Origin of the sequence: Actinomycetospora sp. CA-084318 (assembly GCF_050955885.1) — a bacterium.
GTDB lineage: Bacteria > Actinomycetota > Actinomycetes > Mycobacteriales > Pseudonocardiaceae > Actinomycetospora.
This window is the reverse complement of record NZ_CP192098.1, coordinates 2,478,392-2,591,962: the sequence shown is the minus strand read 5'-3', so window position 1 is coordinate 2,591,962 and position 113,571 is coordinate 2,478,392. Positions and strand designations below refer to the sequence as shown.

The 113,571-nt window shown below is 74.8% G+C and carries 107 protein-coding genes (2 of these 107 only partly in view); 50 read left to right on the top strand and 57 right to left on the bottom strand.

Features of this window, described 5'->3' with window-relative positions; all coding sequences use genetic code 11:
• On the bottom strand, positions 1-245 hold the 5' end (the start) of the coding sequence (locus tag ACQPYX_RS12625; protein ID WP_433803260.1) for an acyl-CoA dehydrogenase family protein. 937 nt of this gene lie to the left of the window's left edge; only the first 245 of its 1,182 coding nucleotides appear in the window; the start codon lies at positions 243-245; its stop codon lies off the left edge, out of view.
• A complete protein-coding gene (locus ACQPYX_RS12620; protein WP_433803259.1) occupies positions 223-693 on the bottom strand; it encodes an NUDIX domain-containing protein in 471 nt (156 codons plus the stop codon). The genes ACQPYX_RS12625 and ACQPYX_RS12620 overlap by 23 nt, the downstream gene beginning before the upstream one ends.
• A gap of 48 nt (positions 694-741) precedes the next feature.
• Here ACQPYX_RS12620 and ACQPYX_RS12615 point away from each other — a divergent pair, with 48 nt between their 5' ends.
• Complete coding sequence (locus ACQPYX_RS12615) at positions 742-1,827, top strand: carboxylate-amine ligase (protein WP_433803258.1); 1,086 nt, start codon at positions 742-744, stop codon at positions 1,825-1,827.
• Here the strand turns inward: ACQPYX_RS12615 and ACQPYX_RS12610 are convergent.
• Complete coding sequence (locus ACQPYX_RS12610) at positions 1,824-3,323, bottom strand: DUF2867 domain-containing protein (protein ID WP_433803257.1); 1,500 nt, start codon at positions 3,321-3,323, stop codon at positions 1,824-1,826. The two genes, ACQPYX_RS12615 and ACQPYX_RS12610, sit on opposite strands and share 4 nt — an antisense overlap.
• A 32-nt stretch (positions 3,324-3,355) precedes the next feature.
• Positions 3,356-3,571, bottom strand: a complete 216-nt coding sequence (locus ACQPYX_RS12605; protein ID WP_433803256.1) for a hypothetical protein — start codon at positions 3,569-3,571, stop codon at positions 3,356-3,358.
• A 495-nt stretch (positions 3,572-4,066) separates the two neighbouring features.
• On the opposite strand from ACQPYX_RS12605, the gene ACQPYX_RS12600 reads away from it, so the two are divergent.
• A complete protein-coding gene (locus tag ACQPYX_RS12600; protein WP_230749251.1) occupies positions 4,067-4,321 on the top strand; it encodes a WhiB family transcriptional regulator in 255 nt (84 codons plus the stop codon).
• A gap of 280 nt (positions 4,322-4,601) precedes the next feature.
• On the opposite strand, the gene ACQPYX_RS12595 is transcribed toward ACQPYX_RS12600, so the two are convergent.
• The 5 genes from ACQPYX_RS12595 to ACQPYX_RS12575 all read right to left on the bottom strand — a co-directional run bounded on the left by ACQPYX_RS12595 (position 4,602) and on the right by ACQPYX_RS12575 (position 12,622).
• On the bottom strand, positions 4,602-5,522 hold the full coding sequence (locus ACQPYX_RS12595; protein WP_433803255.1) for a DUF2188 domain-containing protein: 921 nt from the start codon (positions 5,520-5,522) through the stop codon (positions 4,602-4,604).
• Positions 5,523-5,617: 95 nt separating this feature from the next.
• The gene (locus ACQPYX_RS12590) at positions 5,618-10,297 is read right to left on the bottom strand and encodes an HAD-IC family P-type ATPase (protein WP_433803254.1); all 4,680 of its coding nucleotides are present in this window, start codon (positions 10,295-10,297) and stop codon (positions 5,618-5,620) included.
• 187 nt (positions 10,298-10,484) lie between these two features.
• On the bottom strand, positions 10,485-11,783 hold the full coding sequence (locus tag ACQPYX_RS12585; protein ID WP_433803253.1) for an FAD-dependent oxidoreductase: 1,299 nt from the start codon (positions 11,781-11,783) through the stop codon (positions 10,485-10,487).
• 141 nt (positions 11,784-11,924) lie between these two features.
• The gene (locus ACQPYX_RS12580; RefSeq protein WP_433803252.1) at positions 11,925-12,125 is read right to left on the bottom strand and encodes a hypothetical protein; all 201 of its coding nucleotides are present in this window, start codon (positions 12,123-12,125) and stop codon (positions 11,925-11,927) included.
• Entirely contained in the window at positions 12,122-12,622 is a 501-nt protein-coding gene (locus tag ACQPYX_RS12575; protein WP_433803251.1) for a MerR family transcriptional regulator, read from the bottom strand. Before ACQPYX_RS12575 ends, ACQPYX_RS12580 begins: the two co-directional genes overlap by 4 nt.
• A gap of 254 nt (positions 12,623-12,876) precedes the next feature.
• Here ACQPYX_RS12575 and ACQPYX_RS12570 point away from each other — a divergent pair, with 254 nt between their 5' ends.
• A complete protein-coding gene (locus ACQPYX_RS12570; protein WP_433803250.1) occupies positions 12,877-14,352 on the top strand; it encodes a protein kinase domain-containing protein in 1,476 nt (491 codons plus the stop codon).
• Here ACQPYX_RS12570 and ACQPYX_RS12565 read toward each other — a convergent pair whose 3' ends face one another.
• Positions 14,353-14,631, bottom strand: a complete 279-nt coding sequence (locus tag ACQPYX_RS12565; protein ID WP_433803249.1) for an MSMEG_0570 family nitrogen starvation response protein — start codon at positions 14,629-14,631, stop codon at positions 14,353-14,355.
• A 46-nt stretch (positions 14,632-14,677) separates the two neighbouring features.
• On the bottom strand, positions 14,678-15,337 hold the full coding sequence (locus ACQPYX_RS12560) for a thermonuclease family protein (protein ID WP_433803248.1): 660 nt from the start codon (positions 15,335-15,337) through the stop codon (positions 14,678-14,680).
• A 122-nt stretch (positions 15,338-15,459) separates the two neighbouring features.
• Here ACQPYX_RS12560 and ACQPYX_RS12555 point away from each other — a divergent pair, with 122 nt between their 5' ends.
• Positions 15,460-17,106, top strand: a complete 1,647-nt coding sequence (locus ACQPYX_RS12555) for a dihydroxyacetone kinase family protein (RefSeq protein ID WP_433803247.1) — start codon at positions 15,460-15,462, stop codon at positions 17,104-17,106.
• Positions 17,107-17,138: 32 nt separating this feature from the next.
• On the opposite strand, the gene ACQPYX_RS12550 is transcribed toward ACQPYX_RS12555, so the two are convergent.
• Positions 17,139-18,776 (bottom strand): Na+/H+ antiporter, encoded by a 1,638-nt coding sequence (locus tag ACQPYX_RS12550; protein ID WP_433803246.1) that lies wholly within the window; start codon positions 18,774-18,776, stop codon positions 17,139-17,141.
• 44 nt (positions 18,777-18,820) lie between these two features.
• Here ACQPYX_RS12550 and ACQPYX_RS12545 point away from each other — a divergent pair, with 44 nt between their 5' ends.
• Positions 18,821-19,345, top strand: coding sequence for a type II toxin-antitoxin system PemK/MazF family toxin (locus ACQPYX_RS12545; RefSeq protein ID WP_433803245.1), 525 nt, complete (start codon positions 18,821-18,823; stop codon positions 19,343-19,345).
• Between the two features lie 13 nt (positions 19,346-19,358).
• On the opposite strand, the gene ACQPYX_RS12540 is transcribed toward ACQPYX_RS12545, so the two are convergent.
• Positions 19,359-20,351 carry an undecaprenyl-diphosphate phosphatase gene (locus ACQPYX_RS12540; RefSeq protein ID WP_433803244.1) on the bottom strand — a complete coding sequence of 331 codons (993 nt, stop codon included), beginning with the start codon at positions 20,349-20,351 and terminating at the stop codon, positions 19,359-19,361.
• Between the two features lie 206 nt (positions 20,352-20,557).
• Between ACQPYX_RS12540 and ACQPYX_RS12535 the strand changes: the two genes are divergently transcribed.
• From ACQPYX_RS12535 to ACQPYX_RS12500, 8 genes are all read left to right on the top strand, one after another.
• A complete protein-coding gene (locus ACQPYX_RS12535; RefSeq protein ID WP_433803243.1) occupies positions 20,558-21,184 on the top strand; it encodes a hypothetical protein in 627 nt (208 codons plus the stop codon).
• An 89-nt stretch (positions 21,185-21,273) separates the two neighbouring features.
• Entirely contained in the window at positions 21,274-22,620 is a 1,347-nt protein-coding gene (locus ACQPYX_RS12530) for a hypothetical protein (RefSeq protein ID WP_433803242.1), read from the top strand.
• The gene (locus ACQPYX_RS12525; protein WP_433803241.1) at positions 22,617-23,591 is read left to right on the top strand and encodes a glutamate ABC transporter substrate-binding protein; all 975 of its coding nucleotides are present in this window, start codon (positions 22,617-22,619) and stop codon (positions 23,589-23,591) included. The genes ACQPYX_RS12530 and ACQPYX_RS12525 overlap by 4 nt, the downstream gene beginning before the upstream one ends.
• Positions 23,592-23,596: 5 nt before the next feature.
• On the top strand, positions 23,597-24,826 hold the full coding sequence (locus tag ACQPYX_RS12520; RefSeq protein ID WP_433803240.1) for a hypothetical protein: 1,230 nt from the start codon (positions 23,597-23,599) through the stop codon (positions 24,824-24,826).
• Positions 24,823-27,081: a tetratricopeptide repeat protein gene (locus tag ACQPYX_RS12515; protein WP_433803239.1), complete on the top strand. Its 2,259-nt coding sequence runs from the start codon at positions 24,823-24,825 to the stop codon at positions 27,079-27,081. The genes ACQPYX_RS12520 and ACQPYX_RS12515 overlap by 4 nt, the downstream gene beginning before the upstream one ends.
• On the top strand, positions 27,078-28,274 hold the full coding sequence (locus tag ACQPYX_RS12510; protein ID WP_433803238.1) for a PP2C family protein-serine/threonine phosphatase: 1,197 nt from the start codon (positions 27,078-27,080) through the stop codon (positions 28,272-28,274). Before ACQPYX_RS12515 ends, ACQPYX_RS12510 begins: the two co-directional genes overlap by 4 nt.
• Positions 28,271-29,578 (top strand): VWA domain-containing protein, encoded by a 1,308-nt coding sequence (locus ACQPYX_RS12505; RefSeq protein ID WP_433803237.1) that lies wholly within the window; start codon positions 28,271-28,273, stop codon positions 29,576-29,578. Before ACQPYX_RS12510 ends, ACQPYX_RS12505 begins: the two co-directional genes overlap by 4 nt.
• Positions 29,575-30,261 carry an FHA domain-containing protein gene (locus tag ACQPYX_RS12500; protein ID WP_433803236.1) on the top strand — a complete coding sequence of 229 codons (687 nt, stop codon included), beginning with the start codon at positions 29,575-29,577 and terminating at the stop codon, positions 30,259-30,261. The genes ACQPYX_RS12505 and ACQPYX_RS12500 overlap by 4 nt, the downstream gene beginning before the upstream one ends.
• Positions 30,262-30,265: 4 nt before the next feature.
• Here ACQPYX_RS12500 and ACQPYX_RS12495 read toward each other — a convergent pair whose 3' ends face one another.
• Together ACQPYX_RS12495 and ACQPYX_RS12490 are read right to left on the bottom strand one after the other, a co-directional pair.
• The gene (locus ACQPYX_RS12495; RefSeq protein ID WP_433803235.1) at positions 30,266-31,459 is read right to left on the bottom strand and encodes a L,D-transpeptidase; all 1,194 of its coding nucleotides are present in this window, start codon (positions 31,457-31,459) and stop codon (positions 30,266-30,268) included.
• A 152-nt stretch (positions 31,460-31,611) separates the two neighbouring features.
• The gene (locus ACQPYX_RS12490) at positions 31,612-31,824 is read right to left on the bottom strand and encodes a DUF2795 domain-containing protein (protein ID WP_433803234.1); all 213 of its coding nucleotides are present in this window, start codon (positions 31,822-31,824) and stop codon (positions 31,612-31,614) included.
• Positions 31,825-31,923: 99 nt separating this feature from the next.
• Here ACQPYX_RS12490 and ACQPYX_RS12485 point away from each other — a divergent pair, with 99 nt between their 5' ends.
• The 3 genes from ACQPYX_RS12485 (at position 31,924) to ACQPYX_RS12475 (ending at position 34,687) form a co-directional block, all read left to right on the top strand.
• Positions 31,924-32,421, top strand: a complete 498-nt coding sequence (locus ACQPYX_RS12485) for a MerR family transcriptional regulator (protein ID WP_433803233.1) — start codon at positions 31,924-31,926, stop codon at positions 32,419-32,421.
• 100 nt (positions 32,422-32,521) lie between these two features.
• Positions 32,522-33,331, top strand: a complete 810-nt coding sequence (locus tag ACQPYX_RS12480) for an SAM-dependent methyltransferase (protein ID WP_433803232.1) — start codon at positions 32,522-32,524, stop codon at positions 33,329-33,331.
• 117 nt (positions 33,332-33,448) lie between these two features.
• Positions 33,449-34,687: a right-handed parallel beta-helix repeat-containing protein gene (locus ACQPYX_RS12475; protein WP_433803231.1), complete on the top strand. Its 1,239-nt coding sequence runs from the start codon at positions 33,449-33,451 to the stop codon at positions 34,685-34,687.
• Between the two features lie 52 nt (positions 34,688-34,739).
• On the opposite strand, the gene cobN is transcribed toward ACQPYX_RS12475, so the two are convergent.
• Complete coding sequence (gene cobN / locus ACQPYX_RS12470; protein WP_433803230.1) at positions 34,740-38,384, bottom strand: cobaltochelatase subunit CobN; 3,645 nt, start codon at positions 38,382-38,384, stop codon at positions 34,740-34,742.
• A gap of 56 nt (positions 38,385-38,440) precedes the next feature.
• On the opposite strand from cobN, the gene ACQPYX_RS12465 reads away from it, so the two are divergent.
• The 8 genes from ACQPYX_RS12465 to ACQPYX_RS12430 all read left to right on the top strand — a co-directional run bounded on the left by ACQPYX_RS12465 (position 38,441) and on the right by ACQPYX_RS12430 (position 48,832).
• Positions 38,441-39,700 carry a hypothetical protein gene (locus ACQPYX_RS12465; protein ID WP_433803229.1) on the top strand — a complete coding sequence of 420 codons (1,260 nt, stop codon included), beginning with the start codon at positions 38,441-38,443 and terminating at the stop codon, positions 39,698-39,700.
• Positions 39,697-40,416 carry a precorrin-8X methylmutase gene (locus ACQPYX_RS12460; RefSeq protein ID WP_433803228.1) on the top strand — a complete coding sequence of 240 codons (720 nt, stop codon included), beginning with the start codon at positions 39,697-39,699 and terminating at the stop codon, positions 40,414-40,416. Before ACQPYX_RS12465 ends, ACQPYX_RS12460 begins: the two co-directional genes overlap by 4 nt.
• Entirely contained in the window at positions 40,413-41,945 is a 1,533-nt protein-coding gene (locus tag ACQPYX_RS12455; protein ID WP_433803227.1) for a precorrin-2 C(20)-methyltransferase, read from the top strand. Before ACQPYX_RS12460 ends, ACQPYX_RS12455 begins: the two co-directional genes overlap by 4 nt.
• A 76-nt stretch (positions 41,946-42,021) precedes the next feature.
• Positions 42,022-43,596: an AMP-binding protein gene (locus ACQPYX_RS12450; RefSeq protein ID WP_433803226.1), complete on the top strand. Its 1,575-nt coding sequence runs from the start codon at positions 42,022-42,024 to the stop codon at positions 43,594-43,596.
• Position 43,597: 1 nt separating this feature from the next.
• On the top strand, positions 43,598-46,735 hold the full coding sequence (locus ACQPYX_RS12445; RefSeq protein ID WP_433803225.1) for a carboxyl transferase domain-containing protein: 3,138 nt from the start codon (positions 43,598-43,600) through the stop codon (positions 46,733-46,735).
• Positions 46,732-47,301: a TetR/AcrR family transcriptional regulator gene (locus ACQPYX_RS12440; RefSeq protein WP_433803224.1), complete on the top strand. Its 570-nt coding sequence runs from the start codon at positions 46,732-46,734 to the stop codon at positions 47,299-47,301. The genes ACQPYX_RS12445 and ACQPYX_RS12440 overlap by 4 nt, the downstream gene beginning before the upstream one ends.
• Before the next feature lie 86 nt (positions 47,302-47,387).
• Entirely contained in the window at positions 47,388-48,053 is a 666-nt protein-coding gene (locus ACQPYX_RS12435; protein WP_433803223.1) for a DUF3159 domain-containing protein, read from the top strand.
• Positions 48,053-48,832 (top strand): MerR family transcriptional regulator, encoded by a 780-nt coding sequence (locus ACQPYX_RS12430; protein WP_433803222.1) that lies wholly within the window; start codon positions 48,053-48,055, stop codon positions 48,830-48,832. The genes ACQPYX_RS12435 and ACQPYX_RS12430 overlap by 1 nt, the downstream gene beginning before the upstream one ends.
• On the opposite strand, the gene ACQPYX_RS12425 is transcribed toward ACQPYX_RS12430, so the two are convergent.
• On the bottom strand, positions 48,771-50,675 hold the full coding sequence (locus ACQPYX_RS12425; RefSeq protein ID WP_433803221.1) for a prolyl oligopeptidase family serine peptidase: 1,905 nt from the start codon (positions 50,673-50,675) through the stop codon (positions 48,771-48,773). The two genes, ACQPYX_RS12430 and ACQPYX_RS12425, sit on opposite strands and share 62 nt — an antisense overlap.
• A gap of 103 nt (positions 50,676-50,778) precedes the next feature.
• Between ACQPYX_RS12425 and ACQPYX_RS12420 the strand changes: the two genes are divergently transcribed.
• Both ACQPYX_RS12420 and ACQPYX_RS12415 read left to right on the top strand, forming a co-directional pair.
• On the top strand, positions 50,779-51,414 hold the full coding sequence (locus ACQPYX_RS12420; protein ID WP_433803220.1) for a hypothetical protein: 636 nt from the start codon (positions 50,779-50,781) through the stop codon (positions 51,412-51,414).
• The gene (locus tag ACQPYX_RS12415) at positions 51,411-52,625 is read left to right on the top strand and encodes an MFS transporter (protein ID WP_433803219.1); all 1,215 of its coding nucleotides are present in this window, start codon (positions 51,411-51,413) and stop codon (positions 52,623-52,625) included. Before ACQPYX_RS12420 ends, ACQPYX_RS12415 begins: the two co-directional genes overlap by 4 nt.
• 101 nt (positions 52,626-52,726) lie before the next feature.
• Here the strand turns inward: ACQPYX_RS12415 and ACQPYX_RS12410 are convergent, their stop codons facing one another.
• The 8 genes from ACQPYX_RS12410 to ACQPYX_RS12375 form a co-directional block, all read right to left on the bottom strand.
• A complete protein-coding gene (locus ACQPYX_RS12410) occupies positions 52,727-53,821 on the bottom strand; it encodes an LLM class flavin-dependent oxidoreductase (RefSeq protein WP_433803218.1) in 1,095 nt (364 codons plus the stop codon).
• A 71-nt stretch (positions 53,822-53,892) separates the two neighbouring features.
• Complete coding sequence (locus tag ACQPYX_RS12405) at positions 53,893-55,701, bottom strand: helix-turn-helix domain-containing protein (RefSeq protein ID WP_433803217.1); 1,809 nt, start codon at positions 55,699-55,701, stop codon at positions 53,893-53,895.
• Positions 55,702-55,739: 38 nt separating this feature from the next.
• The gene (locus ACQPYX_RS12400; RefSeq protein WP_433803216.1) at positions 55,740-57,107 is read right to left on the bottom strand and encodes an MFS transporter; all 1,368 of its coding nucleotides are present in this window, start codon (positions 57,105-57,107) and stop codon (positions 55,740-55,742) included.
• A 61-nt stretch (positions 57,108-57,168) separates the two neighbouring features.
• A complete protein-coding gene (locus ACQPYX_RS12395; protein WP_433803215.1) occupies positions 57,169-57,882 on the bottom strand; it encodes a cobalt-precorrin-6A reductase in 714 nt (237 codons plus the stop codon).
• Between the two features lie 80 nt (positions 57,883-57,962).
• The gene (gene cobM, locus ACQPYX_RS12390) at positions 57,963-58,706 is read right to left on the bottom strand and encodes a precorrin-4 C(11)-methyltransferase (protein ID WP_433803214.1); all 744 of its coding nucleotides are present in this window, start codon (positions 58,704-58,706) and stop codon (positions 57,963-57,965) included.
• Complete coding sequence (gene cbiE, locus ACQPYX_RS12385; protein ID WP_433803213.1) at positions 58,703-59,974, bottom strand: precorrin-6y C5,15-methyltransferase (decarboxylating) subunit CbiE; 1,272 nt, start codon at positions 59,972-59,974, stop codon at positions 58,703-58,705. The genes cobM and cbiE overlap by 4 nt, the downstream gene beginning before the upstream one ends.
• 160 nt (positions 59,975-60,134) lie before the next feature.
• Positions 60,135-61,325 (bottom strand): LLM class flavin-dependent oxidoreductase, encoded by a 1,191-nt coding sequence (locus ACQPYX_RS12380; protein ID WP_433803212.1) that lies wholly within the window; start codon positions 61,323-61,325, stop codon positions 60,135-60,137.
• A gap of 98 nt (positions 61,326-61,423) precedes the next feature.
• Positions 61,424-62,308 (bottom strand): PaaX family transcriptional regulator C-terminal domain-containing protein, encoded by an 885-nt coding sequence (locus ACQPYX_RS12375; protein ID WP_433803211.1) that lies wholly within the window; start codon positions 62,306-62,308, stop codon positions 61,424-61,426.
• A gap of 38 nt (positions 62,309-62,346) precedes the next feature.
• Between ACQPYX_RS12375 and ACQPYX_RS12370 the strand changes: the two genes are divergently transcribed.
• Positions 62,347-63,009: a VC0807 family protein gene (locus ACQPYX_RS12370; protein WP_433803210.1), complete on the top strand. Its 663-nt coding sequence runs from the start codon at positions 62,347-62,349 to the stop codon at positions 63,007-63,009.
• On the opposite strand, the gene ACQPYX_RS12365 is transcribed toward ACQPYX_RS12370, so the two are convergent.
• The 4 genes from ACQPYX_RS12365 to ACQPYX_RS12350 form a co-directional block, all read right to left on the bottom strand.
• The gene (locus ACQPYX_RS12365; RefSeq protein ID WP_433803209.1) at positions 62,999-63,832 is read right to left on the bottom strand and encodes a PaaI family thioesterase; all 834 of its coding nucleotides are present in this window, start codon (positions 63,830-63,832) and stop codon (positions 62,999-63,001) included. The two genes, ACQPYX_RS12370 and ACQPYX_RS12365, sit on opposite strands and share 11 nt — an antisense overlap.
• 88 nt (positions 63,833-63,920) lie before the next feature.
• Positions 63,921-64,817, bottom strand: coding sequence for an oxidoreductase (locus ACQPYX_RS12360; RefSeq protein WP_433803208.1), 897 nt, complete (start codon positions 64,815-64,817; stop codon positions 63,921-63,923).
• Between the two features lie 20 nt (positions 64,818-64,837).
• The gene (locus ACQPYX_RS12355) at positions 64,838-65,569 is read right to left on the bottom strand and encodes an esterase/lipase family protein (protein ID WP_433803207.1); all 732 of its coding nucleotides are present in this window, start codon (positions 65,567-65,569) and stop codon (positions 64,838-64,840) included.
• 56 nt (positions 65,570-65,625) lie between these two features.
• Positions 65,626-66,702: an IS110 family transposase gene (locus ACQPYX_RS12350; RefSeq protein ID WP_433799434.1), complete on the bottom strand. Its 1,077-nt coding sequence runs from the start codon at positions 66,700-66,702 to the stop codon at positions 65,626-65,628.
• A gap of 310 nt (positions 66,703-67,012) precedes the next feature.
• Between ACQPYX_RS12350 and ACQPYX_RS12345 the strand changes: the two genes are divergently transcribed.
• The gene (locus tag ACQPYX_RS12345) at positions 67,013-67,435 is read left to right on the top strand and encodes an ArsR/SmtB family transcription factor (protein ID WP_433803206.1); all 423 of its coding nucleotides are present in this window, start codon (positions 67,013-67,015) and stop codon (positions 67,433-67,435) included.
• On the opposite strand, the gene metX is transcribed toward ACQPYX_RS12345, so the two are convergent.
• The 6 genes from metX to ACQPYX_RS12315 all read right to left on the bottom strand — a co-directional run bounded on the left by metX (position 67,386) and on the right by ACQPYX_RS12315 (position 73,720).
• Positions 67,386-68,552: a homoserine O-acetyltransferase MetX gene (gene metX / locus ACQPYX_RS12340; RefSeq protein ID WP_433803205.1), complete on the bottom strand. Its 1,167-nt coding sequence runs from the start codon at positions 68,550-68,552 to the stop codon at positions 67,386-67,388. The genes ACQPYX_RS12345 and metX overlap by 50 nt on opposite strands.
• A 26-nt stretch (positions 68,553-68,578) precedes the next feature.
• On the bottom strand, positions 68,579-69,889 hold the full coding sequence (locus ACQPYX_RS12335; protein ID WP_433803204.1) for a bifunctional o-acetylhomoserine/o-acetylserine sulfhydrylase: 1,311 nt from the start codon (positions 69,887-69,889) through the stop codon (positions 68,579-68,581).
• A 165-nt stretch (positions 69,890-70,054) separates the two neighbouring features.
• Positions 70,055-70,492 carry a response regulator gene (locus ACQPYX_RS12330; protein WP_433803203.1) on the bottom strand — a complete coding sequence of 146 codons (438 nt, stop codon included), beginning with the start codon at positions 70,490-70,492 and terminating at the stop codon, positions 70,055-70,057.
• Positions 70,489-71,682 (bottom strand): sensor histidine kinase, encoded by a 1,194-nt coding sequence (locus ACQPYX_RS12325; RefSeq protein WP_433803202.1) that lies wholly within the window; start codon positions 71,680-71,682, stop codon positions 70,489-70,491. The genes ACQPYX_RS12330 and ACQPYX_RS12325 overlap by 4 nt, the downstream gene beginning before the upstream one ends.
• Positions 71,679-72,896: a PP2C family protein-serine/threonine phosphatase gene (locus ACQPYX_RS12320; RefSeq protein WP_433803201.1), complete on the bottom strand. Its 1,218-nt coding sequence runs from the start codon at positions 72,894-72,896 to the stop codon at positions 71,679-71,681. Before ACQPYX_RS12320 ends, ACQPYX_RS12325 begins: the two co-directional genes overlap by 4 nt.
• Positions 72,897-73,000: 104 nt before the next feature.
• Positions 73,001-73,720 (bottom strand): YoaK family protein, encoded by a 720-nt coding sequence (locus tag ACQPYX_RS12315; RefSeq protein ID WP_433803200.1) that lies wholly within the window; start codon positions 73,718-73,720, stop codon positions 73,001-73,003.
• Positions 73,721-73,798: 78 nt separating this feature from the next.
• On the opposite strand from ACQPYX_RS12315, the gene ACQPYX_RS12310 reads away from it, so the two are divergent.
• Positions 73,799-74,638 (top strand): alpha/beta hydrolase, encoded by an 840-nt coding sequence (locus ACQPYX_RS12310; RefSeq protein WP_433803199.1) that lies wholly within the window; start codon positions 73,799-73,801, stop codon positions 74,636-74,638.
• A gap of 37 nt (positions 74,639-74,675) precedes the next feature.
• On the opposite strand, the gene ACQPYX_RS12305 is transcribed toward ACQPYX_RS12310, so the two are convergent.
• Positions 74,676-75,197, bottom strand: a complete 522-nt coding sequence (locus ACQPYX_RS12305; protein ID WP_433803198.1) for a MarR family winged helix-turn-helix transcriptional regulator — start codon at positions 75,195-75,197, stop codon at positions 74,676-74,678.
• A gap of 69 nt (positions 75,198-75,266) precedes the next feature.
• On the opposite strand from ACQPYX_RS12305, the gene ACQPYX_RS12300 reads away from it, so the two are divergent.
• The 3 genes from ACQPYX_RS12300 to ACQPYX_RS12290 all read left to right on the top strand — a co-directional run bounded on the left by ACQPYX_RS12300 (position 75,267) and on the right by ACQPYX_RS12290 (position 78,342).
• Entirely contained in the window at positions 75,267-75,650 is a 384-nt protein-coding gene (locus ACQPYX_RS12300) for a DUF6069 family protein (RefSeq protein ID WP_433803197.1), read from the top strand.
• A 136-nt stretch (positions 75,651-75,786) separates the two neighbouring features.
• Positions 75,787-76,083 (top strand): hypothetical protein, encoded by a 297-nt coding sequence (locus ACQPYX_RS12295; protein ID WP_433803196.1) that lies wholly within the window; start codon positions 75,787-75,789, stop codon positions 76,081-76,083.
• A 102-nt stretch (positions 76,084-76,185) separates the two neighbouring features.
• Positions 76,186-78,342, top strand: coding sequence for a molybdopterin-containing oxidoreductase family protein (locus ACQPYX_RS12290; protein ID WP_433803195.1), 2,157 nt, complete (start codon positions 76,186-76,188; stop codon positions 78,340-78,342).
• Here ACQPYX_RS12290 and ACQPYX_RS12285 read toward each other — a convergent pair.
• Positions 78,332-78,757, bottom strand: coding sequence for an MOSC domain-containing protein (locus ACQPYX_RS12285; protein WP_433803194.1), 426 nt, complete (start codon positions 78,755-78,757; stop codon positions 78,332-78,334). The genes ACQPYX_RS12290 and ACQPYX_RS12285 overlap by 11 nt on opposite strands.
• 44 nt (positions 78,758-78,801) lie before the next feature.
• Here ACQPYX_RS12285 and ACQPYX_RS12280 point away from each other — a divergent pair, with 44 nt between their 5' ends.
• From ACQPYX_RS12280 to ACQPYX_RS12270, 3 genes are all read left to right on the top strand, one after another.
• Positions 78,802-79,365, top strand: coding sequence for a hypothetical protein (locus ACQPYX_RS12280; protein WP_433803193.1), 564 nt, complete (start codon positions 78,802-78,804; stop codon positions 79,363-79,365).
• Positions 79,366-79,523: 158 nt separating this feature from the next.
• Entirely contained in the window at positions 79,524-80,129 is a 606-nt protein-coding gene (locus ACQPYX_RS12275; protein WP_433803192.1) for a ClpP family protease, read from the top strand.
• Positions 80,126-80,713 carry a ClpP family protease gene (locus ACQPYX_RS12270; protein WP_433803191.1) on the top strand — a complete coding sequence of 196 codons (588 nt, stop codon included), beginning with the start codon at positions 80,126-80,128 and terminating at the stop codon, positions 80,711-80,713. The genes ACQPYX_RS12275 and ACQPYX_RS12270 overlap by 4 nt, the downstream gene beginning before the upstream one ends.
• 86 nt (positions 80,714-80,799) lie before the next feature.
• On the opposite strand, the gene ACQPYX_RS12265 is transcribed toward ACQPYX_RS12270, so the two are convergent.
• Positions 80,800-81,096, bottom strand: coding sequence for a helix-turn-helix domain-containing protein (locus ACQPYX_RS12265; RefSeq protein ID WP_433803190.1), 297 nt, complete (start codon positions 81,094-81,096; stop codon positions 80,800-80,802).
• A gap of 184 nt (positions 81,097-81,280) precedes the next feature.
• Between ACQPYX_RS12265 and ACQPYX_RS12260 the strand changes: the two genes are divergently transcribed.
• The 3 genes from ACQPYX_RS12260 to ACQPYX_RS12250 are packed head-to-tail and all read left to right on the top strand — an operon-like array spanning position 81,281 to position 84,827.
• Positions 81,281-83,005 carry a GMC family oxidoreductase N-terminal domain-containing protein gene (locus ACQPYX_RS12260; RefSeq protein WP_433803189.1) on the top strand — a complete coding sequence of 575 codons (1,725 nt, stop codon included), beginning with the start codon at positions 81,281-81,283 and terminating at the stop codon, positions 83,003-83,005.
• 14 nt (positions 83,006-83,019) lie between these two features.
• Positions 83,020-83,595, top strand: coding sequence for a TetR/AcrR family transcriptional regulator (locus tag ACQPYX_RS12255; protein WP_433803188.1), 576 nt, complete (start codon positions 83,020-83,022; stop codon positions 83,593-83,595).
• On the top strand, positions 83,595-84,827 hold the full coding sequence (locus ACQPYX_RS12250; protein WP_433803187.1) for a cytochrome P450: 1,233 nt from the start codon (positions 83,595-83,597) through the stop codon (positions 84,825-84,827). The genes ACQPYX_RS12255 and ACQPYX_RS12250 overlap by 1 nt, the downstream gene beginning before the upstream one ends.
• On the opposite strand, the gene ACQPYX_RS12245 is transcribed toward ACQPYX_RS12250, so the two are convergent.
• The 4 genes from ACQPYX_RS12245 to ACQPYX_RS12230 all read right to left on the bottom strand — a co-directional run bounded on the left by ACQPYX_RS12245 (position 84,796) and on the right by ACQPYX_RS12230 (position 87,760).
• On the bottom strand, positions 84,796-85,125 hold the full coding sequence (locus tag ACQPYX_RS12245) for a hypothetical protein (RefSeq protein ID WP_433803186.1): 330 nt from the start codon (positions 85,123-85,125) through the stop codon (positions 84,796-84,798). The genes ACQPYX_RS12250 and ACQPYX_RS12245 overlap by 32 nt on opposite strands.
• 37 nt (positions 85,126-85,162) lie before the next feature.
• Complete coding sequence (locus tag ACQPYX_RS12240) at positions 85,163-86,053, bottom strand: aldo/keto reductase (protein WP_433803185.1); 891 nt, start codon at positions 86,051-86,053, stop codon at positions 85,163-85,165.
• Positions 86,050-86,604: a DUF664 domain-containing protein gene (locus ACQPYX_RS12235; protein WP_433803184.1), complete on the bottom strand. Its 555-nt coding sequence runs from the start codon at positions 86,602-86,604 to the stop codon at positions 86,050-86,052. The genes ACQPYX_RS12240 and ACQPYX_RS12235 overlap by 4 nt, the downstream gene beginning before the upstream one ends.
• 187 nt (positions 86,605-86,791) lie before the next feature.
• Complete coding sequence (locus tag ACQPYX_RS12230) at positions 86,792-87,760, bottom strand: hypothetical protein (protein ID WP_433803183.1); 969 nt, start codon at positions 87,758-87,760, stop codon at positions 86,792-86,794.
• Between the two features lie 291 nt (positions 87,761-88,051).
• Between ACQPYX_RS12230 and ACQPYX_RS12225 the strand changes: the two genes are divergently transcribed.
• Both ACQPYX_RS12225 and ACQPYX_RS12220 read left to right on the top strand, forming a co-directional pair.
• On the top strand, positions 88,052-88,663 hold the full coding sequence (locus ACQPYX_RS12225) for a TetR family transcriptional regulator (RefSeq protein ID WP_433803182.1): 612 nt from the start codon (positions 88,052-88,054) through the stop codon (positions 88,661-88,663).
• A 378-nt stretch (positions 88,664-89,041) separates the two neighbouring features.
• Complete coding sequence (locus ACQPYX_RS12220; protein WP_433803181.1) at positions 89,042-90,208, top strand: alkane 1-monooxygenase; 1,167 nt, start codon at positions 89,042-89,044, stop codon at positions 90,206-90,208.
• Here ACQPYX_RS12220 and ACQPYX_RS12215 read toward each other — a convergent pair.
• The gene (locus ACQPYX_RS12215; protein ID WP_433803180.1) at positions 90,190-90,780 is read right to left on the bottom strand and encodes a TetR-like C-terminal domain-containing protein; all 591 of its coding nucleotides are present in this window, start codon (positions 90,778-90,780) and stop codon (positions 90,190-90,192) included. The two genes, ACQPYX_RS12220 and ACQPYX_RS12215, sit on opposite strands and share 19 nt — an antisense overlap.
• Positions 90,781-90,850: 70 nt before the next feature.
• Here ACQPYX_RS12215 and ACQPYX_RS12210 point away from each other — a divergent pair, with 70 nt between their 5' ends.
• The 4 genes from ACQPYX_RS12210 (at position 90,851) to ACQPYX_RS12195 (ending at position 95,690) form a co-directional block, all read left to right on the top strand.
• Complete coding sequence (locus ACQPYX_RS12210; RefSeq protein ID WP_433803179.1) at positions 90,851-92,062, top strand: MFS transporter; 1,212 nt, start codon at positions 90,851-90,853, stop codon at positions 92,060-92,062.
• A 204-nt stretch (positions 92,063-92,266) separates the two neighbouring features.
• Positions 92,267-92,407: a hypothetical protein gene (locus ACQPYX_RS12205; protein WP_230749377.1), complete on the top strand. Its 141-nt coding sequence runs from the start codon at positions 92,267-92,269 to the stop codon at positions 92,405-92,407.
• Positions 92,408-92,511: 104 nt separating this feature from the next.
• Positions 92,512-95,055: an ABC transporter transmembrane domain-containing protein gene (locus tag ACQPYX_RS12200; RefSeq protein WP_433803178.1), complete on the top strand. Its 2,544-nt coding sequence runs from the start codon at positions 92,512-92,514 to the stop codon at positions 95,053-95,055.
• 110 nt (positions 95,056-95,165) lie between these two features.
• Entirely contained in the window at positions 95,166-95,690 is a 525-nt protein-coding gene (locus ACQPYX_RS12195) for a sigma factor-like helix-turn-helix DNA-binding protein (RefSeq protein WP_433803177.1), read from the top strand.
• Between the two features lie 17 nt (positions 95,691-95,707).
• Here the strand turns inward: ACQPYX_RS12195 and ACQPYX_RS12190 are convergent, their stop codons facing one another.
• The 5 genes from ACQPYX_RS12190 to ACQPYX_RS12170 form a co-directional block, all read right to left on the bottom strand.
• Positions 95,708-96,757 carry a glycine betaine ABC transporter substrate-binding protein gene (locus ACQPYX_RS12190; protein WP_433803176.1) on the bottom strand — a complete coding sequence of 350 codons (1,050 nt, stop codon included), beginning with the start codon at positions 96,755-96,757 and terminating at the stop codon, positions 95,708-95,710.
• Positions 96,758-96,823: 66 nt separating this feature from the next.
• Entirely contained in the window at positions 96,824-97,504 is a 681-nt protein-coding gene (locus ACQPYX_RS12185) for an ABC transporter permease (protein ID WP_433803175.1), read from the bottom strand.
• Between the two features lie 10 nt (positions 97,505-97,514).
• Positions 97,515-98,219, bottom strand: coding sequence for an ABC transporter permease (locus ACQPYX_RS12180; RefSeq protein WP_433803174.1), 705 nt, complete (start codon positions 98,217-98,219; stop codon positions 97,515-97,517).
• Positions 98,216-99,214 carry an ABC transporter ATP-binding protein gene (locus ACQPYX_RS12175; protein WP_433803173.1) on the bottom strand — a complete coding sequence of 333 codons (999 nt, stop codon included), beginning with the start codon at positions 99,212-99,214 and terminating at the stop codon, positions 98,216-98,218. The genes ACQPYX_RS12180 and ACQPYX_RS12175 overlap by 4 nt, the downstream gene beginning before the upstream one ends.
• A 214-nt stretch (positions 99,215-99,428) precedes the next feature.
• Positions 99,429-100,319: an alpha/beta hydrolase family esterase gene (locus ACQPYX_RS12170; protein ID WP_433803172.1), complete on the bottom strand. Its 891-nt coding sequence runs from the start codon at positions 100,317-100,319 to the stop codon at positions 99,429-99,431.
• Between the two features lie 150 nt (positions 100,320-100,469).
• Here ACQPYX_RS12170 and ACQPYX_RS12165 point away from each other — a divergent pair, with 150 nt between their 5' ends.
• Genes ACQPYX_RS12165 through ACQPYX_RS12145 form a run of 5 tightly spaced genes read left to right on the top strand, consistent with a single transcriptional unit; the run spans position 100,470 to position 104,644 of the window.
• Positions 100,470-101,921, top strand: coding sequence for a class I adenylate-forming enzyme family protein (locus ACQPYX_RS12165; RefSeq protein ID WP_433803171.1), 1,452 nt, complete (start codon positions 100,470-100,472; stop codon positions 101,919-101,921).
• The gene (locus tag ACQPYX_RS12160; RefSeq protein WP_433803170.1) at positions 101,918-103,075 is read left to right on the top strand and encodes an acyltransferase; all 1,158 of its coding nucleotides are present in this window, start codon (positions 101,918-101,920) and stop codon (positions 103,073-103,075) included. The genes ACQPYX_RS12165 and ACQPYX_RS12160 overlap by 4 nt, the downstream gene beginning before the upstream one ends.
• Entirely contained in the window at positions 102,994-103,767 is a 774-nt protein-coding gene (locus ACQPYX_RS12155) for a phosphosulfolactate synthase (RefSeq protein ID WP_433803169.1), read from the top strand. Before ACQPYX_RS12160 ends, ACQPYX_RS12155 begins: the two co-directional genes overlap by 82 nt.
• Positions 103,767-104,165, top strand: coding sequence for a VOC family protein (locus ACQPYX_RS12150; RefSeq protein WP_433803168.1), 399 nt, complete (start codon positions 103,767-103,769; stop codon positions 104,163-104,165). Before ACQPYX_RS12155 ends, ACQPYX_RS12150 begins: the two co-directional genes overlap by 1 nt.
• A gap of 23 nt (positions 104,166-104,188) precedes the next feature.
• Positions 104,189-104,644, top strand: a complete 456-nt coding sequence (locus tag ACQPYX_RS12145; RefSeq protein ID WP_433803167.1) for a protein-tyrosine phosphatase family protein — start codon at positions 104,189-104,191, stop codon at positions 104,642-104,644.
• Here ACQPYX_RS12145 and ACQPYX_RS12140 read toward each other — a convergent pair.
• From ACQPYX_RS12140 to ACQPYX_RS12105, 8 genes are all read right to left on the bottom strand, one after another.
• Positions 104,632-106,128, bottom strand: coding sequence for a CoA transferase (locus tag ACQPYX_RS12140; protein WP_433803166.1), 1,497 nt, complete (start codon positions 106,126-106,128; stop codon positions 104,632-104,634). The genes ACQPYX_RS12145 and ACQPYX_RS12140 overlap by 13 nt on opposite strands.
• Positions 106,129-106,184: 56 nt before the next feature.
• Positions 106,185-107,915: an acyclic terpene utilization AtuA family protein gene (locus ACQPYX_RS12135; RefSeq protein ID WP_433803165.1), complete on the bottom strand. Its 1,731-nt coding sequence runs from the start codon at positions 107,913-107,915 to the stop codon at positions 106,185-106,187.
• Positions 107,916-107,926: 11 nt separating this feature from the next.
• Positions 107,927-108,517, bottom strand: a complete 591-nt coding sequence (locus ACQPYX_RS12130) for a TetR/AcrR family transcriptional regulator (RefSeq protein WP_433803164.1) — start codon at positions 108,515-108,517, stop codon at positions 107,927-107,929.
• Positions 108,518-108,572: 55 nt separating this feature from the next.
• Positions 108,573-108,953: a hypothetical protein gene (locus ACQPYX_RS12125; RefSeq protein WP_433803163.1), complete on the bottom strand. Its 381-nt coding sequence runs from the start codon at positions 108,951-108,953 to the stop codon at positions 108,573-108,575.
• A gap of 124 nt (positions 108,954-109,077) precedes the next feature.
• The gene (locus ACQPYX_RS12120) at positions 109,078-109,596 is read right to left on the bottom strand and encodes a hypothetical protein (RefSeq protein ID WP_433803162.1); all 519 of its coding nucleotides are present in this window, start codon (positions 109,594-109,596) and stop codon (positions 109,078-109,080) included.
• Between the two features lie 51 nt (positions 109,597-109,647).
• Positions 109,648-110,733 (bottom strand): LLM class flavin-dependent oxidoreductase, encoded by a 1,086-nt coding sequence (locus tag ACQPYX_RS12115; protein ID WP_433803161.1) that lies wholly within the window; start codon positions 110,731-110,733, stop codon positions 109,648-109,650.
• Entirely contained in the window at positions 110,733-111,353 is a 621-nt protein-coding gene (locus ACQPYX_RS12110) for an isochorismatase family protein (protein ID WP_433803160.1), read from the bottom strand. The genes ACQPYX_RS12115 and ACQPYX_RS12110 overlap by 1 nt, the downstream gene beginning before the upstream one ends.
• A complete protein-coding gene (locus ACQPYX_RS12105; protein ID WP_433803159.1) occupies positions 111,350-112,003 on the bottom strand; it encodes a GntR family transcriptional regulator in 654 nt (217 codons plus the stop codon). Before ACQPYX_RS12105 ends, ACQPYX_RS12110 begins: the two co-directional genes overlap by 4 nt.
• A gap of 97 nt (positions 112,004-112,100) precedes the next feature.
• Between ACQPYX_RS12105 and ACQPYX_RS12100 the strand changes: the two genes are divergently transcribed.
• Positions 112,101-112,997: an isocitrate lyase/PEP mutase family protein gene (locus ACQPYX_RS12100; RefSeq protein WP_433803158.1), complete on the top strand. Its 897-nt coding sequence runs from the start codon at positions 112,101-112,103 to the stop codon at positions 112,995-112,997.
• A gap of 43 nt (positions 112,998-113,040) precedes the next feature.
• Here ACQPYX_RS12100 and ACQPYX_RS12095 read toward each other — a convergent pair whose 3' ends face one another.
• Positions 113,041-113,571: the final stretch of an arabinosyltransferase domain-containing protein gene (locus ACQPYX_RS12095; RefSeq protein ID WP_433803157.1), read on the bottom strand. It continues 2,790 nt past the right edge of the window; only the last 531 of its 3,321 coding nucleotides appear in the window; its start codon lies off the right edge, out of view; the stop codon is at positions 113,041-113,043.

Sequence of the window (113,571 nt, the reverse complement as noted above, 5' to 3'; positions counted from 1 at the left end):
GCCAGGCCGTAGCTGGTCGCGTTGGTGCCCGCGCAGCCGTAGCCCTCGAGGTGCATGCCCAGCAGCCCGAGCGCACCCAGCCCCTTGGCGATGTCGCGCGGCAGGGTGTTCGACTCGTACCACTCGGCGATCCGCGGGGCGAGCTCGGCGGTCGCGTAGTCGCGCACCGCGTCGCGGATGTCGCGCTCCTCGGCGCTCAGCTCGGCGTCGACGGCGAGGAAGTCACTGGGGTCCGGAGCAGCCATGCTCCCACGCTAGGTGCTCGGCCCAGAACGCGGCGAATCCCGGGTGGAGGTCCAGGTCACCCACCTCGGACAGGGGCACCCAGCGTAGCTCGGAGGCCTCCCCGTCCTGCGGCGTCAGCGGCACCGGGGCGTCCAGGGTGGCGTGCACGGTCGTGTAGGCCCAGCCGCCGTGGTCGTCCACGGACTCCGTCCCGACGACGGCGTCGGCCGGGTCGAGTCCCGTCTCCTCGGCCGCCTCGCGCAGCGCCGCCTCGACGGCGGTCTCCCGCTCGTCGCGGGCGCCGCCGGGAATCCCCCACGTGTTGCCGTGATGGCTCCAGAAGATCCGGTGCGCGAGCAGCACCTGCTCCTGCGCGACGAGGAGGAGTCCCGCCGCCCCGTAGCGCCCCCAGTGCCGGTGGCCCTGCCCGCAGACCACCCAGCCGTCCCCGTTCGCGCCCCGCGCCACCCGAGTCTCCCGTTCGTCCGCCGGTCCCTGCTGGGAACATCCCCCGTCGTGGACGCATCGACACGGCGCATGGGCGTCGAGGAGGAGCTGCTGCTCGTCGATCCCGACGACGGGAGCCCGCTCGGCCTGGCACCGGCGGTGCTGCCCGCCGCCGACGACCTCGACGGGGAGATGCGCGCCGAGCAGGTGGAGACTGGCTCGGTCCCGCACACCGACGCCGAGGCCCTGGTGGCCGACCTGCGCCGGCGCCGGGCCGACGCCGCGCGGGCCGCCAGGACCTCCGGCGCGGCGGTCGCGGCGCTGGCCACCTCGCCGGTCGCCCCCGGACCGGCGACCTCGGTGGACGGCCGGTACGGGCGCATCCTGGACCGGTTCGGGGCGATCGCCACCGCCCAGCTCACCAACGGCCAGCACGTCCACGTGGAGATCGCCTCCCGCGAGGAGGGCGTGGGGATCCTCGACCGGCTCGGGGCGTGGCTGCCCGTGCTGCGCGCGCTCTCGGCCAACTCGCCGTTCTGGCGGGGCGAGGACACCGGGTACGCGAGCTACCGGTCGCTGGTGTGGGCGCGGATGCCCTCGGCCGGGCCGTCCTCGGTGTTCGGGTCGGTCGAGGCCTACGACGCGGCCGTGGCGGCGATGGTCGCGACGGACACGATCGTCGACGACGGGATGGTCTACTTCGACGCCCGGCTGGCGGCCCGCTTCCCGACGGTGGAGGTCCGGGTCACCGACGTCTCCCGCACCGTCGACGACGCGGTGACGATCGCCCTGCTGGCCCGGGCGCTGGTGACGACCGCCGCGACGGCGTGGGCGGCGGGCGAGCCGCCGACCGCGACGCCCATGGAGGTGCTGCGGCTCGCGCACTGGCGGGCCGCCCGCGCGGGCTGTGTCGGGTCGGGCGAGACCGGGGTGCTCGTGCACCCCGTCTCGGGCCGCCCGGTCCCGGCGGCGGACGCGGTGTCGGCGCTGCTCGAGCACGTCGACGCGGCACTCGGGCCCGATCGCGACACGGTCCACGCCGGCGTGCGTCGTGTGCTGGAGGGGACGACGGGCGCCGCGGCCCAGCGGGCGGCCCACGCGTCGGGGGGTCTGCGGGAGGTGGTGCGGTCCGCGCAGGTGGGCGTCGACGTCTAGCGCTCGCCGGCGCGGAGCGCGCCCCGGGCCATCGGCCCGAACACGAGGGGCGCGCCGACCCGCAGGCCCGCGCCGTAGGCGACACCGGCGAGCCCGGACGGCGCGAAGGCGACCTCCAGGGTCAGGGCCGCCCCTCCCCTGTCGTCGTCGGGACGCACGGTGAAGGTGAGCCAGAGCCGCCCGGGCACCTTGAGGTCCGCGCGCAGCCGCACCGAGCGCAGGGCGTCGTCGTGGGTGAGGGCCTCGACCCGCCAGCCGTCGATGACGTCCCCGACCACGAGGTCGCGGCCGTGCGGGCGCCCCCGGTAGCCGCCCACGCCGCCCAGCAGCTGGTCGGCGCGGCCGAGCGCGCCGAACACGCCCGGCGGGGCGTACCAGCCGGTGTCGCCGCCGATGCGCTGCACCGCCGCCCACACCCGGTCCGCGGGGACGCCGCCGCTCACCGTGGTCGACCACCGCCACGTGGCGCCGCCGGAGCCGACGGGGTCGGAGGGCAGGGCGAGCGCGGCGGGCCGACCTGCCTGGCCGAGGACGGGCGTGGGGTCACGGTCCGCCGGGTCGACCCCGCTCCGGCGCCGGCCGAGCGCCGCGCGCACCGCGGCCCCGTACGTCGTCGGGCCTCCGGGCGGGTCCCCGAGCAGGCGCCGGGCGTCCGCGAGGGACCCCGGGTCGCAGACGAGCTCGTGGCGCAGCGACTCGATGAGCGGTTCGACGAGGCGGCGCGGCAGCGGCGAGAGCAGCTCCATCGCCATCGCCGCGACGGTCGGCCCCCCGGGCGGCACGGGGAGCGGCACCGGCACGGCCACACGCTGCGGGAGCCCGGCGAGGCGGGCGTAGCGCTGCACCAGGTCGAGGTAGGTCAGGACGTCGGGTCCGCCCACGTCGAGCCGGCGGTCGACCTCGGGCGGCAGGTCGGTGGCGGCGACGAGGGCGTGGAGCACGTCGTCGACCGCGATCGGCTGGGTCCGGTGCGCGAGCCACGGGATGCCGGGCAGCACGGGGACACGCTCGGCGAGGTACCGGATCATCTCGAAGCTCGCCGAGCCGGATCCGACCACGATGCCGGCCTCCAGGGCCGCCGTCGGGACGGAGGAGGCGAGGAAGATGTCGGCCACCTCCGCGCGGGAGGCGAGGTGACGCGACGGCGAGGACCCCGGAGCGGGGCGCAGGCCGCCGAGATAGACGAGCCGGCCCACCCCGGCGTCGGTGGCCGCCGCCACCACCGCGTGCGCGGCCGCCCGGTCCCGCTCCGGGAAGTCGGACTGCTCGAGGGCGTGCGCGAGGTGCACGACGACGTCGGCGTCGGCCACCAGGTGCTCGAGCGCGTCGGGTTCCTCCAGGGAGCCCGGGACGACGTCGACCGCGTCCGCCCACCCCGTCAGCGCGAGCTTGTGCGGCGACCGCACGAGCACCGCGACCTCGTCGCCCCGGGCCAGCAGGCGGGGCACGAGGCGGGTCCCGAGATAGCCGGTCGACCCGATGACGGCGCAGCGCATCCGATCATCCTGGCGGGAGCCGGCCGGTCACGTCATCCGCGGACGTTCGGCTTGCCCTCCCGGTCCGCCCAGCGCTGGTCGATCCCGATGATGCTGGGCCGCCCGTTCATGATCCGGATGACCTGCCAGAGCCCGATCAGGCCCAGGACCAGGCCGATCAGCGCGTGGTCGAGCACGAACGCGACCAGGGCCCCCGCACAGATGGCGCCGACCACGATGTCACGCAGCGCCAGGACGATCGCCCGCATGTCCACGCTCCGCCCACGTCCGGTGTCATCGGTATCACCGGTCAGTGTGCCCCCCGGCGGACGCGGATGCACGTACGGTGGTCCAGGCGAGATCGTCACCGACCGCGACCGTAATCTGTGGTGCGAATCACAGTTCACCCGGACGCCGATCGGGACGACACTCGTTTGCTCGCGATGTTGTCCGGATATTCATGAAAGCCGGACAGCGCCGTGAGCGCTGTCGGTCCGAGATCGCTGCGGGTCCGCGGGAAACCGGTGGACGCGCACGCGGATCGGGCGGCCTGATGTCACAGGCAGCAGCGGTCCCACCCAGGGATCGAACTGCGGCCCGCATCGGCGTGTCCTGGCTGGCAGCACCCATCGACGACTGACCCCGTCACGGCGTCCACCCGGCGCCGGGCGCGTGAGCGTGCGCACGTGCCCCGACGGGAGCACCACCGCGCGCGGCGACATCGACAGGCGACACAGGCGACATCGGAAAGGACAGCAGGACCCATGGACTGGGAGCTCGCGGCCTGCCGCGACCACGACCCCGAACTCTTCTTCCCCGTCGGCACCGAGGGCCCCGGGGCGGAGCAGCTGACCGCCGCGAAGTTCATCTGCGGTACCTGCCCGCTCCAGGCCGCGTGCCTGCGCTGGGCGCTCGACACCGGCCAGGAGGCCGGCGTGTGGGGCGGCACCTCCGAGGAGGACCGCCGCGACATGCGCCGCGCGCGCCTCTCCGGCCGCTCCGTCGGCGTCAGCGCCTGACGGCTCGACGCGTACGAAGGGCCCGTCCCCGGTTCGCCGGAGGCGGGCCCTTCGTCGTGTCCGGGGCTTCGGCGCGAGGATGACGCGGGACAGCCTTCCGGCCCGCCCTGGATGCCGGGTGTCACCCTCGGCGCGGGTGCCCGGCCGGCCCCGGCGCGAGAGTGACGCCACGCAGGATCCCGGCCCGCCCGGGATGCCTGGTGTCACCCTCGGCGGGGGTGCCCTGGGAACGAACGAAGGGCCCCTCCGACCGGAGGGGCCCTTCGTTGCGAAGCGGTGTCTATCGCCGGCCGGTGACCTTGCGGGCCGCCCCGGAGAGCAGCTCCCCGCCGGCGGAGACCACGGCACCGGTCACGCTGAAGGCGGTGCGCACCGCGAACCCCGCGACCTGACCGGCGATCCGCACCGGGTTGTACGACGGCGCGGCCGCGTTCGCCTGGCGCGTCGCCTCGTCCACCGCGGCGTCGACCTTGCGGGCCTGCGCCTCGGTGACGCTCGTGATGCTGCCCGCGAGGTCGTCGCCGACGGTGTTGAGCTCCTGGTCCACGCCCTTGCTCACGCGGGCCGCCCGGTCGCCGCCCTCGACGGCCTTCTCGCCCGCCTCCTCGGCAGCCGCCCCGACCGTCTGGCCGGCCCGCTTGCCCGCGCGGGCGGTGTCCTTCGCGATGCGCTCGCCGGCCCGGCTTGTGGTCTCGGCGACCTGCTTGCCGGAGGTCTGCGCGATCGTCGCGGCGTCCTCGGCCGCGGCCTTCGGCGCCTTGCCGTTGGTGGCGGCCTTCGCCTCGTCGGCGATGCCCGAGGCGCCCGCCTCGGCCTGGGCGGTGGCCTTTTTCGCCGAGGTCTCGGCCCGGTCGGCCACCTTCTCGCCGGTCGCCTTCGCGTCCGAGGCGACCGCCCGCGCGGTCTTCCCGGCCTTGTCGGCGGCGGCCTTGCTCGTGGCGCGGGCGCCGGCGGCGGTGGCCTTCGCGGCGTTCTTCGGGGCCTCGGTGGCGGTGTCGGCGCCGGCCTTGACGGTCTGGCTCTCGCGAACCTTGCCGTCCGTGCCGTAGACGACGACCTTGCCGCCGCCGTCCTTCGCCACGATCTCGGTGGCCCGCGCGACCGCCTCGACCTGGGTCGGGGCCTTCGCGCTGGCGCGCTGGGCGCCCTTCTTGAGCACCTGCCAGCCGTCGTCGGTCGGCTTCACGTCGCGGTCGGCCATGGCGGTTCCCACTACTCCCTGGTTCCGGGTGCGTTGCTACGCACAGTGTTCCCCGCCCGCGACCTGCACAAACACCACGGAGTGATCAGCGCCACTCACCCGGTCAGTGCAGCGGTGGCCTTCTCCTGGAGGTCGAGGTACTTCGCCGTCGCCTCGTCCCGGACCTCGCCGAGCCGCTCGATCAGGGCGGCGAGCGCGGACCCCTCGGGCGCCACCACGTCGCCGTAGCGACGCACCAGCTCGGGCCCGATCATCGACGCGGCCGTGGCGACCGCCGCCGACCCCGCCGCCTGGCCCCATGCGATCGGGCCGAGCGGGACGCAGCCGAAGAACTGGCTGACGCCCGGCGTCTGGACGACCGCGAAGAGCGCCCCGGCCGAGACCACGGACGCGCCCACGACCAGCGGGCTGCGGTGCCCGCCGGCGGCCACGGTCTGGCCTAGCTGCGTCCCGACGAGGGCCGCCAGCGCGACCGTGCGGGCGCGGGCCGGGCTGCCGTACGGGGTCGCCTGGGCCTGGATCCACGCCAGCGAGGCACCACCGGCGGTGGCCGCGGCCCGGAGCCCGATCTCGCGGTTGAGGGCGTCGCCCAGGGAGGCCTCCGGCCCCTCGGCGAGCAGCGACCGGGCGTCGCCGGGCGCCGGCGCGCGGACGGCGAGCGCCAGCGACGGCGCGAGGTCGGTGAGCAGGTTGACCAGCAGCAGCTGGCGCGCCGTGAGCGGGGAGGTGCCCGTCGTCGAGGCGCCCAGCACGGTGAAGGCGATCTCGCCGATGTTGCCGCCCACGAGCACGCCGAGCGCCTCGCGCACCGACGCCCACATGGCGCGGCCCTCGACGAGCGCCGCGAGGATCGTCTCGAGCCGGTCGTCGGTGACGACGAGGTCGGCCGCCGCGCGGGCGGCCGGGGTCCCGCGGCGACCGAGTGCGATGCCCACGTCGGCCAGCCGGATCGCCGGGGCGTCGTTCGCCCCGTCCCCGGTCATGGCGACGGTGCGGCCGAGCCGCTGGAAGGCCTGGACCGCGCGCACCTTGTGCGCCGGCGTCCCGCGGGCCACGACCCGCACCGTCGGCAGCACGGCGTCGAGCGCGTCGTCGTCGAGCTCGTCCATCTCCTGGCCGGTGATGACGATGCCGCCGTTCAGGACGTCCAGCTCCTCCGCGACCGCCTCGGCGGTCGAGGGGTGGTCGCCCGTGATCATGACGACCTGCACCCCGGCCTCGCGCAGGTCGCGCACGGTGGCCTGCGAGCCGGCCCGCACCGGGTCGGTGAAGCCGACGAAGCCGACGAAGCTGAGGTCGGCCACGTCCTCGTCGGTCACCTCGGGCGCGCCGTCGTGCTCGCTCGTCCAGGGCTCCGACCGCTCGGCCACGGCGAGCACGCGCATGCCCTGCCCGGCCAGCAGGTCGGTGTGCTCGACCAGCCGCTGGCGCGCCTCGTCGTCGAGCTCGGTACCGGCCCAGTCGGCGCACCGGGCGATGACGACCTCGGGCGCGCCCTTGACCGAGAGCACCTGCTCCTTGACGCCCTCCTCGGTCCGCGCCTCCCCCAGCGTGGCGTGGTAGCCGCGGCTGGGGTCGAAGTCGAGCGAGGCGACCGGCCACCAGCCGGCGCGCTTGTGCTCGGGGTCGACGTCGAAGGACTGTGCCCCGAACACCACCGCGCGGTCGGTGAGGTGGGCGAGCCGCTCCCCCGGCTTGGGGCGCGGGGTGGCGCGCAGGGCCGCGGCGAGGACCCGGCGCTGCCGCTTGCGCAGACGGTCGGTGGGCCGCAGCTTCACGCCGTCGGAGATCGCGGAGAGGGCCAGCTTGCCCTCGGTCAGCGTGCCGGTCTTGTCGAAGCAGAGCACGTCGACCCGGCCGACGGCCTCGATGGTCTTCGGGTTCCGGACGAGGGCCCCTTCCGCGCTCAGGCGGCGCGCGGACGCCAGCTGGGCGGCGGAGACGATGAACGGCAGGCCCTCGGGCACCGAGGCGACGGCGAGGCCGACCCCGGAGTGCAGGTTCTGGTTCATCGGGAGGCCGCGCACGGCGCCGGCCCCGACCACGGCGGCCGCGGAGGCCAGCGCGAGGGGCGTGGTGATCTTCGTGATGCCGGAGAGCCGCTGGTCGACGCCGGCGACCGGGGCGTTCGCCCGGGCCGCGGCGGTCGAACGCCCGACCTCGGTCGACGAGCCGGTGGCCACGACGACGGCCCGGCCGCGGCCGGTGGCGACGGTGGTGCCCTCGTAGAGCATCGAGCGCCGGTCCGCGACGGAGCGGGCGATCACGGGCGCGGCGGTCTTCGGCACCGGCAGCGACTCGCCGGTCAGCGACGACTCGTCGAGCTCCAGCGCGTCGGCGCGCAGCACGCGGCAGTCGGCCGGGACGACGTCGTCCGGGCCGAGCTCGACCACGTCCCCGACGACCACGTCGTCGGCGGTGACCGTGGTGGGCACGCCGTCGCGCAGGACGCGGGTGCGGGTGGACGAGCGCTCGAGCAGGCCGGCCACGGCGCGGTCGGTGACCACGCGCTGCACGCCGCCGATGAGGGCGGACGCGGCGGTGACGCCGACGACGATCGCCGCGTCGGCGATCGCGCCGATGGCGGCCGAGAGCACGGCGCCGCCCGCCAGGACGGGCGTCAGTGGGTTGTTCAGCTCGTCGATGAAGGCCCGGCCCAGCGAGGTCGACTCCTCGGCGGCCGCCGGGTCCTCGCGGACGCGACGGGCGGCCTCGGCGGAGGACAGGCCGCGCTCGGAGGCGTCCAGGCGGGTCAGCACGGTCTCGGCCGGCATGACGTGCCACGGCGTGCGGGACACGCCGGGCACGAGCGTCTTCCGCCCGAGCTCCGAGGCCGACCAGGCGCCGGCCCCGAGGGCGACGCCCGCGGCGCCGTTGACCGCGAGCCCGGCGAGGGAGGCGCCGCGCGGGGCGGTGCCCGCCGTGGCCATCGCGGCGCCGAGCACGGTGCCGGCGCGGGCCAGCGCCACGGAGCGGCCGGAGGTCGCCTTCGCGACCTTGACGCCCTCGATCAGCAGGGCGGCCGTGGCCAGGTCGTCGCCGACCAGGACGTGCGCGCCCCACGCCGGGATGCCGTCGGCGCGGGTGACGCCGACGCCGAGGTCGGCGGCGGCGAGGGCGCGGCGGTCGCGGGAGACGACGAGCACGCCCGCGCCCTCGACCTGCAGCATCCGCACGGCGGCGGCCAGCCCCGGGCCACCGGGCACCTGCCGGTCGACGGTGCGCCGCGTGGCCGGGACGGTGCCGTCCGCGCCGGGCAGGCCGGCGTCGTCGTCGGACGCGTCGTCGTCGGAGGCGTCGGGGGCGGGGACGACCTCGTCCGTGCCGACGACGAGCGTCAGCCCGGCCCGGCGGGCGGCCGCACCGAGCGCCTCGGCCGCGGCGGCCGGCTCCGGCAGGGCACCGACGACGGCGACCAGCCCTCCGTCGTACGACAGGCCCAGGACGACGGTCGCGCCGTCGGTGCGCAGCGCGTCGACCGCCTCGGCGACGACCGGCTCGTCCTCGCGTCCCGCAGGCAGCGGAGCCAGCGACCAGCCGGCGTGGTGGGTGACGGTGCCGGACGCGTCCGAGGGGTCGAACAGCTCGTGCACGAGCGGCGTCAGCGACTCGACGGACACGGCGGTGCCGTCCGGGGCGGTGAGGCCCTCCCCGTCGACGAGCGCGAGGTCCCCGAGCATGAGCGCGCCGGTGGTCAGCGCCGAGGCGTCGAGGACGACGGTGTCGATCCGGTCCATGCGCCGCAGCACGGTCGGCTCGACGACGACGGCGCCCCGGCGGGACAGGACGCGCCCGAAGGTCGTCGCGAAGCCCTCCCGGCCCATCCGGCCGGCCTTGGGCAGCGTGGACAGGGCGACCCCGACCGCGCGGCGCGGGCCGCCGAGCGCGAGCGTGGTGCCGAACCCGCCGAGGGCGGCGAGACCGACGTGGTCGCCGTGGCGCTCGACCGGGCCGGCGGGGAACGGGACGGGCCGCGCGTCGAGGGTCAGCGCGTCGTCGGCGGCCACGCCGACCTGCTCGGGGTCGGCCAGCAGGCGGGGCTCGGCGCGCGTGAACGCGTCGGCGGACGCCCGGGCCTCCGCGATCTGCAGGGCGCGGTAGGCGGCATCGACCAGCAGCCCGGTCGAGCCCTGCCCGAGGCCCTGGCCGGCCGCGTTGGTGAGGGCGAGCAGGATGTCGGCGCGCTGGCGGCCGAGCGCGCGCTCGACGGCGGCCCGCAGCCGCGGCTGGTGGTCGACGAAGGACGCGGCGGACGCGAGCTCCACGGGCAGCGGCGTGCGGCGCAGCACCGCACCGAGCCCGGCCGCCCCGAGTCCTGCGACGTCGGCGGCGAAGGTGGTCAGCGCCTGCGAGACCGCCGTCGGCGAGTGCCCGCCGGCCGGGTGCGCGGCGCCGTCGGTGACCGCCTCCTGCTCCTCCAGCACCTCGACCAGGTCGACGAGGTCGTCGACGGTCTCGTCCAGCTCGTCCGGGGCCGCGCCGTCCTCGGCCAGCGACACCACGACGACGCCCAGCGCGGCGTTCACGCTCGCCCAGTCGACCGCGGGGTGCGCGGTCAGGGCCTTCTCCACCGCCCGCAGCAGCTCCGAGCCGGCCTCCCGGGAGGTCGCGGGCACACCGATGTGGACGCGTCCGTCCCCGCGCCACACCCGCCGTCCGCGGTACCGCGAGGGGTCCAGGGCGTCGACCGCGGCCCGGGCGACACCCAGGGGGTCGGCGAGCCGCGCCAGCAGGGAGCGGGAGCGGCGGGGGGCGTCGGTGGGGTCGGGGTGCATGGGGGTGGTGACTCGTCCTCTCGACAGCACGTCGTGCGGGGCCGCGGGCGCCACGGCGGTGGAGCGGCCCGGAGGCGGTCCCGAGGTCTTCTCTTCCCGGCGTACGCGGCGGTGGAAACGCCGGTGCCCTGCGACGATCGGAGATCCAGGCTAGTCCAGGACCCTGGAGCACCGATCGAGCGACAGTCTACGGGCGGGGCCCGGCGGCAGGTCCCGACGACGCGGTGACCGTCCGGTGAACGTCGGCGTCGCGCGTGCGGGCCCCGCTGCCGAACAGGCGCGAGGCGATCGGCCAGGAGGCGACGCGCAGGGCCACGGCGCGCAGTGCGGTGACCACGCGGTTGCCGGGCAGGAAGAAGTGGCGGGCGCGGCGGGCCGCGGTGCGGGCGGTCCGGGTGCCGGGGCGCCGCTCGGCCTCCCACGCCGCCAGCGCGGCCGGCACGTCCAGGCGCGCCCCGTCGTCGTCGGGGTCGTCGGGGACCCGCAGGTGCCGACCGAGCGCCTCGCCGCCGGCGAGCGCGAGCGCGGACCCGTGGCCGGAGTAGAGCGTGGGGCACCAGGCCGAGTCGCCGAGCAGGACCACGCGGCCGCTGCTCCAGCGCCGCAGCTGGATCTGGCCCACCGTGTCCGCGTGCGTGGTCCCGGCCTCGGCGACGAGGTCGAGGATCTCCGGCATCAGTCCGTCGAAGTCCCCGTAGACCGCCCGCAGCGCCTCCTCGGGGCGCGCGGCCGGGTCGGTCCCGGCGGCCTGCGCGAGATCGGCGCGGTAGGTGAAGAAGACGACGGGGTCGTGGCCCGCCATCGCCATGAGGTGCGCCGTGCGGCCCGGTTCGACGAGCACGACGTAGTCGCCCTCGACCAGGCGGCCGGGCAGCCGCGGCAGCACTGCGGAGATCACGACGTGGTCGAAGTCGTGCCGGAAGGCCGCCTCGGGGCCGAACACCATCTCGCGGACCGTCGAGCGGACCCCGTCCGCGCCGACGACGAGGTCCCAGCGCGTGCCCGCCCCGTCGAGGACGACCGTGCCGTCGTCGGCGACCGCGGTGGGTGCCGTGGCGAAGCGGACCTCGACCTCGTCGGGGAGACCCGCCCAGAGCGCGGCCTCGAGGTCGCCGCGGACGAGAGCGAGGCTGACGCCGTCCTCGACGAGGGCGGCGTCCACCCGCGAGGTGGTCCGACCGCGACCGTCGACACCGGTGATGATCCCGTCGGCGGGCAGCCGGCTGCGCAGTGACTCGTCGACGCCCAGCCGCTCGGCGGCCTCGACCCCCTCCGGCGCCAGCCGGACGAAGTAGCCGCCGGTGCGCCGGGCCGGGGCCCGCTCGCAGACGGTCACCCGCCAGCCCGCGCGGTGCAGCGACGTCGCGGCGGCGAGGCCGGCGATCCCGGCCCCGACGACGAGGGCGCGCGGCCGCGACGTGCCCGCCGGGACCTCGGCCGGGACCGCGAGCGGGGCGGCGGGCGCCGGTTCGTCGACGGTCGTCACGCTCCCGAGCGTAGGTGGCCCGGGCGGAGCACGCCGTCGGAAGCGACACGGGTCATCCGGTGCGGCCGGACCCCGGACGCACGAAGGCCCCCGGCCCACCGTCGGCGACGGCGGGGCGAGGGCCTCGCGAGGGCGGCGGGCTCAGATGCCCGCGGGCTCCCAGCGGACAAAGGTGCGGCAGTCGCACTGCGCGCAGTCCTGGGAGGCGTGGTAGTGCTCGTGGGACTCGCGGGGGTGCCTGCAGGTGCACAGGTCCACGAGCGGGATGCGGGCCAGCGACGGCGGCATCGGGCGGCGGAGCACGGCCGGGCGGTGGGTGCGGAGGGGATCGATGAGCTTCATGGCGAGGTGATGTCCGTGGAGGTCGCAGGGGTGGTCGACGAGCACACGCCGCCCGGGGACGAGGTCCCGGTGACGCGCGGGAGCCCGGGCACGCGGTTCACGTGCACGGACGACCCGGACCGGCTGGTGGTCCCGGTCCGTGCCTTCACTGCCTCGGCCGACTCCCGGCGCACCCGGGCCAGTTCCCGGCGGGTGCGGTCGAGCTCGGCCAGGGCGACGTCGCGCTCGCGCTCGACCTCGCCCACCCGGTCCTCCAGCGAGACGACCTTCCAGGCCGCGGTGAGGGTCAGCCCCTCGTCGAAGAGCGCGCGCACCCTGGCCGCGAGGGTCAGCTGCCGGCGTGTCCAACGCCGGTGCCCGCCCGCCGATCGCCGGGGGCGGAGCATCCGACCCGCGTCCAGACTGCGCAGGAATGCCGGTTGCACTCCGAGCACGTCCGCGGCCTGACCGGTGGTCAGGGCGGGTACGTCCTCGTCGTCGAGGCCCTCGGCGCCCACTGCTCGTCGCGTCCTTGCGGTCGTCCCCGGGTGGCCCGGGACTGCTTTCGATGCAGGTCACGACCGGCTCGACGCCGTGCGACCCGTGGGAAAGTTCTACTCGGGACTGCAACTTCTGTCAACGATTCAGACGGGTCGGTCACCCCGCGGGAACCGGCTCACATCTTCGGGCGAATTCTGCGGTGCGGATGGGCCGTCCGGGGTAACCGCCCGGGATGATGCCGTGGCGCGCGAGCGATGGGGGTTGACCCGGCATGACGACGGTGGGCGTTCCGACGTTGCCGACACGCCTGTCCGAACGCTATGCGCCCGGTCCGGTCCTCGGCCGCGGCGTCGGCTCGGTGGTGATCCGCGCGCACGACGCGCTGCTCGGCCGCGACGCGGCGGTGAAGATCTTCCGGGTCGAGTCCGACCCGCGCGCCGGCCGCGAGCTCAGCCTCCTCGCCCGGTTCGACCACCCCGGCCTCGTCCCGGTCTACGACGTCGAGGAGCACGACGGGCGTGCCTTCGTGGTCATGGCCCTGCTCGACGGCGGGTCCCTCGTCGACCGGCTCGCCGCCACCGACCGCCCCGACGGCGGACTGGGGCTCGCGGACGCGCTCCGGACGGCCGCCACCGTCGGCGGCGCCCTCGACCACCTGCACCGTGCCGGGGTCACCCACCGCGGCGTGACGCCGGCCAACGTCCTCTTCGACGCCGACGGCCGGGCCCACCTCGCCGACTTCGGCGTCGCGCTCGTCGCCGACGCGCCGCGCATCACCGACACCGGCCTCACCGTGGGCGCGGCCCCCTACCTCGCCCCCGAGCAGGTCCGGGGCGAGCCGGCCGGGGCGCCCGCGGACGTCTACGCGCTCGGCCTCGTGCTGATCGAGGCGCTGACCGGGCGCCGGGCCTTCCCCGGTGACCCGCTCTCCGCCGCGCAGGCCCGTCTCGACCGCGGGCCGGTGCTGCCCGACGGTCTCCCGGACGACCTGGCCGGGCTCCTCACCGCGATGACCGCGACCGACCCCGCCGACCGGCCCGACGCCGCGACCGCCTCGGGCGCGCTGCGCCGGGCCCTCGTCGCGGCCGAGCCACCGACGGCGTCGCTGCTCGCCACGCCCGGCGTGCTGGCGACGGGACCGGCCGTCAGCACCGGCGTGGGGTCCCTGGCCGTCGTCGGGGGTGCGCTCACCCGGCCCGGGCCGGGTCGGCCGGGCGTGCCGCGGGCGACGGGGACGCGCGGGGTGCTCGTGCTCGCCGGGCTCGCCGCGAGCGCCGTGCTCGCCGGGACGGTCGCGATCGCGTCGTCCGGCCCGGTCGCCGAGGTGTCCGCCGACGACCGGCCCAGCGTGGTCGCGGGCGGGGCCACCGTCGGGGTGCCCGAGTCGCCGGCGTTCGTCCTCCCTGCACCCCCGACCCCCGCCGAGCCGTCCGCGGAGGCGCCCACGACGCGCTCGTCCGAGTCCGCGAGCGCGGCACCCGTGCGCCGCACCGAGGCGTCCGCGCCGACCACCCGGTCGACCCGCTCGGAACCGACCCGCACCGCCGGGAGCACGCGCGAGACCGCGGACCGCGAGCCGAGCCGCACCGTCGAGGACGATCCGGCCGACGCGGCCGACGCCGCCGACGCCGCCGACGGAGCGACCGCCGACCAGGACCAGGCGCCGACCCGGCGCCCCGGTGCCGTCGGCGAGGTGCTGCAGGGGGTCGGCGGGCTGCTGGGCGGCGTGCTCGGCGGCGGCCGCTGATCAGCGCTCGATCGCCTCGACCACGACCTGACCGCCGGACTGCACGGCGAGTCGCGCCTCGATCCCGGCCAGCGAGGCGGCCGCCCGGCTGCAGGGGAAGCCGTACTTCGCGCGGACCCGCTCGCTCGCCTCGGTGAGCGCCTCGCGGCTCCGCCGCCCGAACTCCTCGAGCGGGTAGGCCGCGCCCTCCTGGAGATGCTCGGCCAGGACGAGCGACGGCGAGTAGACGCGCTGGGTGGTGCCGTCGGGCCAGCGCAGGCGCACGTGCATCTCGGGCATGGCGTCCATCGTCGCCGACCCCGACCGGCCCGTCGTCGGTCGGGGGTCAGGTCCCGGACGGGAACGGCTCGCCCGGCTGCGCGCGGCACGGTGCGCCCCAGATGCCCCGGTCGTCGGCCACGGCCTCGGACTGCTCCCGGGCGAACACCGGTGCGTACCAGAGCGGTCGGGACGTGTCGGCGGCGGCGACCCCGGCGAGGAGCGCGGCGTCGGTGTAGCTGAGCTGGGAGGGCAGCACGACGTAGGCGAGCCGGCGGCCGGCGTCGTCGCTCTCGGGGATCGTCGGGTCGGGCACCAGGGTCACCGTCTGCCCGGAGAGCGTGCGGTCGGCGAAGCGCAGCGCGTCGGCGGCCCCGCACTCCCCCGTGGTCCGTCGCGGCCCGGCCATCTCCGGGGCACTGATGCCGAGGACGGCGACGACCAGGTCGCGCTCACCGACCCGCACCACCACCTCGTCGCCGGAGTCGACCCGCACGACCTGCCCGAGCATCGTCGGGTGGGAGACCGCGGGCGCCGCGGAGACCGGTGAGGTCACGACGCTCGAGGGTCGGGGCCCGGCCGGGTCGGTCCCCCGCGGCGCGACGAGCAGCCCGACGCCGACGCCCACGGCGAGCAGGGCGAGGGCCGCCAGCCCCACGCGCAGTCGGGAGGGGCCGGGACGGACCGCCCGGTGCGCCCCCGTCGCGGGCCCGAACCGGTTCGCCATGGGCCTCCTCTCGCCGGGGACGGGTCCATTGCCGCTCTCCGCGCGCGCCACACCCGTCGGTTCGGGGGCAACCAGGTGAGCGCGCAGGCTGAACGGGTGATCCGTCCGGGTACCCCTGGACCGTGAAGAAGCTGATCAACGACGCCGGGGACGTGGTGCGCCAGGCGCTCGAGGGCGTGGTGCGCTCCACGCCGGGTGCGGCCCTCGTCGAAGGCACCACGGTGCTCGTCCGGACGGACCTGCCGACCGACCAGGTGGCGGTGCTCAGCGGCGGGGGGTCGGGCCACGAACCCGCCCACGCCGGGTACGTCGGCCCAGGGCACCTGGCCGGGGCGGTGTGCGGGGAGGTGTTCGCCTCGCCGTCGGCCGACGCGGTCCTCTCCGGGATCCGCGCGTTCCGCGACCACCCGGGCGTGCTGCTCGTCGTCATGAACTACACCGGCGACCGGCTCAACTTCGGGCTCGCCGCACAGCTCGCCCGCGCCGAGGGCATCCCGTGCGAGATGGTCACGGTCGCCGACGACGTGGCGCTCGACGCCGACGACGACGTCACCGCCGGCCGACGCGGGCTCGCGGGCACGGTGCTCGTCACGAAGGCGGCCGGAGCGGCCGCGGCGGACGGCGCGTCCCTGGAGGAGGTCACGCGCACGGCCCGCGAGGCCGCGGGGGCGACCGGCACCATGGGCGTCGCGCTCTCGGCGGCCACCGTCCCGACGGCGGGCGAGCCCGGCTTCGTCCTCGAGGCCGACCAGATCGAGATCGGCCTGGGCATCCACGGGGAGCAGGGCGTGCGGCGGGAGTCCCTGCGCCCGGCCGACGAGCTGGTCGACGAGGTGCTGGACACGATCTGCACCGACCGTGGTCTCGGCGACGGCGACCGGGTCGCGGTCCTGGTCAACGGCACCGGCGCGACCCCGCCGATGGAGCTGTCGATCCTGCTGCGCCGCGCGCTGGAGCACCTCGGGTCGCGCGGGATCACCGTCGAGCGGGCCTGGGCGGGGACGTTCCTGTCCTCGATCGACATGGCCGGCTTCTCGATCGCGGTCCTCGGGCTCGACGACGAGCGCCTCGCCCGGCTCGACGCCCCGGCGCGGTCCGCGGCGTGGCCCTCGGGGTCGGGGGTGGTGGCGGACGGGGTGCCGACCGTGCCCGACGCGTCGGAGGAGACGGGATCGGCGTCGTCCTCGGGGGTCGCGGCGCCGGACGGGATGCGGGCGGCCGTCGAGGCGGTGTGCACCGCGGTCCGGGAGGCCGAGCCGCACCTGACCGAGCTGGACACCGCGACCGGTGACGGCGACCTCGGCACCTCGCTCTCCCGCGGTGCGGCCGCCATCACCGACGACCTCGACTCCTACCGGTGGGAGGACGCGGTGGCGGTCCTGCAGGGGCTCGCCGCGACGCTGCGCCGGGCGATCGGCGGGACGTCGGGCCCGCTCTACGCGACGGGCCTGCTGCACGCCGCGGAGCACCTCGCCGACGGGGGGTCGTGGGCGACGGCGCTGCAGGCGGGCGCCGACGGCGTGTCCGACCTGGGCGGGGCGAGGGCCGGGGACCGCACGATGCTCGACGCGCTGCTGCCGGCGGCGTCGGCCCTCGCGTCGTCGGGATCGGTGTCCGACGCGCTCGCCGCCGCCCGGGAGGGTGCGGCGTCGACGGAGACGATGGCGCCGCGGCGGGGCCGCTCGTCCTACCTCGGCGACCGGGTGCACGGGCACCGGGACGCGGGGGCGGAGGCGGTCACGGTGTGGCTCGCTGCGCTCGCCACGTGAGCACTTTCCGTGGTCGGAGCCACGGAAAGTGCTCACAGGCCTCCGGCACCCAGCGTCCGAACGTCCAGCCGGCGCAGGACCCGGTCGGCGACCTCGGGGTCGACGCCGGGTTCGGCGCGGGCCGCCACCACCTCGCGCCGGGCGGCGGCGAGCGCCACCGCCTGCAGGCGCTGCCACTGCTCACGACGCCGCTGGAGGCGGGCCAGGCGTGCGGCGTAGTCGGCGTCGACGTCGTCGTCCTCGTCGCCCGGGCGCGGCGCGTCGTCGCCGGCGAGGGCGCGGCCGATGCGGGCGAACCGGCCGCGGATCGCGTCGAGGACCTGCCCGCCCTGCTCGTCGTCGATGCCCAGCGCATCCCGGTCGACGGCGGCGAGCTCGTCGAGGGCCGCCCGCCGGGCGCGGTCCGCGAGGCGGCGCTCGGCCTCGGCCGCCACGCCGTCGTCCTCCCGCAGCCCGAGCCGGCGGACCAGCCAGGGCAGCGTCAGGCCGGGTCCGACCAGGGTCACGACGAGCACGCTGCAGGCGATGATCACCAGCTCGGCCCGGTCGGGGAACGGGGAGCCGTCGTCGAGGGCGAGCGGGATCGCGAGCGCCAGGGCGAGGGTGGCGAGCCCCCGCATCCCGGCCCAGGTGAGCACCACGGTCTCCGCGGCCGTGGCCGGTGCGCGTTCCCCGCCGCGCCGGACCGCCGGGCCGGCGGAGGTCAGCCAGATCGTCGTCATCCACGCCGCCCGGACCCCGACGACGACGAGGCACACGATCCCGGCGTGCGCGAGGATCTCGCCGAGCGAGCGGTCGGCCTGCTCCACCACCGTGCGCAGCTCCAGCCCGATCAGGGCGAACGCCACGCCCGTCACGAGCATCTCGACGACGCTCCAGAACGACGCCGCGGCCAGGCGGGCCTCGGAGGCGTCGGCGTCGGCGTGCTGGCGCATCTGCAGCGCCGTGACCACCACGGCGATCACGCCCGACGCACCCAGCGCGTCGGCCGCGAGGTACACCGCGAACGGCAGGACGAGGGTGAGCCCGTTGCCGGCGACGACGTCGGTGAGCCGGTCGAGGAGCTGCCGCGCGAGCCACGCCGCCACCACCCCGAGCACCACCGCCACGACCGCGCCGGCCACGAACCGCAGCAGGATCGCGACCCCGCCGAGGTCGCCGCCCGCCGACGCGGCCGCGATCGCCGTGGTGAAGACGACGAGCGAGGTCGCGTCGTTGAACAGCCCCTCGCTCTGCAGGGTCGCGACCAGCCGGCGCGGGACCCGCAGCGGCCCCGCGACGGCCTCGACCGCGACCGGGTCGGGCGGGGCGACGGCGGCCCCCAGCGCGATGGCCGCCGCGACGGGCACCGCGGTCAGGGCCACGAGGGTGCCGGCCACCGCCGCCACGGTGGCCACCACGAGCCCGACGGCGAGGAACGCGATCGCCCGCCACCGCTGCCGGAACAGCGCCCACGACGTGCGCTGCGCCGTCGCGTAGAGCAGCGGCGGCAGGAACAGCGGCAGGATCAGCTCGGGGTCGATGTCCGGCGCGTCGATGCCGGGGACGAACGCCGCCGCCGCGCCGAGGAGCAGGAGCAGCACCGGCCACGGCAGCCGCAGCCGGTCACCCGCCCCGGCCAGCAGCACCGCGGCGAGCATCGCGCCGACGACCACGAGGAGCACGGTCACCTGCGGCAGTGTTCCCGACGACGGGTGCGGCATGCTGTGCGGTCATGGCCGGATTCGGGGACTTCGTGGGCAAGGCGCTGCAGGTCGGGCTGGACATGCTGACCTCCACCGACGAGAACGACTCGGGGCGCCGACAGCCCGCCGGCCCGCCCCCGCCGATGCCCGGCGGCGTGCGCACGGTGCCGTCCTCGGAGCGGGCCCGGCAGATCAGCTACGCCCCGGACCTCGACGGCGCGGCCGACCCCGGCGAGATCGTCTGGACCTGGGTGCCCTTCGAGGAGGACGCCTCGCAGGGCAAGGACCGCCCGGTGCTCGTCGTCGCCCGCGCCGCGGAGGCCGGTGAGCTGCTCGGCCTGATGCTCTCCTCGCAGGGACACCGCGCCGACGACGCGAACTGGCTGCCGATCGGCTCCGGGCCGTGGGACCGCGAGGGCCGGGACTCCTACGTCCGGCTCGACCGCGTGCTCGAGGTGCCCGAGCACGGCATCCGCCGCGAGGGTGCGGTCATGCCGCAGGACCGGTTCGACCGGGTGGCCGCGGAGCTGCGCTCGGCCTACGGCTGGCACTGAGCCGCCGTCGGGTTCAGGACAGGCTGAACCACGCGAGGCAGGCGGCCCCGGCGACGATGCAGTAGACGCCGAACGGGCGCATCGAGCGGTGCTCGAAGTAGCGGGTGAGGAACCGGACCGACACGTACGCCCCGACCCCGGAGAGCACCGACCCGAGCAGCACCTGCCCGCGGATGCCGTCGCCCGCCGGGCCGAACAGCTCGGGCAGCTTGAGCACGCCGGCCGCGAGGATCACCGGCGTCGCGAGGAGGAACGCGAAGCGGGCCGCGTCCTCGTGGGAGAGCCGGGAGAGCAGGCCCGCGCCGATCGTCGCGCCGGACCGGCTGATGCCGGGCAGCAGCGCCAGGATCTGGGCCGCGCCGATGAGGACGGCGGTCAGCAGCGGCAGGCGGGCGAGCCGGGAGTCGGCCTGCTCCTCGGCGGTCGGCGCCGCCGCGACCCCGACCGACCCGCCACGCAGCACCTGGGTGGGGGCGTCGAGCCGGACGGTCGGGGCGTCCAGGGACCGAGCCGGCGCGGCCGGCGCGGCCGGCGCCGTTGCGGCCCGCCGCCGCGCGAGCTGCTCCACCGCGATCAGCAGGATCCCGTTGGCCACGAGGAACGCGGCGGTGGGCACCGGCTTGGCGAGCAGGGTGCGGAAGAGCTGGTCGAGCACGAGGCCGGCGAGCCCGACCGGGATGGTCGCGAGGACCAGCATCCAGGCGAGGCGCTGGTCGTCGGTGGCGACGCGACGGTCGCGGACGCTCGTCACCAGACCGGTCAGGATCCGGACCCAGTCCCGCCAGAAGTACACGATCATCGCGAGCGCGGTCGCCACGTGCAGACCGACCACGAAGGCGAGATAGGGCGAATCCTTCGCCGTGACGTCGAGATCGCGCGCCCACGACCCGCCGATCACCGCCGGCAGCAGGATGGAATGGCCCAGACTGGACACCGGGAACAATTCGGCGACGCCCTGCAGCGCCCCGATCACCGCCGCTTCCAACCAGCTCAGGTGTGCCGACACGAATGACCTCTCACCTCGACGTCGTCGCCGCCGAGCCTAACGAGGAAAGAATTCGCAAACTCCCGGCAGGTGACACGGAAAGAAATCGGGGCCGACGTGCGGATCACGAATCGGTTGCTAATGTGCCCCGGTCGGATCACGGCCCGGTCACGCTCCCCCGCTCCCCACGCCCGGGCCGCCGTCGGAGAAAGAGGTGACCCCGCACCATGACCGCTGCCCTCGGCGCCCCGTCCCTCGGCGTCCACCCGGTGACCGCCGTGCTCGGTATCGCCGCCGGCGCCGTGGGCGCCGCCGCCCTCGGCGGGGTCGGGACCCACGCCGTGTCCGCCCCGTCGGTCGCGTCCGTCGCGACCGTCGCCGCCGACCTGCACCTGACCGCCGGGAGCACGCCGGCCCCCGCGACCGGCGGATCCGCCGCCGTCGCCCCGGTGACGGCGGACCCGACCTCGGCCGCCGCGACCGTGCCGGAACTGACCAAGGCCGCGGGACTGCAGGCGCAGGCGCAGAAGGTCGACGCCGCAATCGCCCGCTTCGAGTCGAAGATCGGCTCCACGAACTACGAGAACTGGTGCGAGCGGGCCGTGGAGAACGCGTTCGGCACGCAGGGGCACTACGCGAGCGCCATCCAGGACTGGGAGTCCCAGCAGCAGCACTCGGACTGGCGGCACGCCCCGCGCGGGGCGATGGTCTTCTACGACACCTCCTCCGACGGCCACGTCGCCCTCTCGCTGGGCGACGGCCGGGTGGTGTCCTCGAGCGCCCACCACCAGGTCGGCATCGTGCCGGTGGACTACTTCCAGCGCCCCCTCGGCTGGGCGTACGCGCCGTACTGAGCGGCCCCTCCCCGCCGTCTCGACGCGGTCGCGTCGTCGGACCCCTCGGTTAGGGTGATCGACACCACGACGGGAGGGGGTGGACGACGGTGAGCCTCACCGCGGAGACCCCCGTTCCCGACGCCGGGTCGTCCCCCTCCTGGCGGGCCCGCGCCGGCGAGCTCGTGGAGCTCGGCCGCACCACGCGCGTCGGCCAGCTCGCCCGCGCCGCCCTGGTCGCGCTCCTGCTCGTGCTGCTCGCCGGGGTGCTCGCGCTGGTCGCCGCGCTGCGGACCGCGGCGGCCGCCGACGACGTCGTCACCCGCAGCGGGCCGCTCACCGCGTCGGCCCAGGAGCTCTACCGCGCCCTCTCGGACGCCGACACGAGCGCCGGGCAGGGCTTCCTGTTGGGCGCCGACGAGCCGGCGACGCTGCGCCTGCGGTACCAGACCGACCTCGCGGCGGCGGGTCGCGCGCTCGCGGTGCTGGGGTCGGCGTCCACCGGGTCGGGCGCCGACGCGCCGGCGGTCACCACGCTCGCGCAGGGCATCCCCGCCTACACGGGGCTGGTGGAGACCGCCCGCGCCGTCGACCGCCAGGGCCTCACGTACGGCTCGGCCTACCTGCGCGAGGCGTCGGCGTTCCTGCGCGGCGCCCTGCTGCCGGCCGCCCAGCAGATCTACGACCTGCAGTCCGCCGCCCTGGCCGACGAGCAGGACGGGGCCGACGGCGGGGTGTGGACCCTGCTCGCGCTGGTCGCCCTGCTCGCCGCGCTCGCGGCGGTCTGGCGGCTGCACCGGCGCATCGCGCACACCACCCGGCGGCGGCTGACGCCCGGCGTGGCGCTGGCCGCCGGCGCCCTCGCCGTGCTCGGTGTCTGGGGCGTGCTCGCCCTCGGGGTCAGCGCGTACGCCACCGCGAGCTCCCGCGACGACGGGACCGGGCCGAACCGGGACCTGGTCGCCGCCCGGTTCGCGGTACTGCAGTCGCGCAGCGACGAGATCCTCACGCTCGTCGCGCGGTCCACCGGCGGGGCCTACGAACAGGACTACGTCCGGCGCAGCATCGCCCTCTACGGCTGGCAGGGCCTGCTCGACCGGGCACGCGCCGCGGCCGGCGACGGACCGGTCGCCGACGACGCGCTCACCGCCCAGGTCGCGGGTCGGCGCAGCATCACCGTGCACGAGCTGGTCCGCACGCTCGACGTGGCCGGGCAGTACGACCAGGCGGTCGCCCTCGCCCTCTCGCCCGGCGCGGACGGCGGGCAGGGGGCGGTGGCGCAGGTCCAGGACGCCCTGGACGCCGCAGTGGCCCGCACCGCCACCAGCGCCGCGGACGACGCGACCCTCGCCCGCGACGCCACCGTCCTGCTCCCGCTCGGCGTGGTGGTGCTGACCCTGCTGGCCGCGGGCGGGCTCGTCGCCGGCGTGTGGCCGCGGCTGCAGGAGTACCGGTGAGTGCGCCCGTCCGGCGCGCCGCGCTGCTCGTGGTGCTGCTCGCGCTGCTCGCGGCGTGCTCGACGACCCCGCCGCCCGCCCCGGTCGAGCCGGTCCGTCCCGTCCCCGCCGGCACCACCGTGGTCACCGGCCCCCCGCCCCCGGCCCGCGACACCAGCTGCGGCGACCCGCGCGTCAGCCTCACGCCCACGCCGCCACCGCCGCCCGGGGCGATGCCGGCCGGCTCCACGATGGCGGCGGTCGTCGCGCGCGGCGCCCTCATCGTCGGGGTCGACCAGGCCACGGTGCCGCTGAGCTACCGCGACCCGCGGACCGGGGTGCTCACCGGTCTCGACGTCGCCGTCGCGCGGGAGATGGCCCGCGCGATCCTGGGCGACCCCGACCGCGTGCGCTTCCGGATCGAGAGCGCCGCGCAACGCATCCCGAACCTGCTCGACGGCTCGGTCGACATGGTCGTGCAGGCCATGACGATCACCTGCGACCGCAAGCGGCAGGTCGGCATGTCGGCGCCCTACTACGAGGCGGCGCAGCGCCTCGTCGTGCCGCGCACCTCGCCGGTCACCGGGATCGCCGACCTCGGGGGGCGCCCGGTGTGCGCGCCGCTGGGCACCACCTCCATCGCCGCCCTGCAGACGAGCCGGGGGGCGAACGGGCGCCCGCCGATCGTCGTCGGGGTGCCGGAGAACAGCGACTGCCTCGTGCTGCTGCAGCAGGGTCAGGTCGACGCGGCCACGACGGACGACGCGATCCTCACCGGGTTCGCCCTGGAGGACCGCCGGCTGGAGGTCCGGGGGGCCGCGCTCGGGTCCGAGCCCTACGGCATCGCCGTCGCGCCCCAGCGCACCGACCTGCTCCGGTTCGTCAACGGCACGCTGGACCGGATGCGCGCGGACGGCACCCTCGCGGCGATCGCCACGTCCACCGTCGGGAACGCCGCCGCGGTCCCGACCGTCGCGGCCTACGCCGGGTGAGCGCGATGACCGGGACCGGCGCGCCGGACCGCGACCGGCTCGACGCCGACCTGGCGGCCGCCGAGGACGCGGTGGCGCGGGCGTCGACGGCCCTGGTGGACCTCGAGGCGCACCCGGGGCACGGCCTGCTCGTCGCCGGCGGGTTCGCCGGGGTCTCGGCGCGGCGGCGGGAGGAGGCGCTCGCGACGATCGCCGACCTGCACCGCGACCTCGCGCTCTACCGGCGGGCGGTCGCTGCGGCCCGCGACGCGCGCGGCACCCGGTCCCGCCCCTCGCCCGACGAGCTGGCGGCCGCGGACGAGGCGCTGCACGGGGAGACGGTGGTGGCCGCCGAGGAGGTGGTGCCCCTGCAGCGCCGCGGACTGCTCGGGGCGACCTCGCACGTGACCCGCACCAGCGCCCCGGCCCTGCTGGCCCGGATGACGGCCGGGTTCGACGCCGTCACCGCGGTGGTCGCCGCGGTGGCCACCGTGTGGGACGCCGTCGCGGCCCGGCTAGGCCCCGTCCTGGACACGCTCGACGACCTGCGCCGCGACGTCGTGACCGCGGACGCCCCGGAGCCCGCCGCCGAGCTCGACCGGTGCGCCGCACGGATCGACGCCCTGCGTACCGCCGTGCTCACCGACCCGCTCGCCCACACCGGGACCACCGAGCCGGTCGACGCGGCGGAGCTCGCCCGCATCGCCGAGGCGCTGTCGGGCGTCCGTACCGCCCTCGACGGCGTCCGGGCCCTGCACGCGGGGCTGGACCGCCGCGTCGCCGAGCTCACCGCGGCCGTCGACGCGCTGGCGGGGCAGGAGGCGGCCGCCGTGGAGGTCGCCGAGCAGGTCGCCCGGCTGATCACCGCTGCCCCGGGCCTGCCGGTCCCCACGCGGCGCGCACCGCAGCTGCGGGCCGCCCTGCGCGCCGCGCACGACGACGCGCGGGCCGGCCGGTGGACGGCGGCGGTCGCCGCGTTCGCCGCCGTCGCCGCGGGCGTCGAGACCGCGCAGAAGGCGGCGGCGACCGACCGGGACGTGCTCGCGGGCCTGCTCGACCGCCGCGCGGAGCTGCGCGGGCGGCTCGGGGCGCTGCGGGCCAAGGCGTCCGCCCGCGGGCGCAGCGAGGACCTCGCCCTCGACGCGCTGCACACCCGGGCCCACGAGCTGCTGTGGACCGCGCCGTGCGACCTCCCGGCGGCCACCGTGGCGGTGCGGGCCTACCAGCGGGCCCTCGAGGACGGGGCGGCGTCGTGACCGGCGCGCCCCCGGTCGCGTGCGTCCGGCCCGGCTGCGACGGCACGCTGGAGGACGACGGCTTCTGCGACACGTGCGGCCGCGCCGCGCCCGCCCCCACGTCCCCGCCCGCGTCGGCCGCCGCCGGTCCCACGACGGCCGCGGCCGGTCCCGCGACCGCGACGTCCGGGCCGTCGTCCGGTCCTGCCACCGCGGCGGCCGGCGGGTCGGGCGCCACGGCGTCGGGTCGCGGCGATCCGGAGGAGCCCGGATCGGGACGCGGCTCCGGGCGGGGCTCCGGGCGGGGCTCGGGGCGGACCCGCTCGGGGTCGGGTCGGCGCCGGATCGGGGCGGGCCTCGTCGCGATCGACCCGGAACCGGCCGCCGACCCGGCGGACGCGGTGATGCCCGACCCCGAGGTGCCGGAGCGGAGCCGGTACTGCGGGGCGTGCGACGCACCGGTCGGGCGCGGACGCGACGGGCGACCCGGACGCACCGAGGGGTTCTGCCCCCAGTGCGGCACCCGCTTCTCGTTCACCCCCGGCCTCGCCGCCGGCGACCTCGTCGGCGGCCAGTACGAGGTGCTCGGCTGCCTCGCGCACGGCGGGCTGGGCTGGATCTACCTGGCCCTCGACCGCAAGGTCCGCGACCGGTGGGTGGTGCTCAAGGGTCTGCTGAACACCGGCGACGCCGCCGCCCTCGCGGCCGCCGACGCCGAGCAGGGCTTCCTGGCGCAACTGGTGCACCCGCGCATCGTCCGGATCTACAACGTGGTGGCGGACGGGGACGCGACCTACATCGTCATGGAGTACGTCGGCGGTCGGTCGCTCAGGGCGATGCGCGACCCGCGGGAGCCGATGGACCCCGAGCACGCGCTGGCCTACGTCCTCGAGGTCCTGCCGGCGCTCGCCCACATGCACGAGCGCGGCCTGCTCTACTGCGACTTCAAGCCCGACAACGTGGTGCAGACCGACACCGACGTCACCCTGATCGACCTCGGCGCCGTCCGTCGGATCGACGACCCGGGCGGCGACGTGTGGGGCACCGTCGGCTACCAGGCCCCGGAGATCGGGCCGGACGCCGCCGGGCCGTCGGTCGCCTCGGACGTCTACACCGTCGGCCGGACCCTCGCGGTGCTCGTCGCGAACTTCGACTTCCACGGCGCCATGCGCGACGTGCTGCCGCTGCCCGAGGACGCCCCGGCCCTGCAGCACGAGCCGCTGCGGCGACTCCTCGACCGGGCCACCGCGCTCGAGCCCGCGGCCCGCTTCCCCGACGTCGAGACCCTCGCCGACCAGACGGTGGGGGTGCTGCGCCAGCTGACCTCCGTGCACACCGCCCCGCCGCCGCGGCTGTCGACGATGTTCGCGGCCCCGCCGGCCGCGGTGGGCGTCGACGCCCCGGCCGGTCCCGAGGAGCTCGCGGCCGCGCTGCCCCCGCCGCTGCCCGACCCCGACGACCCCGCCACCCCCGAGCTGGTCGCCGCCACCGCCCAGGGTCCGCGGGCGGTGCTCGCGGCCGTGTCGACGGCGGGCGCGCTCGACACCGACCAGGCCCGGCTCGCGGCGGTGACGGCGCACCTGGACGCGGGCGAGGCCGGGGCGGCGGGCCGCGCGCTGGAGCAGCACGCGGTGCCCGGGGAGTGGACCTGGACGTGGCTGCGGGCCCGCCACGCCGCCGCCACCGGCGCCGCCGAGGTCGCCGCCCGGCTCGCCGACGAGGTCGCGGACGCGGTCCCGGGGGAACTGGCGCCGACGTTCGCGCTCGCCGTCCTCGGCGAGCACCGGGCCGACGACGACACGGTCGAGCGGTTCGAACGCATCTGGCGGACCGACCGCACGTGGACCGGTGCGGCGTTCGCGCTGGCCCGGCTGCGCGTGGGCCGCGGCGACCGCGCGGGGGCCGTGGCGGTCCTCGACGAGGTGCCACCGACGTCGGTGCACGCCCCCGACGCGCGCGTCGCGGCCGTCCGGGTGCTCCTCGGCGCGCCGCGTCTGACACGCTCGACGGTCATGGAGGCGGGAGCGCGCGCGGCGGAGGTCGACCTGGACCCGTTGCGCGCCGCCACGCTGCAGACCGAGGTGCTCGAGGCCTACCGCGGGCTCGACGACGCCGGGACCGACGGCACCCTGTTCGGCTGCGCCCTCGACGACCACGCGCTCGGGCTCGCGCTCGAGGAGCGCTACCGGTTGCGGGCGCGGTTCGCCCGCACGACGACGGAGCGGTTCGCGCTGGTCGACGCGGCCAACGACGCCCGCCCGTGGACCGCGCGATGACGGCGGCGGACCAGCACCCCTCCACCGCCGCCGAGAACGGCCGCGGAGCGGTCTGCGGGGTGTGCGGCGAGGCCGGCGAGCCGGGCGACCGCTTCTGCGAGGGCTGCGGGTCGGCCCTCCCGGAGACCGCGGGACCGCCGACCGAACGGCGACCCGGCACCCGGGCCCGGCCGGTGACGGCGCGGGTCGGGTCGGTCGGCGGGGGGCCGGAGCCGGGGGACGACGACGGACGGTCGCCGACGACCGCGGACGAGACGCCGGACGCGGCGTGCGGGGAGGGCACCATCGCCGACGCAGCAGCCGAGCGGGCACCCGGGGACGACGGGGCCTCCGGGGACGACCTCGCGGACGGCACGGTCCCCGAGCACGCCCGGGAGCACGCCGAGCACGCCGTCCCGGGCGCCGCGGCGATCACCGACCTCGGCCGGGTCCGGGCCGCGAACGAGGACGCCTACGGCCTCGCCCGGCTCCCCCTGGCCGGCGACGCCGGGGAGCTCGTCGTCGGGGTGGTGTGCGACGGCGTGGCCTCCGTCCCGGGCAGCGAGCGCGCCTCGCTGGCCGCCTGCGCCGCGGTGCTGGACGCCGCGCACGACGCGCTCGCCCACCCCGACGTCGACGACCCAGATCTCAGCGGGACCGGCGGGGTCGACCTCACCGAGCTCGCCCACGTGTGCGCGGACGCCGCGACCGACGCGGTGACCGCGCTGGCGGCCGGCCGGGACGCGCCCGCCTGCACCTACGTCTCAGCGCTCGTGGTCGACGAGATCCTCGTGATCAGCTGGATCGGTGACAGCCGCGCCTACTGGCTCGTGCCGGACGACCCGGAGGAGTCGGTGGTGTTGACCACCGACGACTCGTGGGCGGCCGAGGCGGTGGCGATCGGGCTGCTCGACGCCGAGGCGGCCTACGCCGACCCCCGCGCGCACGCGATCACCCGCTGGGTCGCGGCGGACGGCCCGCCCGGTCCCGCGCACGTCGTGGCGCACGCGGCCGACCGTCCCGGCGTGGTGCTGATCTGCAGCGACGGGCTCTGGAACCACGTCCCGGTGCCCGCCGACCTCGCGCGGCTGGTGGCCGACCGCCCGGCCGACACGGCCACCGCGATGCTGCACGCCGCCCTCGACGACGGCGGCACCGACAACACCACGCTGGTGGTCGTGGACGTGACCCTGCCGGAGCGGGAGACGCCGTGACCGGGGCGCGCTTCACCCTCGAGGCGTTCCACGAGCCGCACCTGCCCGCGGGTGGGCGGGACGTGGACGTGATCGTGTCGGTGACGGCGACGGACACGACCGGGGCCGGGACCACGGCGGACGCCGCCGTGGTCGTCCTGATCGACTGCTCGGGGTCGATGGGCGACCCCTCGACGAAGATCGCGGCCGCCCGCCGGGCCACCCGCGCGGCCGTCGACGCCCTGCCCGATGGGGTGCTGCTCGCGATCGTGGCCGGGCGGCACACGGCACGGATGGTGTTCCCCGCCGCCGAGCGCATGGTGGTGCTCGACCGGACGTCGCGGCAGCACGCGCACGCCGCCGTGGAGACACTGACACCCTCCGGCGGGACGGCCATCGGCACGTGGCTCACGCTCGCGCAGCGCCTGCTCGCCCCGCACGCCCGCCGGCTGCGCCACGCCGTGCTGCTCACCGACGGCCGCGACGAGCACGAGACCCCCGAGGACCTCGCCGCCGCGCTGGCGGCGTGCGCGGGGGCATTCACCTGCGACGCGCGCGGGATCGGGACCGACTGGGTGGTGGACGAGGTCCGCGGGATCGCGAGCGCGCTCCTCGGCACCGCCGACATCGTCGCGGAACCCGAGCACCTCGCCGCCGACTTCTCCGCGATCGTGGAGCGCACGATGGGCCGGGGCCAGGGCGACGTCGCCCTGCGGGTGTGGGCGCCCCGCGGGGCCGAGGTCCGCGCGGTCAAGCAGGTCTCCCCCACCCTCGAGGACCTCACCGACCGCCGGACGGCCGACCCGGCGAAGCCACTCGTCGGGCTCTACCCCCTGGGCTCGTGGGGCGACGAGACCCGCGAGTACCACGTCCGCATCGCGCTCGAGCCGCTCGCCGTCGGCGAGGAGGTCCTGGCGGCCCGCGTGGCGGTCGTCGTCCCGGCGGCGGACCCCGGCGCGCCCGGGGCGCCGGCGGCGGAGACCCGGGTGCCGGTCACCTGGACCGGCGACCCGGCGCTCGCCACGCGCCTGAACCCCCGGGTCGCGCACTACACCGGGCAGGCCGAGCTCGCGGAGGCCGTCCGGGAGGGGCTGGACGCCCGCCGGAGCGGGGACGTCCCGACGGCGACGGCCCGGCTGGGCCGGGCGGTGGCGCTGGCCGCGGCGTCGGGGAACACCGAGACGTCGACCCTGCTCGAGGCGGTCGTCGAGGTCGAGGACCCGGCGACGGGACGGGTCCGACTGCGTCGCACGGTCACCGCGGCCGACGAGATGACCCTCGACGTGCGGTCCACGCGCACCGCCCGGGTCCGGGAGGACGGGTGAGCGCCACCTGCCGCCACGGCCACGTCTCGGACACCACCGACTTCTGCGACGAGTGCGGTGTGCCGATCGGACCGGGCGTGAGCGGGGCGGCGGCCGGAGCGGAGCCGGCCGGGGAGGGCCCGGTCGAGGTGTGCCCGCGGTGCGGCACCCCGCGGGACGGGCGGTTCTGCGAGGAGGACGGGTACGACTTCGTCGTCCAGGGCGGGGCCGCCGCCTCCGCCGCCCCCGCCGCACCCGCCATCGGGGACCCGCCGCACCCGCCGTCGGGGACGGCGCCCTGGACGGTGACCGTCGAGGCCGACCGCCGCTACTACGAGACCGTCGTGGCGCGGGAGGGCCCCGACATCGCCGCGGTGACCTTCCCGACCTACTACCCCCGCGCCGAGCTCGCGCTGGGCGGTGCGGAGGTGCGGATCGGACGGCGCCGCGTCAACGGCACCACCCCGCCGCCGCAGATCGACCTCGCCGGACCACCGCTCGATCCCGGGGTGTCGCACCTGCACGCCGTGCTGCTGCCGCTGCCCGACGCCGACGGCTGGTCGGTGCTCGACCCCGGCTCGACCAACGGCACCACGATCAACTACGCCGACGACCCGATCGCGCTCGACACCGTGGTCCCGTTGCGCGCAGGCGACCGGGTGCACGTCGGGGCCTTCACGACGCTCGTGATCGGCCGCGGCTGAGCGCTCAGGTCGTCCCGGCCTGCCACTGCGCGAAGGGCATCTCCCAGTCGCCCCAGCGGTCCCAGATCGGCAGGGCCGGACCGCCGGAGTTGGTGACCTCGACGACGTCGCCGATCCCGAAGTGGTCGTAGAACCACTGGGCGTCGGCGGGGCTGAGGTTGACGCAGCCGTTCGAGACGTTCGCGTTGCCCTGCTCGCCGACCGACCACGGCGCGGAGTGCACGAACTCGCCGTCGTTGGAGATGCGCTCGTCGAGCTGCACGGTCTCCTTGTAGTACCCGGGCTGGCCGGGCATGACCCCGAAGGTCGCGGAGTCCATGACGACGCTGGGCTGCTTGTCGGAGATGACGTGCGGCCCGGTGTGGGTCGGGAATCTCTGGCCGCCCAGGCTGATCTTCATCGTCTTCACGAGCGCGCCGTTGTCGAAGATCTGCATCTGCTCGCTCGCGCCGTCCGCCTTCGCGATCCAGGCGTCGTGGACGTGGAAGGTCTCGTGGAGATCCCGGGCCCCGAACGCGCCGCCGCCGAGGTCGGTGCCGTAGAGCTTGCCGTCCAGCCGGACGGTGCTGCCGGCCTTCCAGTACTCCGCGGGGCGGTAGTCCACCTGGGTGGCGGAGATCCAGTGCCAGGCGCCGGTCTGGGGCGGCGTCGAGGTGACGGTCAGGGCCTTCTCGGCCGCGTCCTTGTCCGACACGGCGTGACTGAACGTCACCGCGATCGGCTGGCCGACGCCGACGTCGGTCGTGCCCGGGTCGACCGCGGCGGTGTCGGTCTGCTTCGGGTCGAGCGTGGAGACGGTCGACTGCAGGTGGGTCGGAGCGCCCTGGGGGGAGACCGCGTCGGTGACGACGGTGTAGGTCCGGCCGTACGCGAGGGGCTCGGTGGTGGTCCACGTCGTGCCGTCGGCGTCGGTGCTCCCGGTGACCTGGTCGCCCGCCGGGTTCGTCATCCGCACCGAGGTGAGCCGCCCGCCGTCCGCGTGCACGCGGATCGGGGTGGCCGGGTTCACGGCGACCGCCGGGTCGACGGTGACCCGCGGGCCGGGCGGCAGCGCCGGGGCGGCGGACGCCGCGGGCGAGGCCCCACCCGTCCCCGACGCGCCCGCGGAGGAACAGGCCGTGAGCGCGGCGACGAGGACGAGGAACGTGGTCAGCAGTGCGCCGCGGGCACGTCCACCCCTCGGATCGGTCCCCTGCACGTCCGCCCCTCACTTCCCCGGCGCGAGGTACGCCGGGCTCCACAGTGGCACACCACCCCGGGGGCACGGGTGATCGCCCCGACCTGTTTTCGCAGGTTGAGCGCCTGATTCGTGCCCGGATGGGGGCCCGGCGTGCGGTTCGCGCGGTACGTCTACAGGGGTCGGCGCGCGCCGAGGTGGGCCGGCGTGGACGAGAGAGCCACGACGATGTCGTAGACGTCGGTGTACTCGCGATCGGGGAGCTGGGCGATCTTGCGACGCATCAGGGGGTCGACGCCGTGGTCCTCGGCGGCCGCCGCGATCTCGTCCCGCCCGAGCGGGAACGCGACGTCGCCCAGGACGGCGGCGAAGGCGGAGGCTCTCACGCCCTCCACTGATACCGGCGGTAACAGGTACTCGTCAACGTGGCCACATCCGCTCCCCCGCTGGCTTCGAGTGCACTCGAAGTCGTAGCGTCGGTGTTCGTGACGAGCACGCTGGAGCACCCCCACCCGGCCACCCGCCTGCGGAGCGTCCTCGAGTCGGCGGCCGCCGAGGACGGCACGCTGCCACCGCTGGACCAGGCCCTGGTCCGGGCGATGGCGCTGCCCGACGACCTGCCGGAGACGCTCGGCATCGCCGAGGTCGCCGAGCTGACGGGCATCACCGCGCACACGTTGCGTTACTACGAGCGCATCGGGCTCGTGACCGTCGCCCGCGACGCGGCCGGCCGCCGCACCTACGACCGTCCCGCGCTCGGCCGCGTCATGTTCGTCACCTGGTTGCGCCTCTCGGGCATGCCGATCGCCACCGTGACGCGCTACGTCGAGCTGGCCCAGGAGGGCCCGCACACCTCGGACGCCCGGCTCGACCTGCTCCTCGAGCACCGCGCCGCCGTCGTGTCGCACCTGCGGGACCTCCAGACCGCCCTCGCCGTCGTCGACTACAAGATCACCACCTACGGAGGCTCGTGCGGGAGCTGAGCAGGACCGGCACCGGGTATTGCTCCTCGGGCAGGGTGTCGTGTTACACCCTGATGGCCTAGAACAATGGGCCGATAAGCGGTATGACCCGGGGGTGGGGATGGAGCGGATCGAGGCCGATCTGACGGCGACCGACGACCTGGCCGCGATGGAGGCCCCGAACCTGGCGCGCGCGACGAACTACCTCGTCGGGGGCGGCGCCAACTTCGCCGCCGACCGGGCGGCGGTGAACGCCCTCCTCGCGATGGACCCCGACGTGGGACTGCGCTTCCTCGCCTCCCGGGCCTTCGTCGCGCGGGCCGTGCGGGCCGCCTCCGAGCAGGGCCTCGACCAGTTCCTGGACCTCGGCTCCGGCATCCCCTCCCCCGGCGGCCTGCACACGCTCGTCGGTCCCGCCGGTGCGCGGGTGGTCTACGTCGACGTCGACCCCGTCGCGATCGCGCACACGTGCGAGCTGCTCGTCGACCAGAAGGAGGCCGACCGCACGGCAGCCGTCCGTGCCGACCTCCGCGAACCGGAGCACGTGCTCGACCGGGCCCGCGGCACGGACCTGATCGTCCTGGACCGCCCGGTCGTCCTCGTGTGCAACGCCGTGCTGCAGTGGCTCGCCGACAGCGACGCCGACCAGCTCGCGGACGTCCTCGAGCGCTACCGCACGGCGCTGGCGCCGGGCAGCCTGCTCGTGCTGTCCGTGGCGCACCCGGACCTGCTCGAGGGCGACGAGCTGGTGGAGCGACCGCCGACGATCGAGGCCGTCGTCGCCCCGCTCCGCCTGCGCAGCCGCCCCGAGCTCGTCCGGATGCTCGGCCGCTGGGAGGTGCAGCCGCCGGGGATCGTCGACGTCGTCGACTGGCCCGTCGCCTCGGACACCGACCCCGCCGGCTTCTACGCGGTGTACGCCACGCGGTGATCAGTCCGGCCCTCGTCCGGGTCCCGGATCACCCCATCGTGTAGGCGCGGCCCCGCGTCCGTCACGAGCAGACTTCGCGCCGCGACCCGACCGGGCCGCACGGGGACGCGGGGGGCGATGGCGATGCGGGCTGGGCGGTTCCGGACGGCGGTGCTGGCGGGGGCGGTGGGGATCGCCTGCGCCGTGACGACGGCGGGAGTGGCGACGGCCGCCGCACCCGCCCCCGCACCGGCGGGCGCGACGGTGGTGGGGACGAAGACCGCCCGCTGCCCGGCGACGGTCGCGACGATCCAGGCGGCCGTGACCGCCGCGACGCCCGGCTCGACGATCTTCGTGTGCGCGGGGACGTACCGCGAGCGCGTGACGATCGACAAGCCGGTGCGGCTGCTCGGGGCCCAGGCCGGCCGGGACGCGCGGGCCGGGCGGACGAGCGCGGCGGACGAGTCGGTGGTCACCGGGTCGACGGGCGCGGGCTTCGAGGTCGGCGCGGTGAACGGCGTCGTGATCGACGGGTTCACGATCACCGGCAACACCGGCAACGGGATCGACGCCTTCCAGCGAGGCTCCGGGTTCTCCTTCGTGAACAACGTGATCACCGGCAACGCCAACGGCATGAACGTCAGCTCGGCGGGTCCGGCGCCCTCGACGATCGCCCGGAACCGGTTCGCGGCGAACAACGCCGTGCCCGACCCGGAGGGCGGCACGGGCGTGCTCATCACGTCCGGGCCCGGCAACGCGCTGACGATCTCCGACAACCTGTTCACCGGACACCAGATCGCCGCGGTGAACTCGATCGGCGACGACTCGAACCGGTCGACGGGGCTCGTCATCCGGGACAACCGCAGCGTCGACGACGGCAATCTCGCTGTGATCAACAACGCGAACGGGGCACTGGTCACCCGCAACATCGCGACGAAGTCCGCGACCGCGATCGGCGGCACGGGCATCTTCATCGTCGGGAACACCGACCGGCTGACCGTCAGCCGGAACATCCTGACCGGCGGCACGGGGAACGGACTCTCGTCGAACGGAGCCTTCCCGTTCAAGGCGGCCCCGAGCACGAACCTGCTGATCGACACCAACACGATCCGCGGTCGCACGGGCACCGGCATCCTGATCAACGAGGGGTCCGGCACCGTCGTCGGGAACGTCGTCACCGCCTCCGGCGCGAACGGCGTCGCGGCGGCCGCCACGGCGACGGGCGTGACCTTCGAGCGCAACGTGGCGACGGGCAGCGTCGGGAAGGACTGCGCCGACGCCTCGACGGGCGCCGGGACCCGGGGCACGGCGAACACCTGGACCCGCAACGTCGGGCAGACCGCCACGCCGACCGGGCTGTGCATCCCCGGGCGGTGACCACCTGTGAGCACTTTCCGTGGCCCCAGCCACGGAAAGTGCTCACAAGCCGCTAGGCACCTTCGGCGTCGCCCTCCGCCTCCAGGAAGGCCTCGCGCAGCGACTCCACCAGGGCCGGGTCCGGGTTCTCCCACAGACCCCGGTCCACGGCCTCGAGGAGCCGCTCGGCCATCCCGTGCAGCGCCCACGGGTTGGCCTCGCGCAGGAACTCCCGGTTCTCCGGGTCGAGCACGTAGTTCTCGGTCAGCGACCCGTACATCCAGTCGCTGACGGTGCCCGCGGTCGCGTCCCAGCCGAACAGGTAGTCGACGGTCGCGGCCATCTCGAAGGCGCCCTTGTAGCCGTGCCGGCGCATCGCGGCCATCCAGCGCGGGTTCACCACGCGGGAGCGGAACACCCGCGCGGTCTCCTCGATCAGGGAGCGGGTGCGCACCGACTCGGGTCGGGTCGAGTCGCCGACGTACGCGGCAGGAGCCGCACCGGTCAGCGCGCGGACCGTGGCGATCATGCCGCCGTGGTACTGGTAGTAGTCGTCGGAGTCGGCGATGTCGTGCTCGCGGGTGTCGATGTTCTTCGCCGCCACCGCGATCCGCCGGTAGGCGGCGTTCATCTCCTCGACGGCCGACTCGCCCTGCCGGTCGCGGCCGTACGCGTGCCCGCCCCACGTCGTGTAGATCGCCGCGAGGTCGGCGTCGCCGCGCCAGTCCCGCGAGTCCATGGCCTGCAGCAGGCCGGCGCCGTAGGCCCCGGGCGGCGAGCCGAAGATGCGGGTGGTCGCGGCCTGCCAGGTGCTTCCCGACGACAGGTCGGCGCGGGCGTGGGCGGCGACGAAGTTGTCCTCGTCGGGCTCCTCCAGCCCGGCGACGAGCTGCACGGCGTCGTCCATCGTCGCCACCACGTGCGGGAACGCGTCGCGGAAGAACCCGCTGATCCGCAGCACGACGTCGACCCGCGGACGGCCCAGCTCCTCGGCGTCGACCACCTCGAGCCCGGTGACCCGTCGCGACGCCTCGTCCCACACCGGCCGCACGCCCATCAGCGCGAGCGCCTCGGCGACGTCGTCCCCGCTGGTCCGCATCGCGGCGGTCCCCCACAGCGACAGGCCCACGCTGGTGGGCCACTCGCCCTCGTGGTCGTCGCGGTACCGCTCGAGCAGCGAGTCGGCCAGCATCTGACCGGTCTCCCACGCCAGGCGCGACGGGACCGCGCGCGGGTCGATCGAGTAGAAGTTCCGGCCGGTCGGCAGCACGTTGACCAGCCCGCGCAGCGGCGAGCCCGACGGTCCGGCCTTGACGTGCCCGCCGTCGAGGGCGTGCAGGACGCCGTCGATCTCCTCGGTGGTGCGGTCGAGGCGCGGGACGACCTCGGTGGCGGCGAAGCGCAGGATGCGCTCCACCGTCTCCTCCGGACGGGAGAGCACCTCGAGGGTCACGTCCGCGGCATCGTCGGGAAGCCAGCCGCGCTTCTCCATCCCGACGACGAGCGAGTGCGCGAGTTCCTCGATGCGGTCCACCTCGGCGCGCGGGGCCGCACCGGCGGACTCGTCGAGACCCAGCGCCTCGCGCAGCCCCGGCAGCGCCTGCGTGCCCGACCACATCTGCCGGGCCCGGAGCACCGCGAGCACCATGTCGACCCGCTCCTGGCCGGCCGGCGCGCGGCCGAGGACGTGCAGCCCGTCGCGGATCTGCGCGTCCTTGATCTCACAGAGCCAGCCGTCGAGATGCATGATGAAGTCGTCGAAGCGCTCGTCGTCGGGCTGGTCGTTCACCCCGAGGTCGGAGTCGAGCTTGGCGGCCTGGATGAGCTGCCAGATCTGCCCGCGGATCGCCTCGATCTTGCCCGGGTCCATCGCCTGGATCGACGCGTACTCGTCGAGCAGCTGCTCGAGGCGGGCGAGGTCGCCGTAGGACTCGGCGCGCGCCATCGGCGGCACGAGGTGGTCGACCAGCGTGGCGTGGGCACGGCGCTTGGCCTGCGTGCCCTCCCCCGGGTCGTTGACCAGGAACGGGTAGACCAGCGGCAGGTTCCCGAGGATCGGGTCGGGCGCGCAGGACGCGCTCGACGCGACCGTCTTGCCCGGCAGCCACTCCAGGTTGCCGTGCTTGCCGACGTGCACGAGTGCGTGTGCGCCGAAGCCGGACTGCAGCCACCGGTAGGCGGCGAGGTAGTGGTGGCTCGGCGGGAGGTCCGGGTCGTGGTAGATCGCGATCGGGTTCTCCCCGAACCCGCGCGGCGGCTGCATCATGACGACGACGTGGTCGCGCTCGATCGCGGCGAGGACGATCGACCCGTCGTCGAGGAACATCTCCCCCGGCGCGGGGCCCCAGTGCTCGGTGACGCCGGCGCGGAAGTCCTCGGGCAGCGTCTCGAACCACGCCGTGTACTCGGCGGCGTCGATGCGGACCGGATTGGCCGCCATCTGCTCCTCGGTGAGCCAGTCCTGGTCGTAGCCGCCGGCGTCGATGAGGGCGCGGATGAGGAGGTCGCCGTCGCGCTCCTCGAGCCCGGGCACGTCGCCGATCCGGTACCCGGCGTCGCGCATCGCGTGCAGCAGGGCGACCACGGAGGCCGGGGTGTCGAGGCCGACCGCGTTGCCGATGCGGGCGTGCTTCGTCGGGTAGGCGGACAGGACGAGCGCGACCTTCTTGTCGGCGTTCGTCAGGTGGCGCAGCCGGCCGTGGGAGACCGCGAGCCCGGCGACGCGCGCGGCCCGCTCGGGGTCGGCGACGTAGACCGGCAGGCCGTCGGCGTCGGTCTCCTTGAACGAGAACGGGACCGTGATGATCCGGCCGTCGAACTCCGGCACGGCGACCTGGTTGGCGGCGTCGAGCGGGCTGACGCCGTCGTCGTCGGAGAGCCACTCCTCGCGGCTGCGGGTGAGGCAGAGCGCCTGCAGGATCGGGACGTCGAGCGCGGCGAGGGCACCGGTGTCCCACGACTCGTCGTCCTCGCCGGCACTCGCCGCGGCGGGCTTCGAGCCACCGGCGGCGAGTACCGTCGTGACGAGCACGTCCGCGGTCTCCAGCACGTCGAGCAGCTCGGCGTCGGGGCTGCGCAGACTCGAGCAGAACACCGGCTCGGGGACGCCGCCGGCCTCGACCACGGCGTGGCACAGCGCGTCGACGAACGCGGTGTTCCCGGCCATGTGGTGGGCGCGGTAGTAGACGACGGCGACGCGGGGCTGCTCCTGTGCAAGCAATGCGTCATTACTTGCACTGGGTGCCAGGTTTTCCACATCGTCGGGCGACCACCCGGGCAGCCGACCCCAGGTCGGCAGCTCCGCCGGCGGGGCGAAGCCGTGCCCGGTGAGCAGCACGGTGTCGGAGAGGAACGCGGCGAGCTCGCGCAGGTTGTCCGGGCCGCCCTGGGCGAGGTAGAGGTGCGCCTGGGTGGCGACCCCGATCGGCACGGTCGAGGACTCCATCAGCTGCGCGTCCGGCGCCTGCTCCCCGCCGAGCACGACGACGGGCCGCGGGCCCGCGGCGAGCAGGTCGAGCCCGGTCTCCCACGACTGGCGCGACCCGAGCAGGCGCACGACGACGAGGTCGACCCCGTCGAGCAGGCCGGGCAGGTCGGTCTCCGGGTCGATCCGCGACGGGTTCGCCCAGCGCCAGGCCAGGGCCCCGTCGGCCGCCCCCTCGCTGCCGGCCCGGGCCGAGCGGAGGTCGGTGTCGGAGGTCGAGAGGAGGAGCAGCACGCGCAACATCTCATCATCTGCGCACACCGTGTGTCATCGGCCGTACTGTGTGGCCGATGCCCCGCACCCGATCCCGACCCGACGCCTGCCCCGGCGCCTGGCGCCGGCACGACGCCGCCGACGGCGCGCTGGCCCGGTTCCGGCCGGTCGGCGGGGCCACCACCGCCACCGAGCTCCGCCTGCTGGCGGGCGCGGCCGCGTCCGGCGCGTCGCCGATCGAACTGACCTCCCGAGGATCGTGGCAGGTGCGCGGTCTCGCCGGAACCACCGCCGACGACCTCGCCGACGCGCTGCGCTCCGACCGGCCCGACGCGCTCGTCGATCAGCAGGGCCGCGACGTGCCGTGCTCCGTCATCGCCTCCCCCCGGTCGACGCTCGTCGACCCGGTCGCGGGCGCCGTCGCGGCCGGGCTGCGCGGGCGGGTCGACGTGCCGGGGCGGCTGCTGGTGGCGATCGAGGACCGGTCCGTGAGGGGAGGATCTGAGCGCTCTTATGGCGCGAGGGTTCCCCTCACGCGGGCGAGGGCGGGCGTGGGGGACGTCAGCGGGCAGGGCGCCGACGTCACGGTGGTGATCAACGGCCCCTCAGCGGGCCCGCCGACCCCAGCGCGGCCCGCTGAGGGTCCTCTCGACGACGACGGCCGCGCGGCGCTGCTGCTCGACGGCGTCGACACCGGGCTGCGCCACGACGACCCCGCTGCCCTCGCGCTGGCCGCCGTGGACGCGTTCACGACGCACCGCGGCTCCGCCTGGCGGACGCGCGAGCTCGACGACGCCGCGCGCGCGGCGATGCTGGACGCGCTGGCCGACCGCACCACGTCCCTCGTCGGGAAGGCCCTGCAGCCGGGACCGGCGGACCCGACGCTCCTGGGCCGGGAGGGGACCACGCTGGAGGCGCTCCCCCGGCTCGGTGAGGTCGACCTGCCGACCGTGATGGCGTTGCTCGACCTGCTGGACCGGGGCGCGACGCTGCGCGCGACCCCGTGGCGCACGCTGGTGCTCCGCGACGCGCCCGACGACGCCGAGGAGCGGCTGGCCGGGCTGGTGGAGACCGACCCGGCGTCGCGCTGGCGCGGGATCTCGGCGTGCGTGGGCGCGCCGCGGTGTCGCAAGTCGCTGACCGACGTGCGGGGCGACCTCGCCGCCGCCGTCGCGTCCGGGCACGTCGGCGGGCAGGTCCGGCAGCACTGGGTGGGCTGCGGTCGGGCCTGCGGGACGCCGGGTGGCAGGGTCGCCGTGGTCGAGGCGGTCCCGCGGACACACGAGACGAGGGGCACGTACCGGACGGTCGTGCGGTCGGGAAGGGTGGACGGATGATCTCGGGCGACGTGGCCCCGGCGACGGGCGTGATCCAGGCCGGGCGAGCGGAGCGACGGGACATTCATCAGCCGGACTCGCGGGCGGTCCCGGCCTACGTGGTCGACGGCGACGAGATCTACCGGCGCTCGTTCGCGATCATCCGGTCCGAGGCGGAGCTGGGGCACCTGCCCGCGGACGCCCACGACCTCGTCGTCCGGATGATCCACTCCTGCGGCATGACCGACCTGGGGGCGGACACCGCCGTCACCCCGGGCGCCGTCGCCGCCGCGCACGCCGCCCTGCGCGCCGGGGCGCCCGTGCTCTGCGACGCGATGATGGTCGCGTCCGGGATCACCCGGCGCTTCCTGCCCGCGGGCAACGACGTCGTGTGCACCCTCAACGACCCGGACGTCCCGGCCAAGGCCGCGCTGCTCGGCACGACCCGGTCGGCTGCCGCCCTGGACCTGTGGCTGCCGCTGCTGGAGGGCGCGGTCGTCGCGATCGGCAACGCGCCCACCGCGCTGTTCCGCCTGCTCGAGATGATCGAGCAGGGCGCCCCGCGACCCGCCGTCGTGCTGGGACTGCCCGTCGGGTTCGTGGGCGCGATGGAGTCGAAGGCCGCCCTCGCGGCGCACCCCGCGGAGCTGGAGCACGTGGTCGTGCACGGGCGACGGGGCGGGTCGGCGATGACCGTCGGCGCCGTGAACGCGCTCGCGCTCGGGGCGAAGGCGTGACGGGCCGGCTGTTCGGCGTCGGCGTCGGCCCCGGCGACCCCGAGCTCATGACGGTGCGCGCGGTCGACCTGATCCGGTCCGCGGACGTCGTCGCCTACCACTGCGCGCGGCACGGCCGGTCGAACGCGCGGCGGATCGCGGCGCAGTACCTCGTCGGGCAGGTCGAGGAGGCGCTGACCTACCCGGTCACCACCGAGGACACCGACGACTACCAGGGCCGCATCGACGCCTTCTACACCGAGGCGGCCGCCCGGCTGGCCGCGCACCTCGACGCCGGCCGCGACGTCGTCGTGCTCTCCGAGGGCGACCCGTTCTTCTACGGCTCCTACATGCACCTGCACAAGCGGCTCGCGCACCGCTACCCGGCGGAGGTCGTGCCCGGCGTGACCAGCGTGTCCGCCGCGGCCGCCACGCTCGGCGCGCCGCTGGTGGAGCGCGACGAGGTGCTCACCGTGCTGCCCGGCACGCTGCCGCCCGACGAGCTCGCGCGGCGCCTGGCCGACACCGACTCCGCCGCGGTGATGAAGCTCGGCCGCACGTTCACCGGGGTCCGGACGGCGCTGCGGACGGCCGGCCGCGCCGAGGAGGCCCGGTACGTCGAGCGCGCGAGCCAGGCCGAGGAGCGCCAGGGTCGGCTCGAGGACGTCGACCCGGCGTCGGTGCCGTACTTCAGCGTCGGGATCGTGCCGTCGCGGGTGCACGTGGCGACGACGGAGCAGGCGCGGGCGGACGGCCTTCCCAGTGCAAGCAATGCGTCACTGCATGCACCCAGTGACAGTGGCGCCACACCGTCGACCGGCCTCGTCACCGTCGTCGGGCTGGGCCCCGGCAGCCGCGACCGGCTCACCCCCGAGGCCTTCAGCGCGCTCGCGGCGGCCGACGACGTCGTCGGTTACACGACCTACACCGCGCGCGTCCCGCACAACCCGCGCCAGCGCGTGCACGGCTCGGACAACAAGGTCGAGTCCGAGCGCGCGGCGTTCGCCCTGGATCTAGCCCGTTCCGGACGACGCGTCGCGGTGGTCTCCTCGGGCGACCCGGGGGTCTTCGCGATGGCCTCGGCCGTCGTCGAGGTGGCGGCGGAGGACTACCCGGACGTCGAGGTCCGGGTGCTGCCCGGTGTCACGGCGGCGCACGCCGTGGCCGCGCGGATCGGCGCCCCGCTGGGCCACGACTACGCGACGATCTCGCTGTCCGACCGCCTGAAGTCGTGGGAGGTCGTCGAGCGCCGCCTGGCCGCGGTGGCCGACGCCGACATGGTGGTCGCGCTGTACAACCCGGCGAGCAGGTCCCGGACCTGGCAGGTCGAGGCGGCCAAGGAGATCCTGCTCAAGTACCGCGACGAGTCGACCCCGGTGATCATCGGACGCGACGTCGACGGCCCGGAGGAGTCGGTGCGCGTCGTCGAACTCGGCGCCCTGGAGCCGACCGAGATCGACATGCGGACGCTGCTGATCGTCGGGTCGTCGCAGACCCGGTGGGTGGCCGACCGGGTGTTCTCGCCCCGCAGGTGGCCTTCGGCCACGTGAGCACTTTCCGTGGTGGGAGCCACGGAAAGTGCTCACGGGGCGAAGCCACCTTGACACCCCTGTAAAGTCACCGGACGTGCCGCTGCCCGCCCTCGAGGACCGGACCCTGCTGGCGGCGGTCGAGCGCGCGCTCGCCGTCGGGACCGGGGTCACCCAGACCGACCGGACCGGGACCTGGACGCTGGAGCAGGCGTTCGACCGGTCCCTGCGCCTGGGAGGCGGACTCGCCGCGGGCGTCGACCGCCCGGTCGCCGTGCTGCTCGACAACTCCCTCGACGCGATCCACGTCTGGCTCGGCGTCGTCCTCACCGGTGGGATCGAGGTGCCCGTCAACACCGCCTACAAGGGCGCCTTCCTCGCCCACGTGCTGCGCGACTCCGGCGCCGAGATCCTCGTCGTCGAGGCCCACTACCTGGACCGGGTCGCCCGCGTGGCCGACGAGGTCCCGGCGCTGCGCACCCTCGTCGTCCGCGGCACCCCGGGCGACGTCCTCCCGCCCGGGAGGTTCCGCGTGATCGGGTCGGACGAGGTGGACGGCCCCGGGAGCCCGGTCCGCCGCCGGCCCGAGGACCTGCACGCGATCATGTACACCTCGGGGACCACCGGGCTCTCCAAGGGCGTCCTGGTCCCCCACGCCCACGCCTACACCTACGCCAGCCGCGAGCACCAGGAGCGGCCGCACGCCGGCGACCGTGCGTTGGTGACGCTGCCGGTCTTCCACCTCGCCGGCCAGTGGTACGGCGTCTACCAGTCCCTGATCCACGCGATCCCGTGCGTGCTCGAGCCCGGGTTCTCGGTCGGCGGGTTCTGGCCGGCGGTGCGCGAGCACGGCATCACGGTCACGGTCCTGCTCGGGGCGATGGCCGAGCTGCTCGCTCAACGGCCCCCCGCCCCGGACGACGCCGACAACCCGCTCGAGCTGGCCGTCATGGCTCCGCTCGCGGGCGACGTCGCGGCGTTCCGTCGGCGCTTCGGCGTCGACCTCGCGGCCGTGTACGGGATGAGCGAGATCGGTGCGGTGCTCGACGGGCCGCCGGAGACGGTGGTCGGGGGCGAGGCCGGGTTCCCGCGCGAGGGCTACGACCTGCGGCTGGTCGACGCCGAGGGGCACGACGTCGGGTCCGGCGAGATCGGCGAGCTGCTGGTGCGCCCCCGGGTGCCGCACACCGTGATGGCCGGGTACCACGGCCTGCCCGAGGAGACGGCGCGGGTGATGCGCGACGGCTGGCTGCACACCGGCGACGCCTTCCGCACCGACGACGCCGGCCGCTTCTTCTTCTGCGAACGGATGAAGGATGCCCTGCGCCGACGCGGCGAGAACGTCTCGAGCTTCGAGGTCGAGCGCACGGTGAACGAGCACCCGGCGATCGCCGAGAGCGCGGTCGTCGCCGTGCCCTCGGAGCTGGGCGAGGACGAGATCGAGGTCGTCGTGGTCCTCCAGCCCGACGCCACGCTCGACCCGGCCGAACTCACCGCGTTCCTCGTCGACCGGCTGCCGTACTTCATGGTGCCGCGCTACGTCGAGGTCACCGACGCCCTGCCGAAGACTCCGACCCACAAGGTGCAGAAGAACCTGCTGCGCGCGGCCGGGGTGGGTCCGACCACCTGGGACCGCGAGGCCGCCGGCGTCCGCGTGACGAGGAACAGCTGACGTGCGCCGTGTCCTGATCGCCAACCGCGGCGAGATCGCCGTCCGGATCGCCGACGCCGTCGTCGGGCTCGGCCTCGAGGCGGTGCTCGTCCGGGCCGCCGACGATGTGGATTTCCTGGCGTCCGACGACAGCAACGACGCTTTCCTGCCACCAAGCGTGCGGCTCCCCGGCACCGGGCCCGCCGCCTACCTCGACGTCGAGGCGGTCGTCGCCGCCGCGACGGAGGCCCGCGCCGACGCCGTGCACCCCGGGTACGGGTTCCTCAGTGAGAACCCCGCCCTCGCCCGGGCCTGCGCAGACGCCGGGATCACCTTCGTCGGCCCCTCCCCCGACACCCTCGCGCTCTTCGGCGACAAGGCCCTCGCCCGCGACCGGGCCGCGGAGCTCGGTGTCCCGGTCCTCGACGACGACGGGAGCACCCCGGTCGTCGTGAAGGCCGTGGCGGGCGGCGGCGGGCGGGGCATGCGGGTCGTCCGGGACCGGACGGAGCTCGACGAGGCCCGCCGGGCCGCGGCCGCCGAGGCCCGCGCGGCGTTCGGCGACGACCGCGTGTTCGTCGAGCGCTACCTCGAGGGCGCCCGGCACGTCGAGGTGCAGCTGCTCGGCGACGGCCACGACGTCGCGGTGCTGGCCGACCGCGACTGCAGCCTGCAGCGGCGGCACCAGAAGATGGTCGAGATCGCTCCGGCGCCGGACCTTCCCGACGACGTCCGTGCCCGGCTCCACGAGCACGCGCGCGCTCTCGGCGCCTCGGTGTCGTTGCAGGGTCTCGCCACCGCCGAGTTCCTGGTCGCCGGGTCCGACGTCGCGTTCCTCGAGGTCAACCCACGGCTGCAGGTCGAGCACACGGTCACCGAGGAGGTCCTCGGCGTCGACCTGGTCGCGGCGGGGCTCCGGGTCGCCGCCGGGTCCCGGCTCGCCGAGCTCGCGCTGCCGACCGTCCCGCGCGGGGTGGCCGTGCAGGCCCGGGTGTGCGCCGAGACGATCGGGCCGGACGCGTCGGTCCGTGCCGCGGCGGGGACGCTGACGCGGTTCACCCCGCCGTCGGGCCGGGGCGTGCGGGTGGACACCCACGGGCGGACCGGCCTGACCGTCGACCCCCGGTTCGACTCGCTGCTGGCCAAGGTCGTCGTCCACGGCACCGACCTGGGCCCTGCTCTCGCCCACCTCGACCGCGCGCTCGGGGCCTTCGACGTCGACAGCGTCCCGACGACGATCCCGGTCCTGCGGGCGCTGCTCGCCCGCCGCGAGGTGCGCGCGCCCGACACGGGGCTGGTCGAACGGCTGCTCCCCGAGATCGTGAGGGGAGGATCCGAGCGCTCCAGCGACATGAGGGTTCCCCTCACGTCTGGAGAAGGAGCCCTCCGGGCGGTGACCGCCGGGACGGTCGTCGCCGTCGAGGCGGAGCCCGGCCGCACCGTCGCCCCGGGCGCACCCGTCGTCGTGCTCGAGGCGATGAAGATGGAGCACGTGGTCGGCGCCCCGACCGGGGGCACGGTCGTCGAGATCGCGGTCGGGGTCGGGGACGTCGTCGCCGAGGGCGACGTGCTCGCGGTCCTGGAGCCCGGGGACGACGACGCGGCCGGGACCGGCACCGCCGACGTCGACCCCGACCACGTCCGGCCCGACCTCGCCGAGGTCCGCGACCGGCGACACCTCACCGGCGACGAGGCCCGCCCGGCCGCGGTGACCCGTCGTCGGGACGCCGGGCGACGCACCGCGCGGGAGAACGTGGCCGACCTCTGCGACGAGGGCAGCTTCGTCGAGTACGGCGCCTTCGCCATCGCCGCCCAGCGGAAGCGCCGCACCCTGCAGGACCTGCGCGAACGCACCCCGGCCGACGGCATCGTCACCGGGATCGGCGCCGTCGACGGGCGCCGCGTCGTGGTCCTCGCCTACGACTACACCGTCCTCGCCGGGACCCAGGGCGTCCTCTCGCACGCGAAGACCGACCGCGCCCTGCAGCTCGCGCTGGACCACGACCTGCCCGTCGTCCTGTTCGCCGAGGGTGGCGGCGGGCGGCCCGGCGAGACCGACACGATCGCGGTCGCGCAGCTCGACGTGCCGACGTTCGCGCTGTTCGCACGCCTCTGCGGGCGCGTCCCGACGGTGGCCGTGGTCGCCGGCTACTGCTTCGCCGGCAACGCCGCGCTGGCGGGGTGCGCCGACCTGGTCGTCGCGGTCGAGGGCGCCAACCTCGGCATGGGCGGCCCGGCGATGATCGCGGGCGGCGGGCTCGGTGAGGTCGACCCGCACGCCGTCGGGCCGACGTCGGTCCAGGTGCCGAACGGGGTCGTGGACGTGCTGGTCGCCGACGAGGCTGAGGCGGTCTCGGTGGCGCGGCGCTACCTCGCGCTGGACCGGGTCGTGCCCGGCGAGCGGCCCGACGCGCGGCGCCTGCGCCACGTCGTCCCGGAGAACCGGCTGCGGGTCTACGACGTGCGGGAGGCCGTGCACGGGCTGGCCGACGAGGGGTCGGTGCTGGAACTGCGGCCGGAGTACGGCGCCGGGATCGTGACCGCGTTCGCGCGTCTGGCGGGTCGGCCGGTCGGGCTGATGGCCAACGACCCGCGCCGGCTCGGCGGGGCGATCGACGCCGAGGCCGCGGAGAAGGCGGCGCGGTTCCTGCAGCTCTGCGACGCCCGCGGCCTGCCCGTGGTGTCGCTGTGCGACACGCCGGGGTTCATGGTGGGCCCCGACGCGGAGGCGACCGCGACGGTCCGGCGCTTCTCGCGGATGTTCGTCGCCGGCGCGAACCTGCGGGTGCCGGTCGTGTGCGTCGTGCTGCGCAAGGCCTACGGGCTCGGCGCGATGGCGATGGCGGGCGGCTCGATGCGGGTGCCCGTCACCACCGTCGCCTGGCCGAGCGGGGAGTTCGGCGGGATGGGGCTCGAGGGCGCGGTGCGACTCGGGTATGCCAAGGAGCTGGCGGCCCTTCCCGACGACGGGTCCCGGCAGGCCCGGTACGACGAGCTCGTCGCGGCGCTCTACGAGCAGGGGAAGGCGCTGTCGGCCGCCGAGGTGGTGGAGATCGACGACGTGATCGACCCCGCCGACACGGCCGCCGTGGTCCTCGCGGCGCTGGAGGCGGCCGACCATCCGCTGCCCCCGCGGCGGCCGATCGTGGACACCCGGTGAGCACCCGCGAGGCGATCCTCGCGGGCGCCGAGGGGGTGCTCGTGCGCCGCGGGGTGGACGCGGCCTCGATCGGCGAGCTGGCCGAGGCGGCCGGAGTCACCCGCCCGACGGTCTACGCGCACTTCCCGAGCGGCAAGGCCGACGTGGTCGCCGCGCTGGTCGCCCGGGTCCGCGACGACGTGCTCGCCGCCCAGGAGGTGCGGGACACCTCCGACCCGTCGGCCATCGCGCGGCGGGCGATCACCGACTACCTCGACCTCACCGTCCGGCACCGCCGGGTCCTGGAGGTGCTCGCCCAGCTCGCGCGGACCGACCCGGCGTACTCCTCGGTGCAGGCCGAGCTGCTCGACCGCGTGCACCGGCGCAACGCCCGGTTCCTCGCGCGGCTGGCCGAGGAGGGGCGCGCGGCGCCCGTGATGGCGCCGGTGCTCGTGTCCGAGGCGATCACCGGCGTCGTCCGGCGCTTCGCGGAACGGATCGACGAGGACCCCGCGCTGCGGGAGGAGCTGGTCGAGGCGGCGGTGGCGGCGTACCGGGCGCTGGGTGGCCTGCGGCCCTGTGAGTAGAAATCCGTGCCCCGGCACGGATTTCTGCTCACAGGGCCGAAGGCCACCTTGAGTGTGCCGTGGCGTCATGGCGTCTCCTCACGCCCATGTCACCCGAGACGTCACCCGAGACGCAGCCGCTGCCCGTGGTCCGCCCGCTGACCGTGCTCGACCGCCTCGGCGGCTGGTGGGGCATCGTCGGGACCGGCGGTCCGCAGGTGGTGTTCGCGGTGCTCACCAACGTCACCACCCTGCCCGTGACGGCCGGTGTCGCGTTCGCGGTCGCCGTCGTGTTCGGCGTCGTCCGCAAGGTCCGCGGCGAGGAGACCGCGGCCGCCCTCGGAGGCGTCCTCGGCGTGGCGATCGCCGCGGGAATCGCGTTGTGGACGGGGTCGGCGAGCGACTTCTTCCTCGTCGGCGTCGTCACCTCCGCCGTGTTCTTCCTCCCGACCGCGGGCTCCTTCGTCCTCGGCCGCCCCCTCACCGGCGTGCTGTGGAACGCCCTGCACGGCGGGGGCCACCCGTGGCGGTCCGACCGGCCGTCCCGCCGGGCGCACGACCTCGCCACCGCCGCGGCCGCGGCCATGTTCGGGGCCCGGGCCCTGGTCAGCGGGCTGCTGTGGTGGACGGAGTCGGTCGCGGGGCTCGCCCTGGCCCGGATCGTCCTCGGCGTCCCCTTGACGGCGCTGGTCGCCCTCGTGGTCTTCTGGGCGTTCCGCCGGACCACCCACCGTCTCGTCACCCCGGCGCGGGTGGCCGCTCGGAGCAGCTGATGACCTGGAGCACCCGGGAGATCGCCGACCTCGCCGGCACGAGCCTGCGCAGCGTGCGGCACTACCACGACGTCGGGCTCCTCCCGGAGCCGGAACGTCGGTCGAACGGCTACAAGCAGTACGGCGTGTCGCACCTGATCCGCCTGCTGCGCATCAAACGGCTGGTCGACCTCGGCTTCGGGCTGGGCCAGATCGCCGAGCTCGGCGACCGCGACGAGCACCCCGAGGAGGCGCTGCGCGCCCTCGACGCCGACCTCGTCGCCCAGATCGAGCGGCTCCAGCAGGTCCGGGCGGAGGTCGCCGCCATGCTCGAGGCGCGGCTGCCGACCGACCTCCCGGCCGAGTTCGCGGTCGTCGGGAAGACCGCCACGCTGTCCGAGCCGGACCGCCGGTTCGCGACCGTGATGGGCCGGTTGCTGCCGCCGGAGGAACGCCACCTCTACGCGGAGCTGCTGCGCGACGACGCGCGCTCCCCCAGCGACGACGAGTTCGACGCCCTCCCGGCCGACGCCGACGAGGCCGCCCGGGACGGGCTCGCGCACCGGATGCTGGCGGACCTGCACGCCCTGCGCGAGCGCTTCCCCGGCCTCGACGAGCTGGGTCGGGAGAACCCGCAGCGCTACCGGCGGACCGTCGAGCAGGTGTCGGCGGAGGTGTTCAACCCCGCCCAGCTCGACGTCCTCCGGCGGCTGCGGGCCCTCGGTCAGCGCGAACGGTCTAGGGCCGCCCGCCGAGATGCTGCGCCAGGAACTCCCCCGCCTCCCGGAACATCGTCATGAGGTTCTCCGGGTTGACGAAGGCGTGGCCCTCGTCGGCGAACACCCGGTAGGCCACCTCGACGCCGCGGGCCCGGAGCCGCTCGACGACGTTGTCCGACTCCGACTGCCGGACCCGCACGTCGTTGGCACCCTGGAAGATCATCAGCGGGGTCTCGACGCGGTCGAGGTGCGTGATCGGCGACCGCGCGAGCATGTCGGCCTCCTGCTCCGGGACGTCCGGGTCACCGACGTAGCGGAAGAAGTTGTGCCGCAGCCCGGGGCGCACGGCCTCGGGGAAGCTGCGCATCGTGGCGGCGAGGTCGGAGACCCCGACGTAGTCGACGGCGGCGGCGAACAGGTGCGGCGTGAACGTCACCCCGACCAGCGCCGCGTACCCGCCGTAGGAGCCGCCGAGGATCGCGACGCGGGCCGGGTCGGCGTACCCGTGGGTGACCGCCCACTCCACGGCGTCCACCAGGTCGTCGTGCATCGCGCCCGCGAACTGTCCGATCGCGGCCTGCAGGTGTCGTCGGCCGAAGCCGGTGGAGCCCCGGAACTGCGGGCGGAGCACCGTGTAGCCGCGCGTCGCGAAGTACTGGCTCTGCAGGTCGAGGCTCCCCAGATCGCGGAACCAGGGGCCGCCGTGCGGCATGAGGACCATCGGCGGCGGCGCGTGTTCCTCGACGTCGAACCCGACGGGCGGGGTGAGGTAGGTCGGGAGCTCCAGGCCGTCCCGGGCGGAGATCGACACCGCGTGCGTGGGGGCGAGCAGTGCGGGGTCGATCCGCCCGAGCGGGCGGAAGAGGAGCTGCGCCCGCCCGGTGGCGTGGTCGTAGAGCCACGACGACGGGTCGCGGTCGTCGGCGAACGACGCCACCCAGAAGCGCCCCGACCGGTCCGACGACACCGCCCCCAGGTCGCCGTCGGCGAGCCCCTCCAGCGCCGTGAGGACCTCGGCGAACGCGGGTGTCAGCGGGTGGACGACCTGCCGCTCGCGGGAGTAGCGCACCCCGATCAGCTCCCCGCTCGCCCGGTCGGTGATCCAGGGCGACGGCAGCAGCGGGGCGACCACGGAGATCGTGTCGAGGTCGTGCGTCGGGTGCCGGTCGAGCTCGGTGACCTCACCGGTCGCGAGGTCGAGCCGGGCGGGCGCGAGCTGGTCGCGCTCGCCGTACGTGCCGAACCACAGGCTCGTGCCGTCGGGGGCGGGCCGGGTCATCGGGCCGTAGGGGAAGTCGTCGCCGGCGAACGTCGTGACCACCCGCCGGCCTCCGTCCCCGAGACCCTGCCGCAGCTCCCAGCCCGCCTCGGTGACCGCGACCTCGTAGAGCTCGCGACGGCTCGTCGTGAACCAGGACGCGCCGTCGCCGCCCTCGGCGAGGACCGTGAGCTCCCCGGTCGCGACGTCGATCTCGCACAGGTCGATCACCTCGGGCGAGCGGTGGTTGAGGCTCACGACGACGGAGCCGCTCAGGCCGGGCACCTCGACCATCTCCCAGACGCGGGCGCCCGGGTACGGGGTCAGGTCCACGGCCGCGGCGTCCGGGTCGTCGAGGTCCACCCGGAACACGTGGTGGTTCTCGTCGCCGTCGTCGTCCTGGAGGTAGAGCAGGTAGCGCGAGTCCCCGGTCCAGCGGAAGTCGATGACGGGGCGGTGGTCGTCGGCGGTGACGCGGCGGGCGTCGTCGAGGTCGACCTGCCCGTCCTGCGACAGCTCGGCGACCCACACGTTGAGCCGGGTCCGCCACGGGGCGAGGAAGGCGAGGCGCCGTCCGTCGGGCGAGATCGACGGGCGCCCACGCTCGGGCGGGGCGAACAGGTCCTCGACGGGGACGGGGGCGGATCGGACGTCGGAACGGGTCATGCGGCCAGGAGAAACGATGCCGTTGCGGCACCCTCAAGCCCCGCTGTGACGTGGACCACCCGGACTGGAGGGTGCCGCGACGGCACGGGCGAGCGTCCTCGGTGTGTTCACCACCTTCCGGCGACGCCGCCAGCTCGCCCGGGTCCGCCCCGGGGACGGGAGCCCGCGACCCGCCTACCGCTCCTGGCAGCTCTTCACCCGCACGCTGTTCCATTTCGACGACTCCGGCCACCGCTACGAGGTCGACGTCCGCTACGGGTCCGACCCGAACACCGGGCGCAGCCGGGTCGCGCTGTTCCGCGACGGCGTCCAGGTCGCCCGCTCCACGGTGCCCGCGGCCTTCGCGGTGCCCGGCGGGATCGTCGACGTCGCGGAGAGCGAGTACGGGCTCAAGCGCATGCACCTGGTGGCCCCCGACGGGTCCGAGCGGCTCCTCATCCCGCACCCACGCACCCTCGAGGGCCGCCGGGCCGGGTTCGCCCGTCGCTTCCCGACGACGAGTCACGCGGTCGGGGTCCTCGCCGTCCTGCTCGTCCTCGCGGCCGGGGCGATCGAGCTGGCCCACGGCGTGCAGGCCCTCACCCGGGTGCCCGCGATCGCCGCGCGGGTCGGCACGCTCACCCTGCCCTACAGCCTGTCCGGCGGGTGGCTGACGGTGGTCGGCGTCGTCGGGGCACTCGCGGCCACCGAGCGCGCGCTGAGCTTCCGCAGTCGGTGGCTCGTCGCCCGGAGGCGGTGACCGGAGTGCCCGTCGTCGCCCTCGCCTACCTCGGCGCACACCTGCTCAGCCTGCTCGGCAACGGGCTCGCCGCCGTCGCGCTGCCGCTGATCGTCCTGCAGGCCACGGGGAGCCCCGCGAGCGTCGCCGCGGTGTCGGTGGCGACCGCCGGGCCCGCGCTCGTCGTCGGACTCGGCGCCGGTCTCGTGATCGACCGGATCAACCGGCGGACCGGCTCGATCCTCAGCGACGTGGTCTCCGCCCTCGCCGTCGCCGCCATCCCGGTCGTCGACCTGCTCACGGGGCTCACGCTGGGCTGGCTGATCGCGCTGGCGATCGTGGGTGCGTTCGGCGACGTCCCGGGCCTCACCGCCCGCCAGGTGCTGGTCCCCGCCGTCGCCCGGCACACCGGCGTGTCGCTGGAGCGGCTCGTCGGGTTGCGCCAGGCGATGACCTCGGTGGCGCTGGTCGTCGGTCCGGCCGCCGCGGGCACGCTGCTGACGGTGTTCGACGGGAGCACGGTCCTGTTCGTCACGGCCGCCACCTCGGCGGCCGCCGCCCTGCTGACGCTCGTGCTGCCCCACCGGCTCGGTCGCGTGTCCGTGCCGGCGGCGCGCACCTCGGTCCTCACCGAGCTCGCGGCGGGCGCCCGGGTCCTGCGCCACAGCCGGTTCCTGTCCGGGACGGTCGGACTCACCCTCGGCCTCGCCCTCGTCCTCGGCGGCCTGCAGGGACTGGTCCTGCCCGTGTGGTTCAGCGCGCTCGGCCGGGCCGACCTGCTGGGCCTCGTCCTCACGGCCCTCGCCCTCGGCATGCTGGTCGGCACCGCGGTCTTCACGACGGCGGGGGTGCGCGGCTCCCGGGGGTGGTGGACCGTCGGCGCCCTCGTGGGGACCACCGTCGGCTTCCTGACGATCGCCTCGCTCGCCTCACCGGTCGTGGTCCTGGCCGGGGCCGCGCTGCTGGGGCTGTCCAACGCCACGCTCGGCGCGATCCTCGGCGTCCTGCAGGCCGAGCGGATCCCGGACGCGACCCACGGCCGGGTGCTGGGCCTGCAGAACGCGCTGCTGCAGGTCACCGCCCCGGCCGGGATCGGGCTGGCCGGAGTGGTCGCGGAGGTGGGCTCCCCCGTGGCAGCCGGACTGTCGGTGGTGGCCGTGTGGGTCGTGGTGGTCGCCGTCGTCGGCCTCTCGGGTGCCCTGCGGGACCTGGAGCCGGCCGCGGTCCGGTGATCTCCCACCCCCGCTCCCGAGCGAACGGCACTCTCGCGCGCATAGATGCTGCGACAGTGCCGCTCGCTCGGAACAGTTGCGGGGCCGGGCGCCGGGGAGGGTCAGACCAGAGCCGGCTCCTGCGCGTCGCGGGCGGCGAGCAGCGAGGCGTGGGTCGGCGCGTCCGGGACGTGCGCCGGCTTGAGCGCGGCGAACTCGCGGCGCAGCACCGGGACGACCTCCTCGCCGAGCAGGTCCATCTGCTCCAGCACCGTCTTCAGCGGCAGACCGGCGTGGTCGATGAGGAACAGCTGGCGCTGGTAGTCACCGACGTAGTCGCGGAAGCCGAGGGTGCGGTCGATGACCTCCTGCGGCGACCCGACCGTCAGCGGCGTCTGCGTGGAGAAGTCCTCCAGCGAGGGCCCGCCGCCGTAGACCGGCGCGTGGTCGAAGTAGGGGCGGAACTCGTTCACCGCGTCCTGCGAGTTCTTCCGCATGAACACCTGCCCGCCGAGCCCGACGATGGCCTGGTCGGCCGAGCCGTGCCCGTAGTGCTCGAAGCGGCGCCGGTAGAACTCGACCATCTGCTTCGTGTGCGAGGCGGGCCAGAAGATGTGGTTGTGGAAGAAGCCGTCGCCGTAGAAGGCGGCCTGCTCGGCGATCTCGGGCGAGCGGATCGAGCCGTGCCAGACGAAGGGCGCGACGCCGTCGAGCGGGCGAGGGGTCGAGGTGAACCCGTGCAGCGGCGTGCGGAACCGCCCCTCCCAGTCCACGACGTCCTCGGTCCACAGGCGGCGCAGCAGCGCGTAGTTCTCCAGCGCCAGCGGGATGCCCTGGCGGATGTCCTGGCCGAACCACGGGTAGACCGGGCCGGTGTTGCCGCGGCCCATCATGAGGTCGACGCGGCCCTCGGCGAGGTGCTGCAGCATCGCGTAGTCCTCGGCGATCTTCACCGGGTCGTTGGTGGTGATCAGCGTCGTGGACGTCGAGAGCACCAGCCGCTCGGTGAGGGCGGCGATGTGCCCGAGCAGGGTGGTCGGCGACGAGGGGACGAACGGCGGGTTGTGGTGCTCGCCGGTGGCGAAGACGTCGAGCCCGACCTCCTCGGCCTTCCGGGCGATCGTCACCATCGCCCGGATGCGCTCGGCCTCGGTCGGCTCGCGGCCCGTGGTCGGGTCGGGCGTCACGTCGCCGACGGTGAAGACCCCGAACTGCATGGCGACCTCCTGAAGTTGAACTGTCAACTACTGTAGCCGCCTGAACTCCGCCGGGTCCATCCGCATTCCCCTCACCGGCGAAGCCCCCGCAGCCGCAGCGCCAGGTGCAGCTCCAGGGTGCGTTCCGGGTCCTGCCAGTCGTCGCCCAGCACGGCGCGGACCCGCTCCAGGCGCTGGGTCACCGTGTTGACGTGCACGTGCAGGGTGCTCGCGGCCCGGGTCGGCGAGCGGCCCGCCGCGAACCAGGCCGCGAGGGTGCCGACGAGGTCGGTGCCGCGGCGGCGGTCGTGCTCGAGCAGCGGGCCGAGCACGCTCTCCACGTAGCCGGCCACGTCGGGTGTCCGCGACAGCAGCAGGGCGGCGAACCCGAGCTCGGCGACCGACCCGGACCGCCCTTCCCGGCCCAGCGCGACGAGGGCCTCGGCGGCGCGGCGGGCGTCGGCGGCGGCGCCGACGAGGCCGTCGGCCGGCAGCACGGTCTCCGACACGCCGACCGTCACCGCCGCCGACTCGTCCGACGCCGGACGGGCGAGGTCCTCGGCGAGCCGGCCCGAGGCGTCGTCGGGAAGGAGCACGACGACCGCGTCCGTGCGCTCCGCGACGAGGCCGGCGCGGCCCACGGCGTGCGCGGCGTCGACGGCCAGCCGGGCCCGCTGGTGCTCGGCGCAGCGGGCGACCAGGACCCGGTGCGGGCGGCGGATCTCGACGCCGAGGGCCCGGATGCGGTCGCGCAGGGCGGCGGTCGGGGTCTCCCCGCCGAGCAGCTCGAGCAGGGCCTCGCCGCGGTGGCGCTGCTCGGACTCCGAGGCCTGGGCGCGGAAGAGCAGCACGAGGGCGCTGACGGTGGCCGCGCGCTCGACGATCCGCGAGCGCGGACCCTCGGAGGCCGCACCGGGCGCGGGCGGCGCGACGACGAGGGTCGCCAGCTGCTGGTGGGCCGCCACCACCGACACCGCCTCGGCGCCCTCCACCGCGACGAGGCGTCCCGGGTCGGCGGCCGCGGCGCGGACGCACGCGGCGGCGTCGAGACCGTCCGGGACCGGGCCGGCCGACGCGATCGGCGCCCCACCGTCGTCGACCACCCGCACCCAGCCGTCCAGCAGGTCGGCGAGGGCGGCTGCGAGGTCGGTGACGTCGCCGCCACCGAGGACGAGCGCGGCGAAGCGGTCGTGCGCGTCCGCGGCCCGGGCGAGGTCGGCGTGCGCGGCGCGCAGCCCGGCCAGCGCGGTCGCCGTCTCCGCGGCCGCCCGGGTCTGCGTGAGCGACACGGCCGCGAGCGCGGCGAGCGAGCCGAGCAGGGCCACGTCGTCGGGGGTGAACGGGCGGGCGGACCGGTTCGCGGCGAACAGCACGCCGACGAACTCCTCGCCCACCAGCAGCGGGGTGCCGCAGATCGCGACGATCCCCTCCTCGGAGACGGCCGCGTCGATCTCGTCGGTGTGCCGGTAGCGGGAGTCCGCGGGGTAGCGGGTGGTCCAGTGCGCGTGCCGGGACTGGGCGACGAGCCCGCCGAGGCCCGCGCCCACCGGCAGCCGCAGCGTCTGGAACGCCGCCGACACGGACCCCGCCGTGGCGCGCATGAAGGTGTCGCCGCGGTCGGGGTCGTAGAGCGTCAGGTAGGCGACGTCGGTGGAGAGCAGCGCCCGGGCCCGGCGCACGATCGCGTCCAGCACCAGGCCCGGGTCGGACTCGGCGGCGAGGTCCCGGGCGGTGTCGACGAGGGCCGCGAGCTCGGCCTCCCGCCGCCGCCCCGCCTCGATCGTCGACCGCACCCGCAGCACCAGGGCCGCCGTCTCCGGGTCGGAGGCCGCGACCGCGGCCGCCGCCCGTTCGAGGTCGGTGGCCGGGCCGTCGTCGGCGAGCAGCCGGAGGGCGTCCACGAGCACGGTGCATGGGAGCACCCCGGACGCCATGCGCGCTACGTCCCGACGCCGGGTCGGGTCGGCTCGGGCGTGACCACGCCGTCGTCCGCCCCGAGGTCGCGGTCGCGCGTCTCGGAGTAGGAGAACACCGCGACCAGCGTGATCACCGAGCACACCGCGAGGTAGGCCGCGATCGACTGGCCGGAGCCGGTGGCCCCGAGCAGGGCGACCGCGATGATCGGGGCGAGCCCACCGGCGGCGACGGACGCGAGCTGGTAACCGATCGAGACGCCCGAGTAGCGCACGCGCGTGCCGAACAGCTCGGAGAGGAACGCGGCCTGCGGCCCGTACATGGCGCCGTGGAACACGAGACCGATCACGACGGCGACCGCCGTCAGCGCGAAGCTCTGCGAGTCGAGCAGGCCGAAGAAGGCGAAGCCCCACACACCGACGCCGACCGCGCCGACCACGTAGGTCGGGCGCCGCCCGATGCGGTCGGACACCGCGCCCCACAGCGGGATCGTCACCACGTGCACGGCCGCACCGATCAGCACGGCGTTCAGCACGAACGACGACGGCAGGTCGTACTGCTGCTTCATGTAGGTCGAGATGACGATCGTGAACAGGTAGTACGAGACGTTCTCCGCGAACCGGGCGCCCATCGCGACGAACACCTCGCGCGGGTACCGCTTGAACACCTCGAGGATCGGCGGAGCCGGCGGGGCGTCCTGCGCGGCGGCCTCGGCCTTGGCCCGGGCGGCCCGGAAGATCGGCGACTCCTCGACCGAGAGCCGCACGTAGAGCCCGATCAGGACGAGGACGGCCGAGAGCAGGAACGGGATGCGCCAGCCCCAGGCCAGGAACGCCTCCTCGGACTGGAACACCGCGAGCGCGGCGAGCAGACCGTTGGCGAGCAGCTGCCCGGCGGGGGCACCGGCCTGCGGCCAGCTCGCCCAGAACCCGCGGTGCTTCGCGTCGCCGTGCTCGGAGACGATCAGCACCGCCCCGCCCCACTCGCCACCGAGCGCGAAGCCCTGGATGAGGCGCAGCAGGATGAGCAGCGTGGGCGCGAGCACCCCGGCGGTGGCGTAGCTGGGGAGCACGCCGATGAGGAACGTCGAGATCCCCATCATGAGCAGGCTCAGCACGAGCAGCTTCTTGCGGCCGATCTTGTCGCCGTAGTGGCCGAAGACGAGGCCGCCGAGCGGACGGGCGATGAACCCGATGGCGAACGTGCCGAACGAGAGCAGGGTGCCGGCGACCGGGTCCGCGGCCGGGAAGAACACGGCGGGGAAGACGACCGCGGCGGCGACGCCGTAGAGGAAGAAGTCGTACCACTCGACGGTCGTGCCGAGCATGCTCGCGGCGACGATGCGCACCACGGAGCGACGTTCTGGTGGTGAGGATTCGGACACGGAGGACATGACCGGCGACACTAGGGCGGCCGTGACGGTCCGCACCGTAGGTGCCGGACACATCGACCGGTCAGTTCGGTGTGTTCTCCACCCACTCGACGGCGGTGTCGACGTCCGGCACGGTGCGCGCTCCCCCGGGCGGCGCAGGCCGGTCCACCAGCACGACGACGACGCCCGCCTCCCGCGCCGCGACCAGCTTCGCCTCGGTGGCGCCGCCGGAGTCCTTCGCGACGATCGTGTCGATGCGGTGCTCGGCGAGCAGCGCGCGCTCGTCGTCGAGGGCGAAGGGGCCGCGCTGCAGGATCAGGTGGGCGCGCGGCGGGAGCACGTCGGGCGGTTCGATGGCACGGACGAGCCGGACCTGTTCCAGCGCCGCGAAGTGGTGCACGCCCTGGCGCCCGATGGCGAGGAACACGCTGCCGGCGTCCCCGAGCGCACCGGCCGCGGCGCTCGTCGTCGGGACCCGGACCCAGCGGTCGCCCGACCCTTCGGTCCAGCCGGGCCGACGCAGCACCACCCACGGCGTGCCGGTGGTCGTGGCGGCCTGCGCGGCGTGGTCGGACATGCGCTCGGCGAAGGGGTGGGTCGCGTCGACGAGCAGGTCGACGTGGCGGAGGGCGGTGGCCAGCCCCTCGGCGCCGCCGAACCCGCCGGTCCGGACCTCGCCGGCGGGCAGGCGCGGGTCGCGGGTGCGCCCGGCGAGGGAGGTCGTGACGTGGTGGCCGCGGGCGGTCAGGGTGTCGGCGAGGGCGCGCGCCTCCGCGGTGCCGCCGAGGACGAGCACCCGCCTCGCGTCCGAGCGAACGGCACTCTCGCGCACATAGAGCGCGCGAGAGTGCCATTCGCTCGGATCGGCGGGCTCGCTCACGGCCGAACGCGCTGCGCCGAGTAGAGGTGCGACTCGCAGCCCTGGCCCTGCCCGACGACGGCGCCGACCACGATCACCGCGGTCCGGCGCACCCCCGCGGCCTCGACCTGCTCCGCGATGTCGGCGAGCGTGCCGCGCAGCACGAGCTCGTCGTCGCGCGAGGCCCGGGCGACCACGGCGACCGGCTCGTGCGGCGGCCGGTGCCGGAGCAGGGTCCCGACGACCTCCGCGCACCGCTGCACGGCCAGGTGCAGCACGAGCGTCCCGCCGGTGGCGGCCCAGACGTCGAGGGACTCGCCGTCGGGCATCGGCGTCGCGTTCGCGGCGTCGCGGGTGAGCACCACCGACTGCCCGACGCCGGGCACGGTCAGCTCGGTGCGCAGCGCGGCGGCGGCCGCGGCGAAGGCGGGGACGCCGGGGACGATCTCCCAGGCGACGCCGGCCTCGTCGAGCCGGCGGGTCTGCTCGGCGACGGCGGAGAACACGGCGGGGTCGCCGGAGCACAGGCGCGCCACGTCGTGGCCGGCGGCGTCCGCGGCCACCAGCTCGGCGACGATCTCGTCGAGGGTCAGGCGCGCGGTGTCGACCTTGTGGGCGTGCGGCGGGCACTGCGCGAGCAGGTCCTCGGGGACGAGTGAGCCGGCGTAGAGACACACCGGGCTCGTCGCGATCGCCCGGAGCCCGCGGACGGTGATGAGGTCGGCCGCGCCGGGGCCTGCTCCGACGAAGCGGACGGTCACTGCTGCCTCCAGGGGGGCGGGGTCGGCGGGGGGACGTCGCCGACGTCGGGAGTCGGTCGGGCGGCGGTCGCGCCCACGTGCAGCACCCACTGGGTGACGGGCGCGAGGGCCTTCCACCCCAGGTAGCGCCCGACGGGGCGGCCGCGCGACACGGCGATCCGGCGGACCTCGCCGCCGTACTCGGCGCGCGCGGCCGCGAGCGCCGCCTCGCCCTCTAGCGTCACCGCGTTGGCCACCAGTCGTCCGCCCGGACCCAGCGCCCGTCGGCACGCCTCGAGCATGCCGGGCGCGGACACCCCACCCCCGACGAAGACGGCGTCCGGGGCGTCGAGCCCGGCCAGCACCTCGGGCGCCCGCCCCGGGACGACCCGCACCCCCGGGACCCCGAGCGCCAGCGCGTTCTCGACGATCCGCGCGGCCCGGTCCTCGCGGGACTCGACCGCGATCGCCCGCGCCGTCGGCTCGGCCCGGCACCACTCGATGCCGATCGAGCCCGCTCCCCCGCCGACGTCCCACAGCAGCTGCCCGGGCAACGGGCGCAGCGCCGCGACCGACAGCGCGCGCATCTCGGCCTTGGTGAGCTGGCCGTCGTGCGTGTACGCCTCGTCCGGGAGGCCGGGGGCCCGGCCGAGCCACCCGTCGTCGGGAAGGGCGGGGCAGTCGACGGCGACGACGGCGAGCGGGTCGGAGCCCGGGGCGTTCCAGCTCGCCGCGACGCCGTCGACGCGTGACTCGTGCTCGGCGCCGAGCGAGCCCAGCACGCTCAGGCGGGCCTCGCCGTATCCGGCGCCGACGAGCAGGGCGGCGAGCCGACCGGGCAGGGCGCCGGAGTCGGCCAGCACGAGCAGCCGTCGCCGCGGTGCGAGCGCCGCGCGGACCGCCTCGAGCGGGCGGCCCACCGCGGACACCACCACGGCGTCCTGCTCGGCCCAGCCGAGCCGGGCGCAGGCGAGCGCGACCGACGACGGGTGCGCCACCACGGTCGCGTCGGGCCGCAGCCGGAGCACGCTCGTGCCGATGCCGAAGAACATCGGGTCGCCGCTCGCGAGGACGACGAGCTCCTCGCCGCCGAGCCGGTCGAGCAGGCTGGGCAGCGCGGGCATCATCGGCGCCGGCCACTCCTCGCGGCGCGCGGTCACGGCGGCGGGCAGCAGGTCGAGCTGGCGCGGTGCCCCGAGCACGACGGCCGCCCGTTCACAGGCCGCGCGCGCGGGCGGGGCGAGTCCGGGCCACCCGTCGGCGCCGATGCCGACGACGGTGACGGTCACCGGTCGTGGGCGCGGGGGTCACGGTCGGGCACGGCCGCCACCCTAACGGCCGGGCCGCCCGCGGCGGGCGTGACGATCACCGCGGGTCGGCACGGTCGACGATGCCGGATTTCCTGTCACTGGGTGCAAGGAGTGACGCATTGCTGGCACCGGGAGGTGCTCAGCCCTTCGACGCCACCTCGTCGGCGTACTTCTGCGTCATGTGCTCGACCGCGGAGAGCTGGGTCGCCGCGTACTCGTCGCGCTTGAGGCCCGCGCGCTCCTTGGCCTGCTGGGTGGACTCGGCGTGCGACACCCCGCCCCAGGTCCGGCCCTGGAAGTGCGGCATGACGTACTGGGCGAGGAGCTCCCAGGAGCGCTTCGTCGCCTCCGGGTTGGCCCACTCGTGCCCGAGCAGCAGCATCGCGCCGAAGCCGCCGGACTGGTCGGCCAGGCGCTGCACCTGGGCCCGCGCGTCCTCCGGGGTCCCGATCGCGCCGATGCCGGCCTCGTTGATGAAGTCGATCATCTCCTTGACGTCGCCGCCCTCGACCGCCATCTGCGGGAACGCCGCCGTCTTCTGGAAGTACCGGAACCACGACTCGATGCCGTACTCCACGTCGCGGTAGGCCTGCTCCTTGGTCTCCGCGATGTGCATGAGGCCGACGAGGCGCCACTTGTCGCGGTCGGGCTCGGGCTGGCCGTAGTGCTCGGCACGCTCCTTGACGACGTTCCAGTGGTGCGCCAGGGCGTCGAAGCCGTCCTGGGTCATCGTCGCGCCGATGTTGAGCAGGCCGACGCCGTGCCGGCCGGCCATCCGCGGCCCGGTCGGCGAGGCCACCGCGGCGACGACGATGTCGAAGCACGGCTCGGTGAACGGCCGCAGTTGCAGGCGCGCCTCGACGAGGTTGTGGGTCTTCGTCTGCGCGGTGACCGTCTCGCCGGCCAGCAGCCGCATGATGATGTCGAGGTTGACGTCGAGCAGCTCGCGCGTGTCGGTCGGGTTCAGCCCGATCATCGACGAGTCGCTGGGCAGCGAGCCCGGCCCGACGCCGAGCATCGTCCGGCCGCGGGTGAGGTGGTCGAGCAGCACCATGCGGTCGGCCACCCAGAGCGGGTTGTGGTACGCCGCCGAGGTCACGCCGGTGCCCAGCTTGATCCGCTTCGTGCGCTCCGCCGCGGCCGCGATGAAGATCTCCGGCGACGCGATGATCTCGCTGCCGGCGGAGTGGTGCTCGCCGATCCAGGCCTCGTCGACACCGAGGGCGTCCAGGTGTTCGATCAGTTCCAGGTCGCGCTGGAGCGCGAGCGTCGGGTTCTCCCCGGCGCGGTGGAACGGGGCGAGGAACGTGCCGAAACGCAGCCTGCTCACGAGCTCTCCTCCACGATGAGTGTCAGCCGGGTCACGTTAGGTCGACCGACTGTCGGATGTCCATGGAGGTTTTCCCGACCGCGGGACGGGCGCGTCGATCATTCCGCGGCGGCGATCCGGGCGTGCACGTGCGCGACGACGGTCGGCAGGAACGCCGCCACGACCCGCCCGAGGGCCACGCGGAGGTCGCCCCCGGGCCAGTCGGGCGGCAGCAGTTCGGTCGGCAGCCCCGGGTCGCGCAGCAGGTCGACGTACACCGGGCCGGTCGCGTCCGAGAGCCGGCGCAGCGCCGTCGCCCCATCGTCCGGAACCGGACGGTCCAGCACCGCGAGCAGCCGGGCGTGGTGGGCGCGCAGGTCGTCGGCGACCTCGTCGAGCGCCCAGGCCCGGCGGGCCATGGCGGCCGCGACCGCCGGCGACGATGTCCCGCTGCTCCCACTCGGTGCGTGCAGAGCGCCACCGACGACGGAGCCGACCCACCCCTCGTCGGGAACGAGCCGCCCCAGCACCACCGACGCGTCCGGCGGGACGTCGGCGAGCACCTCGCACAGGCCGGCGGACCGGTCGGTGGGGCACAGCAGGACCCCGGGCTGCCAGGGGCCGTACCCGACGAGCACCGCGGCCCGCCGCAGTCGGTCGCGATAGGGGCGGGCGGACTCCGGGACGTGGTGCAGCAGCGTGTGGAACGCGCCGTCCCACGGCGGCCGTTCACCGCGGTCGTCGCGCAGCCGCAGCACCGAGGCCCCGAACGCCCCGGCGAGGTGGTGGTCGACCTGACGGCCGCGGCGGGTCGTCGTCAGCTGTCCGGCCCCACGCATGCGTGCGAGGGCGCGGCGGGCCGCCTCGGGACGCACCCCGAGATCGCCGAGCAACGCGACGAGGGCGGGTCCGGGCAGGGCGGTGCGACCCGCCGTGCCGAACAGCGAGGCGACCAGGGCCGCGGGGGTGCCCTGGCGACGAGGTCGGTGTAGGTTCTCGCTCACGGTCGGGAGCAATTGTGTCACACGACGGGGGTGCCACGGTGCTGGCCAAGATCCTTCCCTGGGTGTCCATGGCGGTGCTCGACATCGCCGCACCGATCGTCATCTACGACGTGGCCTCGGACGCGGGCCTCGGCGACGTGCCGGCGCTGCTGCTCTCGGCGATCGGGCCGTTGCTCAGCACGCTGCTCTCGATCGCGATCCGCCGTCGTGTCGACGAGTTCAGTCTCTTCATCCTCACGCTGCTCGCGATCGGCGTGGTGACCTCGCTGTTCTTCGACGACCCCCGTCTGCTGCTGCTCAAGGAGTCGGCCGTGACGGGGCTGACCGGCCTGGTGTTCCTGGGCAGCCTGCTCGCGCCCCGGCCGGTGATGTTCCTGTTCGGGCGCCGCTTCGCCACCAATGGCGACCCGGAGCGGATCGCCTGGTGGAACGGGTTGTGGCAGTACCCGCACTTCCGCCGCACCCAGCGCGGGATGACCGTGATGTGGGGCCTCGGCCTGCTCGGCGAGGCGGCGCTGCGGATCGTGCTGACCTTCCGGCTGTCGATCCCGACGATGGTCGTGGTCAACTCCGTCGTCCCCGCGGTCGCGATCGGGGCGCTGGTCGTGGCGACCATCGTGTGGGGCCGCGCCTCGGCCCGCGCGGGTCAGGCCCGCGCTGCGGCCGCCGCCGAGGAGGGTCCGGCCGCGGTCAGTGCCTGAACGACGTCCCCTGGGCGGTGGCGAGCAGCCGCCCCCGGTCGTCGACCAGCTCGGCCCGCCCGACCCGCATGCGCCGACCGCCGTGCTCCACGACCACCCGGCACATCACCGGGTGGTCCCCGGGCCGGACCGAGCGGACGAAGCTGATCGCGAAGTCGTCCGGGATGACGTCGAGCGCGTGCGTCAGGCCGCGGGCGGCGAGACCCGCGAGGGCGCCGCCCTGGACGACGCCCGCCGAGTTCCGGCAGGCGGGATCCGGGTGGGCGATCATCGTGGTGCCGTCGCGGGTCGGGTCCTCCCCGCGGTGCGGCATGAGCAGCCGCCAGCCCGAGGGGCGGTTCGCCCAGCGGGGCGCGGTCCGCCCGTACTGGTCGGACAGCTGATCGGTGAGCACCGCGTTCCGCCCGACGCACCGGGCGAGCGGCCGGCCGTCGCGGTCGGTGATCGTGGCCGAGCTCAGACCCACCCCGTTGCTCGCGTTGTCGAGCGTCCCGGTGGCGTGAAGGTCCTCCCCCGACGACGGGCGGCCGAGCAGCTGGACCGCGAGGCGCACCGTCACGATCCGGTCGCCGGCCCGCAGGCTGCTCGAGTAGGACACCCCGAGCACGAAGTCCGCGAGGATGAGCAGCGACTCGAGCAGGCCGTCGCCGATCGTCGTCGGCATCCGCGCCTCGCAGCAGCCGCGCTCCACCCGGGTCAGCCGGGCGTGCGTGGCCGCATGGATCGGGGCGAGCGGTGACCCTTCGTCGACCAGCCGGCGCAGGGTCGCCAACGGAGTGGGGTCCTCCGACGGCTCACCGCTGCGCTCCGGTCGATCGTTCACGGACCGATCATGCCCAATCGAGCTGACGGTGCGACGGTCGGGCGGCGATCTGGGGGGTGCGTCGCCCGTTCGGCCGCATCACCCCTCATCACCCCACGGAGACCGTGATGCCCGTCATCTCCTCGCATGCCCGGACCAGGGCCTTCTGGACCTCGCGGTCGTGCGAGGCGGCCGTCGACCCGACCGGGATCGGGTGGCCCCAGGACTCGGCCGGGCCGTCCGGGCCGATGTAGACGCCGCCGGGCAGGTCGGGCACCGTCGCGGCGTGCAGCTCGGGCAGGGCACCCATCTCCGGGCCCTGCGCGACGATCCGGTTGAAGACGCCCATCACCGCGTCCTGGAACGACTCGGTGCGCGACTGCAGGTTCGTCGCGCTGTAGCCCGGGTGCGCGGCCATGGAGCGCAGCGACGAGCCGGCGGCGACGAAGCGCCGCTCGAGCTCGTAGGCGAACATCAGGTCGGCCAGCTTGGACTGCCCGTAGGCGAGCCAGCGCTGGTAGCGGCGGCGCTCCCAGTTCAGGTCGTCGAGCCGGATCGACCCGAGGCGGTGCATCTGGCTGGACAGCGTGACGACGCGGTCGGTCAGCCGGTCGAGCAGCAGCCCGGTCAGCGCGACGTGGCCGAGCACGTTGGTGCCGAACTGCATCTCGAAGCCGTCGACGGTCCGCTGCTCCGGGATCGCCATGAGCCCCGCGTTGTTGATCAGCACGTCGACCGGGCCCTCGAGCCGGGCGGCGAACTTCCGGACCGAGGCGAGGTCGGCGAGGTCGAGCTCCTCGACGGCGGTGGTCCCCGGACCACCGTCCGCGGCGATCCGGGCCGCGGCCTGCTCGCCCTTGTCGGTGTTGCGGCACGCGAGCACCACGTGCGCGCCGTGCGCCACGAGCTCGGTGGCGGCGACGAGTCCGAGCCCGGAGTTCGCGCCGGTCACGACGAACGTGCGGCCGGTCTGGTCGGGGATGTCGGCGGAGGTCCAGGGAGCCATGGGTGCGTGGTTACCCGCGATCAGCGGAGCAGACGCGCGATGTGGGAGTAGACGTCCGCGTTCACGCACAGCCCGATGTGGCTCCCCCGCACCGCGAGGTTGTCCGCCCCGTCGACCAGGCACGACTCCGGGCGGACGATCCCGTCCTCGACGGTGCGGATGCTGGTGACCGGCACGGGCGGCGACGCGCGCAGGTCGCGGCCGAAGGCGCACGGGCAGTCGACGGTGAGGCACTGCGGCCGGGCGGGACGCAGCAGGTTCTGGCCGAGGCGCGCACCGCCGACCGCGGCCAGGGTGAGCACCGACGCGTCGAACGGGGAGGACAGCGGGCTGCCCAGCGTGATCACCCGCCGGACCCGGCCCGGCCGCCGGACCGCCACCGCGTGGGCGAGCAGGCCGCCCCGGCTGTGCCCGATCACCGTGACGGGCCGCCCGGACCGTTCGGCGACGTCGGCGAGGCGGCGGTCGAGGCGCCGCACGGCGGCCTCGGAGCAGTCCACGTTCCAGGCGATCCCCGACCGGTAGGCGCGGTACCCGCAGCGGCGCAGCCAGCTCCGCAGCACCGTGAGCGAGGCGTCGCCGGCGAGGAAGCCGGGCACCGCGAGCACGGGGTCGTCGTCGCCGGGCGGCACGTCCTGCCCCCGGTACACCCCGGAGGCGAGCAGGCCCAGGAACTCCAGCTGGAACCGGGCCTCCCCGAGCAGGTTCCCGCGGAACGGCGGGACGATCGGGGCCACCACGTCCGTCACCACGGCCGCCGACGCTACCCGGACACCCCACCCCGTTCCGAGCGAACGTTGCTCCTATGTCAAGCGGCGGCTCGTTCGTGATCGTGGACTGTGGGTTGTAGGAGGTTGTAGACGACTCGGGCAAGGCGCCGTTTGAGGGCTCGGATGGCGTCCTTGTCCTGGTCGGAGCCGGCGATGCGTCGTTGGTAGTAGGCATGGCCGAGGCTGTCGGGCATGCGGGCTTGGGTGCGGGCGATGCGGTGGAGTGCGGCGTTGAGTTGCCGGTTCCCGCCGCGGGCCAGGCGGTGACGGTCGCTGCGACCGGACGAGGCCGGGACGGGGGCGACGCCGGCGTGCATGGCGTAGCAGGCCTCGGAGCGGAACCGGGTGATGTTCGCGGTCTCCCCGAGAATCTTCGCGGCGGTCAGCGCGGCGCAGCCGTCGAGGTCGAGCAGCTGCGGCGCCAGCGCCTGCGTGCGCGCGGTGATCTCGCGTTCCAGGGCCCGGATCCGGACGGTGACCCGGCGGATGTCGCCGATCAGTTCGGCGGCGAGCTCGGCGGCCAGCCCGGTGTGGGCCTCGGCGAGGTGAGCGGTGAGCCAGTCCAGCCGGCGCAGGCTGCCCAAGCCGCGGGCGGGCAGGTGCAGTTCGGGGTCGAGTCCGTGCAGGTGCCAGCGCAGCCGGTTGACCTTGGCGGTGCGCTCACCGAGCAGGCTCTCCCGATGGTCGACCAGCAGCTTGAGCTCCCGGGACTCCGGGTCGTGCTCGGCGACGGGCAGGTCGGGCTCGCGGAGCGCCGCGCGGGCCACCGCCAGCGCGTCGATCGGGTCGGACTTGCCGCGGGTGCGCGCCGAGGCCCGGGTGCCGGCCATCAACTTCGGGGGCACCCGCACCACCCGCGCCCCGGTCGCGAGCAGCGCCCGCTCCAGGCGGGTGGAGACATGCCGACAGTCCTCCACCGCCCAACACACCCCGCCGGTCTCGCCGGGCTTGCTGCCGGTGAGCTGGGTGGCCTGGGCGCGAGCCCAGACGGTCAGCTCGAGATGACCGGCGTCGGTGGCCTTGACGGTCTTGCTGGCCTGCCGGGCGCCGACCTGGTCGACCATGACCGCGGTGTGCGACCCCTTGTGGACATCGACTCCGACTGTGAGGACCATCGAACGGTCTCCCTTTCGCCTGGGTGACAAACAGGCTGGGGCCGGTCGGCGGACACACCTCAGTGGGGGCGATGCCACGCTCCTATCAAGTCACGCCGGCCGGTCCTGGCCGCTGGTGCTCGGCACAACGTTCGAGTTGCCACCACGAAGGGGGCAGGCACTCTCCGAGCCAGAACACCAGCGACCAGGATCCCAGCACCGCCATCAGCGGCACCACCGACACTGACACTGAGGCACTCTCGCGCACATAGATGCTGCGAGAGTGCCGCTCGCTCGGGAAGGGGCCCGTCCCCCGTGGGATACTCCGCCCGTGCACCTCACCGGGGATCCGGACGCCGTCGGCGTCGACGGCGACCACCGCGTCTGCGCGGCGGTCGAGGCGCTGCCGGACGCCGCGACGATGCACGGGTGGGTGTCGCGGTTCGCGCTGCTGGCCGACCCCACGCGGCTGACGCTGCTGCTCTGCATCCACGAGGTCGGCGAGATCTGCGTGTCCGACCTCGCCCTCGCGGCCGGCCTCAAGGACTCCACGACGAGCCAGGCCCTGCGCCTGCTGCGGGCGCAGAACCTGGTCAGCGCGCACCGCGACGGCCGCGTCGTGCGCTACCGGCTCGCCGACGCCGTCGTGAAGGACCTCCTGGACCGCATCCACGACGGCGGGTCGCTCGAGCCGTTCGCGTCCCTCACCCCAACAGGGTCGACAGGATCTCCGCGAGGCGCCGCGTCTCGATGAGGAACGCGTCGTGCCCGTAGGGCGACTCGATGCGTTCCACCGGGCCGGCGCCCGGGATGAGCTCGGCCAGCTCCTCCTGCTGCGCGAGCGGGTAGAGCCGGTCGGTGGTCGACCCCGCGACCACGGTGCGCGCGGTGACGCGCCCGAGCGCCTCGGCCATCGTGCCGCGACCGCGGGAGACGTCGTGGCCGTTCATGGCGGCCGTCAGCGCGACGTAGGACCCGGCGTCGAACCGGTGCACCAGCTTCTCGGCGTGGTGGTCGAGGTAGGACTCCACGGCGAACCGCCCCGGGGCCGTCGCGTCGTAGGGGTCCTCCCCCGGCTGGGGCCGCCGCCCGAAGCGCGTGTCCAGCTCCTCGGCGGTGCGGTAGGTGGCGTGCGCGATGCGGCGCGCCACCCCGAGTCCGACGTGCGGGCCCTGGCCGCGGCCGCGGTCGTGGTAGTCCCCGCCGCACCAGTTCGGGTCCTCGCGGATGGCCGCGAGCTGCGGCGACGCCCACGCGATCTGGTCGGCCGACGCCGCCGCGCAGCAGGCGAGGAGCAGCAGCCGCTCCACGCGCTCGGGGTGCGTCACCGCCCACTCGACCGCCCGCATCCCACCCATCGACCCGCCGAGCACGGCCGCCCAGGAGCCGATGCCGAGCTGGTCGGCGAGCCGGACCTCGAGGGCGACCTGGTCGCGCACGCTCGTGCGCGGGAAGCGTGAGCCCCAGGGGCGGCCGTCCGACGCGGTCGACGCCGGCCCCGTCGTCCCCTGGCAGCCGCCGAGGACGTTGGGGGCGACGACGTACCAGCGGTCGGTGTCGATCGTCAGGCCCGGCCCGATGATGCCCGCCCACCAGCCGGGCGTCGGGTGCCCGAGCCCCGTCGTCCCGACGACGTGCGAGTCCCCGGTCAGGGCGTGCAGGACGAGGATCGCGTTGGAGCCGTCGAAGGTGCCCCAGCTCTCGTAGGCGACGGTGACGTCGGGCAGCGCCGACCCGCTCTCCAGCGGCAGCGGGTCGGGCAGGGTCACGAACCGGCGGTCACCGACCGGGTACCCCTCCCGCCACGCACCGGTGGCGGGAGGGAGGACCGGCACCGAGCCGTCGTCGGGACGGGGTCCCGGGGATCCCACGGCACGACCGCCCGGCAGCAGCTGGGTCACGCAGTCGTCGACTTCGCCGCGGTGAAGCCCGCCTCGAGGTCGGCCCGGATGTCCTCGAGGTTCTCGATGCCGACCGACAGTCGCACCAGGCCCGGGGTGACGCCGCTGGAGCGCTGCTCGGGCTCGGAGAGCTGGCTGTGGGTGGTCGACGCCGGGTGCACGATCAGGCTGCGGACGTCGCCGATGTTGGCGAGCTGGGAGTGCAGCGAGGTGCCGTCGACGAACGCCCGGCCGGCCTCCACGCCACCGCGCAGCTCGAAGGCGACGATCGCGCCCGCGCCGCGCGGCAGGTAGCGCTGCTGGGCCGCGTGCCACGGGCTCGACTCGAGGCCCGCGTACCAGACCTGCTCGACCTCGTCGCGGGACTCGAGCCACTCCGCGATCGCCTGGGCGTTCGCGACGTGGCGGTCCATGCGCAGGCTCAGCGTCTCGATGCCCTGCAGCACGAGGAACGCGTTGAACGGGCTGAGCGCGGCACCGGTGTCCCGGAGGTGCTGCACGCGCATCTTCGCGGCGAACGCGCCCGGGCCGAGGGCCTCCCAGAACTTGAGGCCGTGGTAGCTCGGGTCGGGCTCGGTGAAGCCGGGGAAGCGGTCGCCGTGCTCGCCGAAGGCGAAGGTGCCGCCGTCGACGACGACGCCGGCGATCGAGGTGCCGTGGCCGCCGAGGAACTTGGTGGCCGAGTGGATCACGACGTCGGCGCCGTGCTCGATCGGGCGGACCAGGTAGGGCGTCGGCACCGTGTTGTCGACCAGCAGCGGGACGCCGACCTCGTGGGCGGTGTCGGCCACGCCGCGGATGTCGAGCACGTTGTTGCCGGGATTGGGCAGCGTCTCGGCGAAGAACAGCTTGGTGTTCGGCCGGGCGGCGTTGCGCCACTGCTCGAGGTCGTCCTGGTCCTCGACGAACGTGACCTCGATGCCCATCTTCGGCAGCGTGTAGTGGAACAGGTTGTAGGTGCCGCCGTAGAGGCTGGGGCTGGACACCATGTGGTCGCCCGACTCGGCGATGGTGAGGATCGCGGCCGTCGTCGCCGCGCTGCCGCTCGCGAACGCGAGCGCCGCGACGCCGCCCTCCAGGGCGTTGACGCGCTGCTCGAGCACGTCGGTCGTCGGGTTCATGATCCGCGTGTAGATGTTGCCCGGCTCGGCCAGCGAGAACAGGTCGGAGCCGTGCTGGGTGTCGCGGAACGTGTACGACGTCGTCTGGTAGATCGGGGTGGCGCGGGCGTTCGTCGCCGGGTCGGGCTGCGCGCCGGCATGGATCTGCTTGGTCTCGAACGACCAGTTGGTCTCGGGGGTGCTCATGTGCGGTTCCTCTGTGCGGTGCGGGTGGGGGCTCGCGGGCTCGGATCAACGACGACAGAACTCGTCGAACGCGTCGATCCGGCGACTGGGCCAGAACTCGTCTCGCACGGGCTCGAGCACGACGGTGTGGAGCACATCGGACACCTTAGAGGTCGACGGCGCTCCTCAGCGCGGGAGCTTCACCACCGTCACGAAGAAGTCGTCGATCTGGCGGATGATGTCGATGAAGCGCTCGAAGTCGACGGGCTTGGCGACGTAGGCGTTCGCGTGCAGGTCGTAGCTGCGCAGGATGTCCTCCTCGGCCTGCGACGTGGTCAGCACCACCACGGGGATGGACCGCAGCGTCTCGTCGGACTTGATCTCCTCGAGGACCTGCCGGCCGTCCTTCCGCGGCAGGTTGAGGTCGAGCAGGATCAGGCCCGGGCGCGGGGCGTCGGCGTGCGCGCCCTCGCGGCGCAGGAACTCCAGCGCCTCCACGCCGTCGGAGACCACGTGCAGGGTGTTGCGCAGCTTGTGGTGCTCGAACGCCTCACGGGTCATGAGGACGTCGCCCTCGTCGTCCTCGACCAGCAGCACGTCGATCTCGTCGGGCGGGGTCGTCACGGGTTCTCCTCGGTGGGGTGGTCCAGGGCCGGCAGGGTCACGACGAAGGTGCTCCCGGGGCCGGGGGTGGGATCGAGCCGGATGGTCCCGCCGTGGTGCTCGACGATCTTGCGGCACATCGCGAGGCCGATCCCCGTCCCCGGGTAGGCCGAGCGGCCGTGCAGGCGCTGGAAGATGGTGAAGATCTGGTCGGCGTACTCCGGCTCGATCCCGATGCCGTTGTCGGTGAACCGCAGCAGCCACCGGTCGTCGTCGCGCTCCACGCCGACGTGCACCCGCGGGGGCTCCTCGCCGTGGAACTTGAGGGCGTTCCCGAGCAGGTTCTGGAAGACGGTGGTGAGCAGGGCCGGTTCCGCGGACAGCCGCGGCAGCCGGTCGTGGGTGATCTCGCCGCCGGTCTCCTCCAGCGCCCCGGCGAGGTTCCGCGTCGCCCGGTCGAGCAGGTCGTCGCCCTCGACCTCCTCGACCGGACCGTCCGCGCGCCCGACCCGCGAGAACGCCAGCAGGTCGTTGATCAGCACCTGCATGCGCTTGGCGCCGTCGACGGCGAACTCGATGTACTGGTCGGCGCGCTCGTCGAGCTGTCCGCCGTAGCGGCGCTGCAGCAGCTGGCAGAAGCTCGTGACCTTGCGCAGCGGCTCCTGCAGGTCGTGCGAGGCGACGTAGGCGAACTGCTCGAGGTCGGAGTTCGACCGCTCCAGCTCCCGACCCCGCCGGTCGAGCTCGCCGCGGGCCCGTTCGATGGCCGCCAGCTCGGCGAGCAGCGCGCGCCGCATGGCGTCGACGTCGCGGCTCAGCGACGTGATCTCCCGCGGCCCCCGGACGCCGATCGGGCGCTCGAGGTCCCCCGAGGCCACGTCGCGGACCTCGGTGGCGAGCTGCTCGGTCGGCCGCACGACCGCCCGGCGCAGCCACAGCAACAGCCCGACGAGCCCGGCGGCGAGCACCAGCAGCGCCACGAGGCCGACCACGTCGACCATCCGGGCCGCGGCGTTCGCCCCCTCCAGCGCCTCCGGCCCGACCCGGCCCAGCAGCGCCGCGCGCTCCCGCGCGAGGGCCGTGAGCGCGAGCCCGGTGACGACCCCGACGGCCACCAGCAGCACCGCGCCGGCCACGCCCGCCGTGACGAGCAGGCGGTGCAGCGACCGGCGGGCGAGCGGGTCGCGTTCCGGGGCGGTCGTCGTGCTCACCGGCCCGACACCACCAGCACGGCCGCGACGTCGTCGGCCCGCTCGACGGTGAGCGTGCGGACCTGCTCGAGGACCCGGTCGAGCAACCGCTCCGCGCCGGCGGCGTCCAGGCCGTCGGTCGGCTCGTCGCGCAGGCAGCGCTCGAGGACGGTGAGCAGACCGTCGGTGCCCAGCACGTCGTCGTCGGGAACGGCGGAGGCGACCGGCCGGCCCTCCACCAGCCCGTCGGTGTAGAGCAGCATCGCCCAGCCCGGGGGCAGCTCCACCTCGAGTTCCTCCCACCGGTCGTCGGAGACGATCCCGATCGGACGTCCGAGCCGGGTGACCGGCAGCGGCTGCACCTTCCCGCCGAGATCCATCAGCACGGGCGGCGGGTGGCCCGCGAGGCGCAGGCGGGCCCGCCGTCGGTCGGGGTCGACGGTCAGCACGGCGAGGGTGGCGAAGATGCCCGTGCGGGCCCGCTCGTGCACGAGCAGGCGCCCGAGGACCGGCAGCATCTGCGTGTCGGCGGTCTCCGCGAGGACCACGGTCCGCCAGGCGATCCGGAGGTTGACCCCGAGGGCGGCCTCGTCGGGCCCGTGGCCGCAGACGTCGCCGATCACCACGTGCAGGGTGCCGTCGGCGGCCTCGACCGCGTCGTAGAAGTCGCCGCCGAGCAGCCGCCGCCCGCCGCCGGGCTCGTAGCGCACGGCGATGGCGACGTCGGGGTCGGTGACCAGCGGGGTCGGCAGCAGGCCCCGCTCGAGGCGGACGTTCTCCTCGGCGCGGGTGTGGGCGTCCCAGAGCTGCTGCCGGACCCGCTCGCCGCGCACCCGCTCCACCGCGTAGCGCAGCGCCCGCGAGAGCGACGGACCGTCCACGTGGTGCTTGAGCAGGTAGTCCTGGGCGCCGGCGGCGACGGCGCGGGTCCCGAGCTCGTGGTCGTGCCGCCCCGTCAGGACCACCACGGCGGGCCCGCCGTGGTGGCGCAGCACCCGCGCCAGGGCGTCGAGCCCCTCGCCGTCGGGCAGGGCGAGGTCGAGCAGGACGCACTCGACGCCGTCGAGCATCCGGTCGGCCTCGGCGAGGGTGCGGGCCCGGTGCAGCGTCGCGGAGAAGCCGCCGGCGACCTCGGCGTCGGCGAGGTGCTCGGCGACGAGCAGGGCGTCGGCGTCGTCGTCCTCGACCAGCAGGACGGACAGCGGGGCGGAGGCCCCGTCGAGCGTGACCGCCACATCGCCCCCCTCCCGTTGCGCGCCGACGCGCCACGGGGTCGAGCGCATGTCGACGGGCAGCCTAGAGAACGGCCGTGGCGGGGTCCGACGCCCCTCCCGGGGACTCAGGTCGGGCTCTGCCAGGCCGCGACCGGTCGGCGTTCGTGGACCCCGAGGACGCCCGCGACGACGACCCCGGCGACCAGCACCGGTACCAGCGCCCACACCGGGCCCGCGCTCAGCACGAGCAGCGCGCCGACCAGGGCACCGACGAGCATCGTGCCCACCGCGAGCAGCCGACGGCCGAGCACGCGGACCCCGGAGCGTCGCACGTCCGCGCCGATGCCGGTGATCGTCATGGTCAGGACCGTGGTCGTCAGGTCCGGTACCGCGAGGTGGCGGACGGTGGTGTTCTGCAGCCCGAGCGCGAGGGCGAGCAGCACGGCGACGCCCGACGCGCCGGCCGACGTCACCTGGAGCCCGAGCGCGAGCAGCACCACGGCGACCGCCACGAGCAGGACCTCGACGAGCACCGTCACCAGCAGCAGGCGTCCCCGCCGGGCCCGGAACCGGGTGACCACCACGCCACCGGCGAGGGCGCCGACCAGGAAGCCGGCGAGGGCGGCCAGGGACGCCGCCAGCGCGAAGCCCGGTGCGCCCGCGAGCGCGAACCCGATGAAGACGATGTTGCCGGTCATGTTGGCCACGAAGACGCGGCCCAGCGACAGCACGCTCACGGCGTCGACCGCCCCGGTGGAGAACGTGAGCAGCAGCAGGAGGATCGGCAGCGGCCCGTGCACCGGACCCCGGGTGAGCGCCCCGTCCCACGTCGGCGTGATCGTCATGCGCGCCAGTTTGGTGCTGGGCGGCGCCGCCCGCGTCGGTCGTTCGACCGGTCCGGCCCCGGTGGGTACCCGGGCGGGGTGACGGCGACGAAGGAATGGCTGGACGCGCAGTACGACGCGCGGGCGCTGGTGGACGACGCGGACGCGATCATCGCCGACTGGCTCGCCCGCAGCGAGGCGCTGCGCCGCGAGCACCCGGCCCGGACGATCCGCTACGGCGACCACGTCAGGCAGGCCGTGGACGTCTACTCCCCCGCCCCCGGCGGCGGACCCGCCCCGCTGGTGGTGTTCGTCCACGGCGGCTACTGGCAGGCCCTGGACAAGGAGACATTCGGGTTCCTCGCCGAACCCTTCCTGACGGCCGGTGCGGTGTTCGCGTCCCTCGACTACCGGTTGGTGCCCGAGGTGGCGATCGACGACGTGATCGCCGACGTCCGGGCGGGCGTCGCGGAGCTGGCCCGCCGGGCGCCAGACCTGGGCGCCGCCCCGACCGGGATCGGTCTCGTCGGGCACTCCGCAGGCGGCCACCTCGTCACCGCGGCGATGGCCACCGACTGGGGCGGGTACGACCTGCCCGCCGACACCGTCGGACCCGTCGTCGGGATCAGCGGGCTGTACGACCTGGACCCGATCCGCCGGTCGTACCTCAACGACGTGCTGGGGATGTCCGAGCAGAGCGCGCACGACGCGAGCCCGGTGCACATGACCCCGACCGGCCCCGGCCCGCTGCTCCTGACCTGCGGCGGGGACGAGCCGGGCGAGTTCGAGCGCCAGCAGCGCCTGCTGGTCGACGCCTGGCCCGGAGTGCCGACGGACGTGCTGGCGCAGGAGGGCGGCACGCACTTCGACGCCTGCGACCAGCTCGCGCTCCCCGGGCCGCTGCGCGACCTCGCGGTGCCGCTGCTCACGCGGCGCTGAGCTGCCCTTCCGGCACGAACGGGTCGTTCGGCACGATCTATCGGGTCGAACGGCCCGTTCGTTCCGTGCCCGCGACTCCCTCCGGCGCGAGCGACCCGGCCGGCAGACCGAGGGCGGCGACGACGCGCTCCATCGCCGCGCCCACGGCGAGCAGGTCCCCGCCGAGCGGGTCGACGACGAGGCGCCGCACCTCGGCCACGTGGGCGGGGGCAGCCGCCTCGAGGTGCGCGCGACCGGCGTCGGTGAGGGTCGCGATCGTGAACCGCCGGCCCTGCCCCGTGCACACCGTGCGGGTGACCCACCCCCGCGCCTCCAGGCGGGCGACCGCGTGCGACGTCCGTGGCAGCGACCCGTTCGCCATCTCGGCGACGTCGCTCATCTGCATCGAGCCGCCCTCGGAGAGCGAGAGCCGCGCCAGGATCATGTAGCCGAACAGCGTCAGGTCCGCGTCGCGCAGCAGCTGGCTCTCCAGCGCGCCCGGCAGCGTCATCAGCGTCTTGCACAGCGCGATCCAGGCCGGGCGCTCCTCGTCGGTGAGCCAGCGCGGTTCGTCCTCCACGAGCATTGACTTTAACACGCAACCCCGCGCAGACTCCGAGTTGCACACGCAACCCAGAGGAGCACCGCCATGACCACCACCGCCGTCCGCACCACCCCGATCGCGGCCCGGCTCGGCGTCGCCCTCGTCGTGGCTGCCTTGCTCAACGGGGTGATCGCCCTGGTCGCGAGCGCCCTGGACGCGGACGGGATCGGCATGGGCCTGCAGCCGCAGGTCTTCCTCCCGGCCACCGTGGTGGGCGTCCTGCTCGGCACCCTCGGCTGGTTCGGCGTCCGGCGCGTCGCCCCGCGCGCGCTGCCCGTCGTCGTGCCCATCGTGCTGGCCCTGACCTGGATCCCCGACCTGCTGCTGTTCGGTCAGGGCGCGACCGTCGCCAACGTGGTCGGGCTGATGGCGATGCACGCGGTGGTGGCGACGACGGTCGTCGTCGCGCTGCGTCCGACGACCCGGTGACCCGGGCGGGGTCGACCTAGGATCGACTCGTGTCCGACGTGGCGCGCTCCGGTCCTGTCCGCTATGCGCGCGCAGCCCGGTTCGCGCCGCCGCAGCGCACCGATCCGACGGTGCCCGAGCGCACCTCTCGCGGGGGATGTTCGCCGCATGGGCCGAGGACCGTCCACTCCGAGGTGCCTACCGCCTCGACTGGCGGCCCGACGGCTCGCCCTTCGGCGCCACCCACTGCCTCGAGCTGCCGCTCCTGCTCGGCGACCGTGCCGCGTGGTGGTCCTCTCCGATGCTCGGCACCACCCCGTGGCCGGAGGTCGACGCGACGGGCCGCGACCTGCGGGCGGTCTGGGCCGGCTTCGCCCGGACCGGGCGGCTGGAGCCCGCGGCCGGTCTCCCGGTCGCCTGGGCTCCGGACGGCGACCTGATCTCGCTGCACTGATCGTGCCGGTCCGGCCAGGATTCCCGCATTCCCGACGACGGGCCGCCGGGCTCGGGCCCACGCGTCAGCACGTTCTTGCCGCCCGCCCCTAGGGTCGCCCGGGTGAGCACCCCGACCCGCAGCGTCCGGACGTTCTGCCGCATCTGCGAGGTGCACTGCGGCCTGGTCGTGGACGTGGCCGACGAGCAGGTCCTCAAGGTGCGGCCCGACCGCGAGCACCCGGTGTCGCAGGGCTACTGCTGCGTGAAGGGTCTCGGCCTCGGGGCGCTGCACCACGACGAGGACCGGCTCGACACCCCGCTGAAGCGGGTCGACGGCGAGCTCGTGCCGATCGGGTGGGACCAGGCGCTCGCCGAGATCGGCGCCCGGGTGCGGGGCCTCGTCGACCGGCACGGGCCGCGGGCGGTCGCGCTGTACCAGGGCAACCCGACGTTCTTCTCCTTCGCGCACACGACGATGTCGGCCGCGTTCGTCGAGGCGCTCGGCTCCCCCAACGTGTTCGCCTCGCACTCGGTGGACGTGAACACGAAGTTCCACGTCTCGACCGAGATGTACGGGCTCTCCCTGGTGCACCCGGTCCCCGACCTCGAGCACGTCGAGCTGTTCGTCTGCCTCGGCTCGAACCCGCTCGTCAGCCAGATGTCGGTGGTCACCGTCGCGGACGCCGCCGGGGCGCTGCAGCGCATCACCGAGCGCGGCGGCCGGGTGGTGATCGTCGATCCGCGGCGCACCGAGACCGCACGCCGCCTCGGCGAGCACCTGCCGATCCGGCCGGGCACCGACGCCTACCTGCTCGCCGCGATGCTGCACGTCCTCACCCACGAGGACGGCCTCGACCTCGCGCCCGCGCGCCGGGTCGCGCGCGGCGTCGACGCGTTCGTCGCGGCCGCCGCACCGTGGACCCCGGAGCGCGCCGAGGCCGTCACCGGCATCGCGGCGACGACGATCCGCGAGCTCGCCCGTGCCTACGCGGCGGCCGACGGCGCGGCGCTCTACTGCTCGACCGGCGTGAACATGGGCCCGTTCGGCTCGATCGCCTACTGGCTCATCCAGGGCATCAACCTGCTGACCGGCAACCTCGACCGCCGCGGCGGGCTGCTCGTCCCCCGGGGCGCGGTCGACACCGTGCGCCTCGCCGGCCTCATCGGGCTCGGCCGCTTCGACGAGCACCGGACCACCGACGGCCGCTGGCACCGGGTCGCGGGCGCCTTCCCGGCCGGCGCGCTCGCCCGGGAGATCACGACCGACCACCCCGACCGGATCCGCGCCCTGTTCGTGACCGCCGGCAACCCCGTCCACTCCGTCCCGGGCGGCGAGCTGCGCGACGCACTGCCGGAGCTGGACCTGCTCGTCAGCGTCGACCTCTACCGCAACGAGACCGCCGCCCACGCCGACTACGTCCTGCCGGCCACCGACATGCTCGAGCGCAGCGACTTCCCGGCCTCCCACCAGCCGCTGCAGGTGGTCCCGCACGCCCAGTGGACCCCGCCCGTCGTCGCACCCGTCGCCGAGCGCCGCACCGAGTGGCGCATCTTCTCCGACCTCGCCCTCGCGTGCGGCGTCCGCCCGTGGGGCACGACCGCGGCCCACGTGCTCCCGTGGCTCGACCGACTCCTCGCCCGTCTCCCAGGGCGCCTGCGCGTCGGGCCGGACCAGGTCGTCGCGCTGCTGCTGCGCTGGGGCGGCCGCACGACGCTCGACGAGCTGCGTCGCCGCCCCGAGGGCGTGCTGCTGCCGCCGACGGAGCCCGGGTCGTTCCTCGGCCGGCGGGTCGCCACCTCCGACGGGCTGGTCGACCTCGCGCCGCCCGACCTGCTCGCCGACCTCGCCCGGCTCGAGGCCGTCGAGGCCGACCTGGCCCGCCCCGACGTGCTGCGACTGATCGGGCGGCGCGACCGGCGCTCGCACAACTCGTGGATGCACAACAACGGACACATCCGCCAGCCCGAGGGCAACACCGCACTGCTCCATCCCGACGACGCCGCCGCCCGCGGCATCGTCGACGGGTCGGCCGTGGCGGTGGCGAGCCCGACGGGCCGGATCGTCCTGCCGGTGTCGCTGACGACCGACGTCGCGCGCGGGGTCGTCGTCGTGCCGCACGGCTGGGGCCACGCCGGGACCGGTCCGAGACGGGCCCGGGCCCTGCCCGGGGTCAACGTCAACGACGTGATCCCCGGCGGCGCGGCCCACCTCGACCCGGTCAGCGGCCAGGCCGTGATGCTCGCCCACGAGGTGACCGTGGAGGCCGTCACCAGCTGACCGGTGCCCCGACCTCGACCGCGCCCGAGTTCAGGACCCGGCAGATCGCCCCGCCGCGCTCGTGCATCGCGCGCGCCGCTCCGGGGCCGACGGAGGTCTCCATGACGCGGCACGGCGCGGCCTTGCGGACCACCTCGAGCTCGACGTCGCCGAGCCGGATGCGGGCCCCGGGCGTCGTCGGGACCCGGCCGGTGTCGACGGTGACCGTGCGGCGGGTGTCCCCGGCCGGCACCGGGGCTCCCCTGGCCTCGGCCGCCTCGGCGAGCTCCTCGAGGGACTGGACGGAGACGTGGCGGTGGCGCGTCCCGAAGTAGCGGTCCCCGACGACGCCCGTCCCTGCCTCGCACTCGATGCGCTCCACCGCCTGCATCGGCGCCTTCCGCTCCGGGGCGACGTGCAGGGCGGCGACGATCACAAACTCCAGGGTAGGTAGTCGTACGGAGGCCCGAGAACGTCGTCGTGACCAGGGTCGACGCCATGAGCGAGTACGACGAGATCGACATGTCCGACCAGCTCGCGGTCCTGGCCGACCTCGGCACGCCCACCCGGGCCGCCGCGATCGCCCGGATCCTGGCGACGCCGGAGCGCTGGTGCCCGGCGGTGCTCATGGCGATGGCGTCGGTGGTCTTCGCCGACGGGCACCGCGAGACCGGCGCCTTCTGGTTCTACGCGGGCCAGCTCCGGGCGCGGTTCGACGCGTCCCGCTGCACGGACCCGTCCGCCGGCGCGGCGTGCGGCGCGCTGACCGAGGCGCACGGTCCGCCGATCAACCGGTGGGCGTTCGCCGAGCCGGGTCTGCTGCCCGGGCTGGTCGACCGGGTCGCTGTGTGGGACGCGGCGACGGCGAGCGACTACGATCCGCGCTGGATCGCCCTGCACGGGATGAACGCGTTCCTCGGCTCGGACGGCCCGCTGTGCGTGCCGCGCGCGCAGTGGCCGGAGCTGGCCGCCCGCGCGCGAGCCGAGTTCGTCGCCGGGTGCCACGACCTGTTCGACGCCGACGGTCGGCTGCGGATTCCCTGACGACGATCGCGACGCGCCGCGCGATGTGCCCGCTGAGCGCGCACATCGCTCGGCGCGACGAGATCTTCCCTGGCCGCTGACGCTGCTCAGAGCAGCGTGGCGCTGCCGGGAGCGGAAACCGCGGCAGGACCCGTCGTCGGGACGCCAGGGTCGACGCCATGACCGACCCGACGTCCTTCTCCCCCGACCTGCGGGCCCAGTTGCTGCGGCACCGCGTGCTCGTGCTCGACGGCCCGCTCGACGACGACAACGGCACCGCCCTCGCCACCCACCTGCTCACCCTCGCGGCGGAGAACGACTCCGCCGACATCGCGCTGTGGATCCACTCCCCCGGCGGCTCGGTGCCGGCGATGCTCGCGATCCGGGACGTGATGCGGCTCGTGCCGGTCGACGTCTCCACCCTCGCGCTCGGCCTCGCGTGCAGCGCCGGGCAGTTCCTGCTCTCGGCGGGGACGCCGGGCAAGCGGTTCGCCCTGCCGCACGCGAAGATCCTGATGCACCAGGGGTCGTCGGGAATCGGCGGATCGGCCGTCGAGGTCGAGGTGCAGGCCAACGACCTGCGCCACACCCGCGACACCGTGCTCGGCCTGATCGCCGAGGACACCGGCCAGCCGCCGGAGCGGGTGTTCGAGGACTCGCTGCACGACCGCTGGTTCACCGCCGCCGAGGCCCGCGACTACGGGTTCGTCGACGGGATCGTGTCGAGCTTCGACCAGGTCATGCCGGTGCGGCGGCTGCGGGTCGGGATGGGGGTGGCGGCATGAGCAGCTACACGATCCCAAACGTCCTCACGCGTGACTCGCGCGGCGAGCGGATCACCGACGTCTACTCCCACCTTCTGAGCCAACGGATCGTGTACCTGGGCACGGCGATCGACGCCGGCGTCGCGAACGCGCTGATCGCCCAGCTGCTGCACCTCGAGTCCGACGCCCCGGACCAGGAGATCGGGCTCTACGTCAACTGCGAGGGCGGGGACACGGCGGCGATGCTCGCGGTCTACGACACTCTGCAGTACGTCCGCGCCCCGATCGCGACGACGTGCGTGGGCCAGGCCGTCGCCGCGGGCGCGGTGCTGCTCGCGGCCGGGGCGCCGGGCCGACGCTCGGCACTGCCGCACGCCCGCATCGTGCTCCACCAGCCCGCCGCCCAGGGCCGCGGCGCGATCCCGGACCTGATCCTCGCCGCCGACGAGGTGGTGCGGGTCCGCGCGGAGATGGAGACGATCCTGGCGAAGCACACCGGGCAGTCGTCGGAGACGCTCCGGCGCGACACCGACCGCGACCTGGTCCTCACCGCGGCCGCAGCCCGCGACTACGGGATCGTCGACCAGGTGATCGAGCGACACTGATCAGGCTGTTCGCGCGGCGGCCCACCGGTCGAGCGAGCACCTACGGCGGCCGGCCGCCATACCGCACCACCGACGGTGCTCGATGATCACCCGGCCAGCAGCATCGGCCCCCGCCCGCCGGCCCCGCGGGCGAGATCGGTGTGCGCGAGCCCGATCAGGTCGCGCAGCGACACGTCCAGCGCGCCCGCGACGGCCGCGAGGATCTCGCTCGACGGGTCCTTGCGGCCGCGCTCGACCTCGGACAGGTACTGCGGCGAGATGCCGGCGCGCTCGGCGGTGTCGGCCAGGCGCTCGCCCCGCTCCCGGCGCACCGCCCGGACCCGCCGGCCGACGACCTCGCGCCACAGCGGTTCGGGGCCACCACCCTTCTGAGCGAGCGGCACTCTCGCAGCATCTATGTGCGCGAGAGTGCCGCTCGTTCGGTTGCGCCGATGCGCGTCCAGCCGGATCAGCTCACCCATGTCGAGCACCGTCGCAGACCACGCCGTACCCCGTCCCGGCGTTCCGCCACGGGCGAACGGAGCACACTGTTGACAAGCTGCCAACAAGCGGCGCAGAGTGCCCGGCATGGACTACGACGTCCTCGTGATCGGCTCGGGATTCGGCGGCGGGGTCGCCGCGCTGCGGGCCACCGAGAAGGGCTACCGGGTCGGGGTGCTCGAGGCGGGTCGCCGCTTCGCCGACCACGAGTTCGCGCGCACCTCGTGGCACCTGCGCGACTTCCTGTGGGCGCCACGGCTGGGCTTCCACGGGATCTTCCGCATCGACCCGCTGCGGCACGTGCTCGTGCTCTCCGGCGCGGGCGTCGGCGGCGGATCGCTGGTGTACGCGAACACCCTCTACCGCCCGCCCGCGCGCGTGTTCACCGACGGCACCTGGCCCGCGGGCGTCGACTGGGACGACGAGCTCGACCGCCACTACGACCAGGCCTCCCGCATGCTCGGCGTGCAGACCTACCCGCGCACCTCCGCCGCCGACGCCGTGATGCGCGACGTCGCCGAGGAGCTCGGCGTCGGGCACACCTACCGCAACGCCGACGTCGGGGTGCTCTTCGGCGACGAGCCCGGCGTCGAGGTGCCCGACCCCTACTTCGGCGGCGCCGGGCCCGCCCGCCGGACCTGCATCGACTGCGGCGAGTGCATGACGGGCTGCCGGCACAACGCGAAGAACACGGTCGCGAAGAACTACCTGCACCTCGCCGAGGCCGCGGGCGCCGTCGTGCACCCGCTGACCACCGCCACCGTCATCCGCCCCCGCCACGGCGACCTCTCGGGTGCCTCGGGCTACGAGGTCGAGGTCCGCGAGACCCCGCGCCCCGGGAGGCGTTCCCGACGACGCGTCCTGACGGCGGGCCAGGTGGTCGTCTCCGCCTCCGCGCTGGGCACGCAGCGCCTGCTGCACCGGCAGCGCGACAAGGGCTCCCTCCCCCGCGTCTCACGCCGGCTCGGCCAGGGCGTGCGCACCAACTCCGAGGCGATCCTCGCGGCCCGCACACCCGACCCGACCGCGGACTTCACCGACGGCGTCGCGATCACCTCGTCGTTGCACGTCGACGAGAACACCCACGTCGAGCCGGTGCGCTACGGCCACGGATCGAACCTGCTCGCGCTGATGTCGGCGATGCTCATCGACGGCTCCCCCGACCCCGACGACCCGACCATCGGACGGCAGGGCCCGGGCTGGCGCCGCGTCGCGCGGGAGTTCCTGACGCGTCGTCGGGAACTCCCGCTCATCCACCGGCCGCGCCGCTGGTCGGAGGAGTCGATCGTGCTGCTGGTGATGCAGACGCTGAACAACTCGCTGACGCTGCGCCGCCGACGGTTCCTGCCCGGGCTCACCAGCGCCGCCGCCGACGGGGAGGCGAACCCGCCGTGGATCCCCGCGGGGCACGAGGTGGCGCGGCGGGTCGCGCGGCGCATCCGCGGCGTCCCGGTGGGCGCGGCGTCGAGCCTCGCGAACATCCCGGTCACCGGGCACTTCCTCGGCGGCGCACTGCTCGGCTCCACCCCGGACGACGGCGTCGTCGACGCCTACCACCGCCTGCACGGCCACCCCGGCGTGCACGTGATCGACGGCTCGACGATCCCGTCGAACCTCGGCGTGAACCCGTCGTTGACGATCACCGCGCTCGCCGAGCGGGCGTTGTCGCTGTGGCCGAACGCGGGCGAACCCGACCCGCGCCCGGCCCCGGGCGACGCGTACCGCCGGGTCGAGCCGGTCGCCCCGGAGCGGCCCGTCGTGCCGGCCGAGGCGCCCGGCGCGCTGCGGCTGCCGCTCACGGTGCTGCACTGAGTCGGGGTGAGGTGGTGACCGAGCTCGCGGCCCGCCGGCGGCTCGACCCGGACGCGCGCCGCACCGAGATCCTGGACGCGGCGCTGCGCCTGTACGCCGAGCGTCCGTACGGCGAGGTCTCGACGACCGACCTGGCGCGGGAGGCGGGCGTGGCCCGCGCCCTGCTCAACCACTACTTCGGGACGAAGCGCGCGCTGTACCTCGAGGCGCTGCGGGAGCTCCTGACGATCCCGGAGCAGGCGGCGGCCGACCTCGCGGGGCACCGTCGCGAGGACCGGGCCGCGGCGGCCGTCGACTGGTTCCTCGACACCGTGGAGGACCGGCGGACGCTGTGGTTGTCGGTCGGGATCGGGCTCTCCGGGGACGCCGAGGTGGACGCCGTCGTGGAGGACTCCGACGAGACCGCCGTCGACCGGGTGCTCACCGCCCTCGACCTGGATCCCTGCGACGAACCCCTGCGCGCCCGGGTGCGCGCCTTCTTCGGCATGGTCCGGGCGGCCTCGCGCGAGTGGCTCGTGCGTGGCTCGCTGGACCGGTCCGCCGTCCGGAAGCTCCTGACCACCGCGCTCGTGACGATCTTGGAGGACTGATGGATCTCGGCAACCGCGAGTTCTGGGCGCTGCCCTGGAAGGACCGCTACGCCGCGTTCGCCGAGCTGCGCGCCACCGAGGGCCTGCCGTGGTTCGAGGAGCCGGAGTTCCCGGGCTTCCCGAAGGGCAACGGGTTCCGGGTCGTCGCGCGGCACGCCGACGTCGACGAGGTCAGCCGCAACCCGCAGCGGTTCTGCTCCGGGCGCGGAGCCGTGTCGATCCTCGACCTGCCCGCCGAGGCGCACGAGTTCTTCGGCTCGCTGATCAGCATGGACGCGCCGCGCCACACCAAGATCCGGCGCATCGCCGCGGCGGCGTTCACCCCGAAGCGGGTGTCCGGCCTGATCGACGACGTCGAGCGGATCGCCGACGAGGTCCTCGCCCGGGCCCGGGAGAAGGCCGCGGCGAACGGCGGCGAGTTCGACCTCGTCACCGAGATCTCGGCGCCCCTCCCCCTGCTGCTGATCTGCGACATGATGGGCATCCCGGAGTCGCGCCGCGAGGACGTCTTCACCTGGTCGAACATGATCCTCGCCGGCGACGACCCCGAGTACGTCACCTCGGAGAACCCGCTGCAGGACTACCTGACGGCGGGTGCGGGCCTGTCCGGGCTGATGACCGAGCTCGCGGCGTCGGTCGAGTCCGACCCGCACGACGACGTGCTCTCGGCGCTGGTGCACGGGGAGGTCGACGGCGAGCGGCTCTCGCACCAGGAGATCGCCTCGTTCTTCATCCTGCTCTGCGTCGCCGGCAACGAGACCACCCGCAACGCGGTCACCCACGGCGTGTGGGGCATGCACCTCGACCCGGACGCCCGCGCCCTGTGGGCCGCGGAGCCGGAGCTGCCGACCGCGGTCGACGAGGTGGTCCGCTGGGCGTCGCCGATCAACTGGATGCGGCGCACGGTGGTCGAGGACACGACGGTCGGCGACGTGCCCGTGCAGGCCGGGGAGAAGCTGCTGCTCCTCTACGGGTCGGCGAACCGCGACGAGACGGTGTTCACCGAGCCGGACCGGCTCGACCTGCGCCGCTCCCCCAACCCGCACCAGGGCTTCGGCGCCCACGGCCCGCACTTCTGCCTCGGCGCGCACCTCGCGCGGCGCGAGGCGGGTGTGATGTTCCGGCGGCTGCTGACCGACATGGGCGACCTCGAGGTCGTCGGCGAGCCGGACCGCCTGCAGTCGATCTTCGTGAACGGGATCAAGCACCTGCCGGTGCGTCTGGCGGGCTGACCTCCCGCTCGACGCGCAGGCCGCGGGCGGTGAAGCAGACGCTGCCCGCGACGAGCACCCCCGTGACCACGGCCGCGACCGACGAGACCTCCGCGGGGAGGCCCGTCGCGTACGACAGGGCGATGGTGGTCACCGCGCCGATGCCGAGGAACGCGGGCACGCCCGACAGCTTCCGGGCGAGCACCGCCTGCCACGCCCACACCGGGGCACGCAGCAATCGGTACGTGAGCGCGGCGGAGACGACCGGGATCACGAGTAGGCCGAGGCCGAGGATCAGCCAACTCGCGAGGGATTCCACGTCCAGGTGGATCGCCCGTTCGGAGTAGCGCGTTACATCAGGGGACGGCGTAGCCCGCGGCCGCGACGAGGCGGTACCACTCGGGCCGCGAGAGACGGAGATCCGCGCCCGGTGCCGCCTCGCGGATCCGCTCGGGCCGCGTCGACCCGACGACGACCTGCATCCGCGCGGGGTGCGTCGTGATCCAGGCGGTGGCGACGGCGGTCGGGGTGACGCCGTGCGCGGCGGCGATCTCGTCGAGGGCGTCGTTCAGGTCGGCGTGGTGCTCGCGGTCGCCGAGGACGATCCGCCCGCCGGTGTCGGCGAACGGGGACCAGGCCTGGACCGTGATCCCCTGCAGCCGACAGGCGTCCAACACCCCACCGTCGCGGTCGACCGACTGGTCGAGGCCCGCCACGTTGGCCGCCAGGCCGGCGGCGATCATCGGCGCGTGGCCGAGGCCGAGCTGCATCTGGTTGGCGACGATCGGGTGCGGCAGCGAGCGCGCGAGCAGCTCGATCTGACCCGCGGTGTGGTTCGAGACGCCGATCGACCGGACCTTGCCGGCGGCGACGAGCCCGTCGAGGGTCTCCGCGACGTCGTCGGGATCGGCGAGGGCGTCCGGGCGGTGCAGGAGCAGGACGTCGACGTGGTCGGTGCGCAGCGCGTCGAGGGACTCGTCGACCGAGCGGCGGACGTGTTCGCGGGAGAAGTCGTAGTAGCCCTCGCGGATGCCGACCTTCGTCTGGATGACCACCTGCTCGCGGCGTGCGCCCGTGAGGCCCGCCGCCTCGCCGAAGCGGCGCTCGCAGGCGTGGCGGGTGGAGCCGTAGATGTCGGCGTGGTCGAACGTCGTGATGCCGACGTCGAGGGCGGTGTCGACGAGGGACCGGACCGCCCCGTCGTCGAGACCCTCGATGCGCATGCAGCCGAGGACGAGCCTGCTCATGTGGGTCTCCATCCCGACGGTGGATCCTCGCCGGTCCGGCCGTCGACGTACTCGCGGATCAGGTCGGCGTGGCCGGTGTGGCGGCCGTACTCCTCGACGAGGTCGCCGACGAGACGCCGGAGGCTCACCGGCTCGCCGTCGGGACCGGTGAGGTGGACGGCGCGGTCGAGGCCCCCGTCGTGGAGGGCCTCCTCGAGCATGGCGCGGGACCGGGCGACCGCGCGGTCGTACCGGGCGTAGAGGGTGGCCGGGTCGTCGGCGGCCGCGGAGGTGAACTCCCAGTCCGGGTCGTCGTCCCAGGGCGCGTCGTCCCACTCCGCGCCGAGCGGCTCGCCGTGCAGCTTGGCCCGAAAGGTCAGCGCCTCGACCCACGCCAGGTGCTTGAGCAGCCCGCCGATCGTGAGCGCGGAGACGCCGACGGTGGCGGCGAGTCCGTCCTCGTCGAGCCCGTCGGCCTTCCAGCGGAACGTCCACCGCAGCCGCTCGAGCGCGCCGAGGAGGTGCTCGGCCTCGGTGCCGGCGAGCGGCGGCTCCCACGGCGTGTCGGTCACGGGCGCCGAGGCTAGCGGGAGGTCCGAGGGCCCGGCGGCACCCAGGGGAGGTGCACCGCCGGACCCTCGGTGGCCGGGGGCAGGCCGGCCGTCGAGCCCCGATCGGTCGGCGCGGACCGAGCGGGGATGTGGCTTCGCCATGTGAGCACTTTCGGTGGCTGGAGCCACCGAAAGTGCTCACAGCATCTCACCGGCGGGTCAGCACCACGAGCGTCTTCGCGTCGTCCGCGGCGGGGTGGAGGTCGGTCTCCGGCTCCTGCTCCGGCGTGGGCTCCGGTGCGGCGTGCCGCGGCTGGTACTCCGCGGCCGGGAGCTCCCGGCTCTTCATGCGGCTGATCACGCGGTGCCGCACGGCGAACCCGATCAGGCAGGCCAGGATGATCACGCCGATGGTGACGGGCGTGCCGTAGCCGGAGGTCCCGGTGGCGGCGAGGGCCTGCGCCTGGCTGACGGTCGTGACCGCCGAGTCGGCCTGCGGGGAGAACAACGCCGACGCCGCGTTCCCGAGCGGGGAGCCCATGAGCAGGCCCGGGTCGTAGGCGTTCGCCCCGAACAGGCTGGATGCGAGCCCCGCGGGAGCAACACCGGCGAGCGGGGGCAGGGCGGGCAGTGCGCCGACCGGACCAGCGGCGGCGAGCGGCGCGGGAGCACCGAGAGCGGGCGGCGGAACGACCGCCCGACCCTGCTGCGCGGCGAGACGGTCAGCCGCCGCCTTGTCCGCCGCCGCCTTGTCGGCCGCAGCCTTCGCGGCGGCCTTGTCGCTCGCGGCCTTGTCTGCCTGGGCCTTCTGCTCCTCCGAGGAGCTCGAGACAGCACCAAGGGTGACGGTCTTGGTCGTAGGTGCGGGCTCGGTCGTCGAGTCTCCGCCGGTCACTGCGCCGACCGTGCCGGTAACAGCGTCCGCTGCCGCGCTCACGACCGTGGCAGGAACCGTGACCGTCTGCTTGCAGAGGTCGCCGTCGACCTTCCCGATCCAGTAGCCGCTCGTCTTGTCCTGCTCGGCGTCGGCATCCGTGGGCTTCGTCTTGATGGTGCAGACGGCGCCGTCCTTGAGGATCTGCGCCGCACTCGCAGTGCCGGCCCCGAGGGCCAGTCCGGAGATCAGTAGCCCGCCGACGATCACGCTCGGCAGTAACCGCCCGGGACGTGCACGCATCCTTGCGACCTCCTCAGTCGTTGCCCCGACGACCGGTCCTGCGCCGAATCTGGCCGACTCATCGGTAGCCACACGACCGCGTTACACCCGCTTGGCCGAACGTGATCGCTTCACTGAGTTGGCCTAGTACTCACCCCCCGTGCTTGCTCCGCACAGACGCGCAGGTCAGGCCATATGCCTGATCAAAATAGTCGGGTCACGATGCGATAACGGGCGGAGTGTCGACACCCGTCCGGCGGCTATCTGTGTCCTCCGCAGTCACGATCGGTCGCAATGAGTGAGACTCGACGCATGACCGGCGAATCTCTCCGCGTCGAGTTCCGGCGCCAGGTGCGTGAGCGCGTGCTCGACACCGCCGCCACGCTCGCCGTGGAGCTCGGGTGGGACCGCGTGCGCATCGGCGAGGTCGCGACCGCCTCGGGGGTGTCCCGGCCCACCCTCTACCGGGAGTTCGGCACGAAGGACGGCGTCGGCGAGGCCCTCGTGGCGCGCGAGGCGGAGCGCTTCTTCAGCGGGATCGGCTCGGTCCTGGAGAACAGCGCGGACGTGCCGGAGGGCGTCCGCGCGTCGGTCCGGTTCACCCTCGACGAAGCGGCGGACAACCCGCTGCTGCGCGCCATCCTCACCGGCAGCCGCAGCGGCGACACCGGCCTGCTGCCCTTCCTGACGACGCGCGGCGACGCGATCATCGCGGGCGGCACCGGACTGGTCGGCGAATGGGTGCGGCGGCGGATGCCCGAGGTGGACCACCGGATCGTCGAGGACGCCGTGGACGCGGTCGTCCGCCTCACCATCAGCCACCTCGTCTCCCCCGGCCTGAGCCACGCCGACGCGGCCGACCGACTCGCCCGCATCGCCGGCTGCCTGCTCTGCCCCTCAGCCGAGGTGTCGCCGTCCCCGTGATCACCGGGCCGGCCCACGCCCGCACCCACCTTGTCGCGGCGAACCGCTACCGCGCCGGGACCTTGTCGCTGGCAATCACAACGACAAGGCGGGGCCGGCGGGGACGGAGCCCACGACAGGGCGGGGCCGGCGTGGACGGAGCCCACGACACGGCCGACCACACCCGCCGCGAGCCCGCGGAGCGCCCGAAATCCGCTCCGACGCGTCGTCGGGAAGAGATCGACGAAGCGGCGAACCTGCCACTGGACGCCGGCAACGACGCTTCGCTGCCACACGGGGTGGAGGACACCGCCCGAACTGAGACAAAAACTCGGTCTTGTTTCAAGCGCGACGCGCTGTCACAGTTACCTGTGTACGGGGAGCGTGAGGAGGCCGACGATGACCATCGAACAGGCACGGGAACCGATCGAGCAGCAGGAGCCGTGGCGCGACAAGCGCCGGTACCTGTGGCCACTGGGCACCCTGATGCCCGCCCTGCCGATCGCGGGCTACGGCCTCGTCCACGCGACGGGCCTGAGCCTGTTCTGGTGGATCGGGCCGATCATCCTGTTCGTGGTCCTGCCGGCGCTGGACCTGCTCATCGGCAAGACCGACGACAACCCGCCGGACTCCGACCGGGCCCGCCTCGAGGCCGACCGGTACTACCGCTGGATCACGTACCTGTTCCTGCCGGTGCAGTACGTCAGCCTCGTCTTCACCTGCTGGGTGTGGGCCACCCAGGACCTGCCCTGGTACAGCGACCTGGGCCTCGCCCTGACGATGGGCGTCGTGTCGGGCGTCGCGATCAACACCGCGCACGAGCTCGGGCACAAGCGCGAGGAGAACGAGCGCTGGCTCTCGAAGATCGCGCTCGCGACCTCGGCCTACGGCCACTTCTACGTCGAGCACAACCGCGGCCACCACGTGCGGGTCGCGACGCCGGAGGACCCGGCGAGCTCGCGGCTCGGTGAGAACTTCTGGCTGAGCTTCCTGCCGCGCAGCGTCTGGGGTTCGCTGACCAGCTCGTGGCACCTGGAGAAGAAGCGGTTCGCGCGCCACGACAAGAGCCACTGGACCTGGCGCAACGACATCCTGATCGCCTGGGCGATGACCGTCGTCCTGTTCGGAGCACTCGTCGCCGGATTCGGGTGGAACGTGCTCCCCTGGCTGCTGCTGCAGGCGTTCGTCGGATTCAGCCTGCTCGAGGTCGTGAACTACCTCGAGCACTACGGCCTCAAGCGCCAGAAGCGTGACGACGGGCGCTACGAGCGGGTCGACCCGCGCCATTCCTGGAACGCCGACCACACGGTGTCGAACCTGCTGCTCTACCAGCTGCAGCGCCATTCCGACCACCACGCGAACCCGATCCGCCGCTACCAGACGCTGCGCCACTTCGAGGAGTCGCCGCAGCTGCCCAGCGGCTACGGGACGATGATCGTCGTCGCCGTGATCCCGCCGCTCTGGCGCGCGATCATGGACCCGAAGGTCCGGGCGCACTACGACGGCGACCTCGAGCTCGCCAACGTGCTGCCCCGCAAGCGCGCCCGCTACGGCGTGAGCGCCTGAGCCTCGCCCAGGAGCTTCCCGACGAGGGCCCGTACCCGGCTTCCGGGTGCGGGCCCGTCGTCGTCCCGGCCGGCCGGCTCGAACAGTGCGGCGTAGTAGATCGGCGCGAGCAGCCCGTCGACCACCGCGTCGACCACGGGGACCTCGCCCCCGCGGGTGACCTCCCGGTCGAGGATCGCCGCGATCTGCGTGCGCCGGTCGGCGGTGCAGGCGCACGAGGCGGTCTCCCCCGCCCCGATCGACGCCCGCATGAGCGCGATGGTGTCCGGGTCGGCGAGATCGCGGGCGACGTCGGTGGCCCAGCGCTCGAGGTCCGCGCCGAGCGACCCGGTGTCGGGCACGACGACGTCCCCGGTGAACCGGTGCTCCGCGACCGACGCGAGCAGCTCCGCCACCGACCCCCAGCGCCGGTAGACCGTCGTCGCGTGCACCCCGGCGCGGGCCGCGATCACCGGGATCGTCAGGTCCTCGGTCCGCACGCCCTCGGCCACCAGATCCTCGACCGCCCGGTGCACCGCCGCCCGCACCCGCGCGGACCGTCCACCCGGCCGCGACCCGCTCGCCTCGCTCATACCCCGATACTAACGCAGCGATCTTTGCTGAACGCGTGCTAGCGTCGCCCTCGTGCAAACGCAGCGATCTGTGCGCAACGAGGATCGGACCCGCGCCCGGCTGTTCGCGGCCGTCGGCGGCATCGTCGTGCTGTTCATGGCCGCCTCCAGCGTGCCGAGCCCGCTCTACCCGCTCTACCAGCAGCTCTTCCGCTTCTCGGCCGCGACGCTGACCGTCGTCTTCGCCGTCTACGTGGCCGGCCTGCTCGGCGCCCTCCTCGTCGTCGGGGCCCTCTCCGACCACGTCGGCCGCCGTCCCGTCCTCGCCGCGGCGATCGCCCTCGAGGCCGTCTCCTTCGTCCTCTTCCTGACGGCGGGCGGGGTCGGGGCCCTGCTCGTCGCGCGCGTGCTGCAGGGCATCGCCACCGGCGCCGCGATCACGACCCTCGGCGCCGCCCTCGTCGACCTCGCCCCACCCGAGGCGCGGCACCGGGCGGGCACGGTGACCGGGGTCGGCACGCTCGTCGGGCTCGCGGCCGGGGCGGTCGGCGCGGGCGCGCTCGTGCAGCTCGCCCCCGCTCCGACGCACCTGGTGTGGATCGTGCTGCTCGCGCTCCTGGTCCTCTCGGCGGTCGTCGTGGCCGTCCTGCCCGAGACCTCGCCCCGTCGGGCGGGCGTCCGGCGCTCGCTCGTGCCGCGGGTCGGGGTCGCGCCGCGCCTGCGGGCCGAGGTGCTGGCCGTGTCCCCGGTCCTGGTGACCAGCTGGGCGCTCGGCGGGCTCTACCTCTCGCTCGGCTCCTCGATCGCCGCCTCCCTGCTCGGGGTGCAGTCCCGGCTCCTCGGCGGACTCGTGGTCACGCTGCTCTGCGGCACGGGGGCGGTCACGTCCTTCCTGCTGCGCGACCGCCCGGTGCGCGCACTCGTCGCACCGGCGGCGGGACTGCTCGCCGCCGGCACCGCGGTGACGCTGCTCGGCATGGCCCTGTCCTCCGCGGTCGTCGCCGGCCTCGGCACGATCGTCGCCGGGATCGGCTTCGGCGCGGCGGCCCAGGCCTGCTTCGGCGTGTTCGCGGAGATCGCGGAACCGGGCGAACGGGGCGAATTGTTCGCGGTCGCCTACGTCATCTCGTACACCGCGTTCTCCGTGCCCGCCGTGCTCGCGGGGATCGGCAGCGGAATCGTCGGACTCGCGACCGCCGCGGAGGTCTACGGCGGCGTCGTCGTGGTCCTCGGGGTGGCCGCGACGGCGATCAACCTGGTGCACGCCCGTCGTCGTCGGCCCGCCTTGACAACCACGGCCTGAGTGGATTCTGAGAAGGTCCGCCCTTGACGTCTCTTTGGTTTCGGGGCCTGTTCCTTGACCAGGATGTGGATGCATTCACAGACATGTGCGCATCACTCGATCGGGGGACAGCTCTCTCACAGCTCATTCTTATGTCGTGATCCGATCGTGACCAGGCCTCACCGACCGGTGCGGCGATGGTTCCTTCCCCCGAGAGGATCGATCATGGGCTTCTTCCTGCTGGACGGCTGCGCTCCCCCGAAGCACCGCCACCACCACCACCGTGGGTGCGGCTGCCACGAGTGCAAGCCGCAGCACTGTGAGCCGAAGCGCGAGTGCAAGCCGAAGCACTGCTGCGACGACTGACATCGCACACGGCGTCCCGGCCCTGAGCGGGCCGGGCACCGGATGAGCCGGCCGGTGACCCGACACGGGTCGCCGGCCGTTTCCGAGCACGGACGAGGGAGACGGTGGGCGCGCACTCGACGTCGGGGGACCAGCAGGACGGCACCGCCACGGCGGCCGCCGACGCGCCCGCCCTCACCCTCCGCGCCATCGTGCGCCGGTTCTGGATCTACACCCGCGGCGACCGGTCGAAGCTGGTCCTCGCCTTCCTCTTCATGGCCGCGTCGACGGCCTGCGACACCTACGTGGTCACGATGTTCGCCCGCATCGTCGACGGCGCCACCGTGGCCCGGTCGATGGCGGCGGTGTGGCCGTCGGCGGTCGAGTGGATGGTCCTCACGGCCGTGGGCGGCCTGCTGTCGGTGATCGGTGGCTGGCTCATGGTCGGCGCCGCCGAGCGGTTCGTCTTCCGGCTGCGCCACCAGGTCTTCGCCCACCTGCAGCGGCTCGGCCCGTCCTTCTTCTCCGAGCACGCGACCGGCGACCTCATCTCGCGGCTCTCCACCGACATCGACGGGGTCGAGGCCCTCGCCTCCTCCGGCATCGTCACGACGATCATCGCGGTCGGCACCGCCATCGCCTACGCCGCGGCCGCGGTCCTGGTGCAGTGGCAGCTCGCCGTCATCGTCGTCGCCCTCGCTCCCCTGATGTGGCTGACCAGCCGGATCACCGGGCGGTTCACGCGCACGGCCGCGCGCACCGAGCGGGCCGCGGCCGGCGAGGTCGGCACCTCCATCCAGCAGTCCCTGCAGAACCTCCCGCTGGTGCAGTCGCTCGGCACCGAGGCGGTCGAGAGCGCGCGGCTGGACCACCACGGCGAGGTGTGGTGGCGGGCCCGCGCCCGCGAGAGCCGGCTGCAGATGATCTACGCGCCGATCTCCACGATCATCCAGAGCGGAGCACTGCTCGCCGTGCTCATCGCCGGAGCGGCGTTCATCGCCTCCGGTGAGCTGACCGTCGGCGGTCTGTTCGGGTTCGCCGCCTACCTCGGCTACCTCTACCCGCCGCTCTCCCAGCTGGGTTCCCTGCACCTGACCGTCACGTCCGCGTCGGCCTCGTGCGAGCGGCTGCTCGAGATCCTCGACGCCGACCCCGACGTGGTGGACGCCGAGGACGCCGACGACTCCCCCGTCGCGCAGGGCCGCGTCCAGCTCCGCGACGTCCGCTACGTCTACCCGGGGACGGAGTCCGCCGGCGTCGACCGCGTCTCCCTCGACGTCCGGCCGGGGCAGTTCGTGCTGGTCACCGGCCCGAGTGGCGCCGGGAAGTCGACCCTGACGAAGCTGCTGCTGCGCTTCGTCGACGTCCAGTCCGGCGCGATCACCCTGGACGGGGTGGACGTGCGGGACCGGACCATCGCCGCGGTGCGCGGGGCGGTCACGCTGCTCCCCCAGAAGCCGATGCTCTTCGACCTCACGGTGCGGGAGAACATCGCCTACGCCCGCCCGGACGCGAGCGACGCCGAGGTCGAGGCGGCCGCCCGCGACGCCGGCGCCCTGGAGTTCGTCCGCGAGCTGCCCGACGGCTTCGACACGCTGGTCGGCGAGGACGGCGCCACCCTCTCCGGCGGGCAGCGCCAACGGCTCGCGATCGCCCGGGCCCTGCTGCGCACCTCGCCGGTCCTCGTCCTCGACGAGCCGACCACCGGCCTCGACGCGCCCACGGCCCGCGCCGTGCTCGACCCGCTGCGCCGGCTCTCCGGCGGTCGCACCACGATCGTCGTCAGCCACGACCTCACGCCCGCCCGCGACGCCGACCTCGTCGTCGTCCTCGACGCCGGCCGCGTCGTGCAGCAGGGCCGCCACGCCGACCTCCTGGCGCGCCCCGGCGTCTACGCCGAGCTCTGGGCCGCCCAGCAGGGGGATCGCGCTCCCGACGCCGAGCCGGTGCCGGTCCCGGCCGTCCGCCCGGTCCCCCCGCGGCGCCCGCAGCCCGTGCCGGCGTTCGTCGACGCCACGACCAACCCGCTGCGCCTGCTCGCCCTCGCCGCCGCCGACGCCGCCCTCTCGGCGTCCGCCGCGACGTCGGCGACGACCCGCCCGACGGCCCTGCATCGTCCCGGTGCCAGCCCCCGCCCCGGTGAGAGTCGCCGCCCTGGTGACAGTCACCGCCCCGGTGCCAGCCCCCGCCCTGGCGACAGCAATGCGTCATTGCTTGCACCCAGTGACAGGAAATCCGGCACCGTCGATGCGGTCCCATCGGAGCGCCGGCCACGTCCGACCCCGATCTCGACGCCGCGCACCCCGGTCGCCGCTGCCTCCTCCCCCGCCGCACGAGCGGGCCGTTCATCACGATCTTCGGAGATGAACGGCCCACTCGTGCCGCCGCGGGCCCGTCCGACCCCGGCGCCCGCGCCGGCGCCCGCGCCCGCGGCGCGAGCCACCCCGGCGCCCTCGCCGACACGCACCCGGACCCACGCCCCCGGCCCCGCCGTGCCCGGGCCGCGCGACCCGGCGTCGGGACCGACCCGGACCGGCCGCCCGCAGCCGTCGTCGGGACCCTCCCGGCACGACACCGGGCCGCGGCGGCGCACCGTCGCCGACCTCGTCAGCGACGTCCCGTCCGGCCGCGCCGCCCACCGGCAGCCGGACACCGCCCGTCCGCGCTGACGCGAGCCGCACTGCTCCGTCCGAGTGATCCGATCACGGAAGTGTGACCGGACGGCCCCGGGCGTCTCCTCCCTCGCGACACGGTCGACGAGGCCACCGGGGAGGCCCACATGCAGGAGCACCACCGCACGCCGCGCCGGACGGAGACCGACGACCAGCTCGACGCCCTCGTCGGCCGCGCCGTCGCCGGGGACCGCGCCGCGCTCGGGGCCGTGCTCGCGGCGATCCGGCCCGTCGTGGTGCGCTCCTGCCGGGCGCACCTCGGACCGGGCGCGACGGACACCGACGACGTGGCGCGGGAGGTCTGCCTCGCGGTGCTCCGCGCCCTGCCCGTCCACCGGGGCCGCGGACAGCCGTTCCTCGCGTTCGTGTCCCGGGTCGTCGCCGACGAGCTCGCCGCGCGCCCCGCCGACGGGCCGGGTGCGGTCCGGGCTCTCGCCGCCCTCCCCGCGCGCGAGCGGGAGGTCCTCCGCCTGCGGGTGGTGCTCGGCCTCTCGGCGGAGGAGACGGCGGCGGCGCTCGGCTCGACGCCGAGCGCGGTCCGGGTGGTGCAGCACCGGGCGCTCACGGCCCTGCGCCGCACCGATCCGGCCGCCTCGGGTGACTCCGTCCTCGCGGACCTCGCCGACGGCTGAGGCCCGCGAGCCCGCCCCTACTTGTTCAGGCCGTTCGCCGCGAGGAACTGCGCGGCGACGTCGGCCGGCTGGGCACCGTGGCCCTGGACCGCCGAGTTCAGCGCCTGGATCGCCTGGGTCGAGAGCAGCGAGCTCACCCAGTTCAGGGTCTGCGTGAACTCCGGCCCCTCGGCCTGGACCACCGACTGCCTGACGACCGGCGCCACGTACTGGAACCCGAAGATCCCCTTGGGGTCGGTCAGGGCCGTGTACTTGTTCGACAGCAGCTGGTAGTCGGTGCTGAAGGCGTCCGCGGCCTGGGCGGTGCCCTGGTCGATCGCGGTGTACTGCGCCCCGGCCTGCACCGGGAGGTACCCCATCCCGGTCAGCCCGTACTGCTGCTGCATCCCGAGGAACCCGGTCTCGCGGGTCCTGAACTCGACCGGCCCCGCGATCGTCGCGCCCGCCCCGCCGGGCCCGACCTTGGTCAGGTCACCGACCGAGGACAGGCCGTGCTGCTGGGCGTACGCGTTCGGGACGATCACGGTGTCGACGTCCTGGAAGGGCGTCTGGAGCAGCACCGTGGACTGCCGCTGGGACTCCTCGAACTGCTGGGCCGCCCGGTAGGTCGCCGAGGCGCTCGTCGGGGCGTTCTCCTTCGCGACGCTGGTGACGATCTCGCCGAGGTACTCGGGGTACATCTCGATCTGGTTCGAGCTCAGGGCCGTGTCGATGAGCTCCGAGCCGCCGATGTTCGACTTGATCGACACCGCGTAGCCCTTGGCGGCCAGGGCCTGCCGGTAGAGCTCCCCGAGCACGAACTCCTCGGGGAAGTTCTTGTCGCCGATGACGATCGCGGGCTTGCCGGCCCCGGGCGTCCCCGCCGGCAGCTGGATCGTCCCGGGCATCGCGGTCACCGCGACCGCGTCGGCCGGCACGCTCGTGTTCGCGCTGCTCGGGGCCGTGCTCGACGCGGCGGAGGAACTGCTCCCGCCGCTGCCGCACGCCGCGAGGAGCACGGCGGCGGCCGCGGCGACCCCGACGAGGGGCAGTCGCCCGAGGCGCCGGCCGGTGGTCGTGGTGGACATGGGTGTCTCCTTCTCGATCCCCGCCACGGTCGGCGGTGTCGCTGGGGTGCCGGTCGGGCCGGCGCGTCAGGCGGGGGCCGGCACCGTCGTTCCGCGGGCCTGGGCGGCCACGAGGCGCAGGCCGGTGGGGGTGACGGCACGCTCCACGAGGCCGAGCAGGAGGTCCCCGACGAAGGCGAGGACCACCGAGACCGTCGCGGCCGCCATCACCCCGGCGTAGCCGTAGCCGGACTGGTCGTTGATGACGTCGCCGAGCGTGTCGGTCTGCCCGGCGAACACGGCCAGGTAGGCCGTGGCCACCACGTACACCCAGGACGTCCGGACGCCGGTCATGATCAGCGGCACCGACGACGGCAGCTCGACCCGCAGGAGGATCTGCGGCCCGGTCATGCCCATCCCCCGGGCGGCCTCGACCGTGCCCCGGTCGACCCCCTCGACGGCGGTGAAGGTGTTGGTCAGCACCAGCGGGAAGGCCAGCACCACGAGCGCGATGAGGATGTTGGTGAACCCGAAGCCGACGAAGGCGATGGCGATCGCGACGAGGGCCAGCGTGGGCAGCGACCGGAAGACGTTGGTCACCGTGACGACGGCGAACGAGAAGCGGTGCAGGTGCCCGATCCAGGCGCCGAGCGGGAGGGCGAGCACGACGGCGACGACGACGGCCACCACCGAGAGCACGACGTGTCCGAGGGTGATCCGCAGCAGCAGCCCGGCGTTGTCGCCGAAGAAGGAGAGGTAGCTCGTCATCGGTTCCTCCTCACCGCGCGGCCCGCAGCCACGGCGTGATCGCCCAGCGGATGCCGAGCACCACCACGTCGGCCACCAGGGCGAGCAGGATCGTCAGGACACCGGTGGCGACGAGCTCGGTGTCGAACAGGGTGTGGATGGCGTCGAAGATCGGTTTGCCGAGGCCGAGCGGCGCCACCGCGGCCGCCACCGTCGCCAGCGAGATGACCGTGACCGTGGCGACCCGGACGCCGGCCATGATCGACGGCAGCGCGAGCGGGAACCGGATGCGGAAGAGGATCTGGGCCGGGGTGAGGCCCATGCCCTCGGCCGCCTCGATCGCGCTGCGCGGCACGGTCCGCAGGCCGGTGAGGGCGTTGCGGAACAGCAGCAGCAGGGTGTAGCTCGTCAGCCCGATCTCGATCGTCGTCAGCGAGATCCCGGTGATCGGCACGAAGGCGATGAAGAACGCCAACGACGGGAACGTGTAGAGCAGCGTCGAGAGCCCGGTGAACCCGGCCGCGAACCAGTTGCGGGAGAAGGCGACGAGGGCGGCGGCCAGCGAGATCACCAGACCGAGGACCACCGCGATCAGCGTGATGTAGACGTGCTGGACGAGGGCGGGCGCGAGCACCGAGTTCCAGTTCCCGGTCACCCAGGACCAGCACAGCGGGTCGTCCGGGGAGCACTCGGTGCCCGAGAAGACCGGGATGACCTGCGCGGGTGCGCCGATCACACCGCGCTCCGGGTCACGGCGCCCTGCAGCTCGGCGAGCGTGACCCGCCCGAGCACGCGGTCGCCGTCGGTGACGCGCACCGAGTCGGTGCCCGCGGCGAACAGCGTCGAGAGCCCGATGCGCAGTGAGGCGTCGGCGTCCACGCTCGGCCCCTCCCCGTCGTCGGGGAGGACGTCCGGGGTGACGACGTCGCGCATCGTGCGCAGCGAGAGGCGCTTGAGCCCGCGGTCGGCACCGACGAAGTCGGCCACGTACTCGTCGGCGGGGTGGGCGAGCAGCTCGTCGGCGGTGCCGTACTGGGCGAGCACGCCGCCCTGGCGGAACACCGCGATCCGGTCGCCCATCTTGATCGCCTCGTCGATGTCGTGGGTGACGAACACGACCGTCTTGTCGATCTCGCTCTCGAGGTTGAGGAACTCGTCCTGGATCTCGGTGCGGGTGATCGGGTCGAGCGCGCCGAAGGGCTCGTCCATCAGCATCACGGGCGGGTCGACGGCGAGTGCCCGGGCCAGGCCGACGCGCTGCTGCTGGCCGCCGGAGAGCTGCGCGGGGTAGCGCTTCCCGAAGTCCCGGTCGAGGCGGACCAGGTCGAGCAGCTCGTCGGTGCGCGCCCGGATGCGGTCGCCCGACCAGCCGAGCAGGCCGGGGATGACGCCGATGTTGGCCGCCACCGTCATGTGCGGGAACAGGCCGACCTGCTGGATCACGTAGCCGATGTCGCGGCGCAGCGCGGTGACCTCGAGCGACCGGATGCTCCGCCCGCCGATGGTGATGTCGCCGGAGTCGACGTCGATGAGCCGGTTGATCAGCTTCATCGCCGTCGTCTTGCCACCGCCCGACGGGCCGACCAGACAGCAGGTCTCTCCCGCCGGCACGGTCAGCGACAGGTCGTCGATCGCGGGCGTGGCCTGTCCCGGATACCGCTTGGTGACGTGGTCGAACACGATGTCGGCCGGGGGCCGTTCGCGGGTGGTGGAGTCGCGGATAGCACTCACGGCTCGACGTCCTCGGGGCACGGCGCACTCCCTCCCCGGGAGTCGCCGCCCGGACACGATGATCGACGAATCGTCGTCCGCGCCCGTGAAGGCGTTGTCAAGAAAACAACCGCGGGGACCGCGGTCGCAGATCTCGTGATCTTTTCGTGATCACACGGGGGACGAATGCGGCACGGCGCCCGAACGGATTCCTGCGGTTCGCACGGAACAGTCCTCAGATGGCCGATCCCGCGAGGAATGCACTGATCACGTCCGCCATGGGCGGTCCGTCGCGTCCGGTGGGCCAGGAGTGCCCGTGCCCGGGATAGGTCCGGAGGACGACCCGGGTGCCCGCCGCGCACCGCCAGGTGGCGTCGGCGGCGGTCGGCGCCGGCGGGCACCGGTCCCGCTGCCGGAGCCAGGCGACGGCCTGGTCGACCGGCGGCTCGGGGGTGGCTCCCGACGAGCGGCCGCCGTAGGGCATGACGGTGTCGGCCGTGCCGGCGGCCAGGAGGTAGGACATCGGCCGCGGCGGGCGCGGCCCGGCACAGGGAGCGAGCGGCACGGCGCCGTAGGTGGCGAGCGCGACGAAGGGCCGGTCCGGGTCGCAGGTCAGGGCGTAGGCCAGCTTGCCGCCGTTGGAGTAGCCCACCAGCGCGATCCGCCGCGGGTCGATGTCGACGTGTTCGCGCACGTCAGCGACGGCGGCGTCCACGAACGCGGCGTCGTCGGGCCGCCGGAGCGCGGCCGGCCCGCAGCAGCCGTGCCCGGCGTTCCACGAGGCGCCGAGGCCCTCCGGGTAGAGCAGGACCGCCCGGCCGTGGGTCGCGAGGAACCCCAGCCCGCTGACCGTGACGGCCGCGCCCGGCGACTGCCCGCGCCCGTGCAGCACGACCACCAACGGGAGGACCCGGCGCTGCGGGGCGGCGGGCCGGACGAGCACCGAGGTCCGCCGGAGCCCGTCGACGACGACGCTGCGCGTGGCGAGCACGGTGCCGGTGGGCGCCACCAACGGCAGGTCCACCGCGGCCACTGCCGGCCCCGTGCTGACGACGGGTTCCACCGGCGGGGCGTGCGCCGGGACGAGCAGGACATAGCCGAGGAGTCCGGCGAGGAGAACGGTCACGAGGGCTGTCACCGCCCGTCCCGACCCCGCCCGACCCCGCATTCGGACCAGCCTAGGAGACCCGGGGAGTATTTCCGTGAATCGTCGACCTGAGGTTCCGTCCAGCGCGCGCACAGACCGGACACAGGAGTCGGGGCCACGGTCGGAGCGGTGAACGGAATCGCGGAACTGCTCTCGCGTGGAACGCGTCACCGCCCGGTCTTCCTCGCCGCCCGCGGCGGCGCCCGGCTCACCCACGGCGACCTGCGCACCGCCGCGGCGCTCTGGTGCGACGCGCTCGACGGCGCCGGGGTGGCGCCCGGGGCGCGCATCGCGGTCGCCGTCGCCGACCCCCTGACGTTCACCGCGGTCCACCTCGCGGTGCTCGCGGCCGGTCGGGTCTCGGTCCCGCTCGATCCCGGGGCGCCGGACCCGGAGCGGGCGCGGGCGATCCGGCGGACCCGACCGGCCCTGATGGTCACCGACCACACCCCGGACGACGCCGGGGGACCCCCCTCCGTCGTGGTCGACGCGGCGGGCCACCCCGGCGTCGTCCCGGCCCCGGGACCCCACCCGTCCGGCACGACCGGCGCCGCCACGCTCCTGGCGACCTCCGGCTCGACCGGCGAGCCGAAGGGGGTCCTGCTCACCGCCGACCGGCTCCGCCACGTCGCCCGCTCGGTCGCCGACCACCTCGCGCTGGGTCCCGCGGACCGCGGCTTCACCCCCCTGCCGCTGTTCCACGTCAACGCCCAGGTGGTCGGGCTGCTCGCCACCCTCACGGCGGGCGCCTCCCTCGTGCTGGACGACCGCTTCCACCGCACCGACTTCTGGGAGCGTGCCCGGGAGCACGACGTCACCTGGATCAACGCCGTCCCCGCCGTCCTCTCCGTGCTCGGGCGGGACACCGCGACACCCGTCCTGCCGCCGCGACTGCGCCTGGTGCGCTCGGCGTCGGCCCCGCTGCCCGCCGCCGTGCGCGCGGCCGTCGAGCGGCGGACGGGCGTCCGGGTCGTCGAGAGCTACGGCATGACCGAGGCCGCCAGCCAGATCACCGCCGCGCCGCTCGACGGGACCTGTCCCCCGGGCTCGGCGGGCCGACCCGCCGGCGCGGAGGTCTCCGTCCGCGACGCCGCGGGGCACGCCCTCGGACCGGGCGAGCGGGGGCGCGTGTGGATCCGCGGCGCCGGCGTGATCACCGGCTACCAGGACGGGCGGGCCGCGGAGCGGTTCGTCGCGGGCTGGCTCGACACCGGCGACGTCGGCCACCTCGACGACGCCGGGTTCCTGTTCCTCGCCGGACGCGACGACGACGTGATCAACCGCGGCGGCGAGCTGCTGCACCCCCGGGAGATCGAGGAGGTCCTCCTGGCCGACCCGCGGGTCGCCGAGGCGGTCGTCGTCGGCCGTCCCGACGAGATCCTCGGTGCCGTCCCCGTCGCCTGCGTGCGCACGACCGGCGCGGTCGACGGGCTGGCCGACGCCCTGCGCGCCCGGTGCCGCGCCGAGCTGACCCGCTGGAAGTGCCCGGTCGACGTCCGGGTGCTCGCCGACCTCCCCCGGGGCACCACCGGCAAGGTCCGCCGGGCCGCGGTCCGGGAGCTCGTGGCGGCCGGCGCGTGAGCGAGGCCGCGGACCGGGTCTGGCCGGCGGAGGTGATGCGGGTCCTGACCTTCGCGGCCGTCATCGCCGTGCACGCCACCGCGGTCGGCAACGCCGCGTCCAGCGTCGGCGCCGGGGCGGTGCTCGTGCTGCTGCACGCCACCCGCGAGGCCTTCTTCGTGCTCACGGCCTTCGTCCTGGTCCTGCGCTGGGCCGACCGACCGCTCCCCTACCGCGCGTTCGTCCGCCGCCGGTTCCTGCTCATCGGGGTGCCGTACCTCGTCTGGTCGCTGCTCTACGCCGGGCTGTTCGGCGACGACCTGCGCACCACGGCGCTCGCCGTGCTCACCGGCACCGCCGAGTACCACCTCTACTTCCTGCTGGTCTCCCTGCAGTTCGCCGTCCTGTTCCCCCTGCTGCGCGCGCTGCTCGCCCGCACCCACGGCCACCACGGCCTGCTCGCCGTGGGCACGGCCGCGGTGCAGCTCGGGATCGACGCCCTGCTGCACGCCCACCCCGCCGCCCAGAGCCGGGCCGGCGTGCTCGCCCCGACCTACGTGGCCTGGTTCGTCGTCGGCGGCCTGCTCGCCCTGCACCGCGACACCGTGCGGCGCGCGCTCGCCGGCCGTGGCGCCCTCGTCGCCCTCGGGGTCCTGACGACGGGCGGGCTCACCGAGGCGACCTACCTCCTCTCGGTCCGGGGCGGCACGGCACCGGCCCTCGCGGACGACGTGTTCCACCCCGTCGTCGCGCTCTGGTCCGCCGCCGCCGTCGCGGGGATGTGGACCCTCGGCGAGGTGTGGGCCGCCCGCGCCGGCGGGGTCCCGGCCGGACGCGGGGCCGCCGCCGTCCGCTACGGGTCCGACCAGTCGTTCGGGGTGTTCCTCGCCCACCCGATGCTCATGTACCTCGCCACCATCGTCGCGTCCGCGGCCCTGCTGCGCGACCTGCCCGGCCCCGTCGTCGCCGTCGTGCTCTACGTCGTCGGCGCGGTCGGCTCCCTGATCGTCGTCGCGATCGCCCGCCGCACGCCGGCGAGCCTCGCGCTGACCGGCAAGCCCCGTCGTCATGCCCGTCCCCCGAGGAGGAACCGATGCTCGCCGACTCGCCCTACGCCCCGCCCGGCCTCCCGGCCCGCCCGACGAAGCCCCGCCCGCGCGGCCGCACGATGGTGATCGACACCGGGACGCCCACGCGGGCGTTCGAGGACCTCGTCGACAGTCACGGCGACCTCGTCGACGCGGTCAAGTTCGGCTGGGGCACCGGCCTGGTCACCCGCGACATCAAGACCAAGATCGACATCTGTCACAGCGCCGGGATCGACGCCTACTTCGGCGGGACGCTGTTCGAGCGGTACGTGGCCGGCGACGCGGTGCCCGACTGGGTGGCGCTGCAGCGCGCGACCGGGATGACGACCGTGGAGATCTCCGACGGCACCGTCCTGATGACCGCGACCGAGAAGTCCGGCTGGATCCGGCGGATGGCCGACGAGTTCACCGTGATCAGCGAGGTCGGGTTCAAGGACGGCGGCCGCTCGATGGCGCTGACACCCGCCGACTGGGCGTGGTCGGTGCGCTCCGACCTCGCCGCCGGCGCCACCACGGTGACGCTGGAGGCCCGCGAGAGCGGCCGCAGCGGGTTCTGCACCGGGGACGGCACCCCCCGGGAGGAGGTGCTCGACGCCCTCGCCGGGTGCGGCGCCCCGCCCGAGCGGCTGCTGTTCGAGGCGCCGACGCGGCCCCTGCAGGCGCACCTGCTGCGCCGGTTCGGTCCCGCGGTCAACCTCGGCAACGTGGCGACCGCCGACGTCGTCGGGCTGGAGACGCTGCGGCTCGGGCTGCGCGCCGACACCTTCGGCGGCGTCTGATGCGCGAGAACCGAGACGCCTTCCACCTCGCGATCCCGGCGCGCGACCTCGACGAGGCGCAGGAGTTCTACGTCGGCGGCCTGGGGTGCAGGCTCGCCCGCCGCTACGCCGACCGGATCACCCTGGACTTCTTCGGCGACCAGGTGGTCTGCCACCTCTCCGACGCGTGGGACCGCGACCCCGGCCTCTACCCGCGCCATTTCGGGGTGACCTTCCGCGAGCGGGACGACTGGGACCGCCTGCTCGCCCTCGTCGAGAAGCGGAAGCTCCCGCTGTTCGCCGAGCCGTCGCACCGCTTCGAGGGGCTCGTCGAGGAGCACCGCACGGTCGTCGTGGCCGACCCCTCGAACAACCTGCTGGAGTTCAAGCACTACGACGATCCGCGGATGATGTACTGACCTCGCCCGGGTACACCCCCCGCGTGAGCTCTGATCCACTCGAGGGTTACGTCCCCGCCCACCTCCGCGACGACCGCCCCGACGAGACGCCGGCGTGGCCGGCCGACGAGGTGGTGCCCGGCCTCTGGCAGTCCGGGCACCCCAGCCCCGGCGAGCCCTGGGACGCGGTGTTCGACCTCTCGGGCGAGGAACCGCCGCTGGAGGACGTCGAGTTCTACGTGCACTGGCTCATCGAGGACGGCCCCAAGCCCGACCGCGACACCCTGATCGCCCTCGCCGACCTGGTCCGCTCGATGCACGCGAGCGGCAAGCGGGTGCTCATCCACTGCGCGGCCGGGATGAACCGCTCCGGGCTGCTCTCGGCGACCGCGCTGATCCGGGAGGGCTACACGGTCGACGACGCGATCGCCGCCGTCCGCGAGGCCCGTCCCGGGGCGCTGAACAACCCGGAGTTCCTGGAGATGCTCTACGAACTCTGACGCCACGCGAGCGGCGCGGACCCGCGGGCGTCCAGCACCGGGTCGTAGGCACCGGGCGTCACCGACATGTCGACCTGGTCGGTGACGCCCTGGTACTCGCCCAGCGGCGTCGTCGCGGTGAACGTCTCCGGGTCCAGGTACTCGTGCTCCCCCGCGGTCCCGGCCACGCCGTGCGCCCACTCCCGGTCGAAGACCCCCAGCGAGAGGATCCACAGGGCCACCCGGGTCAGCGACACGTGCACGTGCCACGACCCGCCCTCGTCCGCCCGGCGGCGCAACGCCGCGGCCACCCCGGCCTGCGCGAGCCACGGGACGATGTAGTCGTTCACCACCATGATCGGCGGCAGCCGCGGCCGGTCGGTCGAGCCCTCGAGCAGCATCATCCCGGTGACCGACCCGGCGGACTGGTCGAACCCGGGCCGCCCGGCCCACGGACCGGTCAGCCCGTGCAGCGACACCGACACGTAGATCAGCCCCGGCCGCTCGGCACACGCCTCGGCCGGCGTCAGGCCGATCTCGGACAGGAACTGCTGACGGCGGTTGTGGAAGAACACGTCCGCCCCGGAGAGCAGCCGCGAGAGCTCGACTCGGTCGGCCCGCGGGTCCAGCCACGCCGACCGCATCCCGACGTTCGCCGACGCGTACGTCGACTCGTGCTCCCCCTCGCTCGGGCGCCACAGGTTCAGCACGTCCGCACCGTGCAGCGCGAACGACCGCCCGAACCCCGCCCCGGCGATCACGTGCCCCATCCCCAGCGTCCGCAGGCCGTCGAAGGGCCCGTTCCCGACGACGGGGAGGGGCTGCGGGTCCGCGTCGCCCACCTTCGTCAGCTCGATCAGCGGCAGCTCGGCCAGGTGCGGGTACTGCTCGGAGGCCAGGAACTCGGGGACGGTCCGCAGCATCGGCATGACGACGCCCGCCTCGGCCGCCGCGGCCTCCAGTTCCGGCGCGGTCCACGACGCGATCGCGTCCCGCACCCGGTGCTTGGTGAGCGGGACCCCGAGCAGCTCCTGGGCGCGTTCCCGCAGGCCGGGGTACATGTTCTGCGGCATCACCCAGCGGTCGTCGGCGCAGCGGAAGAAGGAGAACGCCATCGCGTTGCCGCGCTCGAGCGACGAGCCGACCGGGTACCGGCCGAGCCGCTCCCAGCGCCGGTCGTAGAAGGGGCACAGCCGGTGCGGCGCGCGGCGCAGGTCGACGTGCACGTCCTGGCCCGGGCCGCCGCGCCACCGGTGCACGGCCGCGGCCGCGACCGACTTGGCCAGCAGCCCGATCGTCGCCGCGCCACCGATCCGCATCGGGGAGGGCACCACCGGGTCCGCACCCGTCGTCGTGATCGCCCCGCCCGCGTCCGCGGCCGAGAGCCCGACCCCGCCGAGCACCGTCTCCAGCTCGCCGAGCAGGTCGAACGGCTCGTCGGCGGCGAGGGGGTGCGCCCAGGCCCGCTCCAGCCGCTCCGTGAGGGGAGACTCCGCCCCCTCCACCCCCGTGAGGGGACCCCTCACGGCGTCGGGACGGGCGGATGTTCCCCTCACGTCGGTCACAGCAGCTCCTCGGGGATGTCGACGTGCCGGGCACGGAGGAACTCCGCGACGGCCTTGCCCGCGATGTCCGGCCGCCCGTTGGACGACGCGCCCTTGCCCAGGATCCCGTGGATCACCAGGTGCACGGCCCGCAGGCCGGGGAACTCGTGCCGCTCGATGCGGGCGTCGGGGTACACCTCGGCGATCCAGTCGGCGCTGATCGCGGCCCGCAGCCAGGCCCACGCCGTGTCGGAGCTCCCGCGCGGCCAGAACCCGACGTTCGAGTTCCCGCCCTTGTCCCCGCAGCGCCCGTGCGCGACGAGCCCGAGCGGCGCCCGCCGCGTCGTCGGGAAGGTTCCCGACGACGCCGGCACCGACGCCGGCTGGCCGTGGAACTCCGCGCGGACCGGGGTGTCCTTCACCGGCAGACGCGACCCGTCGGCGAGGACCACCTCGTGGTGCAGCGCCTCGGTGGGCACGAGCGTCGGCCAGTACTCGACGACGGGGTTCGCCACCCGCAGCGGGTTGACGTAGAGCCCCGGGTAGCCGGGCAGGAACAGCCCGGTCAGCGGCGCGATGAAGCGCTCCGCGCCGACCTGGCGCCGGTCCTGCGACTGCGCGGTCACGAGGATCTGCTGCGCGGCCTCCCACTGGTCGCGCGGGTCCTCGACGGGCGTGCCGATCCGGTCGATCCGCAGCAGCGAGAGGTCGAGCCCCGCGGTGATCCGGTCGACGTGCGTGCGCAGCAGCGCGGCCTTCGCCTCGAGGTCGAGCCCGGTGGCGTAGAACGACACGCTCGACTCGAACCCGCCGGGCGCGGTGATCGCGAGCTTCGTCGTCGGGCTCGGCGGGGTTCCGCGGGCACCGCTCAGCAGCACCCGGTCCGGCGCCTCCTGCGTGACGGTGACGTCGGCGAGGTCGACGGTGACGTCGGGGTTGAGGTAGATCGGGCCCTGGATCTCGTAGAGCAGCTGCGCGGTGACCGTGTCGGTGGTGACGGTGCCGCCCGCGGCCTCGTGCTTGGTGATCACGGCGGTGCCGTCGGCGGCGATCTCGGCGATCGGGTAGCCGAGGTCGTCGACCCGCGGCACCGCGGTGAAGCCGGAGAAGTTCCCGCCGGTGGCCTGCGGGCCGCACTCGATCACGTGCGCCGCGGCGACCGCGCCGGCCAGGGCGTCCCAGTCCTCGAGGCCCCAGCCGTGCCACCACGCCGCCACGCCCGTCGTCAGGGAGGCGTCGGTGACGCGGCCGGTGATCACGACGTCGGCACCCGCGCCGAGCGCCGCGGTGATCCCCCAGCCGCCGAGGTAGGCGTTGGCGGTGCCGGGATCGTGCCCCCAGTCGCCGAGCGGGCGCCCGTCGTCGAGATGGGGCAGCGCCCCGAACCCGTCGAGCCGCGCGAGAACGTCGTCACCCTCCACGTGCGCGACGACGAGGCCGTGGCCGGCCTCCGCGATCACCCGCCGGCACTCGTCGGCGAGGCCGGCCGGGTTCAGCCCGCCCGCGTCGACGACGAGCTTCGCCCCGCGCTCGACGAGCAGGTCCACGGCGTCGGTGAACTGGGCGAGGAAGCTCCGCGCGTAGCCCAGGGACGGGTCCTTGGTGCGCTCGAGCGCGAGCTGGCGCAGCGTCGGCTCGGCGAGGTAGTCCCCCGTGACGACGTCGACCGGCCCCGCGAGCGCGTCGCGCAGCCCGGAGAACCGGTCCCACAACCACCCGGCACAGTTAGCGATGCGAACGGCCGCCATGGGTGATCACCCTAGCGCTGCGGGACCAACCCGTCCGGGGTCGGAAGCTCACCGAGGCGCAGGACGAGCGCGAACCGACGACGCAGGGCGTCGACGTCCATCGGGCGCAGCCGCTGCTGGAACCCGATGAGGGCGTCGATGGCCAGCTCGGCGAGCTCGTCGTCCTCGTCGTCGGGGCGCAGCGTGCGGACACACGCGGCCACGACGTCGCGGCGGGCGTCGTCGACGCGGCGCTGCACCCGGGCGACCCGGGCGTCGACGTGGGCCCACGCGCGGATCGCGGCCTCGGCCTCGTGCGGGAAGGTCAGCGCGAGGTGGGTGAGCAGCCCGAGCCGCTCCCCCGCGTCGGCTTCCCGGGAGGCCGCCTCGACCAGCCGGGCGGTCTCGGTGGTCTCCCAGTGCTCGAGCAGTGCGACGACGAAGCCGTCCCAGCCGTCGAAGTGGTGGTAGAACGACCCGGTCGTCACGCCGACCGCGCGACACAGCGGCGCGAGCTTCAGGCCGGCGCGGGCCGCGGTGTCGTGGCCCGTCCCGTCGTCGTGCGCGTCGGCCAGCAGCCCGAGCGCAGCGTCGAAGAACGCCTCCCGTGTCGCCGACCCCATGGATACATCCTGGCACGGCGCCCGATGCGTCGACGAGCACGGGGGCGGGAACGGATCAGACGGTCAGACCGTCCGTGTACAGCGATGATGCTGCGCGCAACCACATCGCGCGCCGCTCGTGGACGTCCGGTTCCGGATAGCGCTCGCACGTGTGCGACCGGCCGCCCGCATCCTCCGAGGGCCCCCACACCTCGACGTACTCGAACGGCCGCGCCGGCACCGTCGCCAGCCCGATCCCGCCGTCGGGACCGTTGCCTGCGACCAGGGCGTGGGCGATGACCACCGCGTCGTCGTGCGACGGGCAGAAGGCCACCGTGTGCCAGCCGGCCTGCTCGTCCGAGGGCGGGGGCGGCGGCTGCCAGCCGCGCACCTCCCAGCAGTGCGCCGGCGGCGCCGGCACCACGTGCTTGCGGTCGGACATCGGGCGCTCGGACATGGCACACGCTCCCCGGAGCAGCGGTTCGTCCCCCTGGAATACACCCCGCGGACACGTCCCGGCCACGGGACGTTCCACGCCATCCGCCCAGGTCAGTGCGTATGGGACGGAGATCCGCGGAACATCACCCGGCTGCGCCCCACCGCCACGCGGCGGCGTCGACGACGTCGAGCCCGAGGCCCTCGGCGAGCTCTCGCACCGGCTCGCTCGCGGCGACCACGAGGGCCATCCAGACCGGGTAGCGCTCCCGCTGGCGCAGCGCGACCTGCTCCTGCCCGGCGATCAGCAGGCCCGGCAGCGGCGGCCGGCACCAGCAGCGGGACAGGTCCGGGGTCGGGGCGTCCGGGTCGTGCGGGCAGTGCACGAGGGTGTCGAACGGGTTGCCCGCCCGCTCGTGGATCGTCCACAGCAGGCGGACCGCCACGTCCTCGCCCAGCTCCCCGCGGGCGACGGCGGGGAGGTGGGCGAAGCCGACGGCCCGCCCACCCCCCGCCTTCCACAGCCGCAGCCGCTCCACCGCGTCGAGGTGGACCTCGACGTCGAGCGGGCCCCGGTACGGCCGACCGAGGTCGGCCTCGGTCCGGCGGACCGCGTCGAGCTCGACGAAGAGCATCGGCACCTGCGGGGCGGAGAGCACGCTCATAGGTGCCTCCGGCCTGTGAGTACTAATCCGTGTCCAGGCACGGAAAAGTACTCACACGGCGGACGCCACCTCCTGCGCGGCGTCGCGCAGCAACGGCTTGACCCGCTCGCCGAACTTCGTGACGCCGTCGACGAAGTCCGGCCACGTGAGCAGCGCGCCGGTGATCCCGGTGGTCACCGCGATCTCGTCGAGCTGCGCGGCGACCCGCTCGTAGGAGCCCTTGATCACCGGCAACGACAGGAACGCCATGTTCCCCTCCGCCGCCGGCCGCTCCAGCGACGCGAGCAGCTGCGCCGAGGTCCCGTCGGGGTTCGTGTCCAGCGAGGCGCCCGTCGTCATGTAGCTGATGGCCTCGAGGTCGGCGTTCGCGACGATGTGGTCGCAGAGCGCGTCCGCGGCCTCGTCGGTCTCCTCGGCGATGATGCAGTAGAGCGCGAAGGTGCCGACGTCGCGGCCCTCGCCCGCGCTGAGGTCGCGCACCCCGCTCGCGATGTCCCCGACCTTGGAGCGCTCGGCCATGATGAAGTTGCGGTCGCCGTGCTTCGCGGTGAACGCCTGGCCGGCGGGCGACTGGCCCGCACACACCACGGTCGGCGTGTGCAGCGGCTTCGGGCGCATGTCGGCCTCGTCGAAGTCGAAGAACTCGCCGTGGAAGGTCGTCGGTCCCTCGCTCCACAGCGCCCGCAGCACCTGGACGTACTCCGCGGCGTACTCGTAGCGGCGGTTGAAGTACTCGTCGCCGGGCCACAGCCCCATCTGCGTGTACTCCGGCTTGTTCCAGCCGGTGACGATGTTGAGCCCGCAGCGCCCGCCGGAGATCTCGTCGATCGTCGCGACCATCCGCGCCGCCATGATCGGGTGCGTCGCGAGCGTCGTCACCGACGGGTAGAGCCCGATCCGCTCGGTCACCGCGGCGAGCCCGCCGAAGAGCGTGAACGACTCCAGGCACTCCCCCCAGAAGTCGCTCGGCCCGCCCGAGCCCCGGTGCTTCATCATCGAGAGCACGAAGTCCAGGCCCTGCTTCTCGGCCTCCTGCGTGATCGCGACGTTGTGCGCGAAGCTCGGCCGGTACTGCGGGCTGCCCGTGGAGAGGATGTAGCCGTTGGTGGCGTTGGGGATGAAGACGCCGTACTGCATCAGGTTCGACCTCCGAGGTGGGTGAGGGCGTCCGCGAGTCCGACCACGTCGGCGTACTTCGCGTCCAGGTCGGCCAGGTTGTTCTCGTGGAGCGGCTCGCTCCGGTCGCCGCAGGCCTCGCGCACGACGACGGGCCGGAACCCCTGCGCCAGCGCGTCGGTCGCCGTGGCGCGCACGCAGCCCGAGGTCGAGACCCCCGCGACGACGACGGTGTCCACCCCGCGCGCCCGCAGGCTCCCGGCCAGCGAGGTCCCGGCGAACGCGGAGGCGTGCTGCTTGACCACCAGGGCGTCGTCGACCGCGGGCGCCAGCGAGAGCTCGCCCCACCCGCCGTCGGCGCCCTCGGCGAAGCACGCGAGCGCCGGCACCTTGGCCGGGAAGAACCCGCCGTCCGCGAGGTCCGGCGCGTAGCGGACCACCGTCCAGACGACGGGGACCGCGGCGGCCCGCGCGCCGGCGAGCAGGTCCGCGGTGGCGGCGAGCACCCGGTCCTCCTGCCCGTCGAGGAAGAACGGCCCGCCGGGGGCGGTGTAGGCGCGGACGAGGTCGACCACGACGACGGCGGGGCTCGACCCCCACCCGACGCGGCCGGCGAAGTTCGAGCCGTGCGGATTGCTCATGCGGTCCTCACCATCACGGCGCGGGCGTTGCGGAGGTGGCTGCGCATCACGGCGCTCGCCCAGTCGGCGTCGGCGACCCGGAGGGCCGCCACGATCTCGGCGTGGTGGGCGAGGCTGCGGGCCAGCGACGCCGGGTCGTAGGAGTGGAAGGTGCGCAGCACCACCGACAGGTGGACCACACCGGCCAGGGCGGTCGAGAGCGCGGGCGACGCGGCCGCCTCGAGCAGGCGCGCGTGGAAGTCACGGTTGAGCCCGACCAGCGCGTCGAGGTCCTGCTCCGGACCGGGGGCGCCGATCGCGAGCATCCGCGTGGCGAGGTCGTCGAGGGCGTCCAGGTCCTCCGCCGTCACCCGGGACGCCGCCCGCCCGGTCGCCCGCGGCTCGAGGGCGGACCGGACGTCGAAGATGGCGTCGAGGTCGTCGGCCGAGACGCTGACCACCCGCGCCCCGCGGTGCGGCAGCACCTCCACCAGACCCTCGGCGGCGAGCCGGGACAGCGCCTCGCGGACGGGCGTGCGGGAGACACCCAGCCGCTCGGCGAGCTCGACCTCGCCGAGGCGGGCACCGGGCGGGAGCGCGCCGCGCAGGATCTCCTCGCGCAACGCGAGGTGCGCCCGCTCGCTCGCGCGGGCCGCCAAGGTCGTCGCCATCACACCTCCCGCTCCGCGTTGTGTGCAACGTAGGGTGACTCCCGCCGGAAAGCCAGGAGAACTTCGGCGGTTGTACACAAACCTGGAGGGACCGACCATGGCCGACCTGCTCAGCCACCCCACCGGCCGCCGCGCGCGGCTGCGCGAGCTGCTGGCGTCCGACCGGCCGGTCGTCGCGCCCGGTGCCTACGACGCGCTCACCGCGCGGCTGGTGGAGCAGGCCGGGTTCGACGTCGTCTACATGACCGGCTTCGGGACGACCGCGTCGCTGCTCGGCCGCCCCGACGTCGGGCTCCTCGGACAGGCCGAGATGGTGGACAACGCGCGACGGATGGCGTCCGTCGTCGACGTCCCGCTCATCGCCGACGCCGACACCGGCTACGGCAACCCGATCAACGTCATCCGCACCGTGCGTGAGTACGAGCAGGCCGGCGTCGCCGCGCTGCACCTCGAGGACCAGGTGATGCCGAAGAAGTGCGGCCACCTGGCGGGCAAGGAGGTCGTCCCGCTGGAGGAGATGACCGCCAAGATCCGGGCCGCCGTCGACGCCCGCACCGACCCCGACCTCGTCCTCATCGCCCGCACCGACGCCGCCCAGATGCAGGGGGTCGACGCGGCGATCGACCGCGCGCGGGCGTTCGCCGACGCCGGCGCGGACGTGCTGTTCGTCGAGGCGCCGACCTCGGGCGACGAGCTGGAGAAGGTCGCCTCGGAGCTGGCCGGGCACACGTTGCTGTTCAACGGCGCCGAGGGCGGCCGCACGCCGCTGCCCCCGCTGTCGCGGCTGACCGAGCTCGGGTTCTCCCTCGTGCTCTACCCGGTGTCGACGCTGCTCGCGGCCGCCTCGGGCGTGCGGCAGATGCTGGGGCACCTCACCGAGCACGGCTCCCCCACCGGCGCGCTCGAGCAGCTCGACGTGTCCGGGCTCGACCAGTTCACCGAGATCGTCGGGATCACCGAGGTGCGGGAGCTGGAGGTGCGATACCGCTCGTGAGTACTCATCCGTGCCCCAGCACGGATGAGTACTCACAGGCGCGTCAGCGCACCTCCGGCGGCGGGTCGCCCGCGGTGCCCGGGAGGGTCCGGGTGTCGCGGGTGACCAGGTAGCGGTCGGTCTCCAGGTCGCCGAGGTCCGGCACGAGGACCCGGCCCCAGCGCCGGGCGGGCTCGTCGGGCAGCCGCGTGTCCAGCTCCCGGAGCGACCCGACCGCCACGAGCCCGGCGAAGCTGCCCCCGGAGTCCTGCCCGGTGAACAGGCCGTCGGTCCCGCCGGTCCAGCGTTCCGGGACGATGTCGCCGGGCGGGCTGGGGTTGGTGGTGCGCTCGCCGGGCACCGGGTCGTACGGCGCGGTCGGCGCGGTGACGACCACCCCCGGGGTCTGCGCGACCCCGCCCGTGACCCGGGGCAGCTCCCCCGCACACGGCCACGCGAAGGCGACCGCCCAGTCGACGAGCACCGGGCCGCGGTCGGCGAGCCAGCGGTCGAGCGGCTCCGGTTCGACGACCCGGGGGCCGGTGAAGGCGATCCAGCCGCCGGTGTCGGTGCGGTCGTCGGTCGCGCGCAGCCG

Excerpts from the sequence above, each read along its gene's own strand:
- ACQPYX_RS12125 (WP_433803163.1), bottom strand. The coding sequence starts at position 108,953 with ATGTCCGAGCGCCCGATGTCCGACCGCAAGCACGTGGTGCCGGCGCCG.
- ACQPYX_RS12400 (WP_433803216.1), bottom strand. The coding sequence starts at position 57,107 with ATGTCCTCCGTGTCCGAATCCTCACCACCAGAACGTCGCTCCGTGGTG.
- ACQPYX_RS12460 (WP_433803228.1), top strand. The coding sequence starts at position 39,697 with ATGATCTCGGGCGACGTGGCCCCGGCGACGGGCGTGATCCAGGCCGGG.
- ACQPYX_RS12115 (WP_433803161.1), bottom strand. The coding sequence starts at position 110,733 with ATGCAGTACGGCGTCTTCATCCCCAACGCCACCAACGGCTACATCCTC.
- ACQPYX_RS12565 (WP_433803249.1), bottom strand. The coding sequence starts at position 14,631 with ATGCCCGAGATGCACGTGCGCCTGCGCTGGCCCGACGGCACCACCCAG.
- ACQPYX_RS12465 (WP_433803229.1), top strand. The coding sequence starts at position 38,441 with ATGCCCCGCACCCGATCCCGACCCGACGCCTGCCCCGGCGCCTGGCGC.
- ACQPYX_RS12110 (WP_433803160.1), bottom strand. The coding sequence starts at position 111,353 with ATGAGCAATCCGCACGGCTCGAACTTCGCCGGCCGCGTCGGGTGGGGG.
- ACQPYX_RS12520 (WP_433803240.1), top strand. The coding sequence starts at position 23,597 with ATGACCGGGACCGGCGCGCCGGACCGCGACCGGCTCGACGCCGACCTG.
- ACQPYX_RS12610 (WP_433803257.1), bottom strand. The coding sequence starts at position 3,323 with ATGCGCTGCGCCGTCATCGGGTCGACCGGCTATCTCGGGACCCGCCTC.
- ACQPYX_RS12195 (WP_433803177.1), top strand. The coding sequence starts at position 95,166 with ATGCAGGAGCACCACCGCACGCCGCGCCGGACGGAGACCGACGACCAG.
- ACQPYX_RS12335 (WP_433803204.1), bottom strand. The coding sequence starts at position 69,889 with ATGAGCACCCCCGAGACCAACTGGTCGTTCGAGACCAAGCAGATCCAT.
- ACQPYX_RS12130 (WP_433803164.1), bottom strand. The coding sequence starts at position 108,517 with ATGGGGTCGGCGACACGGGAGGCGTTCTTCGACGCTGCGCTCGGGCTG.
- ACQPYX_RS12190 (WP_433803176.1), bottom strand. The coding sequence starts at position 96,757 with ATGTCCACCACGACCACCGGCCGGCGCCTCGGGCGACTGCCCCTCGTC.
- ACQPYX_RS12545 (WP_433803245.1), top strand. The coding sequence starts at position 18,821 with ATGGCCGGATTCGGGGACTTCGTGGGCAAGGCGCTGCAGGTCGGGCTG.
- ACQPYX_RS12250 (WP_433803187.1), top strand. The coding sequence starts at position 83,595 with ATGGATCTCGGCAACCGCGAGTTCTGGGCGCTGCCCTGGAAGGACCGC.
- ACQPYX_RS12215 (WP_433803180.1), bottom strand. The coding sequence starts at position 90,780 with ATGAGCGAGGCGAGCGGGTCGCGGCCGGGTGGACGGTCCGCGCGGGTG.
- ACQPYX_RS12360 (WP_433803208.1), bottom strand. The coding sequence starts at position 64,817 with ATGGCTCCCTGGACCTCCGCCGACATCCCCGACCAGACCGGCCGCACG.
- ACQPYX_RS12595 (WP_433803255.1), bottom strand. The coding sequence starts at position 5,522 with ATGGCCGACCGCGACGTGAAGCCGACCGACGACGGCTGGCAGGTGCTC.
- ACQPYX_RS12475 (WP_433803231.1), top strand. The coding sequence starts at position 33,449 with ATGGCGATGCGGGCTGGGCGGTTCCGGACGGCGGTGCTGGCGGGGGCG.
- ACQPYX_RS12135 (WP_433803165.1), bottom strand. The coding sequence starts at position 107,915 with ATGGCGGCCGTTCGCATCGCTAACTGTGCCGGGTGGTTGTGGGACCGG.
- ACQPYX_RS12315 (WP_433803200.1), bottom strand. The coding sequence starts at position 73,720 with ATGACGATCACGCCGACGTGGGACGGGGCGCTCACCCGGGGTCCGGTG.
- ACQPYX_RS12150 (WP_433803168.1), top strand. The coding sequence starts at position 103,767 with ATGCGCGAGAACCGAGACGCCTTCCACCTCGCGATCCCGGCGCGCGAC.
- ACQPYX_RS12435 (WP_433803223.1), top strand. The coding sequence starts at position 47,388 with ATGTCACCCGAGACGTCACCCGAGACGCAGCCGCTGCCCGTGGTCCGC.
- ACQPYX_RS12220 (WP_433803181.1), top strand. The coding sequence starts at position 89,042 with ATGACCATCGAACAGGCACGGGAACCGATCGAGCAGCAGGAGCCGTGG.
- ACQPYX_RS12410 (WP_433803218.1), bottom strand. The coding sequence starts at position 53,821 with ATGCAGTTCGGGGTCTTCACCGTCGGCGACGTGACGCCCGACCCGACC.
- ACQPYX_RS12240 (WP_433803185.1), bottom strand. The coding sequence starts at position 86,053 with ATGAGCAGGCTCGTCCTCGGCTGCATGCGCATCGAGGGTCTCGACGAC.
- ACQPYX_RS12185 (WP_433803175.1), bottom strand. The coding sequence starts at position 97,504 with ATGACGAGCTACCTCTCCTTCTTCGGCGACAACGCCGGGCTGCTGCTG.
- ACQPYX_RS12510 (WP_433803238.1), top strand. The coding sequence starts at position 27,078 with ATGACGGCGGCGGACCAGCACCCCTCCACCGCCGCCGAGAACGGCCGC.
- ACQPYX_RS12590 (WP_433803254.1), bottom strand. The coding sequence starts at position 10,297 with ATGCACCCCGACCCCACCGACGCCCCCCGCCGCTCCCGCTCCCTGCTG.
- ACQPYX_RS12100 (WP_433803158.1), top strand. The coding sequence starts at position 112,101 with ATGGCCGACCTGCTCAGCCACCCCACCGGCCGCCGCGCGCGGCTGCGC.
- ACQPYX_RS12155 (WP_433803169.1), top strand. The coding sequence starts at position 102,994 with ATGCTCGCCGACTCGCCCTACGCCCCGCCCGGCCTCCCGGCCCGCCCG.
- ACQPYX_RS12535 (WP_433803243.1), top strand. The coding sequence starts at position 20,558 with ATGACCGCTGCCCTCGGCGCCCCGTCCCTCGGCGTCCACCCGGTGACC.
- ACQPYX_RS12570 (WP_433803250.1), top strand. The coding sequence starts at position 12,877 with ATGACGACGGTGGGCGTTCCGACGTTGCCGACACGCCTGTCCGAACGC.
- ACQPYX_RS12480 (WP_433803232.1), top strand. The coding sequence starts at position 32,522 with ATGGAGCGGATCGAGGCCGATCTGACGGCGACCGACGACCTGGCCGCG.
- ACQPYX_RS12260 (WP_433803189.1), top strand. The coding sequence starts at position 81,281 with ATGGACTACGACGTCCTCGTGATCGGCTCGGGATTCGGCGGCGGGGTC.
- ACQPYX_RS12270 (WP_433803191.1), top strand. The coding sequence starts at position 80,126 with ATGAGCAGCTACACGATCCCAAACGTCCTCACGCGTGACTCGCGCGGC.
- ACQPYX_RS12225 (WP_433803182.1), top strand. The coding sequence starts at position 88,052 with ATGACCGGCGAATCTCTCCGCGTCGAGTTCCGGCGCCAGGTGCGTGAG.
- ACQPYX_RS12605 (WP_433803256.1), bottom strand. The coding sequence starts at position 3,571 with ATGCGGGCGATCGTCCTGGCGCTGCGTGACATCGTGGTCGGCGCCATC.
- ACQPYX_RS12295 (WP_433803196.1), top strand. The coding sequence starts at position 75,787 with ATGTTCGCCGCATGGGCCGAGGACCGTCCACTCCGAGGTGCCTACCGC.
- ACQPYX_RS12425 (WP_433803221.1), bottom strand. The coding sequence starts at position 50,675 with ATGACCCGTTCCGACGTCCGATCCGCCCCCGTCCCCGTCGAGGACCTG.
- ACQPYX_RS12205 (WP_230749377.1), top strand. The coding sequence starts at position 92,267 with ATGGGCTTCTTCCTGCTGGACGGCTGCGCTCCCCCGAAGCACCGCCAC.
- ACQPYX_RS12120 (WP_433803162.1), bottom strand. The coding sequence starts at position 109,596 with ATGAGCGTGCTCTCCGCCCCGCAGGTGCCGATGCTCTTCGTCGAGCTC.
- ACQPYX_RS12105 (WP_433803159.1), bottom strand. The coding sequence starts at position 112,003 with ATGGCGACGACCTTGGCGGCCCGCGCGAGCGAGCGGGCGCACCTCGCG.
- ACQPYX_RS12275 (WP_433803192.1), top strand. The coding sequence starts at position 79,524 with ATGACCGACCCGACGTCCTTCTCCCCCGACCTGCGGGCCCAGTTGCTG.
- ACQPYX_RS12230 (WP_433803183.1), bottom strand. The coding sequence starts at position 87,760 with ATGCGTGCACGTCCCGGGCGGTTACTGCCGAGCGTGATCGTCGGCGGG.
- ACQPYX_RS12600 (WP_230749251.1), top strand. The coding sequence starts at position 4,067 with ATGGACTGGGAGCTCGCGGCCTGCCGCGACCACGACCCCGAACTCTTC.
- ACQPYX_RS12350 (WP_433799434.1), bottom strand. The coding sequence starts at position 66,702 with ATGGTCCTCACAGTCGGAGTCGATGTCCACAAGGGGTCGCACACCGCG.
- ACQPYX_RS12430 (WP_433803222.1), top strand. The coding sequence starts at position 48,053 with ATGACCTGGAGCACCCGGGAGATCGCCGACCTCGCCGGCACGAGCCTG.
- ACQPYX_RS12560 (WP_433803248.1), bottom strand. The coding sequence starts at position 15,337 with ATGGCGAACCGGTTCGGGCCCGCGACGGGGGCGCACCGGGCGGTCCGT.
- ACQPYX_RS12300 (WP_433803197.1), top strand. The coding sequence starts at position 75,267 with ATGACCACCACCGCCGTCCGCACCACCCCGATCGCGGCCCGGCTCGGC.
- ACQPYX_RS12580 (WP_433803252.1), bottom strand. The coding sequence starts at position 12,125 with ATGAAGCTCATCGATCCCCTCCGCACCCACCGCCCGGCCGTGCTCCGC.